The sequence below is a fragment of the Maritimibacter sp. UBA3975 genome (genome assembly GCF_002384975.1).
GTDB lineage: Bacteria > Pseudomonadota > Alphaproteobacteria > Rhodobacterales > Rhodobacteraceae > Maritimibacter.
On the sequence record NZ_DGCP01000011.1, the window covers coordinates 334,836 to 444,600 of the forward strand.

At 65.5% G+C, this 109,765-nt stretch carries 122 protein-coding genes and 1 tRNA gene (2 of these 123 only partly in view); 62 read left to right on the top strand and 61 right to left on the bottom strand.

Annotated features, from left to right (window positions below; all coding sequences use genetic code 11):
* Positions 1-613 carry the 3' portion of an SDR family NAD(P)-dependent oxidoreductase gene (locus tag B2585_RS12380; RefSeq protein WP_292023499.1) on the top strand. The gene continues 161 nt to the left of window position 1, outside the view, so the window shows 613 of its 774 coding nt (coding positions 162-774); its start codon lies off the left edge, out of view; the stop codon is at positions 611-613.
* Positions 614-729: 116 nt separating this feature from the next.
* Here the strand turns inward: B2585_RS12380 and nadC are convergent, their stop codons facing one another.
* From nadC to eutB, 8 genes are all read right to left on the bottom strand, one after another.
* A complete protein-coding gene (gene nadC, locus B2585_RS12385; protein WP_292023501.1) occupies positions 730-1,578 on the bottom strand; it encodes a carboxylating nicotinate-nucleotide diphosphorylase in 849 nt (282 codons plus the stop codon).
* Positions 1,575-3,125: an L-aspartate oxidase gene (locus B2585_RS12390; RefSeq protein ID WP_292023503.1), complete on the bottom strand. Its 1,551-nt coding sequence runs from the start codon at positions 3,123-3,125 to the stop codon at positions 1,575-1,577. The genes nadC and B2585_RS12390 overlap by 4 nt, the downstream gene beginning before the upstream one ends.
* A 14-nt stretch (positions 3,126-3,139) precedes the next feature.
* Positions 3,140-4,192 (bottom strand): quinolinate synthase NadA, encoded by a 1,053-nt coding sequence (gene nadA / locus B2585_RS12395; RefSeq protein WP_292023505.1) that lies wholly within the window; start codon positions 4,190-4,192, stop codon positions 3,140-3,142.
* Positions 4,193-4,345: 153 nt separating this feature from the next.
* Positions 4,346-5,716, bottom strand: a complete 1,371-nt coding sequence (locus B2585_RS12400) for an aspartate aminotransferase family protein (RefSeq protein WP_292023506.1) — start codon at positions 5,714-5,716, stop codon at positions 4,346-4,348.
* A 70-nt stretch (positions 5,717-5,786) separates the two neighbouring features.
* Entirely contained in the window at positions 5,787-7,262 is a 1,476-nt protein-coding gene (locus B2585_RS12405; protein ID WP_292023508.1) for an NAD-dependent succinate-semialdehyde dehydrogenase, read from the bottom strand.
* Between the two features lie 109 nt (positions 7,263-7,371).
* Entirely contained in the window at positions 7,372-7,851 is a 480-nt protein-coding gene (locus tag B2585_RS12410; RefSeq protein ID WP_292023510.1) for an Lrp/AsnC family transcriptional regulator, read from the bottom strand.
* 1 nt (position 7,852) lies between these two features.
* Positions 7,853-8,833 (bottom strand): cyclodeaminase, encoded by a 981-nt coding sequence (locus B2585_RS12415; RefSeq protein WP_292023512.1) that lies wholly within the window; start codon positions 8,831-8,833, stop codon positions 7,853-7,855.
* Positions 8,823-9,842: a hydroxyectoine utilization dehydratase EutB gene (gene eutB, locus B2585_RS12420; protein WP_292023514.1), complete on the bottom strand. Its 1,020-nt coding sequence runs from the start codon at positions 9,840-9,842 to the stop codon at positions 8,823-8,825. Before eutB ends, B2585_RS12415 begins: the two co-directional genes overlap by 11 nt.
* A 118-nt stretch (positions 9,843-9,960) precedes the next feature.
* On the opposite strand from eutB, the gene B2585_RS12425 reads away from it, so the two are divergent.
* A complete protein-coding gene (locus tag B2585_RS12425; RefSeq protein WP_292023516.1) occupies positions 9,961-11,145 on the top strand; it encodes a M24 family metallopeptidase in 1,185 nt (394 codons plus the stop codon).
* Between the two features lie 7 nt (positions 11,146-11,152).
* Here B2585_RS12425 and B2585_RS12430 read toward each other — a convergent pair whose 3' ends face one another.
* Positions 11,153-11,545, bottom strand: a complete 393-nt coding sequence (locus tag B2585_RS12430) for a GFA family protein (RefSeq protein WP_292023519.1) — start codon at positions 11,543-11,545, stop codon at positions 11,153-11,155.
* A 321-nt stretch (positions 11,546-11,866) separates the two neighbouring features.
* Between B2585_RS12430 and B2585_RS12435 the strand changes: the two genes are divergently transcribed.
* From B2585_RS12435 to B2585_RS12460, 6 genes are all read left to right on the top strand, one after another.
* Positions 11,867-13,438 (top strand): ABC transporter substrate-binding protein, encoded by a 1,572-nt coding sequence (locus B2585_RS12435; RefSeq protein WP_292023522.1) that lies wholly within the window; start codon positions 11,867-11,869, stop codon positions 13,436-13,438.
* 102 nt (positions 13,439-13,540) lie between these two features.
* Positions 13,541-14,548 carry an ABC transporter permease subunit gene (locus B2585_RS12440; RefSeq protein ID WP_292023524.1) on the top strand — a complete coding sequence of 336 codons (1,008 nt, stop codon included), beginning with the start codon at positions 13,541-13,543 and terminating at the stop codon, positions 14,546-14,548.
* A 1-nt stretch (position 14,549) separates the two neighbouring features.
* The gene (locus tag B2585_RS12445; RefSeq protein ID WP_292023526.1) at positions 14,550-15,461 is read left to right on the top strand and encodes an ABC transporter permease subunit; all 912 of its coding nucleotides are present in this window, start codon (positions 14,550-14,552) and stop codon (positions 15,459-15,461) included.
* A gap of 133 nt (positions 15,462-15,594) precedes the next feature.
* A complete protein-coding gene (locus B2585_RS12450) occupies positions 15,595-16,569 on the top strand; it encodes an ABC transporter ATP-binding protein (RefSeq protein ID WP_292023528.1) in 975 nt (324 codons plus the stop codon).
* On the top strand, positions 16,566-17,516 hold the full coding sequence (locus B2585_RS12455) for a dipeptide ABC transporter ATP-binding protein (protein WP_292023530.1): 951 nt from the start codon (positions 16,566-16,568) through the stop codon (positions 17,514-17,516). Before B2585_RS12450 ends, B2585_RS12455 begins: the two co-directional genes overlap by 4 nt.
* 40 nt (positions 17,517-17,556) lie before the next feature.
* Positions 17,557-18,717 carry a hypothetical protein gene (locus B2585_RS12460; protein WP_292023532.1) on the top strand — a complete coding sequence of 387 codons (1,161 nt, stop codon included), beginning with the start codon at positions 17,557-17,559 and terminating at the stop codon, positions 18,715-18,717.
* Here B2585_RS12460 and B2585_RS12465 read toward each other — a convergent pair.
* The 8 genes from B2585_RS12465 to B2585_RS12500 form a co-directional block, all read right to left on the bottom strand.
* Positions 18,702-19,688, bottom strand: a complete 987-nt coding sequence (locus B2585_RS12465) for a Rieske 2Fe-2S domain-containing protein (RefSeq protein ID WP_292023534.1) — start codon at positions 19,686-19,688, stop codon at positions 18,702-18,704. The two genes, B2585_RS12460 and B2585_RS12465, sit on opposite strands and share 16 nt — an antisense overlap.
* Positions 19,685-20,815 carry a GNAT family N-acetyltransferase gene (locus B2585_RS12470; protein WP_292023536.1) on the bottom strand — a complete coding sequence of 377 codons (1,131 nt, stop codon included), beginning with the start codon at positions 20,813-20,815 and terminating at the stop codon, positions 19,685-19,687. Before B2585_RS12470 ends, B2585_RS12465 begins: the two co-directional genes overlap by 4 nt.
* On the bottom strand, positions 20,812-22,065 hold the full coding sequence (locus tag B2585_RS12475; RefSeq protein ID WP_292023538.1) for a CoF synthetase: 1,254 nt from the start codon (positions 22,063-22,065) through the stop codon (positions 20,812-20,814). The genes B2585_RS12470 and B2585_RS12475 overlap by 4 nt, the downstream gene beginning before the upstream one ends.
* Positions 22,062-22,886: an MBL fold metallo-hydrolase gene (locus B2585_RS12480; protein ID WP_292023540.1), complete on the bottom strand. Its 825-nt coding sequence runs from the start codon at positions 22,884-22,886 to the stop codon at positions 22,062-22,064. Before B2585_RS12480 ends, B2585_RS12475 begins: the two co-directional genes overlap by 4 nt.
* Positions 22,883-23,875, bottom strand: a complete 993-nt coding sequence (locus tag B2585_RS12485; RefSeq protein WP_292023542.1) for an NAD-dependent epimerase/dehydratase family protein — start codon at positions 23,873-23,875, stop codon at positions 22,883-22,885. Before B2585_RS12485 ends, B2585_RS12480 begins: the two co-directional genes overlap by 4 nt.
* Positions 23,865-24,839, bottom strand: coding sequence for a 3-oxoacyl-[acyl-carrier-protein] synthase III C-terminal domain-containing protein (locus tag B2585_RS12490; RefSeq protein ID WP_292023544.1), 975 nt, complete (start codon positions 24,837-24,839; stop codon positions 23,865-23,867). The genes B2585_RS12485 and B2585_RS12490 overlap by 11 nt, the downstream gene beginning before the upstream one ends.
* A 93-nt stretch (positions 24,840-24,932) precedes the next feature.
* Complete coding sequence (locus B2585_RS12495) at positions 24,933-25,928, bottom strand: LLM class flavin-dependent oxidoreductase (protein ID WP_292023546.1); 996 nt, start codon at positions 25,926-25,928, stop codon at positions 24,933-24,935.
* 51 nt (positions 25,929-25,979) lie between these two features.
* Positions 25,980-26,777, bottom strand: a complete 798-nt coding sequence (locus tag B2585_RS12500; RefSeq protein ID WP_292023548.1) for a LytTR family DNA-binding domain-containing protein — start codon at positions 26,775-26,777, stop codon at positions 25,980-25,982.
* Between the two features lie 124 nt (positions 26,778-26,901).
* Between B2585_RS12500 and B2585_RS12505 the strand changes: the two genes are divergently transcribed.
* From B2585_RS12505 to B2585_RS12525, 5 genes are all read left to right on the top strand, one after another.
* Positions 26,902-28,509 carry a GMC family oxidoreductase gene (locus B2585_RS12505; protein ID WP_292023549.1) on the top strand — a complete coding sequence of 536 codons (1,608 nt, stop codon included), beginning with the start codon at positions 26,902-26,904 and terminating at the stop codon, positions 28,507-28,509.
* A 261-nt stretch (positions 28,510-28,770) separates the two neighbouring features.
* Positions 28,771-29,274 (top strand): YbjN domain-containing protein, encoded by a 504-nt coding sequence (locus B2585_RS12510; RefSeq protein ID WP_292023551.1) that lies wholly within the window; start codon positions 28,771-28,773, stop codon positions 29,272-29,274.
* Between the two features lie 113 nt (positions 29,275-29,387).
* Entirely contained in the window at positions 29,388-30,203 is an 816-nt protein-coding gene (proC, locus tag B2585_RS12515; protein WP_292023553.1) for a pyrroline-5-carboxylate reductase, read from the top strand.
* Complete coding sequence (locus B2585_RS12520; protein ID WP_292023555.1) at positions 30,200-30,538, top strand: tRNA-binding protein; 339 nt, start codon at positions 30,200-30,202, stop codon at positions 30,536-30,538. Before proC ends, B2585_RS12520 begins: the two co-directional genes overlap by 4 nt.
* On the top strand, positions 30,538-31,491 hold the full coding sequence (locus tag B2585_RS12525) for a 2-hydroxyacid dehydrogenase (protein ID WP_292023557.1): 954 nt from the start codon (positions 30,538-30,540) through the stop codon (positions 31,489-31,491). Before B2585_RS12520 ends, B2585_RS12525 begins: the two co-directional genes overlap by 1 nt.
* A gap of 1 nt (position 31,492) precedes the next feature.
* Here the strand turns inward: B2585_RS12525 and mbfA are convergent, their stop codons facing one another.
* From mbfA to B2585_RS12540, 3 genes are all read right to left on the bottom strand, one after another.
* On the bottom strand, positions 31,493-32,473 hold the full coding sequence (gene mbfA / locus B2585_RS12530; RefSeq protein WP_292023559.1) for an iron exporter MbfA: 981 nt from the start codon (positions 32,471-32,473) through the stop codon (positions 31,493-31,495).
* A 78-nt stretch (positions 32,474-32,551) separates the two neighbouring features.
* Entirely contained in the window at positions 32,552-33,256 is a 705-nt protein-coding gene (locus B2585_RS12535; RefSeq protein WP_292023561.1) for an NYN domain-containing protein, read from the bottom strand.
* Between the two features lie 195 nt (positions 33,257-33,451).
* Positions 33,452-34,582, bottom strand: coding sequence for an S-(hydroxymethyl)glutathione dehydrogenase/class III alcohol dehydrogenase (locus B2585_RS12540; RefSeq protein WP_292023563.1), 1,131 nt, complete (start codon positions 34,580-34,582; stop codon positions 33,452-33,454).
* A 101-nt stretch (positions 34,583-34,683) separates the two neighbouring features.
* On the opposite strand from B2585_RS12540, the gene B2585_RS12545 reads away from it, so the two are divergent.
* Positions 34,684-34,959 carry an I78 family peptidase inhibitor gene (locus B2585_RS12545; RefSeq protein WP_292023565.1) on the top strand — a complete coding sequence of 92 codons (276 nt, stop codon included), beginning with the start codon at positions 34,684-34,686 and terminating at the stop codon, positions 34,957-34,959.
* Entirely contained in the window at positions 34,956-35,231 is a 276-nt protein-coding gene (locus tag B2585_RS12550; RefSeq protein WP_292023567.1) for an I78 family peptidase inhibitor, read from the top strand. The genes B2585_RS12545 and B2585_RS12550 overlap by 4 nt, the downstream gene beginning before the upstream one ends.
* 72 nt (positions 35,232-35,303) lie before the next feature.
* On the opposite strand, the gene B2585_RS12555 is transcribed toward B2585_RS12550, so the two are convergent.
* A complete protein-coding gene (locus tag B2585_RS12555) occupies positions 35,304-35,741 on the bottom strand; it encodes a c-type cytochrome (protein ID WP_292023569.1) in 438 nt (145 codons plus the stop codon).
* A gap of 172 nt (positions 35,742-35,913) precedes the next feature.
* Between B2585_RS12555 and B2585_RS12560 the strand changes: the two genes are divergently transcribed.
* From B2585_RS12560 to B2585_RS12570, 3 genes are all read left to right on the top strand, one after another.
* Positions 35,914-37,563 carry a DUF6504 family protein gene (locus B2585_RS12560; protein WP_292023571.1) on the top strand — a complete coding sequence of 550 codons (1,650 nt, stop codon included), beginning with the start codon at positions 35,914-35,916 and terminating at the stop codon, positions 37,561-37,563.
* Between the two features lie 38 nt (positions 37,564-37,601).
* A complete protein-coding gene (locus tag B2585_RS12565) occupies positions 37,602-38,525 on the top strand; it encodes an AEC family transporter (protein ID WP_292023574.1) in 924 nt (307 codons plus the stop codon).
* A 343-nt stretch (positions 38,526-38,868) separates the two neighbouring features.
* Positions 38,869-39,204 carry a DUF2794 domain-containing protein gene (locus tag B2585_RS12570; protein WP_292023576.1) on the top strand — a complete coding sequence of 112 codons (336 nt, stop codon included), beginning with the start codon at positions 38,869-38,871 and terminating at the stop codon, positions 39,202-39,204.
* 3 nt (positions 39,205-39,207) lie between these two features.
* Here B2585_RS12570 and B2585_RS12575 read toward each other — a convergent pair whose 3' ends face one another.
* From B2585_RS12575 to B2585_RS12585, 3 genes are all read right to left on the bottom strand, one after another.
* Complete coding sequence (locus B2585_RS12575) at positions 39,208-40,062, bottom strand: NlpC/P60 family protein (RefSeq protein ID WP_292023577.1); 855 nt, start codon at positions 40,060-40,062, stop codon at positions 39,208-39,210.
* Positions 40,059-41,444 carry a leucyl aminopeptidase family protein gene (locus B2585_RS12580; RefSeq protein ID WP_292023579.1) on the bottom strand — a complete coding sequence of 462 codons (1,386 nt, stop codon included), beginning with the start codon at positions 41,442-41,444 and terminating at the stop codon, positions 40,059-40,061. The genes B2585_RS12575 and B2585_RS12580 overlap by 4 nt, the downstream gene beginning before the upstream one ends.
* An 89-nt stretch (positions 41,445-41,533) precedes the next feature.
* Entirely contained in the window at positions 41,534-41,911 is a 378-nt protein-coding gene (locus B2585_RS12585; protein WP_292023581.1) for a hypothetical protein, read from the bottom strand.
* A gap of 139 nt (positions 41,912-42,050) precedes the next feature.
* Between B2585_RS12585 and B2585_RS12590 the strand changes: the two genes are divergently transcribed.
* From B2585_RS12590 to B2585_RS12605, 4 genes are read left to right on the top strand one after another with little or no spacing between them, the layout of a single operon-like run.
* Positions 42,051-42,701 carry a carbonic anhydrase gene (locus B2585_RS12590; RefSeq protein WP_292023583.1) on the top strand — a complete coding sequence of 217 codons (651 nt, stop codon included), beginning with the start codon at positions 42,051-42,053 and terminating at the stop codon, positions 42,699-42,701.
* A complete protein-coding gene (locus B2585_RS12595) occupies positions 42,701-43,357 on the top strand; it encodes a lysophospholipid acyltransferase family protein (RefSeq protein WP_292023585.1) in 657 nt (218 codons plus the stop codon). Before B2585_RS12590 ends, B2585_RS12595 begins: the two co-directional genes overlap by 1 nt.
* A complete protein-coding gene (locus B2585_RS12600; protein WP_292023587.1) occupies positions 43,354-44,295 on the top strand; it encodes a phosphatidate cytidylyltransferase in 942 nt (313 codons plus the stop codon). Before B2585_RS12595 ends, B2585_RS12600 begins: the two co-directional genes overlap by 4 nt.
* 2 nt (positions 44,296-44,297) lie before the next feature.
* Positions 44,298-44,708, top strand: a complete 411-nt coding sequence (locus B2585_RS12605; RefSeq protein WP_292023588.1) for a hypothetical protein — start codon at positions 44,298-44,300, stop codon at positions 44,706-44,708.
* A 64-nt stretch (positions 44,709-44,772) separates the two neighbouring features.
* Here B2585_RS12605 and B2585_RS12610 read toward each other — a convergent pair whose 3' ends face one another.
* The 6 genes from B2585_RS12610 to B2585_RS12635 form a co-directional block, all read right to left on the bottom strand.
* Positions 44,773-44,955, bottom strand: coding sequence for a hypothetical protein (locus tag B2585_RS12610; RefSeq protein ID WP_292023590.1), 183 nt, complete (start codon positions 44,953-44,955; stop codon positions 44,773-44,775).
* A gap of 52 nt (positions 44,956-45,007) precedes the next feature.
* Positions 45,008-45,184 carry a hypothetical protein gene (locus tag B2585_RS12615; RefSeq protein ID WP_292023592.1) on the bottom strand — a complete coding sequence of 59 codons (177 nt, stop codon included), beginning with the start codon at positions 45,182-45,184 and terminating at the stop codon, positions 45,008-45,010.
* A gap of 77 nt (positions 45,185-45,261) precedes the next feature.
* Positions 45,262-45,438 carry a hypothetical protein gene (locus B2585_RS12620; protein WP_292023593.1) on the bottom strand — a complete coding sequence of 59 codons (177 nt, stop codon included), beginning with the start codon at positions 45,436-45,438 and terminating at the stop codon, positions 45,262-45,264.
* A 220-nt stretch (positions 45,439-45,658) separates the two neighbouring features.
* On the bottom strand, positions 45,659-45,913 hold the full coding sequence (locus B2585_RS12625) for a hypothetical protein (RefSeq protein ID WP_292023595.1): 255 nt from the start codon (positions 45,911-45,913) through the stop codon (positions 45,659-45,661).
* A gap of 32 nt (positions 45,914-45,945) precedes the next feature.
* Complete coding sequence (locus B2585_RS12630; protein WP_292023598.1) at positions 45,946-46,131, bottom strand: hypothetical protein; 186 nt, start codon at positions 46,129-46,131, stop codon at positions 45,946-45,948.
* A 221-nt stretch (positions 46,132-46,352) separates the two neighbouring features.
* Positions 46,353-47,987 (bottom strand): mucoidy inhibitor MuiA family protein, encoded by a 1,635-nt coding sequence (locus B2585_RS12635; protein WP_292023600.1) that lies wholly within the window; start codon positions 47,985-47,987, stop codon positions 46,353-46,355.
* A 101-nt stretch (positions 47,988-48,088) separates the two neighbouring features.
* Between B2585_RS12635 and B2585_RS12640 the strand changes: the two genes are divergently transcribed.
* Complete coding sequence (locus tag B2585_RS12640) at positions 48,089-48,592, top strand: hypothetical protein (RefSeq protein WP_292023602.1); 504 nt, start codon at positions 48,089-48,091, stop codon at positions 48,590-48,592.
* Between the two features lie 6 nt (positions 48,593-48,598).
* Here B2585_RS12640 and B2585_RS12645 read toward each other — a convergent pair whose 3' ends face one another.
* Positions 48,599-49,621, bottom strand: coding sequence for an aspartate-semialdehyde dehydrogenase (locus tag B2585_RS12645; protein ID WP_292023604.1), 1,023 nt, complete (start codon positions 49,619-49,621; stop codon positions 48,599-48,601).
* 364 nt (positions 49,622-49,985) lie between these two features.
* On the opposite strand from B2585_RS12645, the gene B2585_RS12650 reads away from it, so the two are divergent.
* Positions 49,986-51,299 (top strand): DEAD/DEAH box helicase, encoded by a 1,314-nt coding sequence (locus B2585_RS12650; RefSeq protein WP_292023606.1) that lies wholly within the window; start codon positions 49,986-49,988, stop codon positions 51,297-51,299.
* Here B2585_RS12650 and B2585_RS12655 read toward each other — a convergent pair.
* The gene (locus B2585_RS12655) at positions 51,296-52,483 is read right to left on the bottom strand and encodes an MFS transporter (RefSeq protein ID WP_292023608.1); all 1,188 of its coding nucleotides are present in this window, start codon (positions 52,481-52,483) and stop codon (positions 51,296-51,298) included. The two genes, B2585_RS12650 and B2585_RS12655, sit on opposite strands and share 4 nt — an antisense overlap.
* 116 nt (positions 52,484-52,599) lie before the next feature.
* On the opposite strand from B2585_RS12655, the gene B2585_RS12660 reads away from it, so the two are divergent.
* The 6 genes from B2585_RS12660 to B2585_RS12685 all read left to right on the top strand — a co-directional run bounded on the left by B2585_RS12660 (position 52,600) and on the right by B2585_RS12685 (position 57,426).
* Positions 52,600-53,055 (top strand): MarR family winged helix-turn-helix transcriptional regulator, encoded by a 456-nt coding sequence (locus B2585_RS12660; RefSeq protein WP_292023610.1) that lies wholly within the window; start codon positions 52,600-52,602, stop codon positions 53,053-53,055.
* 51 nt (positions 53,056-53,106) lie between these two features.
* Entirely contained in the window at positions 53,107-54,282 is a 1,176-nt protein-coding gene (locus B2585_RS12665; RefSeq protein WP_292023613.1) for an acetyl-CoA C-acyltransferase family protein, read from the top strand.
* 138 nt (positions 54,283-54,420) lie between these two features.
* Positions 54,421-55,152: a competence/damage-inducible protein A gene (locus B2585_RS12670; RefSeq protein ID WP_292023615.1), complete on the top strand. Its 732-nt coding sequence runs from the start codon at positions 54,421-54,423 to the stop codon at positions 55,150-55,152.
* On the top strand, positions 55,149-55,898 hold the full coding sequence (locus B2585_RS12675; protein ID WP_292023617.1) for a GNAT family N-acetyltransferase: 750 nt from the start codon (positions 55,149-55,151) through the stop codon (positions 55,896-55,898). The genes B2585_RS12670 and B2585_RS12675 overlap by 4 nt, the downstream gene beginning before the upstream one ends.
* Positions 55,895-56,461 (top strand): peroxidase-related enzyme, encoded by a 567-nt coding sequence (locus tag B2585_RS12680; RefSeq protein ID WP_292023618.1) that lies wholly within the window; start codon positions 55,895-55,897, stop codon positions 56,459-56,461. The genes B2585_RS12675 and B2585_RS12680 overlap by 4 nt, the downstream gene beginning before the upstream one ends.
* Entirely contained in the window at positions 56,458-57,426 is a 969-nt protein-coding gene (locus tag B2585_RS12685) for an OmpA family protein (RefSeq protein ID WP_292023620.1), read from the top strand. The genes B2585_RS12680 and B2585_RS12685 overlap by 4 nt, the downstream gene beginning before the upstream one ends.
* 6 nt (positions 57,427-57,432) lie before the next feature.
* On the opposite strand, the gene B2585_RS12690 is transcribed toward B2585_RS12685, so the two are convergent.
* Positions 57,433-58,227 carry an SDR family NAD(P)-dependent oxidoreductase gene (locus B2585_RS12690; protein ID WP_292023622.1) on the bottom strand — a complete coding sequence of 265 codons (795 nt, stop codon included), beginning with the start codon at positions 58,225-58,227 and terminating at the stop codon, positions 57,433-57,435.
* Positions 58,228-58,432: 205 nt separating this feature from the next.
* Here B2585_RS12690 and B2585_RS12695 point away from each other — a divergent pair, with 205 nt between their 5' ends.
* Positions 58,433-59,521 (top strand): GNAT family N-acetyltransferase, encoded by a 1,089-nt coding sequence (locus B2585_RS12695; protein WP_292023624.1) that lies wholly within the window; start codon positions 58,433-58,435, stop codon positions 59,519-59,521.
* Here B2585_RS12695 and B2585_RS12700 read toward each other — a convergent pair.
* From B2585_RS12700 to B2585_RS12710, 3 genes are all read right to left on the bottom strand, one after another.
* Positions 59,518-60,129 (bottom strand): Crp/Fnr family transcriptional regulator, encoded by a 612-nt coding sequence (locus B2585_RS12700; protein WP_292023625.1) that lies wholly within the window; start codon positions 60,127-60,129, stop codon positions 59,518-59,520. The two genes, B2585_RS12695 and B2585_RS12700, sit on opposite strands and share 4 nt — an antisense overlap.
* A gap of 72 nt (positions 60,130-60,201) precedes the next feature.
* Entirely contained in the window at positions 60,202-60,807 is a 606-nt protein-coding gene (locus tag B2585_RS12705) for a cyclic nucleotide-binding domain-containing protein (RefSeq protein ID WP_292023627.1), read from the bottom strand.
* Positions 60,808-60,969: 162 nt separating this feature from the next.
* On the bottom strand, positions 60,970-61,875 hold the full coding sequence (locus B2585_RS12710) for a LysR family transcriptional regulator (RefSeq protein WP_292023629.1): 906 nt from the start codon (positions 61,873-61,875) through the stop codon (positions 60,970-60,972).
* 265 nt (positions 61,876-62,140) lie between these two features.
* Here B2585_RS12710 and lysA point away from each other — a divergent pair, with 265 nt between their 5' ends.
* Entirely contained in the window at positions 62,141-63,406 is a 1,266-nt protein-coding gene (lysA, locus tag B2585_RS12715; protein WP_292023631.1) for a diaminopimelate decarboxylase, read from the top strand.
* Between the two features lie 36 nt (positions 63,407-63,442).
* Positions 63,443-66,004, top strand: coding sequence for a TIGR02302 family protein (locus B2585_RS12720; RefSeq protein WP_292023632.1), 2,562 nt, complete (start codon positions 63,443-63,445; stop codon positions 66,002-66,004).
* A 15-nt stretch (positions 66,005-66,019) separates the two neighbouring features.
* Here B2585_RS12720 and B2585_RS12725 read toward each other — a convergent pair whose 3' ends face one another.
* Positions 66,020-66,853 carry a zinc-ribbon domain-containing protein gene (locus tag B2585_RS12725; RefSeq protein ID WP_292023634.1) on the bottom strand — a complete coding sequence of 278 codons (834 nt, stop codon included), beginning with the start codon at positions 66,851-66,853 and terminating at the stop codon, positions 66,020-66,022.
* 165 nt (positions 66,854-67,018) lie between these two features.
* Here B2585_RS12725 and B2585_RS12730 point away from each other — a divergent pair, with 165 nt between their 5' ends.
* Genes B2585_RS12730 through B2585_RS12745 form a run of 4 tightly spaced genes read left to right on the top strand, consistent with a single transcriptional unit; the run spans position 67,019 to position 69,930 of the window.
* Positions 67,019-67,693, top strand: a complete 675-nt coding sequence (locus B2585_RS12730; protein ID WP_292023636.1) for a cell division ATP-binding protein FtsE — start codon at positions 67,019-67,021, stop codon at positions 67,691-67,693.
* A 29-nt stretch (positions 67,694-67,722) separates the two neighbouring features.
* Positions 67,723-68,595: a cell division protein FtsX gene (locus tag B2585_RS12735; RefSeq protein WP_292024041.1), complete on the top strand. Its 873-nt coding sequence runs from the start codon at positions 67,723-67,725 to the stop codon at positions 68,593-68,595.
* Positions 68,595-69,338 carry a lysophospholipid acyltransferase family protein gene (locus B2585_RS12740; RefSeq protein WP_292023637.1) on the top strand — a complete coding sequence of 248 codons (744 nt, stop codon included), beginning with the start codon at positions 68,595-68,597 and terminating at the stop codon, positions 69,336-69,338. Before B2585_RS12735 ends, B2585_RS12740 begins: the two co-directional genes overlap by 1 nt.
* Positions 69,325-69,930, top strand: coding sequence for a pyridoxamine 5'-phosphate oxidase family protein (locus tag B2585_RS12745; RefSeq protein ID WP_292023640.1), 606 nt, complete (start codon positions 69,325-69,327; stop codon positions 69,928-69,930). The genes B2585_RS12740 and B2585_RS12745 overlap by 14 nt, the downstream gene beginning before the upstream one ends.
* A 66-nt stretch (positions 69,931-69,996) precedes the next feature.
* Here the strand turns inward: B2585_RS12745 and B2585_RS12750 are convergent, their stop codons facing one another.
* Complete coding sequence (locus B2585_RS12750) at positions 69,997-70,962, bottom strand: acetyl-CoA carboxylase carboxyltransferase subunit alpha (RefSeq protein ID WP_292023642.1); 966 nt, start codon at positions 70,960-70,962, stop codon at positions 69,997-69,999.
* Positions 70,963-71,081: 119 nt separating this feature from the next.
* On the opposite strand from B2585_RS12750, the gene B2585_RS12755 reads away from it, so the two are divergent.
* Both B2585_RS12755 and B2585_RS12760 read left to right on the top strand, forming a co-directional pair.
* Entirely contained in the window at positions 71,082-71,918 is an 837-nt protein-coding gene (locus B2585_RS12755) for an AraC family transcriptional regulator (RefSeq protein ID WP_292023644.1), read from the top strand.
* Positions 71,915-72,910: a GyrI-like domain-containing protein gene (locus B2585_RS12760; protein ID WP_292023646.1), complete on the top strand. Its 996-nt coding sequence runs from the start codon at positions 71,915-71,917 to the stop codon at positions 72,908-72,910. Before B2585_RS12755 ends, B2585_RS12760 begins: the two co-directional genes overlap by 4 nt.
* Here the strand turns inward: B2585_RS12760 and B2585_RS12765 are convergent.
* A complete protein-coding gene (locus B2585_RS12765) occupies positions 72,907-74,190 on the bottom strand; it encodes a glycosyltransferase (RefSeq protein ID WP_292023648.1) in 1,284 nt (427 codons plus the stop codon). The two genes, B2585_RS12760 and B2585_RS12765, sit on opposite strands and share 4 nt — an antisense overlap.
* Before the next feature lie 40 nt (positions 74,191-74,230).
* The gene (locus B2585_RS12770) at positions 74,231-75,190 is read right to left on the bottom strand and encodes an L-malyl-CoA/beta-methylmalyl-CoA lyase (RefSeq protein ID WP_292023650.1); all 960 of its coding nucleotides are present in this window, start codon (positions 75,188-75,190) and stop codon (positions 74,231-74,233) included.
* A 284-nt stretch (positions 75,191-75,474) separates the two neighbouring features.
* Here B2585_RS12770 and dgcN point away from each other — a divergent pair, with 284 nt between their 5' ends.
* The 5 genes from dgcN to B2585_RS12795 all read left to right on the top strand — a co-directional run bounded on the left by dgcN (position 75,475) and on the right by B2585_RS12795 (position 80,542).
* Positions 75,475-76,476, top strand: coding sequence for an N-acetyltransferase DgcN (gene dgcN, locus B2585_RS12775; RefSeq protein ID WP_292023652.1), 1,002 nt, complete (start codon positions 75,475-75,477; stop codon positions 76,474-76,476).
* An 18-nt stretch (positions 76,477-76,494) separates the two neighbouring features.
* The gene (gene dgcA, locus B2585_RS12780) at positions 76,495-77,460 is read left to right on the top strand and encodes an N-acetyl-D-Glu racemase DgcA (protein ID WP_292023654.1); all 966 of its coding nucleotides are present in this window, start codon (positions 76,495-76,497) and stop codon (positions 77,458-77,460) included.
* Positions 77,461-77,553: 93 nt separating this feature from the next.
* The gene (locus B2585_RS12785) at positions 77,554-78,414 is read left to right on the top strand and encodes a D-amino-acid transaminase (protein WP_292023656.1); all 861 of its coding nucleotides are present in this window, start codon (positions 77,554-77,556) and stop codon (positions 78,412-78,414) included.
* Positions 78,415-78,496: 82 nt separating this feature from the next.
* Positions 78,497-79,942 (top strand): OmpA family protein, encoded by a 1,446-nt coding sequence (locus B2585_RS12790; protein WP_292023658.1) that lies wholly within the window; start codon positions 78,497-78,499, stop codon positions 79,940-79,942.
* A gap of 9 nt (positions 79,943-79,951) precedes the next feature.
* Entirely contained in the window at positions 79,952-80,542 is a 591-nt protein-coding gene (locus tag B2585_RS12795; protein WP_292023660.1) for a hypothetical protein, read from the top strand.
* Positions 80,543-80,564: 22 nt separating this feature from the next.
* On the opposite strand, the gene B2585_RS12800 is transcribed toward B2585_RS12795, so the two are convergent.
* The 5 genes from B2585_RS12800 to B2585_RS12820 form a co-directional block, all read right to left on the bottom strand.
* Complete coding sequence (locus B2585_RS12800; protein ID WP_292023661.1) at positions 80,565-81,044, bottom strand: SRPBCC family protein; 480 nt, start codon at positions 81,042-81,044, stop codon at positions 80,565-80,567.
* Positions 81,037-81,375, bottom strand: coding sequence for an ArsR/SmtB family transcription factor (locus B2585_RS12805; RefSeq protein WP_292023664.1), 339 nt, complete (start codon positions 81,373-81,375; stop codon positions 81,037-81,039). The genes B2585_RS12800 and B2585_RS12805 overlap by 8 nt, the downstream gene beginning before the upstream one ends.
* Before the next feature lie 69 nt (positions 81,376-81,444).
* Complete coding sequence (locus B2585_RS12810; protein ID WP_292023666.1) at positions 81,445-82,239, bottom strand: DODA-type extradiol aromatic ring-opening family dioxygenase; 795 nt, start codon at positions 82,237-82,239, stop codon at positions 81,445-81,447.
* An 89-nt stretch (positions 82,240-82,328) separates the two neighbouring features.
* A complete protein-coding gene (locus B2585_RS12815) occupies positions 82,329-82,643 on the bottom strand; it encodes a DUF1244 domain-containing protein (protein ID WP_292023668.1) in 315 nt (104 codons plus the stop codon).
* 16 nt (positions 82,644-82,659) lie between these two features.
* The gene (locus B2585_RS12820) at positions 82,660-83,400 is read right to left on the bottom strand and encodes an N-formylglutamate amidohydrolase (RefSeq protein ID WP_292023670.1); all 741 of its coding nucleotides are present in this window, start codon (positions 83,398-83,400) and stop codon (positions 82,660-82,662) included.
* A gap of 153 nt (positions 83,401-83,553) precedes the next feature.
* Between B2585_RS12820 and pyk the strand changes: the two genes are divergently transcribed.
* The 9 genes from pyk (at position 83,554) to B2585_RS12865 (ending at position 91,328) form a co-directional block, all read left to right on the top strand.
* The gene (pyk, locus tag B2585_RS12825) at positions 83,554-84,999 is read left to right on the top strand and encodes a pyruvate kinase (protein ID WP_292023673.1); all 1,446 of its coding nucleotides are present in this window, start codon (positions 83,554-83,556) and stop codon (positions 84,997-84,999) included.
* Between the two features lie 9 nt (positions 85,000-85,008).
* Positions 85,009-85,233 carry a hypothetical protein gene (locus B2585_RS12830; protein ID WP_292023675.1) on the top strand — a complete coding sequence of 75 codons (225 nt, stop codon included), beginning with the start codon at positions 85,009-85,011 and terminating at the stop codon, positions 85,231-85,233.
* Positions 85,234-85,340: 107 nt separating this feature from the next.
* A complete protein-coding gene (gene rpmI / locus B2585_RS12835) occupies positions 85,341-85,541 on the top strand; it encodes a 50S ribosomal protein L35 (RefSeq protein WP_292023676.1) in 201 nt (66 codons plus the stop codon).
* Between the two features lie 14 nt (positions 85,542-85,555).
* Positions 85,556-85,918, top strand: coding sequence for a 50S ribosomal protein L20 (rplT, locus tag B2585_RS12840; protein WP_292023678.1), 363 nt, complete (start codon positions 85,556-85,558; stop codon positions 85,916-85,918).
* Between the two features lie 213 nt (positions 85,919-86,131).
* Positions 86,132-87,205 carry a phenylalanine--tRNA ligase subunit alpha gene (gene pheS / locus B2585_RS12845; protein ID WP_292023681.1) on the top strand — a complete coding sequence of 358 codons (1,074 nt, stop codon included), beginning with the start codon at positions 86,132-86,134 and terminating at the stop codon, positions 87,203-87,205.
* 478 nt (positions 87,206-87,683) lie between these two features.
* A complete protein-coding gene (locus B2585_RS12850; RefSeq protein ID WP_292023683.1) occupies positions 87,684-87,965 on the top strand; it encodes a YrhK family protein in 282 nt (93 codons plus the stop codon).
* Between the two features lie 2 nt (positions 87,966-87,967).
* A complete protein-coding gene (locus B2585_RS12855) occupies positions 87,968-88,390 on the top strand; it encodes an ASCH domain-containing protein (protein ID WP_292023685.1) in 423 nt (140 codons plus the stop codon).
* A gap of 25 nt (positions 88,391-88,415) precedes the next feature.
* A complete protein-coding gene (gene pheT, locus B2585_RS12860) occupies positions 88,416-90,821 on the top strand; it encodes a phenylalanine--tRNA ligase subunit beta (RefSeq protein WP_292023687.1) in 2,406 nt (801 codons plus the stop codon).
* Positions 90,822-90,878: 57 nt separating this feature from the next.
* Entirely contained in the window at positions 90,879-91,328 is a 450-nt protein-coding gene (locus tag B2585_RS12865; protein ID WP_292023688.1) for a YtoQ family protein, read from the top strand.
* 67 nt (positions 91,329-91,395) lie between these two features.
* Here the strand turns inward: B2585_RS12865 and B2585_RS12870 are convergent, their stop codons facing one another.
* Complete coding sequence (locus B2585_RS12870) at positions 91,396-91,824, bottom strand: hypothetical protein (protein WP_292023690.1); 429 nt, start codon at positions 91,822-91,824, stop codon at positions 91,396-91,398.
* A gap of 331 nt (positions 91,825-92,155) precedes the next feature.
* Here B2585_RS12870 and B2585_RS12875 point away from each other — a divergent pair, with 331 nt between their 5' ends.
* The 5 genes from B2585_RS12875 to B2585_RS12895 all read left to right on the top strand — a co-directional run bounded on the left by B2585_RS12875 (position 92,156) and on the right by B2585_RS12895 (position 94,549).
* Complete coding sequence (locus tag B2585_RS12875; RefSeq protein WP_414674052.1) at positions 92,156-92,347, top strand: PLD nuclease N-terminal domain-containing protein; 192 nt, start codon at positions 92,156-92,158, stop codon at positions 92,345-92,347.
* A gap of 149 nt (positions 92,348-92,496) precedes the next feature.
* Positions 92,497-92,931 (top strand): large conductance mechanosensitive channel protein MscL, encoded by a 435-nt coding sequence (mscL, locus tag B2585_RS12880; RefSeq protein ID WP_292023694.1) that lies wholly within the window; start codon positions 92,497-92,499, stop codon positions 92,929-92,931.
* 90 nt (positions 92,932-93,021) lie between these two features.
* Positions 93,022-93,891 (top strand): mechanosensitive ion channel family protein, encoded by an 870-nt coding sequence (locus B2585_RS12885; protein WP_292023696.1) that lies wholly within the window; start codon positions 93,022-93,024, stop codon positions 93,889-93,891.
* Positions 93,892-93,945: 54 nt separating this feature from the next.
* Positions 93,946-94,410, top strand: coding sequence for an SH3 domain-containing protein (locus tag B2585_RS12890; protein WP_292023697.1), 465 nt, complete (start codon positions 93,946-93,948; stop codon positions 94,408-94,410).
* Between the two features lie 62 nt (positions 94,411-94,472).
* A tRNA-Met gene (locus tag B2585_RS12895) sits at positions 94,473-94,549 on the top strand.
* 63 nt (positions 94,550-94,612) lie between these two features.
* Here the strand turns inward: B2585_RS12895 and ald are convergent.
* The gene (gene ald, locus B2585_RS12900) at positions 94,613-95,731 is read right to left on the bottom strand and encodes an alanine dehydrogenase (RefSeq protein ID WP_292023700.1); all 1,119 of its coding nucleotides are present in this window, start codon (positions 95,729-95,731) and stop codon (positions 94,613-94,615) included.
* A 127-nt stretch (positions 95,732-95,858) separates the two neighbouring features.
* Between ald and B2585_RS12905 the strand changes: the two genes are divergently transcribed.
* On the top strand, positions 95,859-96,323 hold the full coding sequence (locus tag B2585_RS12905; protein WP_292023702.1) for an Lrp/AsnC family transcriptional regulator: 465 nt from the start codon (positions 95,859-95,861) through the stop codon (positions 96,321-96,323).
* Here the strand turns inward: B2585_RS12905 and B2585_RS12910 are convergent.
* A complete protein-coding gene (locus B2585_RS12910; RefSeq protein ID WP_292023704.1) occupies positions 96,320-97,555 on the bottom strand; it encodes an MFS transporter in 1,236 nt (411 codons plus the stop codon). The genes B2585_RS12905 and B2585_RS12910 overlap by 4 nt on opposite strands.
* 115 nt (positions 97,556-97,670) lie before the next feature.
* Here B2585_RS12910 and zapE point away from each other — a divergent pair, with 115 nt between their 5' ends.
* The gene (gene zapE / locus B2585_RS12915; RefSeq protein ID WP_292023706.1) at positions 97,671-98,753 is read left to right on the top strand and encodes a cell division protein ZapE; all 1,083 of its coding nucleotides are present in this window, start codon (positions 97,671-97,673) and stop codon (positions 98,751-98,753) included.
* Between the two features lie 66 nt (positions 98,754-98,819).
* On the opposite strand, the gene B2585_RS12920 is transcribed toward zapE, so the two are convergent.
* From B2585_RS12920 to B2585_RS12955, 8 genes are all read right to left on the bottom strand, one after another.
* Positions 98,820-99,164 carry a hypothetical protein gene (locus B2585_RS12920; RefSeq protein WP_292023709.1) on the bottom strand — a complete coding sequence of 115 codons (345 nt, stop codon included), beginning with the start codon at positions 99,162-99,164 and terminating at the stop codon, positions 98,820-98,822.
* Positions 99,165-99,244: 80 nt separating this feature from the next.
* Positions 99,245-100,036 (bottom strand): precorrin-4 C(11)-methyltransferase, encoded by a 792-nt coding sequence (gene cobM / locus B2585_RS12925; protein WP_292023712.1) that lies wholly within the window; start codon positions 100,034-100,036, stop codon positions 99,245-99,247.
* Positions 100,033-101,874 carry a precorrin-3B C(17)-methyltransferase gene (cobJ, locus tag B2585_RS12930; protein WP_292023714.1) on the bottom strand — a complete coding sequence of 614 codons (1,842 nt, stop codon included), beginning with the start codon at positions 101,872-101,874 and terminating at the stop codon, positions 100,033-100,035. The genes cobM and cobJ overlap by 4 nt, the downstream gene beginning before the upstream one ends.
* On the bottom strand, positions 101,865-102,566 hold the full coding sequence (gene cobI / locus B2585_RS12935) for a precorrin-2 C(20)-methyltransferase (protein ID WP_292023716.1): 702 nt from the start codon (positions 102,564-102,566) through the stop codon (positions 101,865-101,867). The genes cobJ and cobI overlap by 10 nt, the downstream gene beginning before the upstream one ends.
* A complete protein-coding gene (cbiE, locus tag B2585_RS12940; RefSeq protein ID WP_292023718.1) occupies positions 102,563-103,765 on the bottom strand; it encodes a precorrin-6y C5,15-methyltransferase (decarboxylating) subunit CbiE in 1,203 nt (400 codons plus the stop codon). Before cbiE ends, cobI begins: the two co-directional genes overlap by 4 nt.
* On the bottom strand, positions 103,762-104,415 hold the full coding sequence (locus B2585_RS12945; RefSeq protein WP_292023720.1) for a precorrin-8X methylmutase: 654 nt from the start codon (positions 104,413-104,415) through the stop codon (positions 103,762-103,764). Before B2585_RS12945 ends, cbiE begins: the two co-directional genes overlap by 4 nt.
* The gene (locus B2585_RS12950; RefSeq protein WP_292023722.1) at positions 104,412-105,602 is read right to left on the bottom strand and encodes a sirohydrochlorin chelatase; all 1,191 of its coding nucleotides are present in this window, start codon (positions 105,600-105,602) and stop codon (positions 104,412-104,414) included. The genes B2585_RS12945 and B2585_RS12950 overlap by 4 nt, the downstream gene beginning before the upstream one ends.
* A 1-nt stretch (position 105,603) precedes the next feature.
* Positions 105,604-105,822: a DUF6732 family protein gene (locus B2585_RS12955; protein WP_292023724.1), complete on the bottom strand. Its 219-nt coding sequence runs from the start codon at positions 105,820-105,822 to the stop codon at positions 105,604-105,606.
* Between the two features lie 275 nt (positions 105,823-106,097).
* Between B2585_RS12955 and B2585_RS12960 the strand changes: the two genes are divergently transcribed.
* Entirely contained in the window at positions 106,098-107,099 is a 1,002-nt protein-coding gene (locus B2585_RS12960) for a glutathione S-transferase family protein (protein WP_292023726.1), read from the top strand.
* Positions 107,100-107,139: 40 nt separating this feature from the next.
* Positions 107,140-107,376, top strand: a complete 237-nt coding sequence (locus B2585_RS12965) for a GlsB/YeaQ/YmgE family stress response membrane protein (protein ID WP_292024043.1) — start codon at positions 107,140-107,142, stop codon at positions 107,374-107,376.
* Here the strand turns inward: B2585_RS12965 and rnhA are convergent, their stop codons facing one another.
* The 5 genes in view from rnhA to ispH are tightly spaced (at most 59 nt apart) and all read right to left on the bottom strand, a layout consistent with a single transcriptional unit that may run on beyond the window.
* The gene (gene rnhA, locus B2585_RS12970; RefSeq protein WP_292023727.1) at positions 107,377-107,826 is read right to left on the bottom strand and encodes a ribonuclease HI; all 450 of its coding nucleotides are present in this window, start codon (positions 107,824-107,826) and stop codon (positions 107,377-107,379) included.
* Positions 107,819-108,406, bottom strand: coding sequence for a class I SAM-dependent DNA methyltransferase (locus B2585_RS12975; RefSeq protein WP_292023729.1), 588 nt, complete (start codon positions 108,404-108,406; stop codon positions 107,819-107,821). The genes rnhA and B2585_RS12975 overlap by 8 nt, the downstream gene beginning before the upstream one ends.
* Positions 108,403-108,831: a DUF3429 domain-containing protein gene (locus B2585_RS12980; RefSeq protein WP_292023731.1), complete on the bottom strand. Its 429-nt coding sequence runs from the start codon at positions 108,829-108,831 to the stop codon at positions 108,403-108,405. The genes B2585_RS12975 and B2585_RS12980 overlap by 4 nt, the downstream gene beginning before the upstream one ends.
* A complete protein-coding gene (locus B2585_RS12985) occupies positions 108,828-109,442 on the bottom strand; it encodes a LysE family translocator (protein ID WP_292023733.1) in 615 nt (204 codons plus the stop codon). Before B2585_RS12985 ends, B2585_RS12980 begins: the two co-directional genes overlap by 4 nt.
* Positions 109,443-109,501: 59 nt before the next feature.
* A protein-coding gene (gene ispH, locus B2585_RS12990; RefSeq protein WP_292023735.1) for a 4-hydroxy-3-methylbut-2-enyl diphosphate reductase crosses the window boundary here: on the bottom strand, positions 109,502-109,765 show its 3' portion. The gene runs 687 nt beyond the window's last position; the window shows 264 of its 951 coding nt (coding positions 688-951); its start codon lies off the right edge, out of view; the stop codon is at positions 109,502-109,504.

The window sequence follows — 109,765 nt, forward strand, 5'->3', positions numbered from 1 at the left end:
CGCGCTCGGCGGGGGGAAGGCGGTGCCGATCCCCGCCAACATCTCGCGCGATGAGGATCTGGAACGTCTTGTGTCCGAGACCGAGGCGCAGTTGGGGAGCGTCGACATCCTCGTGTGCAACGCGGCGGTGAACCCCTATATGGGGCCGTTCCTCGACACGCCGGACGATGCGTTCGACAAGACGATCAAGGTCAATATCCGTGCGAACATGCAGCTCGCCAAGCGCGTCGTGCCGGGGATGCAGGCGAAGGGCGGCGGGTCCATCGTGATCGTGTCGTCCATCGCGGCCTTCAAGGGATCGAAGATGCTGGGCATCTACGCGGTGACAAAGGCGGCGGACACGCAGATCGTGCGCAATCTGGCGAGCGCCTATGGCCCGGACAATATCCGCGTGAACGGGATCGCCCCGGCGGTGGTCAAGACGGACTTCGCGCGGGCGCTTTACGAAGATCCGGAGCGGGAAAAACGGGTGTCGGCATCCTATGCGCTGAAACGGCTGGGCGAACCGGACGATATCGCGGGGGCCGCGCTGTTCTTTGCCTCCCGCGCCGGGGCGTGGACGACGGGACAGACGCTGATCATCGACGGCGGCTGGTCGATCGAGGAAAGCTGACGACGCGGGGCGGTTGGTTGCCGGAATCGGCGCGGTTTTCATGAAAAAGCAACGGGATACGGGGGGTTTCCCGGTCCCTTTTCGTGTCTGATGAATACCCGCGAAGCGCCGGTGCTTCAGAAGTCCAGCCCGAGGTCCAGCGTCTGCGCCGAATGGGTCAGCGCGCCGGACGAGATGTAGTTCACCCCCGTCGCGGCCACTTCGGCGATGCGGTCCAGCGTCATGTTGCCCGATGCTTCAAGCACCAGCCGGCCCGCGGTCATGTCCACCGCTTTCGAGAGCGTCGGCGTGTCCATGTTGTCGAGCAGGACGACATCGGCCCCGCCGACCTCCAGCACCTCGGCAAGCTGGTCGAGGGTATCCACCTCGATCTCGACCTTCATCATGTGGCTGGCGACGGCCCTGGACGCCTCCAGAACCGCGCGCACACCGCCTGCGGCGGCGATGTGGTTGTCCTTGATGAGGATCGCGTCGGAGAGCGAATAGCGATGGTTGAACCCGCCCCCGTGCAGAACGGCGAGCTTTTCCACCACGCGCAGGCCCGGCGTGGTCTTGCGCGTGCAGGTGATCCGGGTCTGTGTACCTTCGGTCTTTTCGACGAAGCCCGCCGTCTTGGTGGCGATCCCTGACAGGCGACCGGCGAAGTTCAGCGCCACGCGTTCGCCCGACAGGATCGAGGCGGCGCGGCCCCGGATACGCATGAGCGTGTCGCCGGGGGCGATGCGGCTGCCGTCCTCCACCAGCGTCTCGATCTCGAGCGCCGGGTCGACCATCGCGAAGGCGATGCGAGCGACCTGCATCCCCGACACGATCCCCGGTTCACGCGCGTTGATCGCCGCGTCATAGGTCGTTTCCGGGGGGATCACGGCGCGGGTGGTCACGTCGCCATAGGTACCGAGGTCTTCCATCAGCGCGTTGCGGATGATCGGTTCGAGCACGATGTCGGGCAGGGTCGCGTAGGTCATGTGAGATCCTTGGCAGCGTCGCGGATGCCCGTCGCGGCCTCCAGCGTGATGCGCGTGCGGTGCGCGAGCGCGGGCACCGGTTCGGGGAAGTCGTCGCGGAAGTGCCCGCCCCGGCTTTCCTCGCGGGTGAGCGCCGCAGCGGCGATGAGCGTCGCGGTCGCGGTCATGTTGCGCATGGTTTCGGTGTCTGCCTCGGCCTCGATGCGCGCGATGGTCGCGAGCGCGTGCTTGAGCCCTTCGGTATTGCGGCGCACGCCGACATGGGCGGTCATCGTTTCGCGCAATTCCATGACGGTGTCTTCATCGACGTTCTCGCCGCCCTCGGGCCAGTCGAAGTCCAACTCCGGCGCTTCGGGCACCGCCCCCAGGGTGGCATCCATGTCTTCCGCCGCCTTGCGGGCGTAGACGAGCGCCTCGAGCAACCCGTTGGAGGCGAGCCGGTTCGCCCCGTGCAGCCCGGTCGAGGATGCCTCGCCACAGACCCAGAGCCGGTCGAGCGAGGCCCGGCCATGTTCGTCGGTGTCGATCCCGCCCATGTGGTAATGCGCGGCCACGGCGACGGGGATCGGGTTTTCGACCGGATCGACACCGGCGCGCGCGCAGGCCTCGGCCACTGCCGGGAAACGGGTCAGAACCTCGGCCCCCAGCGCCTCGCGCGTGTCGAGCATCGGGCGGTTGCCCGCCTGTGTCTGGGCGAAGATTTCGCGGGCGACGATATCGCGCGGGGCCAGTTCGGCGTCCTTGTGGACCGCCGTCATGAACCGTTCACCGTGCTTGTTGATGAGGATCGCACCCTCGCCCCGTAACGCTTCGGTCGCGAGCGGCATCGGGTCTTCGCCCATGTCGATGGCGGTGGGGTGGAACTGGACGAATTCGGGGTCCGCGATCACCGCACCAGCGCGGGCGGCGAAGCCGATGACCTGCCCCCGGATGCGCGGCGGGTTCGTGGTGTGGGCGTAAAGCCCGCCGGAGCCGCCACCGGCCAGAAGGACGGCGGGCGTTTCGATCAGCAGCTTACCGGACGCGGGGTCGGCCCGGCGCACCCAGACGCCCGTGACCCGGTCGCCTTCGGTGGCGAGGCCGGTCGCAAGCGCGCCCTCGATCACCTGTACAGACGGCAGGGCGCGCAGCCGGCCGATCAGGGTTTCCATGATCTGGCGCCCGGCCTGATCCCCCTTCACCCGCACAACGCGCGGGGCGGAGTGGGCGGCTTCGCGGCTCATGACGTATTTGCCGCCTGCATCCCGGTCGAAGGGCGTGCCGAAATCGGTCAGGTCGATGATGTGTTCGGCCGCGTGCCGGGTCACCATCGCGGCGACGTCGCTGTCCACGGTCCCGGCACCCGCTGTTACCGTATCGAGCGCGTGCGCCTCGGGGCTGTCGGTCTCGGCCATCGCCGCGGCGACGCCGCCCTGCGCCCAGGCCGAGGACGCGCCTTCGCCCAGACTTTCGGGTGAGATCATGAGGACGGGACGGGGCGCGAGGGCCAGAGCCGCATAGAGCGCGCCCATGCCTGCGCCCACGATGACGATGCGGTCGGTTTTCATGGGGGTCGCCCCTATCAGATGCCCAGGTCGCGGGACAGGTCGATCATGCGTTGCACCGCGACGCGCGCCTTGTCGGCCACGGCCTCGTCCACATGCACTTCCTCACCCCCGGCGTGAAGCGACCACAGTATTTTCTCAAGCGTGATCTTCTTCATGAAGGGGCACATGTTGCACGGGCCGACGAAATCGACCTCGGGCAGTTCGTCGGAAATGTTCGACGCCATCGAGCACTCGGTCACAAGCAGGGCCTGTGCCGGCTTGTGTTCGCGGACGTAGTTGATGATGCCGCTGGTGGAGCCTGAGAAATCGCTCTCATCCACCACGTCCGTCGGGCATTCCGGGTGGGTGATGATCGTCGTCTCGGGGTTCCACTTGCGGTAATCCCTGAGGTCCTGCGCTGTGAAGCTTTCGTGCACGACGCAGGAGCCGTTCCACCAGACGATGTTCTTTTCCGGCACCTGACGCGCGACGTTCTGGGCGAGGTACTGGTCGGGCGTCATGATGACCGTGTCGCTCTCCATCGCGCGCACGATGGCGGCGGCGTTGGACGAGGTGCAGCAGATGTCGGAGGCGGCCTTTTCCTCGGCGGTCGTGTTCACATAGGTCACGACCGGCGCGCCCGGATATTTCTCGCGCATGGCCGCGATGCCCGCCGCACCGATGGAATTGGCGAGCGAACAGCCCGCTTCCATATCGGGGATCAGCACCGTCTTGGACGGGTTCAGGATCTTGGACGTCTCGGCCATGAAATGCACGCCGCCCTGGACGATGATGTCGGCCTCGACCTCGGTCGCCTTGATCGCGAGCTGGAGGGAGTCGCCCATGAAATCGGCCACACCGTGATAGATGTCGGGCGTCATGTAGTTATGCGCCAGGATGACCGCGTTTTTTTCTTTCTTGAGGCGGTTGATCGCGGCCACATACGGGGCTGCCGTCGCCCAGTCGGGCGGTGTCACCACGCGACTCATTTTCGCGTAGGTGTCATTCATTTCCTCGGCCAGGTCAGGGTTCGGCGCGAGGTCGTAGGTCTCGGCCAGTTCCTGCCGCATGGTGCGAAAATCGAGCATATCCGCCCCCTTGATGGGTCATACCGGCCCCTTCAAGCACCTTGGTCGGAAAGCTTCAAGGTAAACTGCTGTTTTGAAGGGTTTTAGGTCTGGTTTACTGACCCAAATATGGGGTGGCGGGGCCGAAATTCAAGATCGGCCCCGCGCGTGTCCTCAGCCGAGGACGGATTTGACGGCGCGTCCCAGCTTGGTCGCGATTTCGTCCGCTTGCGCTTCCGTCAGGCAGAAGGGCGGCGCGAAACCGAGGATGTCGCCCTGCGGCATGGCGCGCGCGATGACGCCTTCGGCCAGCAGCGCACCCGCCAGTTTGGCGCCGACGCCTTCGGACGGGTCGAAGAACTCCCGCGTTTCGGGGTCTTTCACGAATTCGACCGCGCAGAGCAGCCCCTCGCCGCGCACTTCACCGACATGGGCGTAGTCGCCCACCTCGGCCTTGAGCGCGGCCTTGAAATGCGCGCCCACGGTGCCCGCGTTCTCGATCAGGTTCAGCTTGTCGATCAGTTCGAGGTTGGCGATGCCCGCCGCCGCGCCGATCGGGTGGGCCGAATAGGTCCAGCCGTGGCCGATGGGGCCGTTCTCGTCCGTGCCCTGCTCCAGCACCTTCCACATCTTGTCGGACACGATGGAGCCGGACAGCGGCGCATAGGCCGAGGTGAGGCCCTTGGCGATGGTGATGAGGTCGGGCTTCATGCCGTAGTGCTCGGACCCGAACATGGACCCCAGACGCCCGAAGCCGGTCACGACCTCATCCGCGATGAGCAGGATGTCGTGCTTGTCGAGCACCTTCTGGATCGCCTCCCAATACCCGGCGGGCGGCGGGACGAGGCCGCCGGTGCCCAGCGCAGGTTCACCGATGAAGGCCGCGATGGTGTCGGCGCCTTCGCGTTCGATCAGTTGTTCGAGCTCGTAGACACAGTGACCGACGAAATCCTCCTCGGTCATGTCGAGGTTCGGGCGGCGGTAGTAATACGGCGCCTCGGTGTGGATGACCTGCTCCAGCGGCAGGTCGAACTTCTTGTGGAAAAGGTGCAGGCCGGTGAGCGAGCCGGACATGAGGCCGGAGCCGTGATAGCCACGCCAGCGCGAGATGATCTTCTTCTTCTCGGGGCGGTTCAGGATGTTGTTGTAGTACCAGACCAGCTTGATGTTGGTTTCGTTCGCGTCCGACCCGGACAGGCCGAAATAGACCTTGGACATATGGTCGGGCGCGCGGTCGAGCACCATCTTGGCGAGCGTGATCGACGCCTCGGTCCCGTGGCCGACATAGGCGTGGTAATAGGCCAGCTCTTTCGCCTGCTCGGCGATGGCTTCGGCAATTTCCTGACGCCCGTAGCCGACGTTCACGCAGTAGAGCCCCGCGAAGGCGTCGAGCAGTTCGTTGCCGTCACGGTCGGTGATGTGACAGTCCTTGCCGGACTTGATGACGCGCGACGGCGCTTCGCCGCGGGCGAACTGGGCGAGGTGGGTCGAGGGGTGGAAGAAATTCTCCCGGTCCCAGCGGTCGAGTTGATCGTTCTTGAGCATTTTTTCTTAACCTTTCTTGTTCTTGTCGCGCAGCCGGGCCGGAATACCGGGGCCGGACTGCGCGGGTATCTCAGGCCCAGTCGCGGCAGACGTATTTGATTTCCATGAACTCTTCCATGCCCCGGCGCGCACCTTCGCGGCCCAGACCGGATTGCTTGGTCCCGCCGAAGGGGATCGGCGCGCCCGTGACCTTGGTGCGGTTCACGGCGACCATGCCGTATTGCAGCGCGCGGGTCAGGCGGTAGATGCGGCGCGGGTCCATCGAATGGACATAGGCCACCAGCCCGTATTCCGTGTCGTTGGCACGGCGCACCACCTCGTCCTCGCTGTCGAAGGGGGTGATCGCGGCGACGGGGCCGAAGGTTTCCTCACGCATGATGAGGCACTCGTCGGTCACGTCCTTGAGCACGGTGGGCGCATAGAACAGATCGCCATGCTCGGTGCGCTTGCCGCCACACATGACGGTCGCGCCGTTGGCGAGCGCGTCGGCGACGTGTTCCTCCTGCTTGGCGACGGCTTTCTCGTTCATGAGCGGGCCGATGTCGGGGTCGTCCATGCCGCGCCCGATGGTCAGCGCCTCGGTCGCCTCGGTGAACATCTGGCAAAACTCGTCATAGACGGCGCGTTCGACATAGATGCGGTTGGCGCCAAGGCAATCCTGCCCCGAGGTGGCCCATTTGGCCTTCATCGTCTCGGCCACGGCCTCGTCCAGATCGCAGTTCTTGAAGATGATGACGGGGGCGTGGCCGCCCAGTTCCATGACCAGCCGTTTCACCGTGTCGGCGGACTGGCGGTAGAGGAGCCGCCCGACCTCGGTGGAGCCGGTGAAGGACAGCGTGCGCACGCGGTGATCCTGTGTCCACGGCTCGACGACGGTGGGCGCGTTGCCGGTGACGACGTTGAACACGCCGGCCGGCACGCCCGCGCGTTCGGCCAGTTCGGCCAGCGCGAGGGCGGAATAGGGCGTTTCATGCGACGGGTGCGCGACGATGGTGCAACCGGCGGCGAGGGCTGCGGCGGCCTTGCGCGTCAGCATCGCGGCGGGGAAGTTCCACGGGGTGATGAGGGCGACGACACCCACGGGTTCGAGCCAGAGCTCGACTTCAGCGTCGTGCAGGTGCGAGGTCACGCCTTCGATGTTCGGGCGCTTGGACTCTTCGGCGTAGAACTCGACGAACGACGCGGCGTAGTCGATTTCACCCCGCGCTTCCGAGATCGGCTTGCCCTGCTCCAGCACCATGATCTTGGCGAGGTCTTCGCGGTGTTCCAGCATCAGGTCGAACCAGCGACGCAGGATGGCCGCGCGTTCCTGCGGGAGTTTGAAGGACCAGTCGTCAAAGGCCGCCTGCGCCGCGTCGACCGCGCTGCGCGAATCGTCGGCCGTCAGCTTGGCGACTTCGCCGAGGAAAGCGCCGCTGGCCGGGTCGGTGACGTTGAAAGAGCCGCCGTCCGACGCCGCGCACCATTTGCCGTTCACATAGGAAAAGCTGCGCAGAAGCCGTTTGTCGGTGATGTCCACATGGGTCGGGATCGCTGTGTCGAGCATCTCATGCCTCCTGTTCGATGGGAGGAACATGGTGGATTCGCGCAGGCGTCGAGGCCGAATTTGGTCTGTCGGGGAGAGGATTCGTCTGCGCCGGGCCGGTTGGGGGAGACTATTCCTCTCCCGCGATCAGGCCGAGCGGGGGGCCAGCGCCTTTCACCGGCTTGGTCACGATGTAGGTGAAGTAGCGCGACAGACCGATGCGGGCGTCGAGCATCACGTCCATCAGGCGTTGGTAGGCGTCGATGTCGCGGGTGACGACCTGCATCAGGTAATCATAGCCGCCGCCGAGCGCCCAGCAGGCCGTGATCTCGTCGTATCGCGAGAGCGCATCCTCGAAGATGCGAAAGCTCGCGGCGGTGTGGTCGGCGATTTCGACCGCGACGAACACCGTGACCGAGGGGCCGAGTTTGCGCAGGTCGAAGCGGGCGCCGTAGCCGTCGATCACGCCCAGTTTCTCAAGCCGCTTGAGCCGGTTCCAGCAGGGCGTGGGCGACAGCCCGACCGCGTCGGCAAGCGCGGCCTTGGTGATGCGCCCGTCGCGGGCGAGCACCTTGAGAATGGCGAGGTCTGTGGGGTCGAGGGCAACCATGTCAGGCGTTTATCACGGTTCCCGTATTTCCCAACAGCTTGATGACGTGGCTGGCGATGGCCGTGTCCTGCGCCCCAGTGCCGGTGAGGTCGCAGATCGTGACCTGATCCGCGCTGGTGCGGCCCGTGGCTTTGCCCGTGATGATGTCGCCCAGTTCCGGGGGCGTGCCATTCATGGTGCCAGCGGCACGCGCGGCTTCGAGTTCGCCGGAGACTTCGCACTGGCTCACCCGGTCGCAAACATAGAGGTCGGCTTGTGCAAGTGCCTGTGGGTCGATCTCGTTCTTGCCGGTCTGGTCGGAGCCCATTGCGGTGACGTGCAGGCCGGGGTGGAGCATGTCTGCGGTGAACACCGGCTCACGCGCAGGCGTCGTGGTGACGACGAGTTGGGAGCGGGCGGCGAGCTCGTCTGCCGCGCAGACTTCGACCTCGACGCCCAGAGACGCTTTGAGGTCTTCGGCGCAGGCCTTGGCATGGTCGGGATTGCGCCCGTGGACGAGGACGCGGGTGAAGGGGCGGACGAGGTGTGCCGCCTGCATCTGAAGCCGCGCCTGAACGCCGGTGCCGATGACGCCCGCGACCTCGACCGTTTCGGGCGCGAGGTGTTTGGCGGCCACGGCCCCGGCGGCGGCGGTGCGCAGGTCGGTGAGATAGCCGTTGTCGAGAAACACCGCCTCGACCAGCCCGGTCTTGGCGGAAAACAGGATCATCAACCCGTTGAGGCTGGGCAGGCCAAGCTTGGGGTTGTCGAAGAAGCCAGGCGAGACCTTGATCGCGAAGCCGTCGAAGCCGGGAATATAGGCGGTCTTCACGTCGACATCGCCGTTGGCCTCGTGCAGGTCCATCGACAGGATCGGGGGCATGACGACACCGCCCTCGGCGAGCTTGGCGAAGGCCTGTTCGATCACCTCGACCGTCGAGAGGTCGAGCGACAGCGCGCCGCGCAGTTCGGCCTCGGTCACGATGCGGATGTCATGCGCCATAGGTCTGTCCTTTCAGTGTCGTGTCGCCCAGCGCCACGTCCTCACCCGCCATGAGCCGGGTGAAGGTCTGCATGTCGAGATTGCGCCCGGTGATGATCGTGGCGGTGGGGCCGGTGACGGTGATCTTGCCTGCGAGGAGCGCGGCATGGGCCACGGCGCAGGCGCCCTCGGCCACCAGCGCGTCCTCGTAGTAGAGCGTCTGCATTCCGGTGAGGATTTCGCCCTCGGTGACGAGCACCACCTCGTCGAGCAGGTCGCGGCAGATCGGGAAGGTGTAGCGGTTCGTCAGGCCGATGCCGCCACCGAGCGAGTCGGCGAGGGAGGCGACTTCGGTGACGTCCACGGGCTTGCCCGCTTTGAGCGAGGCGTCCATCGCCGCGCCGTTCTCCATCGTCACGCCGATGAGGCGGATGCCGGGTTTGATCGCTTTCGCGGCCACGGCGACACCGGCCGCGAGGCCCCCGCCGGAGAGCGGGATGATGACTGTGTCGATCTCGGGCCGGGCGTCGAGCATTTCCAGCCCGATGGTCCCCTGCCCCGCGATGACGTCGGGGTGGTCGAAGGGGGGAATGTCGATCAGTCCCTCGTCGCGGACCAGACGGTTCGCGGCAAGCTGCGCCTCGTCCTGCGAGCGGCCTTCGATCACCACCTCGGCCCCCATCGCGCGGATGCGTTCGACCTTGGCGGCGGGCACGAGTTCGGACATGCAGATCACGGCGCGCAGGCCGACCTCGCCCGCCGCATAGGCCACCGCGCGGCCATGATTGCCGGTGGAGCAGCAGACCACGCCGGGCACGTCGCCCAGTGCGCGGATCGCGTTGGTGGCCCCGCGCAGCTTGAAGGCGCCGGTGGGCTGGCCGATCTCCAGCTTCATCCAGAACGGGTGGCCGATGCGGTCGGACATGAAGGGCGACGGCACCATCGGCGTTGCGTCCGCCAGACCCGCGATGGTGCGGGCAGCGGCGCGAATGTCGCCTAATGTGACGGGAAGGTCGCTTGGGTCGGGCATGACTTCCGTTCTATCAGGCATACGCGCGGGGAAAACCCCGGCAGAAAGTCATTGAACCCAATGGCTTTTTGCCCATCCTTACCGCGACGCGCCGCAGTTCCAGCCAGCCGGAGGCCCCATGCCTATCGAAAACGCCCATTTCAGCCAGTCCGAATTCGACCGCCGTATCGCGCTGACCCGTGCCGCGATGGAGGCGATGGGCATCGACGTGCTGTTCCTCACCAACCCGTCGAACATGAATTACATCACCGGCTATGACGGCTGGTCGTTCTATGTCCATCAGGGCGTGATCCTGCCGCTGGACGGAGCGCCGATCTGGTGGGGCCGGATGCAGGACGCCAACGGGGCCAAGCGCACGGTCTGGATGGAGTATGACGAGATCATCTTCTACGCCGACCGCTATATCCAGGCGACCGACATTCACCCGATGGAGGACCTTGCCAGCCACCTGCGCATCATGGGCTATGGCGACAAGCGCATCGGGGTCGAGATGGAGACGTATTTCTTCACCGCCCGCGCCTTTGCCGTGCTGGCCGAGGGCCTGCCGGACGCCGAGTTCATCGACGCCTCGACGCTGGTGAACTGGGTGCGGCTGAGGAAATCCGACGAAGAGCTGGCATTCATGCGCCGGGCCGCGCGCATTTCCGAGCTGGTGATCGAGCGTGCGATGGAGATTGCCGAGCCGGGTATGCTCAAGCACGAGCTGGTGGGTGAGCTGTTCAAGACCTCCGTGCATGGCGAGGACGACTCCTGGGGCGACTACCCGGCCATCGTGCCGCTCCTCCCCTCGGGCGCGGATGCGAGCGCGCCGCACCTGACGTGGAACGGCGAGGCGCTGAAGAAGGGCGAGGCGACGTTCATCGAGCAGTCCGGCTGCTACCGCCGCTACCACGCGCCTTTGAGCCGGACGATCTTTTTTGGAAAGCCTCCCAAGCACATGAAGGACGCGGCCGAGGCGCTGACCGAAGGGCTCAACGCCGGGATCGAGGTCGCGCAGGCCGGCAACCGCGCCTGCGACATCGCGCGGGCGCTGGACGTGGAACTGATGAAGGTCGGGATCGAACGCCCGAACCGCGCGGGCTATGCCGTGGGCCTGTCCTATCCGCCGGACTGGGGCGAACACACCGTGTCGATCCGCGCGTTTGACGAGACCGTTCTGGAACCCGGCATGACCTTCCACTTCATGCCCGGCCTGTGGATGGACGATTGGGGGCTGGAGACGACCGAGACGATTCTCATCACCGAGAACGGCCCGGCGCAGACCCTTTGCAACGTCGAGCGCAAGCTGTTCGTGAAGGACTAGGGCGGGCCTAGTCCTCTCCCCTGCCCTCCCGGCCCCTGTTGCGGGGATACTTGTGGAGCACGGGGAAGTCCGGCAGCCACGACTCGCGGCGGTCCGTCCAGAGTTCGTAGGTTGGCGTGAAGCGGTCAGGGGCGTCGAAAGTGCCCAGATGAACCTCGACCTCGTCGCCGCTGCGGGCGAAGACGGATGAGCCGCAGTTGGGGCAGAAGAACCGCCCGTTATAGGCCTGCAATTCGCCGGTGACGCTCACGTCGTCCTGCTCGAACACCGCCGCCGCATAGAACAGTGCCCCGTGATGCTTGCGGCAGTCGAGGCAATGGCACAGGCCGACCCGGTAGGGCTGGCCGGTCACGACAAGTCGTACGCGGCCGCAGAGGCAGCCGCCGGTCGCTGTTTCCATTGGGTTTCTCCTGTTCGCGTGGCGCGAAGGTCGCAGTTTGCACGTCTGCCCGCAAATGTCCCGTTTCGTTCACGCGGTGCGCCGAAAATAGGGCTTGCGCGGCTTTGACCCCTTGGTCAAACTTGACGCGACGGTATGGGTTGTCTGCAACAGCCCCGCTGTCCAGAAATTTGATCACAAGGGGCACCAGACCCCGATCCACAGGGAGAGTATGCCTGGCCCGCCTACGAGGCGGGCAGTTCCGTTTATGGAGCCGCCGGGCCACGCACCCCTCCCGAGGCAAGACCGTTCCGAGCGAGAGACCCAAACAGGGAGTTAGATATGTCTCTAAGAAAAACACTGACCGCAGCAGGCCTCTTTGCCTTGCTCGCGGGCACCGCTTCGGCGCAATCGACGCTCGTCTATTGCTCCGAAGGCAGCCCCGAGGGCTTCGACCCGGCGCTCTATACGTCGGGCACGACCTTCGACGCGTCGTCGCACCCGATCTACAACCGCCTGACCGAGTTCGAAGTCGGCACCACCAACGTCATTCCGGGCCTGGCCGAAAGCTGGGACGTGTCGGAAGACGGCATGGAAGTGACCTTCAACCTGCGTGAAGGCGTAAAGTTCCACTCGAACGACATGTTCACCCCGTCGCGTGACTTCAACGCCGACGACGTGATCTACTCGTTCGAGCGTCAGACCGTGGACGGCTGGACCGGCGAATACTTCACCGCCATGGGCATGGGCGATCTGATCTCTTCGATCGAGAAGGTCGACGACATGACGGTCAAGTTCACCCTGACCCGTCCCGAAGCGCCGTTCGTCGCCAACCTCGCGATGGACTTCGCCTCGATCCAGTCCAAGGAATACGCGGACGCGATGGAAGAAGCCGGCACGCCCGAGATGCTGAACCAGCAGCCCATCGGCACCGGCCCGTTCTCGTTCGTCGATTACCAGAGCGACGCGGTGATCCGGTATGCGGCCAACGAGGACTACTGGAAAGAGGGTCTGCCGAAGGTTGACAACCTCGTCTTCGCGATCACGACGGACGCCTCGGTGCGCTACCAGCGCCTCCAGGCCGGCGAATGCCACATCATGCCCTACCCGAACCCGGCCGACATCGAAGCGATGCAGTCGGACGAGAACATCAACGTTCTCGAGCAGGAAGGTCTGAACGTCGGCTACCTCGCCTACAACACCATGCAGGAACCGTTCGACAACCCGGACGTCCGCAAGGCGCTGAACATGGCCATCGACAAGCAGGCCATCATCGACGTCGTGTTCCAGGGCTCGGGCCAGATCGCATCGAACCCGATTCCGCCGACCATGTGGTCCTACAACGAAGCCATCGAAGACGATCCGTATGATCCGGAAGCCGCCCAGCAGATGCTGGCCGATGCCGGTGTCGAAGACCTGTCGATGAAAGTCTGGGCGATGCCGGTGCAGCGCCCCTACAACCCGAATGCGCGCCGCATGGCCGAGCTCATTCAGGAAGACATGTCGCAGATCGGCGTGGACGTGGAGATCGTCACCTACGAATGGGGTGAGTACCTCGAGCGTTCGGCCGACGAAGAGCGTGACGGTGCCGTGCTTCTCGGCTGGACCGGCGACAACGGCGACCCGGACAACTTCCTCGCCGTCCTTCTGGGCTGTGACGGTGTCGGCGGGTCGAACCGCGCCAACTGGTGCCACGAGCCGTTCCAGGAGCTGATCGTGGAAGCCAAGACGCTGTCCTCGCAGGACGAACGCGCCGCGCTTTATGAAGAGGCTCAGGCCATCTTCAAGGATCAGGCCCCGTGGGCGACGATCGCGCACTCGGTCGTGTTCATGCCGGTGCGCCCCGAAGTGGAGGGCTACAAGGTCCACCCGCTCGGCGGCCATATCTTCACCGAAGTCAGCCTGGCTGAATGATCTGATACCCGGCGGGGCCTTCGGGCCCCGCCGACCCCCTGAAGGAGCCGACATGTCCCGACCGCGCCAGGCCACGGCCCAGCCAGACCGAGAGGCAACCCGATGCTGAAGTACCTGTTCTCGAGGCTCCTCACGTTCGTTCCCACATTCATAGGCGTCTGTATCATCTCATTCGCCTTCATCCGCGTGCTGCCGGGCGATCCGATCATCGTCATGGCGGGCGAGCGCGGCATGTCCGAAGAGCGCTACAACGAGCTTTATCAGCAGTTCGGCTTCGACCGTCCGCTCGTCGTGCAGTTCTGGGACTATTTCACCGGCGTCCTGCAAGGGGACCTCGGCCAGAGCTATGTGACCAAGCGCCCCGTCTGGGACGAGTTTTTCGCGCTGTTCCCGGCGACCCTGGAATTGTCCTTCTGCGCCATCATCATCGCCGTGGCGCTCGGCCTGCCCGCGGGCGTCATCGCCGCCGTGAACCGCGGCAAGTTCTTTGACCGCGCGCTGATGTCCTCCGCGCTCATCGGGTATTCGATGCCGATCTTCTGGTGGGCGTTGCTGCTCATCATCATCTTCTCGGGCAACCTCGGCTGGACGCCCGTTTCGGGCCGCATCGACCTTTTGTATTTCTTCGACGCCAAGACCGGCTTCATGCTGATCGACAGCCTGCTGTCCGGTCAGGAGGGCGCATTCAAATCTGCCGTGCGACACCTGATCCTGCCGTCGATCGTGCTGGCCACGATCCCGCTGGCCGTCATCGCGCGCCAGACGCGCTCGGCCATGCTCGAAGTGCTGGGCGAGGATTACATCCGCACCGCCAAGGCCAAGGGGCTGGCCCCGCCGCGCGTGAACGGCGTCCATGCGCTGCGCAACGCGATGATCCCGGTCGTCACCGTGATCGGCCTGTCGGTGGGCATGTTGCTTGCCGGCGCGATCCTGACCGAGACGATCTTCTCATGGCCCGGCATCGGCAAGTGGATGGTCGACAGCATCTATCGCCGCGACTACCCGGTGGTGCAGGGCGGGCTGCTGCTCGTCGCGCTGCTGGTGATGGTCGTCAACCTGATCGTCGATCTGCTCTACGGCCTCATCAACCCCAAGATCCGGAAGCGCTGACATGGCAGACGTGAGTTCTTCGACCAACACCACGCCGACCACCACCGTCCGCCCCGGCCGGTTCAAGGAGTTCTGGCGGTACTTCCGCGAAAACCGGGGGGCCGTCATCGGCTTTTACGTTTTCCTGTTCTTCCTGTTCGTCGCGATCTTCGCGCCGCTCATCGCGCCGTTCGAGCCATCGGCCCAGAACCGCGGTGCCACCCTCGTCCCGCCCGCGTGGCTGGACGGCGGGACATGGACCTATCCGCTGGGCACCGATCCGCTGGGCCGCGACATGCTTTCACGTCTGATCCACGGCGCGCGCTATTCCTTCCTCGTGGGCACCGTCGTCGTGATCATCGCGGCGACCGGCGGTATCCTCACGGGCCTTGTCGCGGGCTTCGCGCCGCGCTGGTTGGACACGATCATCATGCGGATCATGGACATCATCCTGTCGATCCCGTCGCTCCTTCTGGCCCTTGTGCTGGTCGCGATCCTCGGGCCGTCGCTGCTCAACGCCATGATCGCCATCGCCATCGTCCTGCAACCCCATTACGTCCGCCTGACCCGCGCCGCCGTGATGACGGAACTGTCCAAGGACTATGTGATCTCGGCACGCGTGGCGGGGGCCAGGCTTCCGCGCCTGATGTTCGTCACCGTGCTTCCCAACTGCCTCGCCCCGATCATCGTGCAGGCGGCGCTGTCCTTCTCCAACGCGATCCTCGACGTGGCCGCGCTTGGGTTTCTGGGCATGGGGGCACAGCCGCCCACGCCGGAATGGGGCACCATGCTCGCCGAAGCGCGCGAATTCATCCTGCGGGCCTGGTGGGTGGTGACCTTCCCCGGCCTCGCCATCCTCGTCACCGTGCTCGCCATCAACCTGATGGGTGACGGTCTGCGCGACGCGCTGGACCCGAAACTCAAGAGGAGCTGACCGTGACCCGACGCACCGAACCCCTGCTTCTTCGGTCCACAAATACCTCGGAGGGGGTGTGGGGGAGGCAGCGCCTCCCCCACCCGGTCGCCTTGGCGTCAGCCAAGGCGAAACACCTGACCGGAGGCCAGCCATGACCCTCCTCAATATCCGCAACCTCAGCGTCGATTTCGACACCGCCGGCGGCCAGTTCCGCGCCGTGGACGGGGTCGACATCACCGTGGACGAGGGCGACATCCTCGCCATCGTCGGCGAATCCGGCTCCGGCAAGTCGGTGTCGATGCTGGCCGCGATGGGTCTTCTCCCGTGGACCGCGACCATCACCGCCGACGAGATGAGCTTTGACGGGATCGACCTGCGCGGCATGACGGCCCGCTCGCGCCGCAAGGTCATCGGGCGCGACCTGTCGATGATCTTTCAGGAGCCGATGTCCTCGCTCAACCCGTGCTTCACCGTGGGTTTCCAGATCAAGGAGAGCCTGCGCATCCACCTCGACCTCGACCGGGCCGAGCGGCAGCGCCGGGCCATCGAGCTTCTGGAACTCGTCGGCATCCCGGACCCCGAAAAGCGGCTCAAGACCTTCCCGCATCAGTTGTCCGGGGGCATGAGCCAGCGGGTGATGATCGCGATGGCGCTGGCCTGCAAGCCGCGTCTGCTGATCGCGGATGAGCCGACCACCGCGCTCGACGTGACGATCCAGGCGCAGATTCTCGACCTGTTGATCGACATTCAGCGTGAGAACCGCATGGGCCTGATCCTTATCACCCACGACATGGGCGTCGTGGCCGAGACCGCCCAGCGCGTGCAGGTGCAATACGCGGGCCAGAAGGTCGAGGAGCAGGAGGTGCGCAAGCTCTTCTCGCAGCCGCATCACCCCTATACCTCCGCCCTGCTCGACGCGCTGCCCGAGCGCGCGACCGAGCGGCACCTGCCCACGATTCCCGGCGTCGTTCCGGGGCAGTACGACCGGCCCGAGGGCTGCCTGTTCTCGCCGCGCTGCAAGTTCGCCGACGATACCTGCCGGAGGATCGATCCGCCGGTGCAGTCGCGCGAACTGGGCCTCGCCCGCTGCCACTACCCGGTCAACGCGAAGGAGGACGTGGCATGAGCGTCGTCGTCACCGCCGAGAACCTCGCCCGCCATTACGAAGTGGGCGGCGGGCTGTTTTCGAAGCCCGGCGTGGTCAAGGCGCTGTCCCATGCGTCCTTCACCATCGAGGCGGGCAAGACGCTGGCCGTGGTGGGCGAATCCGGTTGCGGCAAGTCCACCCTCGCGCGGCTCGTCACTCTGATCGAAGAGCCGACGGCCGGCACGCTGAACATCGCGGGCACGGATGCGACGCCCGACAACTGGGACAAGCTGCGCGACACCGTGCAGATCGTGTTTCAGGACCCGTATGGATCGCTCAACCTGCGCCACCGGGTCGGAGCCATTCTGGAGGAACCGCTCAAGATCAACCGCCCGAACATGTCGGCCAAGGAGCGGCAGGCGAAGGCGCGAGAGATGATCGAGCTCGTGGGGCTCAGGCCCGAGCATTACGACCGGTTCCCGCACATGTTCTCGGGCGGTCAGCGTCAGCGCATCGCGGTCGCCCGTGCGCTGATGCTGGAGCCGAAGCTTCTGGTGCTGGACGAACCCGTCTCGGCGCTCGACCTGTCGATCCAGTCACAGGTGCTGAACCTGCTGCTCGATTTGCAGGAGCGTCTGGACCTTGCCTATCTGTTCATCTCGCACGACCTGTCAGTCGTGCGACACGTCGCAGACGACGTGGTCGTGATGTATCTGGGCCGGCCCGTGGAGTTCGGGTCCAAGGATGCGGTGTTCTCGAACCCGCGCCACCCCTACACCAAGGCGCTCCTCTCGGCGACGCCATCGACCGAGCCGAACCCCGACAAGAAGCGCATCAAGCTGGAGGGCGAGCTGCCCTCGCCGCTCGCCATTCCCGACGGCTGCCCCTTTGCGCCGCGCTGCTGGAAGGCCAAGGACAGGTGCCGGGCCGAGCGGCCGGAACTGATGGGCGACCACCCGGCGGCCTGCTTCTATCCCGAAGGCTGACCCGCTTGCGCCGTGCGGCGGCGCTCCGTAGCGTCCGGGCATGACCGGCCAGACATTCCTCGTGACCGGGGCGCGTGCGCCCGTGGCGTTGCACATGGCGCGCCTTCTGGGCAGCGCCGGTCACAGGGTCATCCTTACGGATGCGCTGGCCCGCCCTTTGGCGGCGGCGACGCGCTTTGCCAGCTATGTCCGCACGCCATCACCGCGTTTCGCGCCCGACGCATTCGGCGCGGCGGTGCAGGAGATCGTGGCGCGCGAGGGCGTCGACCTGATCGTGCCGACCTGCGAAGAGGTCTTTCACCTCGCCCGCCTGCGTGACGAGGCCGGGCTGCCGTTGCCGGTGTTTGCGCCGGGCCTCGACCAGCTCGCGCAGGTTCACGACAAGCACAGGTTCATCGAATTGTGCGCGGGGCTGGGACTGCCCGTGCCCGAAACGCACCTCTTGCGCGGGCTGCCCGATCTGGACGCCCAGCGCGCGCGGGCGGGGGACATGGTGTTCAAGCCGGTCTGGTCGCGCTTCGCCGAGCATGTGCTGATCCGCCCCGACCCACGCGGGCTGGACGCGATCACGCCGTCGCCCGCGCGGCCCTGGGTCGCGCAGGAATACCTGCATGGGAGCGAGTTGTGCGCCTATGCCATCGCCCACGAAGGCCACGTTGGTGCGCTGTCCGCCTACCGCGCCCTTGCCCGTGCCGGGCGGGGGGCCGCCGTCGCCTTTGCCCCGGTCGAGGATGCGGCGGTCACGGAATTCGTGACACGCTTTGTCGAGGGCACCGGGTGGAGCGGGCAGATCTCGTTCGACCTGATGCGGCTGGCGGATGGCAGCGTGCGGCCGCTGGAGTGCAATCCAAGGGCGACGAGCGGGCTGCACTTCTTTCGTGACGGTGCTGCATTCGCGCGGATGCTGGCGGGAGCGGGCGCGCCCCTCGCGCCGGATGTTTCGACGCCGCAGGACGTGCGGCTGGCGCTCTGGGTCTATGGCCTCCCGGCGGCGCTGGGGCGCGGCGACCTCGCGGCGTTTCGCGCGGTGCTGCGCGAGACAGAGGACTTGCTGGACTGGCCCGATGACCCCGGCGCACGGCGCGCACAAGTTCCGGCCATGGCGGAGTTCGCGATGCTGGCTTTGCGCAAGCGGATCAGCCTGCTTGGCGCGTCTACATACGACATCGAATGGAACGGGCCGGATCAGAGCGCGATCTGAACCCGGCGGGGTGTTTGGGCGGCTTTCGGCATCTCGCCCGCGGCGATCCGCGCGATGTCTTCGCGCAGGATGTCGAGCGGGCCGATCACAGGTCTGGCCGTGGGCAGCAGGCGCGCATTGTCGAAGGCCCGTGACAGCACCCGGCGGTCCTGGTCCAGCGCGAGCCGGAACATCGGCTTGAACGCCAGTGCCTTGAGATACCCCAGCCCCGCCTGTTTCGGTCCCATGAGCCAGCCGACCCCTTCGACCGTCTCAGCATCCGCCTGCCGCAGGTGAAAGGTCGTGGCCAGCACGATGCCGTTCGGACCCCAGTATTCCAGTTCGGCGATACCGGGGTGACGGTAGCGCCCGACGGTCCGCACCCGCGCGCCTTCGAGCAGCTTCGAGATCAGGCCCTGCTGGCGGTCTTCGCCCGTATATGTCGCCTCAACCCATCCCGGCCCGCCGGTGATCGCGACATCCACGGCATACCGTTTCGTGCCGAGGCCCCGCAGGAGGCCCCGGTGGGTGAAATGGGTGTGCGTGGCGTCGAGGATGTTCTCAGCCGTGTCGATCAGGGTGGAGCGCGTCGCGCTGGTCACTCGGCGCGTGATGACGTCCTGCCCGGTCAGGCAGTGAACGTAAGGTGCCGCCTGCGGCGTGCCGGTGGACAGGAAGATCGCGCCTTCGGCCTCGGTCACGGTGAGCGCCTGCGCCCGCAGGGTCGGCAAGGGCCCGACATGACCCGGGATCGCCGTGCATCGCCCGTCGGATGCAAAGCGCCAGCCGTGGTAGGGGCACTGGATCTCACCGTCGAGGCACCGGCCCTCGGACAGGGAAGCGAACCGGTGCGGGCATCTGTCGTGCAGCGCGGCAATGGCCCCGTCGCGCCCGCGAAACAGCACGACCGGGACACCGTCCAACAGGACGCGCTTCGGTGTCTGCCGGACCGCGCGGCTGAGGGCGACGGCCTGCCAAACGTCCTGCGTCAAAGCCCGAACCTTTCAAGCAGCGGGACGCCCACCCGACGCAGAAGCGCCTCCATCACCGCGACGGACCCGCGTGCCGACGGTGGCAGGTGGCGGACGTGAACCGCGGTGTATTCCACCACCGGCACCGCGCCGCGCGACCGTTTGAAACCGGCGGCCCCCGCGCTCATGTTGAAGAAAAGCCCCTCTTCGCTCGCCCGCCGCTGCGAGGCGGCCATCATCATGCGGTAGAGTCCTTCGGACTGCGGGCGCGTCGTGTCGTAACCGACGATGGGCTGCGTGAGGGTCGTGCCGGAGAGGAACATGCCCGTCACGGCGACGAGGGCGCCGCTCTCGCGCTCGCGCAGCCCCAGCATCTCGATGATCCCCGCCCGGTGCCATTCGGCCACGCAGAGCGCGGTGTAGCGTGGGTTCAGCGGGGTGTACTTGTCGAGGTAGAGCATCGCGTAGAGGTCGGCGGCGCGGGCATAATCCTCTGCCAGGAAATCCCCATTCCCGACCATTTCGTGCGATGTGTCGTCCAGGAGCTTGCGGTCGCGCGTCATGTCGCGGCTCAGGCGGGGCCTGTCGCTGCGGTCCGCGAAAAAATAGACCTGCCGCGCGGGCAGGAGAGTGAACCCCTCGGCCCGTAAGGCGGCCATCGTCGCCGCATCCGCCAGAGCGTTAAGCGAGCGAAGAACGATGGCCCTGTCCGGATGCGCGTTCAACAGCGTGTCACGCAGATGCGCCACGTTCGCCCTGTCGAGCGACGGTACCGGGTTTGTCGAGAGAAGCCAGTTGTTCACCTGAACCTGATGGTCGAGCCCGCTCAGGCGGAGAACGGGCGTGGCGGATCGGATCAACGCCCGCGTCGCGGCGCGCAGGACGGCGTGGGACACGAAATGCCGCGTCTCCTCCAGCCCGTAGTCGATATAGGCCGCGCTCGGCCGGCAGATGTAACAATTGCCGCGCTGGTCGCGGTCGTTGAGCGTAAGGGGAAAGACCTGACCGCCGACCTCCACAGTCTCGACCCGCGTATCGAGGTTCGCGATCAAGGCGGACGACGGATGCCGGTCGAACAGGGCAGCAAAGGCCGCGACTTTCGCAGGGTCGTTCGCCGCCCCAGCCCCGATTTTTCGTGGAGCGTTCATGACGCGTCGGTGTGCGGGAGGTGACAGGCCACGCGCCTCAGCTTCGCGGCTGTTTCGAGCGTGAGGGGCGCGCGGGTCAGCGTGACTTTGACCCCCTTGGCACGGCTCCTGAGCAACGCGGTCAGGGCCGCCACCGCGGCCTGCGCCTCTGCCTTGGTGACCGCAGGCGGCAGGGTCAGGTCGACGGTTTCCGGGCCCGTCTGGATGATGCGGAAATCGTCGATCCCCGGCCCCGCGTCGAGCACCGCGTTTCGCAGCACGTCGGGGGTGATGAGCGTGCCGCCGATGCGGAAGATGTCGTCCATCCGGCCGACCACCTCGTCCACCGCCTGAAGCGGCGACCCGCAGGGACAGGGCGTGGCAGAGAGGCGCAGCAGGTCGTTCATCCGGTAGCGTGCCATGATCTGAACCTGCCGCCCTAAGCAGGTGACGAGCGGGGTGACAAGGCCATCGCCCACCGGTTCGAACTCGAACTTCATGGAGTCCTCGCACAGGTGGAGGCGTCCGTGGCGGCAGGTGACGCCGAGGAGGCCCTCGGTGGCCATGTAGATCTGTTCGAGCGGGCCGAAAGCGGCCTCGATCACCGGCCGGTCGACGGGGTCGAGCGTTTCGGCGGCGGCGAACGTCCGGGTCGGGGCGAGAGCCACGCCGCGTTCCGCAAGGTGGCGTAGGATCTTGGGCGGGGCGACGACCACGGTCGGATCGAAGGCGGCGAGGTCATCGATCCACTGGTCCGGGCCGGAGACGAGATCGAAGAACCTCAGGTCGATGCGCCCCGACTGGCGCGCGGAGTCGTAGAGCGGCGTGGATTGCGGCAGGACGATTGCCACCCGGGGCCGGCGCCAGACGAGGTCAGGGATCGCTTTGGCGAGGATCGCGCCCAGCCAGCGGAACCGCTCGCCGTCCGAGATGACGAAATAGCCGCGATTGCCGCTGGTCCCGGTGCTTTGACCGACCGTAAGGCTCCCGATTCGGCAGTCCGAGGCGATGGCCGCCCGAACCTGGTCCGATGTGATCCCGTGGATGTTGTAGGCGCTGAAGTCGGCCATCAGCGTGGCCTTGTCGGTGATTGGCAGGTCGTCGAGCCGGTCGGGCGCGGACACGTAGGCCCGCACACGCGGCAAGTCGCGGGCGAGCCAGCGGGACAGGCGCCGTGCCTGCCAGGACTCGAACCGCGCGCGGCTCAGTCCGGCACGGCCCATGCGGCGGGCGGTCAGGAAGGAACCGATTGCCTCGCCCGCCGGGATCACGGGGCGGGCTCCATGTCGTAGGGCGCCGGGTCAGGGTCGTGGCACAACATGACCTGCCCCCCGGCGGCACGGAACGCGGCGACGGCGCGGGTGGTCGCCATGCCGGCGTCCGGGTCGTCCGCGATCAGGCGCGCGGGCCAGCCCGGCGCGCGTCCGGGGTCGAGGGCCGACAGCATCCATTGCGTGTCGCAAGCGTAGAGCAGGGGCGTGTCGAGGCGGGGAAACAGAAGGCCCACATGCCCCTCGGCATGGCCCGGAAGGTCGACCGTCAGGACATGCCCGTCGCCGAACAGGTCGGCAACTGCCGTGAGGGCTTTTGGCACATCGGCCTGTGCGCGTGGCAAGGTGGAGAAGCCTGTCAGGCGGGTGGCGATGTCGTCCGGCAGGAGTTCCGGAAAGATTCCGTGCCGGAGGTTGCCCAGCGTGCCGCGCGCCGCGATCCGGGCGAACGTCCGGTCACAGGCGAACACCCGTGCATTGGGAAACTGGCGCAGGCCCGAGACGTGATCGGCGTGGAAATGGGTCAGGATGACCGCCGCCACGTCCTCTGGCCCGATTCCGCGCCGGGCAAGCACGGCGGCGGGCTGCCCCGCGTCGTGCAACCGGGGGCGCAGAATACGCGCATAGGTCCGGAGCGCGGCGCTGCGTGGTCCGGCGACGGTTTCGTGGGTGTAGCCCGTGTCGATCAGGACCGGCCCGACCGTCGGATGTTCCAGCAGTCCGAACCGCACCTGCAAGGCGACGGGGGCGCGACGCCCGCCGCGCAGGACGAAGGACTCGCGTGTGCGCACCGTGGCGCTGTTGGCGAACACGGGGATCATTGCGTCGGCTCCCCTGCGAACGTCCGCTCCAGCCCGTCCTCGAACCCGATCCGGGGGCGCCAGCCGAGCAGCCGATCGGCCTTCGAGATGTCGAGGCTTTGGGCATAAGCGAACAGCGCCAGCGCGTAGCGGGTGATCTGCGGCTCGCCGCCGCCGGTGAGCAGGGCGGCCTTCTCGGCGCTCCACGCCGCCGCGAGGCCAAGCGACACCGGCATAGGTCGCCAGCGCAGGTTCACCCCGGCGCGCGCACAGACGGCCCCGGCGATGTCGGTCACCGGGATGACGTCGCCCCCGGTGATGTTGAAGACCTCGCCTTCGACCTCGGGACCGGCGCGCAGGGCCGCGAGAACCGCGTCGGCCACGTCATCCACATGGGTCAGGTCGATGCGCGCCGCGCCGCCGCGCAGGAGCGGCAGGGGCCGGGCGCGCGCCGTGGCCAGCAGGCGCGGCAAGAGCACCGTGTCGCCGGCACCGTAGAGCCCGCGCGGGCGCAGGGCGATGGGGCCGATGTCGCGCGCCGCGAGTGCGATCTCTTCCGACAGGCGTTTGGTGCGCGCGTATTCGTTGAACGGCCTGGGAAGCGGGTCGTCCTCGCGCAGGTCCAACTGGTCGCGCAGCGCAAAGTAGAGGGTTGAGGAAGAAACCTGCACGAACCGGCCCACGCCGAGGCTTCGGGCCAGCGCGACCACGTTGCGGGTGCCGGTGACATTCGCCGCCTCGAAGGCCGCGCGTGGTCCGAAGGGCGCAGAGAGGCCCGCGCCGTGGACGATATGGGTCACTTCGGTCAGTTCCGGCGGACGGTCGGAAAGCGCGCGCGAAATGTCCCAGCGCAAGACCGGCACGCCCTGCGCCGCAAGCGCCGCGCAGGCGGCAGGGTCGCGCCCCTGGGCGAGCACGGGGATGCCTTCGTCGCGCAGGCGGCGGACCACCGCGCCGCCGAGAAAGCCGGTCGCACCGGTGACGAGGACGCGCCCGCTCTCAGGCTTCATAGGCCAGCCCTCCGAAAGACACGCCCGCCGAGGTGCCCAGCATCAACACGCGCGTGCCCGGCGGCACCCGGCCCGCGCGCCGCGCGGTGTCGAGCGTGAAGGGGATCGAGGCCGCGATCTGGTTGCCGTGGTCCGCGACGATATCCACGACCTTTCCCGCATCGAAACCCGTCTGGCGCACCATATGGACGAGCGCGGCGGGGCTGGCCTGATGCGGGACGATGAGGTCGACGTCGTCCTGCGACCAGCCCGCGCGGGCGAGGAGGTCGGTCACGAAAGCCCCGAAATGGCGGGAGGCGAGACGAAAGAGTTCCTTGCCGTCCATCGAGAACCACGCATGGGCGGCGAAGTCTTCGGGCGATGCGTGGAAATCGAACCGCGTCCCGCCCGCGCCGATGGAACAGGCGTCGTAGGCCGACGGGTAGGTGCGCGTGAGGCTCGCCTTCAAACCGGCCCCGGCTTCGACGACCGCCGCCCCAGCCCCGTCGCCGAACAGCGCCGCGACCTCTGGCTGCGTTTCCCACGGCAAGGCGCGGGAGGCGATTTCGGCAGAGACCACGAGCGCACGGCGCGCCCCGCCCGTGGCGATGAGCCGCGCGGCGGTGTCGAGCGCCACGACGAAGCCGAGGCATGTCGCGTTCACGTCGAAGGCGGAGGCGGACCCGTCCGTCATGCCGAGCCGCTGCATCAGGAGCGGCGCGGTGGCCGGGATCGGCTGGTACGGCACGGCGGCCCCGCAGATCACGAGGTCGATGTCGGCGGGCGCAAGTCCGGCGTCCGCGAGTGCCGCCGTGGCAGCCGCGAGCGCGAGGTCGACCTGGCTCTCGCCGTCGCAGACATAGCGCGACCTGACCCCCGTGGCGGCCGCAAGCTGGCCTGTGGGCAGGGACAGGCGAGCGTCGAACTCGCTGCTGTCGACGCGGCGCTCAGGAAGCGCCCGCCCGGTGCCGAGAATAGTTATCACGCTGCGTTCCTCCGCCGTCCCATACCGCGGTCGCGAACCGATGCCCCGATGTTACGGCGCGGCGCGCGCTTTCCCAAGCGGATTGCGCATGGGTCAGACGGCTTCGGCGCGGGCCGCCAGCGCCTCGGCCGCGATGGCGAAGGAGCGTTTGCGGGCGGCCGGGTCGTGGATCATGCCGGTCAGGATCAGCTCGTCCGGCCGATAACGCGCGATCAGGTCGTCGAGCTGGCGGGCCACCTGGTCCGGATCACCGACCGCCGTGACGCGCAGGGCGTGGTTGAGCATCGCGATCTGGTCGGGCGAGGCGACGAGCGAGATATCATCGACGGGGGCCGGCAGCGGTCCGGGCGATCCCGTGCGCAGGTTCAGGAACGCCTGCTGCATCGAGGTGCGCAGCCGGTGCGCCTCGGCCTCGGTATCGGCGGCGAAGACGTTGACCGCCAGCATGAAGCGCGGGGCGTCGGTGCGACCCGGCTGGAAGGACGACCGATAGACGTGGAGCGCGTCCTCAAGCGCGTCGGGCGCGAAATGCGAGGCGAAGGCGTAGGGCAGCCCGAGATGTGCGGCGAGTTGCGCGCCGAACAGCGAGGAGCCCAGCATCCAGACCGGCACGTTCGTGCCCGCGCCGGGGATCGCCTTGATCCGCTGCCCCTCGGTGAGCGGGTCGAAATAGCTCATCAACTCGACAACATCGTCCGGGAAGGTATCCGCCTGCGTCATGATGCGCCTGAGCGCGCGGGCGGTCGCCATGTCGGTGCCCGGCGCACGGCCAAGTCCGAGGTCGATACGGTCGGGATAGAGCGTGGCCAAGGTGCCGAACTGCTCGGCCACCATGAGCGGCGCATGGTTTGGCAGCATGATCCCCCCGGCGCCGACCCGAATCCTGTCGGTCTGTCCCGCGACATGCCCGATCAGGATCGAGGTCGCGGCGGAGGCGATGCCGGTGGAGTTGTGGTGTTCGGCGAACCAGTACCGGCTGTAGCCCAGCCGCTCTGCCTCCTGTGCGAGGTCGACGGAATTGGCGAGCGCCTCGCCGGGCGTGGAGCCTGACGGGATCGGGGCGAGGTCGAGGATGGAATAGGGTATCATGGGGCGTCCTTTCGCCAGATACCTAGGAACCCGCGAACCGCCTGTCCATGCTCAGCGGTTCTCGAGCGCCGTGGCGACGACGGGAATATTCGGACGGCTCACCGGAATCGTGTCGCCGTTCTTGAGCACGACGCGCGCCTTGCGCCCTTCGCGTTCGAGCCGCTCCACGGCGTCGAGGGCCACCCAGTGCGAGCGGTGAATCTGTAGTCCCGGAAAGCCGTTCAGTTCGGCGATGGCATCGGACATGCGCTTCAGGATGCGATGTTCGCCCGCTGACGTCACCACGTCCAGATAATGGTCCTGCGTCTCGATCCGGATCAGGTTTCTCGCGTCATCGACGTCCAGGTTGCGCAGGAAGAGGGGTGGCTCGGGGGCGTCGGGTTCATCAGTCGGCGCGATGGGCTCCGGCTCGGCAGCCGCGCCTTCGACTTCCGCCAGCGCCGCTGCACGGTGGCGGGCCAGGGTGGCGGGGCGGACGTAGGTCTCGACCACCGCGATCGGAAAGCCGATCAGGAAGACGAAGACCCAGCGGAAACCGATGTTGTAGGCCGTCAACGCCTCTCCACGGAACGTGATGTCGAGGCCGAGCAACAAAGCCGCGGCCAACGGGCCTGCCGCGAACGCGCCGATCGCGATTCGGAACACCGGGTGCCAATTGTCTGGCAGCCGCGCCATGGCGATACCGACAGCCGCGATCACGGAAAGCGCCGCGCCGGCAATCCCTGCCGGCCAATAGACCAAGCGTTCCAGCAGGGTCAGGTCCGAAAATGTGCCGAAAGGCCCCGTGACGGCCGCACCCGCCGACATGGCCAGAATTACCCCAGCTCTTCGCAAAAATACCGCCCCCATGAGCTTTGCATATGTCATCCCCCGGACTCAGGCAATTATGATCTCTGGCAACCATACGTCATCCTCCTTGCCCCGGTGATCCGGGCCGGATTATGACCACTATTGAGGCATCTGGAGGGGCGAGATGGGCGATATCGGGGGCGACTGGGATTACATCATCGTGGGTGCCGGCACGGCGGGCTGCGTTCTGGCCAACCGGCTGAGCGAAGATCCGGCGACGCGCGTGCTGCTTCTCGAAGCGGGCGGGCGCGACAGCTATGCGTGGATTCACGTTCCGGTCGGCTATCTCTACACGATGGGCAATCCGCGCACCGACTGGATGATGCGCACGTCCGAGGAGCCGGGTCTGAACGGTCGCAGCCTTGCCTATCCGCGAGGCAAGGTTCTGGGCGGCTGCACGTCGATCAACGGCATGATCTACATGCGGGGTCAGGCCGCCGACTATGACGGTTGGCGGCAGATGGGCAATACGGGCTGGGGCTGGGACGATGTGCTGCCCTATTTCCGGCGGAGCGAGGACCATCACGCGGGCGACAGCAAGCTGCACGGTTCGGGCGGAGAGTGGAAGGTGCAGAAACAGCGCCTGACGTGGGATGTGCTCGAGGCCGTCAAACAGGCCGCTATCGAGTTCGGCATCCCGGTCGCGGACGACTTCAACGACGGGCTCAACGAGGGCGTCGGGTTCTTCGAGGTGAACCAGTCGAACGGCGTGCGCTGGTCCACCGCCAAGGCGTTCCTGCGGCCCGTGCAGGGCCGGGCCAATCTGCGGGTGGTGACGGGCGCGCTGGCGGAAAAGATCATGCTGGACGGCAAGCGGGCCAAGGGCGTGCGCTGGCGCGTCGGCAGCGCGGTGCAGGAGGCGCGGGCCCAGCGCGAGGTGATCCTTGCAGCCGGAAGCCTCAATTCCCCCAAGCTCATGGAACTGTCGGGCATCGGCGACCCGGAGGTTCTGGGCAACTTCGGGATCGATGTGGCGCATGGGTTGGCGGGTGTCGGCAAGAACCTTCAGGACCACCTTCAGATCCGCACGGCCTATGAGGTCGAGGGCGCGAAGACGCTGAACCAGCTGACCAACTCCATGATCGGCAAGATGCGGATGGGGCTGGAATACGCGCTCAAACGCTCAGGGCCGCTGGCGATGGCCCCGTCTCAGCTGGGCATATTCACCCGGTCGGACGAGAGCGTGGCGACGCCTGACCTCGAATACCACGTTCAGCCGCTGACCACGAAGGCCCTGGGCGATCCGCTCGACCCCTTCCCCGGCATCACCGTGTCGGTCTGCAACCTGCGCCCCGAAAGCCGGGGCACATCGCACCTGCGCTCGACCGATCCGGGCGAGCAGCCCGATATCCGGCTGGGCTACCTCACAGCCGAGAAGGACAAGCTGGTGGCGGTCAAGGCGGTGCAGCAGGCCCGTGCGCTGATGAGAATGCCCGCCATGCAGAAATACGCGCCGCGCGAGTTCCTGCCGGGCCCGGACTGCGCCACGGACGCCGACCTTTTGCGCGGCGTCGGCGATATCGCCTCGACCATCTTCCACCCGGTTGGCACAACCAGGATGGGGACGGATACGATGGCGGTGGTCGGCCCGGATCTGAAGGTCCACGGGATGGATGGACTGCGGATCGTGGATGCGGGCGTCATGCCGACGATCACCTCGGGCAACACCGCGTCGCCCACCATCATGATCGCCGAGAAGGCCGCCGACCTGATCCGGGGCCGCGCCGCCTGACCCGGCAAGATCCCGCGCTGTTCGGCGTGGTTAACGCACGGAAATCCCGAATAAATTACGCGAATTGTGCAAGTCGCGAGTCCTCAAGCGACTCGATTCGTTCAGAAAAAGCCGATTTTCGACTTTCTCCTTTACAGGAGTCAACGAATATCACACCATATCTAGTAGGGATGGGGCGCACGAGACGCCACACCCGGAACAGGCAACCAGCCCTTGCGTTTCTGCATCCGCGAAGGCTGAACCGAGCAGAAGGGACAAGCCATGGCGGCGACCGAGCATTACCTCGAATCCGAAGACCTTCATCCGATAGACATCGTTGAAACCCTCGCCGAGCACCACGCCTGGGACTTCGACCGCGTGGCCGACGACCAGATCGCGATGGCGGTCGAGGGTCAGTGGCGCACCTACTCGATCACCCTGGCGTGGAGCCCGTATGACGAGACGCTCCGCCTGATCTGCACCTTCGAAATGGAGCCGCCCGAGGAAAAGCTCGGCAAGCTCTACGAGGCGCTGAACGCGACGAACGACATGGTCTGGGACGGGGCCTTCACCTACTGGTACGAGCAGCGCCTGATGGTGTTCCGTTACGGGCTCGTCCTCGCCGGTGGGCTGATGGCCGGGCCGGAACAGCTCGCCCGCCTGATCTCGTCTTCGGTTCAGAACTGCGAGCGCTTCTACCCGGCGTTCCAGCTTGTGAACTGGGGCGATCGCAGCGTCGAGGACGCCATGCAGGTCGCGATGGCACAGGCCTACGGACGCGCCTGACGATTTTCATCTCCAAGTGAACGGCGACGGGGGGCTTCGGCCCCCTGTTTTCGTATGCGGATTGCACCCCGCCCCGCCCCCGCCTAGTCTCGCCGCCGACAAGGGAGACGGCGATGGACATGAACGATATTCGCGAGAAGGGCATGGTCCTTCTGGGTTGCGGCAAGATGGGCTCGGCGATGCTCAGGGGCTGGCTGGACGGCGGACTTCCGGCGTCGTCGGTCTGGGTGAGCGATCCGAAGCCGTCGGAGTGGCTTCAGGAGCTTGAAGGTCTGAACCTCAACGCGGATTTGCCCGAAGCGCCCGCCGTCGTTCTGGTGGCGGTGAAACCGCAGATGATGGCCGACGCGCTGCCCACGCTGAAGGCGATGGGGAACGGCACGACGCTGTTCGTCTCGGTCGCCGCCGGGATCACGCTGGCGACTTACGAGGACATGCTTGGCGACAAGACCCCCATCGTGCGCGCGATGCCCAACACCCCCGCCGCCGTGGGCCGTGGCGTGACGGCGATCATCGGGAACGGCGCGGCCGGAGCGGATCACGCGGACCTTGCAGAAAGCCTGTTGTCAGCGGTCGGTCAGGTCGTGCGGCTGGAGAGCGAGGCGCAGATGGGTGCGGTCACGGCGATTTCCGGCTGCGGCCCGGCCTATACCTTCCACCTGATCGAGGCGATGGCGGCAGCGGGCGAGGCAAACGGGCTTGCCCCGGAGCTGGCCCTGCAATTGGCGAAGGCCACTGTCGCGGGGGCCGGACATCTGGCCGAGAACGCGGACGAGGACCCGGGGCAGTTGCGCGTCAACGTCACCTCGCCCAACGGGGTCACGCAGGCCGCGTTGGAGGTTCTGATGAACGACGAGGACGGCTTCCCCCCGCTCCTGAAACGGGCCGTAGCAGCGGCGATCAAGCGCGACAAGGAGCTTGGAGAATGAGCGAGATCAGTTTCGACGACTTCCTCAAGGTCGACGTGCGCAAGGGCACGGTGGTCAAGGCCGAGCCGTTTCCCGAGGCACGAAAGCCCGCGATCAAGCTCTGGGTCGACTTCGGCAAGGAGATCGGGGTCAAGAAAACCTCGGCCCAGATCACCAAGCATTACACGCCCGCGAGCGTCATGGGGATGGGCGTCATGGCCGTGATCAACTTCCCGCCGCGCCAGATCGGCAAGTTCATGTCCGAAGTCCTCGTCCTTGGCGTGCCAGACGCGGATGACGAGGTGGTGCTGATCACGCCGGACAAGTCCGTGCCCGACGGCGGGCGGCTTTACTGATGGCCGAGATCCTCATCACCCGGCCCCTGCCGGACGCGGTGGTCGCGCGCCTGAGCGACCGCCATGACGTGACCCTGCGCGAAACCTCCGACCCGCTTGACGCGGACGAGCTGATCACGGCGCTCACCAGTTTCGACGCCGTGTTGCCGACGCTGGGCGACGCGTTTTCGGCTGAGGTGTTCGAGGCGGCGGGCGACATCCGGTGCAAACTGCTCGCCAATTTCGGGGTCGGCTACAACCATATCGATGCGGCGGCAGCGAAAGAGCATGGCGTGGCGGTCACGAACACGCCCGGAACGGTCACGGATGCCACGGCGGACATCGCGCTCACGCTGATCCTGATGACCGCACGGCGGGCGGGCGAAGGCGAACGCTTCGTGCGGGCGGGCAAGTGGGTCGGCTGGAACCCGATGCAGATGCTGGGGATGCATGTGACCGGCAAGACGCTGGGCATCATCGGCATGGGACGGATCGGGCAGGCCATCGCCAAGCGGTGCCATTATGGCTTCGACATGAACGTGATCTTCTACAACCGATCACCCAAGCGCTGCGACTTCCCAGCGCGGCAGTACGAGAGTATCGGGGACGTGGCTGCGCTTGCCGATATCCTCGTCGTCGCGGTGCCCGGCGGGCCGGAGACCCACCACCTGATCGGGCGCGAGGTCTTCGCGCAGATGCCCGACGGCGCGATCTTCGTGAACATCTCGCGCGGGGACGTGGTGGACGAGCCGGCGCTCATCGCCGCGTTGGAGGCGGGCGATATTCGTGGGGCGGGGCTGGACGTTTACGAGAACGAGCCGCATGTGCCCGAAGCGCTGCGCGCGATGGAGAACGTCACGCTCCTGCCCCACCTCGGCACCGCCGCGCTGGAAGTCCGGGAGGCGATGGGGCTGATGGCCGCCGACAACATCCTGTCGTTCCTCGACACCGGCGAGCTTCTCAACCCGGTCTAGGTCAGCCCCCGCCGATCAGGACACCGGCGGCGAAAACGAGCGCGCCGCCAAGGACGACCTGGAACGTCGCGCGGAAGAAGGGCGTGTCCATGAACTTGTTCTGAATCCAGACGATGGCCCAGAGTTCGACAAAGACGACGATGATCGCGATGATCGTGGCGGTCCAGAAATCCGTGATGAGGTAAGGGAGCGCGTGGCCCAGCCCGCCCACCGTTGTCATCACCCCGGACGAGACACCGCGCTTGAGCGGCGAGCCACGTCCCGATAGCTCACCATCGTCCGACGCAGCTTCGGTGAACCCCATCGAAATCCCCGCGCCCACGGCGGCGGCGAGGCCCACGAGAAGCGTCGTGTGCGGATCGCGGGTGGCGAAGGCGGTTGCGAAGATCGGCGCGAGGGTCGACACCGAGCCGTCCATCAGACCCGCGAGCCCCGGCTGCACCCATGTCAGGATGAACTGGCGGCGCGCCGAGTCATCCTCTTTCTCACGCGCTTCGCCGCCGAGATATTTCTGTTCGAGCTGCCCGGCCGTATCGTTGTGCCCGGCCTCGGCGGCTGCAAGGTCACCCAACAGCCTGCGGGTTCCGGCATCGGAGGTACGGTCGGCGGCCTTGCGGTAGAACTGCTCCGCCTGCCGCTCCATCTCCCGCGCCTCGCCCCGCATCCGCTCCAGCCCGAGGTTTTCGATCAGCCAGACGGGCTGGCGCGCGAAATACCCTGCGACATGCTCACGCCGGATGAGCGGGATGACGGAGCCGAAGCGCCGGGTATGCTCATCGATGAGCCATTGGCGGTGCTCGTCCTCCTCATGCGCCATCTCCTCGAACACTTTGGCGGAGGCGGGGAAATCCTCGCGCAGCCGCTCGGCATACTGGCGGTAGATGCGGGCGTCGTCCTCCTCGTTCGAAATCGCGAGGGCAAGGATCTCCTGTTCGGACAGGTCCGAGAAACGGCGGCGGGACGACGAGAAACCGGGGATCATTTCAACACCTCTTTGGAACGATTCCAAACTAGTGAACTATACCGTCAACGCAAGGGGGCGCTTGGTCGCGGGGTGGGGTCAGTCCACGCGGCGGATGTAGACGTGGTTGCCCTCACGCTTGGACTCGAAACGCTTGGTGTCGCGGATCAGGTCGGAAAGCTTGGCACGCCCGTAGGTCCGTGTGTCGAAGTCGCGGTTGTCGGCCTGGATCGCCTGACCGATCACGCCAAGCTGGAACCATTCGCCATCCTGGTCGATCTTTTCCATCGCGCGGAAGATGAGCGGCAGGGCATCCTTCACGTCACGCTTGCCCTTCTTGCCCTCGGCGGGCTTCTCGGGCTCTTCGTCGACAAGGTTCTCGATCATCACGAAGCGGGAGCAGACGTTGCGCAGCGACTCGGGCGTCTTGCCTTCGCCGATGCCGATGACCGTCATCCCCTGTTCGCGGATGCGGTTGGCGAGCGCGGTGAAATCGCTGTCGGACGAGACCAGTACGAAGCCGTCGAAACGCCCGGTGTGCATGAGGTCCATCGCGTCGATCACGAGGCCGATGTCCGAGGCGTTCTTGCCTTTGGTGTTCGCGCTGTCCTGGTGCGCGACCATGCCGAGCGAGGCGACCTTGGTTTTCCACGGGGCGAGCCGCTGGCTCGACCAGTCGCCGTAGACGCGGCGCAGCGCGGGTTCGCCGTAGCTCGTGACTTCCTTGAGGATCGGTTCGGCGAAGCGGGCCGGGATGTTGTCGGCGTCGATCAGGACGGCGAGGAGCGGGTTGGCGTCGGGCATCTTTGGAGGACCTTCTCGTTATGTGCTGTGCCCTCGGTATCCCAGATGAATGGCGGCGTCACCCGCTCTCGCTATCGCAGTGCTGGGCCCGGACCGGGGCCCTTCGGGGGAGCGCGAAAGGTGCGCACCAGACACGAACGGCCGGAGACCGCATGGCGGCTCCGACCGTTGGGTGCCTGCGCCGGGCGCAGGGTGTCAGTAAAGAACGACCGAGCGGATGGATTCCCCCGAGTGCATCAGGTCGAAGCCGGTGTTGATGTCATCCAGCGGCATCGTGTGGGTGATCATCGGGTCGATCTCGATCTTGCCGTCCATGTACCAGTCCACGATCTTGGGGACGTCGGTCCGGCCACGGGCGCCGCCGAAGGCCGTGCCTTTCCAGACGCGGCCCGTGACGAGCTGGAAGGGGCGGGTCGAAATCTCGGCCCCCGCCGGGGCCACGCCGATGATGATCGACTCGCCCCAGCCACGGTGCGCACATTCCAGCGCGTCGCGCATGACCTTCACATTCCCGGTGCAGTCGAAGGTGTAATCCGCGCCGCCGATCAGGTCGCCGCGCCGCTTGGTGAGGTTCACGATGTAGGGGACGAGGTCTTCTTCCAGTTCGGAGGGGTTGATGAAGTGGGTCATGCCGAAGCGTTCGGCCATTTCCTTTTTCGCCGGGTTCAGGTCGACACCGATGATCATGTCGGCCCCCGCGAGGCGAAGGCCTTGGATGACGTTGAGGCCGATGCCGCCCAAGCCAAAGACCACGGCGGTCGATCCGATTTCGACCTTGGCGGTGTTGATGACTGCGCCGATGCCCGTCGTCACGCCGCAGCCGATGTAGCAGATCTTGTCGAACGGGGCGTCCTCGCGCACCTTGGCAAGCGCGATTTCGGGCAGGACCGTGTGGTTCGAGAAGGTCGAGCAGCCCATGTAGTGCAGGATCGGGTCGCCATCGAGGGTGGAGAAGCGGCTGGTCCCGTCCGGCATGATGCCCTGCCCCTGCGTCGCGCGGATCGAGGTGCAGAGGTTGGTCTTGCCTGACGTGCAGGAATAGCATTCGCGGCATTCGGGCGTGTAGAGCGGGATCACATGATCGCCCGGCTTCACGCTGGTCACGCCTTCGCCCACTTCCATGACGACGCCCGCGCCTTCGTGGCCGAGGATCGCCGGGAAGAGCCCCTCGGGATCGGCGCCGGACAGGGTGAATTCGTCGGTGTGGCAGATGCCGGTCGCCTTGACCTCGACCAGAACCTCGCCCGCCTTGGGGCCGTCCAGGTTTACATCCATCACTTCAAGGGGTTTTCCGGCGGCTGTGGCCACCGCGGCGCGCGTTCTCATCAGGGAGCCCTCCAATTCGCTTCGACCGCACATTGGGCGAGATTCCGCGCTCTTTCAATGGCGTAACTTGTGCCCCGGCCCCCGCAGGTTATCTAGGACCCATGTTCAGAACAGCCCTCATACCGGTCGCCGCGCTGGCGCTCGCCGCCTGTCAGCCGGAGGACGAAACCGCCGCCCAAGCCCCGACGGATGACTGCGGCGCAGAGGCGCGGCAGTCGATGGTTGGCGAAGACATCGCCGCACAGGACGACCTTGAACCGGGTGACAAGCTGCGCATCATCGAGCCGGGCATGGCCGTGACGATGGATTTCCGCGCGGACCGGCTCAATGTCGAGGTCGACGAGGACGGGACCATCACGAAGGTGTACTGCGGATGAGACTTGCCCTGCTTCCCCTCGTCGCCGCGACGATGCTCACCGCCTGCGAACGCGGGGCCGAGGTGCGCCACGATCCCACCGGGCAGCTTGGCGTCTGCCCCGCGCCCGCGTTTCAGGATTTCGTGGGTCAGCCCTATGCCAACACCCGCATCGAATGGCCTGACCTGAGGGTCATCCGCCCCGGCGATGCGGTGACGGAGGACTACCTTCAGAACCGGCTCAACATCGACCTCGACGAGAATGAGGTCATCACGCGCATCTGGTGCGGCTGACGCCGGACTCCGCGACGGGACAAGAAACGGGGCGGCCGATGGGCCGCCCCGTGCGCGTTCCTCAGATGTGATTCAAAGCTGGTAGGCGCGGTGGCACGAGCCACAGGTGCCGCCGATGGACCCCATCGCGGCGCCGAGCGAGGCCTCATCGGTCACGGTCGCGCCGGAGGCCGCCTCTTGCAACGCTTCGGCCTTGGACACGAAATCCTCCCAGTTTTCCCAGATCTCGTCGGAGGCCTCTGATTCCGGGTCCTTTGCCGGGGTTTCGAAAACATCGGGGATCGTTTCCGCCGCTTCGGCCATCTCGTCGATGGCCGCCTGTGCAGCCGCGGCGTCGAACGCGATCTGGCCTTTGGACATCTGGCTCAGGGTTTTCATGTTGGCACCGATCCCGCCCATCGTGTCCATCCGGGCCTTGACGTCCGGATCTTCGACATCGGCATGTGCGATGAGCGTTCCGGTGGTCATGGCGAGGGCGGCGGTGGCGAGGATTACTCGTATCTTGGTCATGTATTTTCCTTGGTGATCAATAGGTTTGGCTTTCGTCCCGGGCCACCTTAGCCAGCCATCCGTGAAACCACAGTAACAACCCCGCGAAAGCGGCCCATCGGCGGACTCGACTCCCCCGGCGCGAGTCGCGTATGAGAACATTATGTGAACATTTGCGATGCTGCCCGCCGCCATGCCTGCCAAACGTCACCTGTCGCTCTGGTTTCCCCGGCTTGCCGCCGAACGGCTGCTCCGGCTTGAGAGAGGTCTGCCCGAAGCACCCTTCGTGGTGGTCGAGGATCAGCGCGGCGCGCAGGTGATCGCCTCGATGAACGGGGCCGCGCAGGCCGCCGGGCTGACGCTGGGCCAGCCCCTGCGCGACGGGCGGGCGATGTGTCCGGGCCTGACCTCGCGCCCTGCGAACAAGCTTGCCGAGGCCGCGTTCCTCACCACCCTGCGCCGCTGGGCGGGACGGTTCAGCCCCTGGGTGGCCGAGGCCGCGCCGGACGGGCTTATCCTCGACATCACCGGCTGCGCGCATCTCTTCGGCGGGGAAGAGGGGCTGGCGGCGCAGATCGACGAGGATTGCGCCGGTCTGGGCCTGACCGTGCGGCTGGGGCTGGCCGATACGCTGGGCGCGGCCTGGGCGCTGGCGCGGTATTCGGGGATGGAGGGCGGCGGGCACCGCTCCGGCGACGAGATCGACCAGGAGGCGCGCGCCACCCGGTCGCGTGCCGTCAAGCGGCGGCACTGGACGCGCGGGGGCGCCGCGCCGAAGGCCCGGACCGAGGCGAGCGCGCCGCGCATCGCCGCCCCCGGACAGACCCGGCAGGCCATCGGCCCGCTGCCCGTGTCGGCGCTCCGGCTGGAACCCGACACGGTCGAGGCGCTCACCCGGCTCGGCCTGCGCCGGATCGAGGACCTGTTCGGCACGCCCCGCGCCGGGCTCGCCCGCCGCTTCGGTCGGCACATGGTGCAACGGCTGGACCAGGCGCTCGGGGTGGAGCCGGAGCCGGTCTCGCCGGCCCGTCCCCCGATGCGCTTCGCCGTGCGCATGGGCCTGCCCGACCCCGTGGGGCTGGAGGCGGACCTGCTGGCGAGTTTCGACCGGCTGCTGCCGGAGCTGTGCGACCGGCTGACCCGCGCGGGCCGGGGCGCGCGCCGGGTGCGGGCGGAATTTTCGCGCACCGACCGCACGATGCAGGCCGTGGAGGCCGGGCTTGCCCGCCCCACCGCCGATCCGCACCGCATCCGGCCCCTGCTGGCCATGAAGCTGTCGGACGTGGACGCGGGCTTCGGCATCGACGCGGTGCGTCTGGTCGCCATCCAGCACGAACCGGTCCACGCGGTGCAGCATCGCGGCCATCTGGACGCGGGCGCCAAGGTGGCGGGGACCGGACCGGGGGCCGGGCTCGACGACCTTCTGGGCCGGATCGGCACGCGGCTGGGGCTGGAGGCGATGACCCGCCTGCACCCGGCCGAAAGCCACATCCCCGAAAAGGGCGCCACGGTGGTTGCCGCCGTCTTTGCCCCCGCCTCGACGACATGGCAGGCGCCCGCCCGTGAACGCCCGCTCCGGCTCTGGCCCCCCGAGCCGGTGATGATCCCCGCCGCGCCCCTCCTCCCCGAGCGGTTTCGCTGGCGCGGGCGCGACCACGCGGTCGCCGGGGCCAGCGGGCCGGAGCGCATCGCACCGGAATGGTGGCTCGACGACCCCGGCTGGCGCACCGGGAGCCGCGACTACTGGGTGGTCACCACCGAACGGGGCGAGCGGCTCTGGCTCTATTTCGCCCACGGCGCGGCGCAGAGCGCGGGATGGTTCTGCCAAGGTGTTTTCGCTTGAGGATGGTGGCCCCCGAAATGTCGTGCTAGGGGCAAAACATGCTCGCTGTACTGATCCAGGTCCTGCCCTTTTTCGCCGTGATCGCCGTTGGCTATCTTGCGGGACGGACAGGCTTTTTCTCAGAAGCCGCGACCGCCGCGCTGACCAAGTTCGTATTCTATTTCGCGCTCTCGGCCATGCTGATCCGGTTCTCGGCCAACCTGAACCTTGGCGACGTGATCGACTGGCCGTTCATCTGGGCCTACCTGATCGGCACGACAGCCATTTACATCGTGGCCACCATCGTCGCACTGGTCCGGCACATCGGGCTGGAGCAGGCCGCGGTGGAGGCCCAATGCGCCGTCATCGGCAACACCGGCTTTCTCGGTGTCCCCATGCTCGCGCTGTTGTTCGGGGAAGAAGCCATCGGTCCGGTGATGCTGTGCCTTGCCGTGGACCTCGTGGTCTTCTCGTCGCTGATCGTGATCCTCATCACCGGGCACCGCGACGGTCGCGTGAGCCCCAAGGTGCTGGGCACCGTCGGCCTCGGGCTGGTGAAGAACCCGATGATCGTGTCCATCGTCGCGGGCTTCGCATGGTCGGCGACCGGTCTGCCGCTTCCCGGCCCGGTCAACGAGGTGCTCGTCCTGCTGGGTGCCGCCGCGACACCGGGCGCGCTGTTCGCCATCGGTGCCTCGCTCGCCTCGAAATCGGCCGAGCGGCTGTCGATCGCGGTCTGGCTTTCCTTCGCCAAGCTGGTGCTGCACCCGGCGGCGGTGGCGGTCATGGCGCTGCTGGTATTCTCGGTCGATGCCTTTTCGGCCAAGGTGATGATCTCGGCCGCCGCGCTGCCGGTGGCCGGAAACGTCTTCATCCTCGCCCAGCACTACGGCGTGGCGCCGGCGCGCGTTTCGGCGGCGATCCTCGTCTCGACGACCTTCTCGATCCTGACGGTCGCGGGCGTGATCGCGCTCCTCGGCTGAACCGGACGAAATGCAGGACGGTGGCCTGAGGGTCCCGATCGCGAGTCGGAATGCGCAAATCGGACGCGGCTTCGCGCAAAGCATTCACTGATAACCGGCAAGAACCCGCGCAAAAATGCAAAACCCCACCGCTCAGGGTGGGGTTTTGGATCCCGGTGCCGCAAACTGGGTGGGGGCTGTTGAACACGGCACCGGGGAAGCTTGCGCTTCGAGGACTGGTTTGCCTTCAAATCAGGGCGTGATTGCGGGCAGGCCGGGCAAAACACCGGGTCTTTTTGTGTCCTGAATCAGGCGGGCACATCCGGGGATTGATTTGCGGGCCGATTGAGCGCAGATTTTCCCCATGAACGCGCCAACACCGTTTCCCCGCGGCTCGGACGAAAAGGTCGCCTTTGACCGCCGTGAGCTTTCCATCATCCTTGGCCTTTATGGGCGCATGGTCGCAGCCGGAGAATGGCGCGACTATGGAATGAGTTTTCTGAAAGACGTTGCAGTCTTCGCCGTCTTCCGCCGCGCCGCCGAAAACCCGCTTTACCGGATCGAAAAACGCCCGAAGCTACGCGGAAAGCAGGGGCAGTATTCCGTGATCGGCATGGACGGACAGATCCTCAAACGTGGCGCGGACCTCAAGACCGTGCTGCGGGTGCTGGAACGCAAGCTGATCCGCGCGGTGGAGTGACGGTCAGGCGGTTACGCGGCGGTGGGCCAAGACAGGCCCCTCGCCCTGCTCTTCGATCCGCCGGATTGTGGCCCCGATCCCCTCATAGCTCACCGCCATCGCGCCCGCGTTGGCGTGGATGAACCTGTCGGCATCCGCCACCATCGCGACATGACCCTTCCAGAAGACGAGATCGCCGGGACGGTAGTCCGTCGCCGCCTCGCCCGCGCTCATCTGCTGGTCGCTGTCGGCCGGGATCGGGACGCCACACATCTCATAGGCCATTTGAACGAGGCCGGAACAGTCGATCCCGAAGCTCGAGTTTCCGCCCCAGACATAAGGTGTGCCGAGGAGCTTGGCGGCCTCCGCCACCGGGTCCGTGGCCTGAGCGTCCAGCGGGGCGAGATGCGCGGTCGGCACGGCATATTCGCGGAAACCCTCGGCATTCGGCTCATCCTGCACGAGGATCGTGGACCAGCGGGGGCCTTCGTCGACCACCTCGACCCGTGCGCCATAGGACAGGGGCATCGCCGGTTCCCACGCCTTGATGTCGGGCGTCGCCTTGCGGAAACTGCGCGCGGCGCTCACGCGGTGGGTGGCCGTGCGCAGGTCACGCAAAAGATCGGCGAAAAGCCAGCCGCAGTAGCCGTCACGCCCGGAGAAGCCGAAGACGAAGCGGTCCTCGCGGTCGAGCACGCAGAAACTGTCGCCGGTCAGAATCTCACGCTCACGCGGTCCCTGGGGCGTGGCAAGGATGGCGGCGGTTGTGACGTTGACCTGGTGCCAGGTACCCTCGGTGAACCGATCCGCCTTGACCACGCCTTCGAGCGAGACATGGGCCACGCGCCCGTTGGATTTCAAAAGCCGCCGGTCGGTCACAGCTTGAGCATCCCCGGCAACGCTTCAAGCAAAGCGCGCGCACCCTGCCCGACGCCGCCCACGGGGCGGGCCGGGGCGGCGGACGGTTGCCAGCCGTAGACATCGAAGTGCAGGTAACGATCCGTGTCGGTGACGAAGCGTTTGAGGAAGAGCGCCGCCGTGATCGACCCCGCGAAGCCACCTTTGGGCGCGTTGTCGAGATCGGCGATCCCCGGCTCGATCATCGTTTCATAGGGTGCCCAGAATGGCAGTTCCCAAACCGGATCGGCCACCTTCGGCGCCGCGTGGCGCAGCGCGTCGGCATCCATGCCGTCGCTCGCATAGAACGGAGCGAGGTCCGGGCCGACGGCGACGCGCGCCGCGCCGGTGAGCGTCGCCATCGACACCACGAGGTCCGGCATCTCCTCATCCGCCAGCGCGAGCGCATCGGCCAGCACAAGCCGCCCTTCCGCGTCGGTGTTGTTGATCTCGACCGTCAGGCCCTTGCGGCTCGTCAGGATGTCGCCGGGGCGGAAGGCGTCGCCTGCGACGGCGTTCTCGACCGCGGGGATCAGGAGGCGCAGCTGGAGCGGAAGCCCGAGGGCCATGATCATGTGGGCGAGGCCGACGGTCGTGGCCGCACCGCCCATGTCCTTTTTCATCAGACCCATCGCCGCGGCGGGCTTGAGGTCCAGCCCGCCGGTGTCGAAACAGACGCCTTTGCCAACAAGCGTGAGGGTCGGGCCGCGGGTCCCCCAGCGCAGGTCGATCAGCCGGGGCGCACGGGTGGCCGCCCTCCCGACAGCGTGGATCAGCGGGAAGTTCGCTTCGATCAGCGCGTCTCCGGTCGTGACCGCGACCTCGGCTCCGAAGGTATCGCCCAACGTGCGAACCGCGGCCTCGAGCTCATCCGGCCCCATGTCGTTGGCCGGCGTGTTGATGAGGTCACGGGTCAGCGCCTCACCCGCCGCGATCGCCTCGATCCGGGCGGCGTCCACCCCGTCCGGGGCGATGAGCATGGCCTTGGGTGCGCTCTTTTTCGCATAGCGATCAAAGCGATAGCCGGCGAGCAGCCAGCCCAGCGCGACTTCGTCCAGCGCGGGGCCTGTCAGGTCGGTCACGAGCCGGAAGGTCGCGTCCGGCAGTTTCGCCCGCGCGCTCGCGACGCCGAAACGCTTGCGTGAGCGGGCGCGGGCGTCGCCAAGGCCCACCACCGCGGCCTCCGGCGCGCCCTCTTTTCCGGGGAACACGACCACCGCGCCAAGCGCCGCCCTGAACCCCGAGGCCGCGAGCCAGGCGGCGTGGGGCGCGGACAAGGATGCGGTGAAATCCTCCAGCCCCTCCTTGTCGACGAGGGTCAGTGGAAGCGCATCTTTGGCAGAGGGGGCGAAGGTCAGCGACATGGTGTCTCCGGTCAGGTCAATGATCCGGCAAGACTAGCGAGTCGGGGAGGGCCTGCAACTTGGTTTCACCCGGCCCCCGTGGCCCAGGGTCACCCGATCCCGTCCGCCATGTCCCAGACCGCCACCAGCGAGCGGTCCCCGATCCGCTCCAACCGGGCCGTCACCGCGCAAAGCGCCGCCGCGTCATGGCCCGTGGCGACATCGGCGACGTCGCGCGCCACGCGGGCGAGCTTGGTCATGCCGACCTGTTGCGCGACCGCCGCGAGTGCCCGTCCGTTGGCGGCAAGCTCGGCCATCCGGCCCGCGCGGTAATCGACAGCCACGCCCGCCAGAAGCGCAGCAAGCTCCTCCAGCGCGTGGTTGACGACCTTGTCGGCGCCCACCGGCCCCAACTGGCGATACAGAACCTCAAGCTGGTCACGATCCAACGTAACCGGCTCGGCATGTTTCAACGTGGCCACAGACATGGCGAACACCCTTTCCCCTCAAAGCGGGGCCATCATGCCCCTTGCCCCTCAAGAAAAGGTTTCCGCGCCTCTTTGAAATCCCTCGAATTTCCCGAAAAACCCGCCTAAACACGGATAACCGCAATCGCAGGGAAGAGGCATGGAACACGCAAGACCGCTACCGAAATATCTTGTCCAGCGCTACCAGGGCTGGAAAGCCACAAGCTTTGCCGAGAACAAATCGTGGTACCGGCGACTGGCGAGCGAAGGTCAGCACCCCCGCGCGATGATCATCTCCTGTTGTGACAGCCGTGTGCACGTCACCTCGATCTTCGGTGCGGACCAGGGTGAGTTCTTCATCCACCGCAACATCGCGAACCTTGTGCCGCCCTACCAGCCGGACGGGAACCAGCACGGCACCTCGGCGGCGGTGGAATACGCGGTCACGGCGCTCAAGGTCGCCCATGTGATCGTCATCGGCCATTCGTCCTGCGGTGGCGTGCGGGGGTTTTACGACATGGCCACCGGGAACGCGCCAGAGCTGACCGAAAAGTCGAGCTTCGTGGGCCGCTGGATGGACCTGCTCCAACCGGGCTACGACCGGATCAAGGACAGCTATTCGGGTGACGAATGCATCAACCATCTTGAGCGGGAAGCCGTGAAGGTGTCGCTCGACAACCTGATGACGTTTCCTTTCGTCGAGGCGGCCGTCAAGTCCGAGGAGCTTTCGCTCCACGGGCTCTGGCATGACATCGGGGAAGGCGGGCTGAAGTATTTCGACGCGGACGCCGACGCGTTCCAGCCCGTCTGATGACGCTCGCGCTGCGGGGCCTCAAGGCGCTCGCAGCGCTTATCGCGGGGCAGGCCATCGTCCTGTTCGCCCGCCTCGTTACCGCCCCGCGCGCGGTCTGGGCTGGGTCCGATCCCGTCCCGACCCAGCGGATCTATTTCGCCAATCACACCTCGAACGGCGACTTCGTGCTGGCATGGGCCGTGCTGCCCCCTGCCCTGCGTGAGCGGACCCGGCCCGTCGCGGCCTCAGACTACTGGCTGAAGTCGCGGCTGCGCGCGTTCGCCGGGCGCGACGTCTTCCGCGCCGTTCTTATCGACCGCAACCCCGAGACGCGGGACGAGGACCCGGTGGAAAAGATGGTCGCCGCGCTGAATGAGGGGGCGAGCCTCATCATCTTTCCCGAAGGCGGGCGCAACATGGGGCCCGACCCGCTCCTTCCGTTCAAGACGGGCATCTACCACGTCGCCCACAGGCGGCCGGACGTCGAACTCGTGCCGACGTGGATCGAGAACCTGAACGCCATCCTGCCGAAAGGCGAGGTGATCCCCGTCCCGCTTCTGTGCACCGTCACCTACGGTCAGGCAGTCCATCTGAAGGATGGCGAGGACAAAGACGCCTTTCTCGGACGCGCCGCGCAGGCATTGCGCGCGCTGAAACCGGAGCGGCCCGAATGAGTGCGTCGGCCGAATTCTATGGGTTGCTTCTGGCCATCGTCCTGGTGCTCTCGCTCGCCTCGATCCTCGGCGAAACCCTGAGACGCCGTTTCGATGCGGACGGCACCAACACCTTGGTCGAAAACCTGAACGCGCGGATCAGTTCCTGGTGGGCGATGGTGGTGCTTCTGGCCCTGTCCTTTCTGTTCGGGTCCATCGGCGTGATCGTCCTGTTCGCACTGTTGTCATTCGCCGCGCTGCGGGAATTCCTGACGCTCACCGCGAAAAGTCGGGCCGATCACTATGCGCTTCTCGTGTCCTTTTTCGTCATCGTGCCAGTGCAATACTGGCTGATCTATATCGACTGGTACGGGCTCTATTCGATCTTCATTCCGGTCTATGCCTTCCTGTTCATGCCGATACTCGTGGCCTTGCGGGGCGACACGACCCGGTTCCTGTCGCGGGTTGCCGAGACCCAATGGGGCCTGATGGTCGCCGTTTTCGCAGCCTCGCATGTGCCCGCCCTTCTCACTCTGGATATTCCGGGCTTCGACGGGCGCGAGATCCTGCTTATTGCCTGGCTCGTCGTCGTGGTTCAGGGCGCGGATGTGCTTCAGTACGTCTGGAGCAAGCTGTGGGGACGCCATCCGGTAGCACCCACGCTGTCACCCTCAAAGACGTGGGAGGGATTCGCGGGCGGAATCGTCTCTGCCGCGATCCTCGGTGCGGTGCTTTCCTGGCTGACGCCGTTCGCCGTCTGGCAGTCAGCAGGGGTGGCCGTCACCGTTACCCTGATGGGCTTATTCGGCGGCCTCGTCATGTCCGCGATCAAACGCGACAAGGGCGTAAAGGACTGGGGACACTTGATTGCGGGCCACGGGGGCTTTACCGACAGGTTAGACTCGGTCGTATTCGCGGCTCCGATCTTTTTTCACATTGTCAGATATTTCTGGTCCTAGGCATGAATTTTCTTCACTCGAACATCGCTCACATCGCGGCTGGCGTCACGATGATGGGCGGGTGGGCGTTTTTCGCGAACCTCGGCCATGACTGGCCCGCGCCCCTCATCGCCGGTCTTGTGCAAGGTATGATTACCGCAACGGTGACGCTGTTCATGAAGCGGGCGATCGAATGGGTCGCGCGGCGGACCGTTGGCGTGTTGCCCCCGACCCTGACGGCCAGCGCGATCTCTGCCTCTTTTCTCACGGTCATCCACACCGCGGCCCACACACCAGCGTTCTGGCTGACTGTCGCGCTGCCCTTCTCGGTCGCGACGATCTATGGCGCGACCTACACCTTCAGTTTGCGCAGGATCTGTGCGGCGGAGGCGGTGGAGGTTTCCGAGGATATGGACCTCGACACCGCTGCCTGAAAAGAAAAGGACGGACGCGGTGAGGGCAACCGCGCCCGTCCTTTCCGGATCGGGGTGAGATGGATCAGGCGGCGAGGCGCACGACGGCACCCTCCGTCCGGATCGAGCTGAATGCCGGGATCGGCTCGCTCTTCTTCGTCGGGGCGAAGTCGAAGATCGACACGACGTTGGAGGCGTTCTCGATTTCGTTTTCGAGGGAGGCGAGAGCGGCACGGCGGCCGGCGCGGGCTTTTTCGATGAGTGTCATTGGGGTGTCTCCAGAATGAGGGGTGTTGTCAGGAAGCTTCGGTCAGGGTGGCTCAGCAGGCCGAACCGATGGAAGCGAGGACGTCGGTCGTGACGTGGACGTTGCGGCGGGCGTGAGCCGCGTCTTTCCAGTCGGCGATGGACACCACGTTGTTCTGGAACTTTTCGCCGTTCGAAGCTTTGGGGGCTTTGGCGGCGCGGTAGGCGGTGAAGTCGATTACGTTGGTCATTGTCTGTTTCCCCAGGATTTTGTGGCCGGTTTGTTTTTTTCTCGGCCGGGTTAGGTTTGGTCAGGAGGGCGCGGTGGTCAGGCCGCGAGTTTCTTGGTTTGTCCCTTGGCGTCGGCATTCGAGAAGAAGTTCTCGACGTCTGCGCTGGTCAGGGACGGAAGGCGCTTGTTGCGGTCCCGGTTCGCGATGCCTTTGAGCGGCTTCGGGAAGCGGATCACCTTGGTGTCCTTCGGGTCGTGAGTGGTGGCAGCCATTCTGAACCTCGTGTTCATCTTTCTGTTCCGATGTGAACAAAGCTGCGCCTCGATTCGGGCGGGAAATTTGCTCAAATTGGGCAAGAATGAGACATTTCACGCTTTGAACACCGGAAAGCGCTGGGTTTCCCTACCTTTCGACCCAACTTTGCCTCACTTCGCCAAAAGTGCCCGATTCAAATCTGACCCTGCCGTGACGCGCGTCACAAGTGAGTCGCATTCACGCCGCAATGGGATTCGTGAGGAGAAGGGGCGCGTATTTCCGCCCCCGGCAGGACTGGAAGACCGGCACGGCTGTGCGTCTGGGGATCGTATTGTCGAACATGGACACGACATTGCCTGCCACCGCCGACCGTGCGCGCAGGCGGGCCAGCGCGGCGAGGCGACCGCGGCGCGCCTTATCGATGATAGGCAGATCCTCGCTTCCGGTGGTCGTGAGCGTTTCGGTGGTGGCGGTCTTGGCGCGGTTGGTCATGGCGGCTTTTCCTTTGACTGAAATGACTGGGATCAGGCGATATCGCCCGTCGTGCAGAGAACGGACGTCCTGAAGAAGACCCCGGTCGGCGTGCGGAAGGGCCGGGCCCGCCTTTTCCAGCGCTCGAGCGACACGACGGTCGCGGCGGCCTTGGCAAGTCCCGGCGCATTGGTGTTGGCGGGACGGGGCGGGGGAAATGCGATGACAGTGGTGTGCATGACGTTCCGGTCCTTCCGCGCCCGCGTGCGGGCGCGCGTGTGCGGTTTGATGGGGAACCGGTTTCCGGTGGGGCCTCTCGGGCCGGGGCGGGCTTTGCCGCAGGGCCGGCTGTCTTGCCGACCTAGACAGGATCGCCCCGGATTCGGACACAATTCGTGCGGCTCTGCGGCGAAACGGTGCCCAGAGAAAACGATTTTAGTTAAGGCAAATTGACAGAACCTTACGGCGCCCAGTTCAGGATCTGCCCCTCCGGCCAATCCAGCGTCACGGTGATCCGCACTTCCTGCGTCTCACCTGGGGCGAGCGTAAGGTTCCACGCGGACACGCCACGCCGGTCGTCCACGTCCGTCTCGTCCGGCGCGGGTTGGGCTACGACCGCAACCTCGAGATTCTCCTTTTCGGAAAAGGTAAGCGGATAGAGCGCACGCACCTCCTGCGTCTCGTCCGACAGGTTCTCGACCGTGAAGGTGATGTCCTGCTGCCGGGTGGAGGACCGCGTGATGATGCCGGCGTCCCCTTCCTCGTTGCGCTTGAAGATCGTGTCGAGGCGGATCGAGTCGATGGGACCGAAGGCCAGCTCCTCCTCCGCGCCCGCAGGGATCATGGGGAACGTGGTGCGCCCGACGAAAGCCCCGTCGCGCGACAGGCTCGCGTCACCGGGAAGGATCGGCTCACCCGTCACGTTGGTGAAGGATGCCATGAGGAAAGCCGTGTCGTCCCAGCGCGGCGCGGCCTCGATGCCGGGGTCCGCCGGGATGGTCAGGCTATCGAGTGCAAGCTCCGCCGCCTCGCCGGAAGCGATGGTGACCGGCTCGGGATAAACATAGGAAATCGCCAACCCATCGACCTTGAGGCCGGCGGTCTGCATCGGTGCGGGCGCGACGGCCATGTCGGCAACCCCCCTGCCTTCCTCGGCCATCTCCATCTCGACCATCGGTTCGGGCGCAGCGTTGCGGGCGAGTTGCGGCTCGAAGATCTCGGCACGGTCGGAATAGACTTCGCTCGGCGCGATCTGGTCGTTGGGCCGCGCGGTGGACAGGGTCAGGTCCACGTCCGCCCAGGTGCGGCCGTCGTTCTGGATGACGATGAGCTTGCGATCCAGCGTGAGTTCGCCCGCGTCGCGGTCGAGGTTCGCATCGTAGTCCACGCGCCATCCCGCCGCCCCGCTTTGCTCGGTCATCTCGAGCGCGACCGGCCCGGCCTCGGCCACCGTGACTTCCACGGTCAGCATGTCGTTCTCGGCCCCCGGCGGCGACAGGCGGGCGAGCGCGGCCTCGGCGGCAGAGAGTGCGCCGCGCAAATCCTCCAGCTCCTCTTCGAGCGGGCGCAGATCAGCCTTGGCCACGAGAATGGCCGAGCGGGTTTCGGCCGTCTGTGACGACACCATTTCGGCAATGGCGAGGATCTGGTCGGCAGTCGCGTCCTCCGGCGGCGTTATTCCGGCGAGGTAATCGGCCTTGGCCTGAAGCGCGGTAAGCAGCACGCGCGCCGTGTCCAATTCGTCCTGTTTGGCCAGGAGCCGATCCTCGGCGGCATCGCGGGCCTGCGCGGCCTCCTCCTGCGCCTCGGAATAAATGTCGCGCGGATCGGCCACCACGTCGCGGCGGAACCCGAGCGCACCGACGGTGACGCCGTCACTCACGGCGATGCGTGGCAGGCTCCCCGACCCGCCGGCCCTGGCATAAGGCACCATCACCACATGCGACCCGGCGGGGAGATCGATCTCGGCGCGCAGCGTGAGCGTCGCGCCGTCGGGATAGAGCGTGGCGGCGGCCACCGGTGCCTGAGCGAAGACGGTGTCGGCGGCGGCGGGCGCCGCGACGAGGAGAGCGATCAGCGAAACGGTGGCACGCATCGGGGGTCCTTTCTGGAAACCGGTGAGGGCACGCTAACGCGCCGGGCCAGACCGGGAAAGCGCCGTGATTTCCGTCGGCGCCTATTCACCGATCGGTAAGGATGATCGGCGAAGATGGGAGCATGGAGTTGCAGGACGTCACTTTCGCGATGCCGCCACAGATGGTCGAGGCGCTGGAGCGCATCGGTCGCGACCTGGACCAGACGCCAGGTCAGGTCTTGCGCGACCTCGTGGCGCGCGAGCTTCGGCGGCGCACCGGGGCGAAGACGCCCAACCGGGCGGATGAGCCGCTCGTCGCGCGCCTTCAGCGGCTCCTCGCTGCCGATATGGCGAGCGCGACCGGCTGGGCCGACCTTGCCGACCGCCTCGCGCGCAGAGGCCATGAAGTGCGGCCAGCGGGCGGCGGCCTGACCCTTCACGACCGGGAGACGGGCGCGCGACTGTGCAAATTGTCGGAACTCGGCTTCCCCTATTCACGACTCGTGCGCAAGTTCAGGTGCCCGATGCCGGGCCATCCGCACCGGATGCGGCACATCCTTAATGAAAACGCCGCCGGGGTGTCCCCCGACGGCGATGACGATCTCATTCTGATCGAAGACGACTGAGGTGCGTCAGCCTTTCTTCAGAACCTCACGGCCCAGAAGCTCGGCGATCTGGACTGCGTTCAGGGCCGCGCCCTTGCGCAGGTTGTCGGACACGCACCAAAGGTTCAGGCCATTCTCGATGGTCACGTCCTGCCGGATGCGGCTGATGAACGTGGCGAAATCGCCCACGCATTCGACGGGCGTGACGTAGCCGCCCGGCTCGCGCTTGTCGACGACGAGAAGGCCCGGCGACTGGCGCAGGATCTCGCGCGCTTCGTCTTCGTCGAGGAATTCCTCGGTCTCGATGTTGATCGACTCGGCATGACCCACGAAGACGGGAACGCGCACGCAGGTCGCGGTGACCTTGATCGAAGAATCGATGATCTTCTTCGTCTCGGTGACCATCTTCCATTCTTCTTTCGTGTCACCTGAATCCATGAACACGTCGATCTGCGGGATCACGTTGAAGGCGATCTGCTTGGGATAGGCATTCGGCTCCACTTCCTGACCCGGCACGAACATGCCCTTGGTCTGGTTCCAGAGCTCGTCCATCGCGTCCTTGCCGGAGCCGGAAACCGACTGGTAGGTCGACACGACCACGCGCTTGATCTTCGCGCGTTCGTGCAACGGCTTGAGCGCCACGACCATCTGCGCGGTCGAGCAGTTGGGGTTCGCGATGATGTTCTTCTTGGAATAGCCGTGGATGGCGTCCGGGTTGCACTCCGGCACGATCAGCGGCACGTCCGGGTCGTAGCGGTAGAGCGACGAGTTGTCGATCACCACGCAGCCCGCCTTGGCCGCGACCGGCGCGTATTTCTTGGTGGCGTCGGACCCGATGGCGAAGAGCGCGATGTCCCAGCCCGTGAAATCGAACGTGTCGAGATCCTTGGTCTTCAGGGTCTTGTCGCCGAAGCTCACCTCGGTGCCGAGCGACCGGCGCGATGCAAGCGCGGCGACTTCGTCCACGGGGAACTGGCGCTCGGCCAGGATGTTGAGCATTTCGCGACCCACGTTACCCGTGGCGCCGCAGACGACGACCTTGTAGCCCATCTGGCTCTCCTTTGCGGTGTCAAAGTTTCGGGCGCTGATACAGGAATGCCGGAGGAGGTGAAAGGGTTTCATCCCTCACCATTCGTGACGGGCTCCATTGACTTTCGTGACGGATGGCCCGATATGCGACCCATCCCGAACGCGGCCGCGTGAGCCGTCGCCGCCAGACAACCATCAAGAAGATGTGCGGCAGGGTCGGGATGAACGGGCCCAAGCGGCCCAATACAGGTTCCCAATTCACGCGGGGGGCTTCGCGCCGGACGGTGACGGGCAAGCGCCCCGTCATGAGGCTCGACGCGTCCCAGCGACGACGGCGCATGATGCGCCGGCAGAGCGGAGCGATTGCGCTTCGCGGAAAGACGATATGACTTCCTTCAAAGACCTCGGGCTCGACCCGAAACTCCTCGCCGCCGTAAGCGCGGCGGGCTACGAAACCCCCTCGCCGATTCAGGTGCAGGCCATTCCCCACGCTCTTGCGGGCACCGATGTGATGGGCCTTGCCCAGACCGGCACCGGCAAGACCGCCGCCTTCGGTCTGCCGCTCGTGCAACAGCTCCTGGGCGGGCATGACAAGCGCGAGCCGAAATGCGTGCGTGCGCTCATCCTCGCCCCGACCCGCGAACTGGTGAACCAGATCGCAGACAACCTGATCGACTATGTCAAAGGCACCCATATCAAGGTGAACACCGTGGTCGGCGGCAAGTCGATCAACAAGCAGGTTCAGATCCTCGCCAAGGGCACCGACATCCTCGTCGCGACGCCCGGCCGCCTGATCGACCTGATGGACCGCCGCGCCGTGCGGCTGGACCGCGCCACTTTCCTCGTCCTCGACGAGGCCGACCAGATGCTCGACATGGGTTTCATCCACGCGCTGCGCCGGATCGCGCCGGAGCTTGGCACACCGCGCCAGACCATGCTGTTCTCGGCCACGATGCCGAAGCAGATGGAAGAGCTGTCGCGCGCCTACCTGACCGATCCGGTCAGGGTGCAGGTCGCCACGCCGGGCAAGGCCGCGGACAAGGTCACGCAGGGCATCCACTGGGCGCAGGACAAGGGCGACAAGTTCGACCTTCTCAAATCCTACCTCGAGAAAGAGCCCGACGGGCTGTCGCTCGTCTTCGGGCGCACCAAGCACGGGTCCGAGCGGCTGATGAAGCAGTTGTGCGCGGATGGGTTCAAGGCCGTCTCGATCCATGGCAACAAATCGCAGGGCCAGCGCGACCGTGCGCTCAAGGCGTTCCGTGACGGCGAGGCCCGCATCCTCGTGGCGACCGACGTTGCCGCGCGCGGGATCGACATTCCGGGCGTGAGCCATGTGTTCAACTACGACCTGCCGGAAGTGCCGGAGAACTACATTCACCGCATCGGTCGCACGGCCCGCGCGGGTGCAGGCGGCGATGCGATCGCCTTCGTGACCGGCGAAGAGATCGGGCTTCTGCGCCAGATCCAGAAGGTCATGAGGATCGACATCCCGATCCTTGGCGGCCACCAGCCCGAGGAAGTCGACCCGCCGAAGCGTGGCGGCGGCGGCGGCGGGCGTGGCCGTGGCGGACCCCGTCGTGGTGGCGGCGGCAAGCCGCAGGGCCAGCCCAAGTCTGCGGCGCAAGGCGCCAAGAAGGCCGCTGGCGGTGGTCAGGGTCAGCGACGTCGCCGGACGCGCGGACGCAAGGCGGCCTAGTCCGTCCTGTCCCGGCTAAACAGGTAGATCGCGAGACCGACCAGCAGCGGGATAGCAAAGAACAGGAATAGGCTTTCATAGGGCGCGGCCGGATCGGTCGCGCCCTCTTTCGCACGACCGTAGACCCCGCCGGACAGAAACTGGAACAGCGATACCCCGCCGATGCCCATCAGGTTGATGAGCGTCATCCCGGCCCCCGCGAGATGCGGCGGAAAAAACGCGCGCGCATGTGCCATGATGAGCGGGAAGGATGCGCCGAAGAGGCCCACGGCGGCGAGGAACAGCGTCGTCGTGACCACGCTGTTGTCGGGAAAGGCCCAGAGCCCGAACAGGCAAAGCGCGGCGAGCGCGTTGCCCACGAAGATCACCCATTTGCGTGTCCCGAACAGACGGTCCGCTGGCCCGTAGAGGAAATTCCCCGCGATCATGGCAAAGGCCATGACGAGCGTCACGACCCCGATACCGTTCGCGGTCATCCCGAACACGTCCTCGAGATAGGGTCCCGCCCAGAGACCGCGCAGACCGGCGGCGGGGGCGTAATTCACGATCTGGATCGGGAAGATGAACCAGAGCGCGGGAATGGCCAGAAGCGTGAGGACCGATCCCTTCTTCTGGCCCGGCTCGTGTTCGAAGGCCGGCGGGTCCTTCACCAGCACGGCCATGACCAGCGCGATTACGAGGCTGAGGACCGCGAGGCCCCACATCGTTTCGCGCCAGCCCATATTCTCGACCGCCCAGGCCATCGGGTAGGACGCGACGACATTGCCGAAGGTGCCTGTGCCGAGCACGACGCCCGCCAGCGTGCCGAACACGCGCGGCTCGAATACGCGGGCAAAGGTGAAATAGCTGGCCATAAGCACCGGCGAACAGCCGACCCCGATGAGCGCCATGGCGAGCTTCACCGCGCCCGGCCCTTCGGCCACGGCAAAGAGCGCCGCGCCCCCCGCGGCCCCGATGCCGAACAGGACCGAGGCGGTCTTTTTCGGCCCGACGTTGTCGAGAAGCCAGCCGACGGGGATCTGCATCGCGGCGAAGACGGCGAACCAGAGGCCGGACGCCTGGCTCAGATCCCCGGGAGTCGCGCCGATGTCGGCGTTGAGGACCGGTGCCATCACCGCGAGGAATGCGCGGTAGAACTGGCTCAAGACATAGGCCACCACGAGGGTCACGATCCCGGCGCGCATCTGGTTCTCCTCCCGTTTGCGTCCGGGCACATGGCCCCAAAGCTCCCGGGTTGGCAAGACCCCGGCGCTTGCCGCGCGGGCGGCTTCGCGGCATACATCCCGAAAAGGGGATATTCGTGACGCGGTTCGACCTCGAGACCTTTCTGCCCTACCAGCTCAATGAGCTGTCGCGCGCCGTGAGCGCCGGGTTTTCGCACCATTACCGGGAACGCTACGGGATCACTGTCGCGGAGTGGCGCGTCGTCGCGCACCTCAGCCAGGAGGACAAGGTATCGGTGCGCGAGATCACCCGGCGCGTCGGCATGGACAAGCCAAAGGTCAGCCGGGCGGCCACCCGGCTGGAGGCGGGCGGCTATGTCGTGAAGGTGGTGAACGAAACCGACCGGCGGCTCGTCCAGCTGACCCTGACGGACAAAGGGCGCGAGATGATCGCCACCCTCGCCCCGATCGCCCAGGCCTATGACGCGGAACTCCGCAACGTTCTGGGTGACAAATACGATGCGTTCCGCGAAGCGGTGACGCTCCTGACCACGCGAACGCGGGAAAGAGACCCCGCTGACGGAACGTTCTAATGGACATTCTGCATATCTTGTAGAATGTCACCGTATACACGGAGGTATTCCATGACTGATATCGTAATTCTCGGCGGTGCCCGCACTGCCATCGGCACGTTCGGCGGATCGCTCGCGGGCACCCCGCCGATCACACTCGGGGCAACGGTCGCGAAAGAGGCCATGTCCCGCGCCGGCGTCGAAGGGGGCCAGATCGGCCACGTCGCCTTTGGCCACGTCATCAACACCGAGCCGCGCGACATGTACCTGAGCCGCGTTGCGGGCATCGAGGCTGGCATCCCGGACTCGACCCCGGCCATGAACGTGAACCGTCTTTGCGGTTCCGGCGCGCAGGCCATCGTATCCGTCGTCCAGAACCTGATGCTGGGCGATGCCGATTTCGGTGTCGCCGGCGGTGCCGAAGCGATGAGCCGGTCGCCCTACATCCTGCCGCAGGCCCGCTGGGGTCAGAAGATGGGCGACGCGGGCGCACAGGACATGATGCTGGGCGCGCTGAATTGCCCGTTCGGCACCGGCCACATGGGCGTCACCGCCGAGAACGTGGCCTCGGAGTGCGGCATCACCCGCGCGGATCAGGATGCTTTCGCGCTGCAAAGCCAGGAGCGCGCGGCGAAGGCCATCGCAGAAGGTTACTTCAAGGACCAGATCGTGCCGGTCGAAGTGAAGGTGAAGCGCGACACGGTCGCCTTCGACACCGACGAGCACCCGAAACAGACCTCTGCCGAGGCTCTCGCGGGTCTACGCCCGGCCTTCCAGAAGGACGGGACGGTCACGGCGGGCAATGCCTCCGGCATCAATGACGGCGCGGGCGCCATCGTTCTGGCCCGGGCCGAGGCGGCGGAGAAGGCGGGCCTTACGCCGAAATTCCGCGTGTTGGGGTATGCTCATGCGGGCGTGCGGCCCGAGGTCATGGGGATCGGCCCGATCCCGGCGGTGCAGAACCTCATGGCGCGCACCGGGCTCAAGGCTGACGATTTCGACGTGATCGAGTCGAACGAGGCGTTTGCGGCCCAGGCGCTCGCCGTCTCTAACGAGCTCAAGTTCGACCCCGCCAAGGTCAATCCGAACGGCGGCGCCATCGCCCTGGGGCACCCGGTCGGCGCGACCGGCGCGATCATCACCGTGAAGGCGATGTACGAGCTGGAGCGGATCGGCGGCTCCAAGGCGCTCATCACCATGTGCATCGGCGGCGGTCAGGGCATCGCCATCGCGATCGAGCGCATCTGATCACGCTGCACGCACCGGCCTGCCCGATGGCGGGCCGGTGCGACACGAGCCGATCCCCGCCAACACGGCGTGCAATCGTGCTTTTGGCCCCCGGCAAAACAGACTAGTTTCGCGCCACGCCAATCTGAAGGGCCGGACATGACCAATCCCACCGCCGCGATGCTCGTCATCGGAGACGAGATCCTCTCGGGCCGCACCCGTGACATCAACATGAACGTGCTCGCCAAGTCGCTGACCGCGCATGGTGTGGACCTGTGCGAGGCGCGGGTGGTTTCGGACGACCGGGATGCCATCGTGACCGCGGTCCGCGCACTTTCGTCGGCCTATGACCATGTCTTCACCTCCGGCGGGATCGGACCGACCCATGACGACATCACCGCAGACTGCGTGGCCGCGGCGTTCGATGCCCATATCGACATCCGCGACGATGCCCGCGACCTGCTGATGGCCTATTTCGAACGGCGCGGCACCGAGGCCACCGAAGGGCGGATGCGGATGGCCCGCATCCCCGACGGCGCGACGCTGATCGAAAACCCGGTCTCTATCGCCCCCGGATTCTCGCTGCAAAACGTGCATGTCATGGCGGGTGTCCCTGCGGTCTTCGAAGCCATGGTCGCCTCGGTCCTGCCGTCCATCAAGGGCGGCGCGCCGCTTCTGAGCCAGTCCCTGCGCGTCGACCGGCCCGAGGGCGAGATCGCGGGACCGCTGCGTATTCTGGCGGAGGAATACCCCGGCCTTTCCATCGGCTCCTACCCGTTCCAGCAAAACGGAGCCTTCGGCGCCAATATCGTGGTCCGGGGACACGACGGGGGCGAGGTGGATGCGGCGATGGTCAAGCTCGCCGCGCTGTTCCCCGGAGAAACCGCGTGAAGCCGATCGCCCTTCCCGACAGCCGCACGCTCGTCGACGCCGTACTGGCGACCTGGCCGCCCGCCACGATCCGCCGCGAGGGTGCCTGGACGATCCGAGAGGGAAAGGGGGGCGGAAGCCGCGTCTCTTCGGCGACGGAGGACTGGCCGGTGACGGAAGCCGATCTGCCCACGGCGGAAGCCGCGATGCGCAAGCTCGGCCAGACCCCGCAATTCATGGTGCGCGATGGCGAGGGCGGGCTGGACAGCCTGCTTGCCTCGCATGGCTACGCGGTCAAGGATCCGACGAACCTCTGGGTCATCGAAGCCAGCGAGCTTGCCGGTGACAGAACCCTGCCGATGGGCGGTGGCTATGGCATGTGGCCGCCGCTTGAACTGATCCGCGACATCTGGATCGACGGCGAGGTCGGGGCAGAGCGGCAGGCGATCATGGACCGCGCGCCGGACCCGAAGGCGGGTATGCTCGCACGCGCGGGCGATTACCCCGGCGGTGCGGCCTTCGTCGCCATCCACGACACCATCGCGGTGGTTCATGCGTTGCACGTCTTGCCGGAGGCACGACGCAAGGGGGTTGCCAGGCGGCTTCTGAAACACGCGGCGATCTGGGCGCGTGCGCATGGAGCAGACGTGGTCGGACTGGCTGTGACGCAGGGAAATACCGCCGCCAACCCGCTCTATGCCTCGCTTGGCATGCGGCTCAGGGGGCAATATCACTACCGGATCAAGACGGAGGAGGCCCTGACATGACCGACAAGATCACCGCACTCGACCTGCCACAGGTGGACCCGCTGCCCGAGGCCACGCAGAAATACTTCGCGATCTGCGAGGAAAAGCTCGGCATGGTGCCCAATGTTCTGCGCGCCTATGCCTTCGACATCGACAAGCTCAATGCCTTCACGGCGATGTACAATGACTTGATGCTGGGCGACAGCGGGCTGTCCAAGCTGGAGCGCGAGATGATCGCGGTCGTGGTCAGCAGCATCAACAAGTGCTGGTATTGCCTCGTCGCTCACGGCGCGGCCGTGCGCCAGCTTTCGGGCGATCCGAAACTGGGCGAGGCGATGGTGATGAACTTCCGCGCCGCCGGCCTCAATGCCAGACAGAACGCGATGCTGCATTTCGCGGAGAAGCTGACCGAAGCGCCGGCCAAGATCGAGGAGTCGGACCGTCAGGCGCTGCGCGATGTCGGGTTCTCGGACCGCGATATCTTCGACATCGCCTCCACCGCCGGGTTCTACAACATGTCCAACCGGGTCGCTGCGGCCACCGACATGCAGCCCAACGACGACTATCACGCGCAGGCCAGATGAAGCGCTCCGCCCGCCTCCTGACGCTCGCCGCTCTCCTCGCGGCGACAGCGCTCCCCGCGCGGGCGGAACTGCTGATGCCGGCGGGCGCGGCCCTGCGCTTCGAGGAGCGGGAAGCGGGTGGAACCTATGACCTGCCCATCGGTGCGCATACGGGTGACGCGATGCCGACCATCCGGACACAGGGTGCCGTGCAGACCCGGGCGTGGCGGATCGGTGGAACCGGGCTGTCGAGCTACCAGCTGATCCTCAACTTCCGTCAGCAACTGATCGACGACGGCTATGACATCCTGTTCGAATGCGACGAGGATACCTGCGGCGGCTTCGATTTCCGCTTTGCCACGCCCGTCGTGCAGGAGCCTGAGATGCATGTGGACCTTGGGGATTACCACTTTCTCTCGGCCCATGTGCCGGGCGACAGCGGCATGTTCACGAGCGTTCTGGTCAGCCGGTCGGCCAGCGCCGGATTCATCCAGATCGTCGAGGTGAGCCCGACCGGCGACCTGCCCGATCCGGCCGTCACGTCGACCAAGGCGGACCCGTCCGACCCGGATGCGGGCGCGAATACGAGCGTGCCGCAGGCCGCGCTCGGGAACGTGGGCGAGGCGATGGAACGTGTCGGGCGGTATGTGCTTACCGACCTTCGGTTCGAAACGGGCTCCTCGGCACTCGGCGAAGGCACCTATGACAGCCTGACAGACCTCGCCGCCTACCTTGAGACGCACCCGAACCGTCGCGTGGCCCTTGTCGGCCACACCGACGCCGAAGGGCCGCTGTCTGCCAACATCACCATTTCCCGGCGCCGCGCCGCCTCGGTCCTGGAACGCCTCGTCACCGAGCACGGCATCCCGGCCGGGCGCCTTGAGGCCGAGGGGGTGGGCTACCTCTCCCCCCTCGCGTCGAACCAGTCGGATGAGGGACGCACGCTGAACCGGCGTGTCGAGGCGATCCTCATCACGACCGAGTGACACCTGTCACTTCGCCATCTTCGCCATCTGTTTCTGGATGAACCCGATCGCCCAGGTGGGTGCGAGCCGAACGAGGCGGAACAGCATCTTGGAATCGGAGCCGACGAGGATGTGCAGCTTACCGGCCTCCATCCCGTCGAGGATGATCCGCGCGGCATCCGGGGCCGAGGTCATGCGGGCGCCGGAGGCATCCGCGCTCCCGCTCATCTTTACCCCGGAATTCTCGGTGATATGCGTGTTTACCGCGCCGGGCATGACGACCGAGACATCGACTCTGGAGTTCATGAGCTCGGCATAGATCCCCTCGGTCATCAGCTTCACCCCGGCCTTGGTCGCCGAATACATCGTCTGGCCCGGGAACGGGATGAAGGCGCCCATGGACGCCACGTTGACGAGATGCGCTTCGGGCCGCGCCATGAGCCGGGGCAGAAACGCCTTGGTCATATTGATGGGCCCGCCGAAGTTCACGTCGACCACCCGGTCGATCACGTCGAAGGCAAGATCGTTGAAGTCCTCGAACGGCTGGATGATGCCCGCGTTGTTGATAAGCGCGTCCACCGCGCCGTGGGCCGTTTCGATCGCGTCAGGGAGCGCCATGACGGCCTCGCGGTCCGCGATGTTGGCCTCGTGCAGGCTCAACCGGTCTCCGGCCTTCGCACGGGTCTGAGTCTCCTTGAGACCGTCCATCCGCAGATCGACCGCCGCGACGCGCGCGCCACGGGCAAGTAGCGCGAGGACGAGTTCCTGCCCGATCCCGCTGCCGCCGCCTGTCACGACGACGACTTTTCCATCCAGTTTCATTGCCCACTCCCTATCCGGTCAGTTGTGTCCACTTAATCCGGCCCGTGAATCGCGGTCAATGCGAAGTCTTTGCGCAAACTGTTTCCGAAACCATTGATCAAAGCGACGCTTGGCCGTTTCACCCTCTTCACGGATGCATGCGCCGGGCGTATCATTCGCGGGCGATACGGGGGCGTCGCTGGGACATTGGAAGGCGCCGAAGCGCGTGAGGGATGCGGAAACAACAGTCGTCGGGTTTTCCGACGTCAGCCCGGACGTCTGGGATGCGATCGTGCCGGAAGGGCGACGCAAGCCGATGCATCTGTGGCAATGGGCGGCCTGTGCGCTGGACGCCTACGGCGAACGCACCACCGCCCGCGTCATCCTGATCGGCGATCCGAACCGCCCCGACGCTCTCATCCCGCTCATGCGACGCAAGGGAACGACCGGCTGGCACAGCCTGATCGGCAATGAGGGCGGCGGGGTGTGCATACCATGCCGCGACGACGACGTGGCCCCCCGCATCGCCGAGGCGCTCGTGACCTTCGGGCAGCCTGTGGCGCTTGGTGCACTTCCCGCTGCTTCCCCGGTCATCCCCGCTCTGTGCGCCGCGCGGGCGGGCAAGGCCATCGTGATCGCCCGTCCCGCGGACGCGCCGGTAACCCCCTTTCTCGACCTCGATGCCAGCTGGTGCGACCCGGCGGTTCACCTCAAGAAGAAGCTGGTTCAGTCGATCCGGCGCCGCGAACGCCGCCTGGCCGAGATGGGAGAGGTCCAGATGGATTTTCTCCGCCCGGCACCCGAAGAGGTGGACGCAGCCCTCGATGCGGCAATCGAGGTCGAAGCGAACAGCTGGAAGGCCCGCTCCGGCTCCACGCTGCGGTCAGACGTCAATCAGACGCGTTTCGTGCGCTGCTACGCCAAGGCGCTCGCCGAGCAGAAGCGGCTTCACTTCACGTTCCTGCGCCTCGACGGCAAGCCAATCGCCATGAGTATCGGCGAGACTTACGGCGGCACCTACTGGGCCCACAAGACCGGCTATGACGAACAGTTCGGCAAGGTCGCACCGGGTATCCTCATGCAATACCACCTCGTTGCGCATCTGGCCGAAACGGGGATGCGAAGGATCGACTTCCAGGGACGGCTGGACGGGTTCAAGCGCACATGGACGGAGCAGGCGGTCGAAGCCTCCAAGGTCCGGATTTACCCGTTCAACCTGCGCGGCGCGGCGGCCGTGGCGGGTGACGTGGCGCGACAGGGGCGCAATACGTTCCGTGCGCGCCTCAGAAAGCGCCCGGCACAGCTTCCGGCCTAGCGGCTTCGCGCCTCCTCGAGGTTGGATTGCATCCGCTCCGCCATGAGCCGCGACAAGAACAGGCCGAACCCGGGGTCGAGCACGGTGAGTTCGATGACCTTGTCTTTCGACAGGCGATAGATGGTGCAATCGCTCAGGCATGTCGCGGTGGCGGTGCGGGTCTGCTTGTCGAGAAACAGGGCGATTTCACCGAAGACCGTGCCATCTCCGATCTCTGCCTCCACCTCTTCGAACCTGACACGACCCCGGGCGAGGTAGCGCAGCGACCGGCCCGGATCGCCGGCACGGAAGATGACATCGCCGGCAGCGTAGTTCTGAACGTCCATCAGCGGCAGAATCCTGTCGATGTCTGGCACCCCCTCGGACGCCGACCGCACACGCCGTACGAGTGCAAGATGCTGCATGATCCGCAGGATATTGAGCGGCAGAAGGCATATGTGCAGCACGAGGGTCGGCATCAGTCCGGCCCCGGCGGAGTATGTGATGAAAGCCACATTCGATGCGATCGCTATCGCCCGGAGCGGCAGGATCGATTTCATGAAGAAGGTCGCGAAAACCAGAACGGCCGCCAGATATGAGACGATATCGATCCAGACCGGCAAGCTCATAGTCCCTCGACCTTTTCCTTCCCCAACCGGGCCGACATCATGGCAGGCCCCATTTTCAAAACCCGTTGTATCCTAATGCGTTTGCGCGAGCCGCACATTTTCTTGCAGCCGTGAGGCCACGAGTTTCGTCAGGAACAGCCCGAAACCCGGGTCCACCATGACCAGCTCCTCGACCCGTTTTCGCGACAGGCTGCGCAGGGTGCAATCGCTTGCGCAGGTTGCGGTCGCCGTACGTCCTTCGCCATCCAGGAATAATGCGATTTCGCCAAGTATGGCGCCGGGGCCAAGCTCGACCCCCAGTTCTTCAAGCCGGAGGGTACCGTCTTCGACGTAGAACAACGCATCCGCCGGGTCGCCTGAGCGAAACAGAACGTCGCCCTTCTCACGCCGGGTGCGCTCCATCAGTGGCACGACCTTGTCGAGGTCCGGCGCACCGCGCGAAGCCTCGCGAACCTTCTGCTGAAGCTGTCTGTATTGCAGGAGCCGCCAGACGTTGAGCGGCAAGAGCGCCGCGTCGAGAATGAGGATCGGAAGCAGGCCCGCGCCGATTGCGTAGATCATGAATGCGACGTTCGACACGATGGCGAACAGACGAAGCGGCACGATCTCTTTCATGAAGAAAGACAAAAAGACAAGCGCGGACGCAACATAGGACGTCACTTCAAGCCACGGTGCCATGAAAAGCCCTCCCCCTTCGACGCTAACAAGCGAATGCGCGAGCGGATAGGGGACGGACATTTGAACGGCACAAAAAAACGAGCACCAGCGGACTGCCATCCGGCTGGTGCTCAGGTGCCCTCAGAAGTCAGGCTGGGGATGACTGTCGTGGTGGCGCGTGGCTCACCAGCTGTCGGGGCCTTTCTCATTGAAGGCCGCGACGAGGAAATCGATGAAGGCGCGGACTTTGGGCTGGGTGAACCGGCCCGGCGGGTAGACCGCGTAGATGCCCTGCACGTCGGTCGGAAGCTCGGGGATCGCGTCCTCGACCAGACCTTGTTCCAGCGCGTCGGCATAGAGGAACGAGGGCAGGTAGGCGATGCCGAGGCCGGCGATGGCCGCATTCAGGAGCGATTGCCCGTCATTGACCGAGAGCCACCCTGCGGTGCGCACCTGACGCACTTCGCCCGACGGCGCCGGCACTTTCCAGACGTTGCCCGAAGACTGCGAGCTGTAGTGCAGAAGCTTGTGTTCGTTCAGGTCGTCGATGCGCATCGGACGGCCGTATTTCTGGAAATACGACGGGCTGCCGACCATGCGGCGGGTGGTGTCCGCGATCTTGCGGGCGCGCAGGCTGCTGTCTTCCATCTCGCCCACGCGGATGGCCATGTCGAAGCCTTCCGAGATGAGTTCGACATAGCGGTTGTTCAGCACCATGTTCACGTTCACGTCCGGGTAGTCCTGAAGGAACTGGCCCAGCACTGGCGACAGGTGGTTCACGCCGAAGTCGGTGTTCACGGAAATCCGCAACAGGCCCGAGGGCGCAGATTGCATCGAGGTGACGAGCGCGTCGGCCTCCCCCGCGTCGTTCAGCACGCGGCGGGCCCGGTCGTAATAGGCCAGACCGATCTCGGTCGGCGAAACGCGGCGCGTCGTGCGGTTCAAGAGGCGGGCACCCAGCCGCGCCTCGAGTGAAGATACATGCTTGGAGACGGCAGACTTAGAGATGCCCATTTTCTTCGCCGCGTCCGTGAAGCCGCCCTGGTCAACGACAGTGGCGAAGGCCTCCATTTCGGTCAGTCGGTCCATAAGTTTTCTTTCTACAGTCATCGCCCCAACACGGAATTGTATCGCCGTCAAATCGGGCAAGACTGTGATGCGTTCCGGACAAAAGGTTGGTTTTCTCACGAATTGGCTTTCGGGTGGAAACGGGGGCGTTGAGGGCTTTTGAACGCCTGCGGTCTTTGCGCGCGACGACGCGTTGTCTGCGTGGTCAATTGCCTGAGACCCCAATTCACATTGATCCGTCCCGACGCGCGGTGTAGGGCGTGGCGACCAGTTCACGGGGGCCGGGATGGACCATTTTCTGTATCGCGACGGCGTGCTTCACGCCGAAGACGTGTCGGTTGCGGATATCGCCCGCAGCGTTGGCACGCCTGTCTATATCTATTCCGCAGCCACCCTGCGCCGTCACTATCAGGTGTTCGACGAGGCACTGGCGGGCATGGACCATCTGATCTGCTACGCGATGAAGGCCAACTCGAACCTTGCCGTGCTCAAGCTCATGGGTGATCTCGGCGCTGGCGTCGATGTCGTTTCCGGCGGCGAGTACCGCCGCGCGAAGGCCGCGGGCATTCCCGGTGAGCGGATCGTGTTCTCCGGCGTCGGCAAGACCCGCGAGGAGATGCGCCTCGCCCTCGAGGGCGGCATCCGGCAGTTCAACCTCGAAAGCGAACCCGAGACGCGGGCCCTGTCCGAGGTCGCGACCGAGCTGGGCGTCGAGGCCCCGGTGACGGTCCGCGTGAATCCGGATGTCGATGCCAAGACGCACGCCAAGATCGCCACCGGAAAGTCCGAGAACAAGTTCGGCATCCCGATCTCGCGCGCGCGTGAGGTCTATGCCGAGATTCGCGATCTGCCGGGCCTGAAACCCATCGGGATCGACGTCCACATCGGCTCCCAGCTGACCGATCTGGCGCCTTTCCGCGCAGCCTATGAAAAGGTCGCGGCCCTCACTCACGCGCTTCGTGAGGACGGGCATGAAATCACGCGGCTGGACCTTGGGGGCGGACTGGGCATCCCCTACGAGACCTCCAACGAAGCCCCGCCCCTGCCCCTCGACTACGGGCAAGTGATCCGCGAGACGGTGGGCGACCTGGGCTGCGAAATCGAGATCGAGCCGGGGCGGCTTATCGCCGGTAACGCCGGGATCATGGTGAGCTCGGTGATCTACCTCAAACATGGTGAGGGGCGCGATTTTCTCATTCTGGACAGTGCGATGAACGATCTCGTGCGCCCGTCCATGTATGACGCGCACCACGACATCGTGCCCGTGAACGAACCGGCGCCGGGCATCGAACAGGCGCCGCATGACATCGTCGGCCCCGTTTGCGAAACCGGCGACACCTTCGCCAAGGCGCGCAACCTGCCGCCGCTCAAGTCCGGTGATCTCGTCGCGTTCCGCTCGGCTGGGGCCTATGGGGCCGTGATGGCGTCGGAATACAACTCCCGCCCGCTTATCCCCGAGGTTCTGGTGGACGGGGATCACTTCGCGGTTATCCGCGCGCGCCCGACCTATGAAGAGATGCTGGCGCGCGATACGATACCGGAGTGGCTCTGAGCTGACCTCGGGGCCGCGCAACTGCGAAAGGCCCCGATGGAGCGTTACGACCAACTCCCCGAAGCCGCCGCCGCGCGCGTCAAAAACCCCCTCCGCCTGACATGGGCGGGGCTTTTCGTCGAGCGTCTGACGCGGGCTTTCTGGCCTCTCGCCACCGTCCTGTTCTTTGCCCTCGCCTGGATGCTGTCCGGCCTGCCGGCTGCCATCCCGCTGTGGGTCGCGCAGGGTGTGGCCGGTGTCGTCGTGCTCGGCGGTATCGCCACGCTGGTGTTCGGCTTCGCCCGCTACCGCGCTCCGTCGAAACTCGAGGCCCTCGCCCGGCTCGACGCCTCGCTGCCCGGCACGCCCATTGCCGCCCTCGCCGATGCGCAGGCTATTGGCGCTGCGGACCCTGCCTCGCGCGCTGTGTGGGAGGCGCACCTTGCCCGAATGGCGACCAAACTGGACGCCGCCAAGGGGCAAGCCCCGCGCGCCAACCTTGCCCCGCGCGACCCCTATGGCATCCGCCTGATCGCCCTCACCGCCCTTGCGGTCGCCGCGCTGTTCGGCGTGCGGGCGGCCGGTCCGGGCCTGACGGCCATGCTGCCCGGTGCCGGGAGCGACCCGGTGGCGCAGGCAAGCTGGGAGGGCTGGATCGAACCGCCCGCCTACACCGGCAAGCCTACGCTCTATCTTGGCGATCAGGACCCGGGCGCGCTGGCTGTGCCAGAAGGCTCACGCGTCACGCTGCGCCTTTATGGCAAGGTGGACGAGATCGACATCGCCGAGACGTGGTCGGATGAGGCCCCGACCGAACCTATGCCCACGCGCCTTTTCACCATCGATGAGGACGGCACCCTGACCATCGACGAGGCGGAGTGGCAGGTGACGGCCATCGACGACGCGGACCCGGCCATCGAAGTGTCGGGGGAGCTCAGCCGCACGCTGGCGGGCGAAATGCGCCAGGGTTTTCTCGCCACCGACGATTACGGCGTCGCGACCGGCACCGCGACGGTGGAACTGGACCTGCCGGACGTCGAGCGCGACTACGGCCTCGCCGCCGAGCCGGAACCTCGTGAACCCATCGTGGTCGACCTACCGATGCCCTTCCGTGGCTCACGCACCGAAGTCGAAGAATTGTTGGTCGAGAATTTTGCCGAGCATCCGTGGGCCGAGATGCCCGTATCGATCACCTTCACCGCCGTCGATGCGGCCGGCCAGACCGGGGACAGCGCGCCTGTCGATCTGACACTGCCGGGCCGCCGGTTCCTCAATCCCATCGCGCAGGCGATCATCGAGATGCGGCGCGACATCCTGTGGACCACCGACAATTCCGAGCGCGCCGCGCGCATCCTGCGGGCCGTGTCCAATCGCCCGAACGATTTCTTCCCAAAAGCCGAACAGGCCGAAATGCTGCGCGCCTCGCTCGGCCCGCTGGAGGAGGAGGACCTGAACCCTTCCGTGCGTGACGAGGTGGCACAAGCGCTCTGGGATCTCGCCATCGAGCTTGAGGAAGGGGCGCTGTCGGACGCGCTGGAACGCCTGCGCCGCGCGCAGGAGCGGCTTCAGGAAGCGATGCGGCAGGGTGCGACGCCGGACGAACTGTCCGAACTCATGAACGAGTTGCGCGAGGCGATGCGCGACTACATGGAGCAGCTGGCCCAGAACGCGCAGCCGCAGGAGAACCAACTCGACCAGCCCGATCAGGGCGACAACCAGATGGAGATGACCCAGCAGGATCTGCAGGAGATGATGGACCGCATCGAGGAACTGATGCGGCAGGGCCGGACCGAAGAAGCCGCCCAGATGCTCCAGATGCTTCAGCAGATGATGGAGAACATGCAGATGACCCAGGGCCAGGGTCAGGGGCAGCAGTCTCCGGGACAGGAAGCGATGCGCGGGCTTCAGGACACGCTGCGCAACCAGCGAGACCTGTCGGACGAGACGTTCCGCGAACAGCAGGGCCAGCAAGGCCAGCAGGGACAACAGGAAGGCCAGCAGCAGGGTCAGCAGCAAGGCCAACAGGGTGAACAGGGCCAGAACGGCGACCAGCAAGGGCAGAATCAGCAGGGACAAGGCCAGCAGGGCACCCAGGAGGGTCAGGGCGACCTGCAAGGCAACCTCACGCAGCGCCAGCGTCAGCTTGAGCGTGAACTTGAGCGCCAGCGCAACAACCTACCCGGTGCCGGCACCGAAGAAGGCGAAGCGGCGCGTGATGCGCTCGACCGCGCGGGGCGCGCGATGGACGAAGCCGCCGAGGCGCTTGAAGAAGGAGATACCTCCGGCGCACTCGACCGGCAGGCGGATGCGATGGAGGAACTGCGCGAAGGGATGCGCAACCTCGAGGATTCGATGCGCCGCGAGGCCGAGAACCAACAGCAGGGCCAGCAGGGCGACCAATCGGCCCAGCGCGGCGGACCGCAGGGCAACGAACGCGATCCGCTGGGGCGCGAAGCGGGCGAGCGCGGGGCGCTGTCCTCCGACAGCCCGCTGGCCGAAGGCGACGACGTTTACCGCCGTGCCGAGGAACTGATGGAAGAGTTGCGCCGCCGGTCCGGCGAAGCGGAGCGTCCTGAGCTTGAACGGGAATACATCGAACGGCTGCTCGACCTTTTCTGAGGTCGGCCGAGCGGATCAGCCGCCGTCGCTGGCGGCCCCTTCGACCCTGTCGATCACCGTTTGCATCAGATCCTGAATCCACGCCAAGAACCGGTTCACGAGGTCGACATAGGCGATCATCGCGTCCGTCAGACCCGGAAACATCTCGGCGATACGCGGCGCCAGCACATAGATGCCGAAGGCGATCGCGGCGATAATGACCACGATGGAAAAGCCCCGGCGAAACCCGCCCTTGCGGGGCTCCGGCCCGGACGTGTCCTCCTGAACCGGCTGTCGCTTCGGCTTGCTTTCATCCTTCTGCCGCGTGTCCAGCGTCGAGTTGATCTCGTCGATGTCCGGGAACATGTCCTTGCGCGCGGCGGGTTCCGGCGGCGGCGGAGGCGGCACTTCCGGCTCCAGCGTCTCGCCCTCTTCGATCCCGCGCATCCGTGCCATGCGTTCACGCGCGATCCGGCGGCGTTCTTCTTCGCCGTCCGAATAATCCTCGATCCCCAGTTCGGCCTGAGTCTCGACCGTGCCGCCATCGCGAGCCCGGGCGTCCAGCTCGCGCTGTGCCTCTTCGGTCAGGATGCCGCGTACGTCGTCGTCGAGCGGCCGCCGGGGCCGCGCGGGCGTGTCGACCGGCGGCTCGTCCCAGTCTTCGTCGGGGTCCGGCGTGTATTCGTGGGGGTTTTCCGGCGCGGCGAGCGCCGAGTCCGGGTCATGGTCCGGCGGCGTCTCGCGCCTGCCGGCATTGCGCTGAAACCACGCATGGCCACAGTTCGAACACTGAACGTCGCGACCCCCCTCGGGGATCACGCGATCTTCCACCTCGTACTGCGCACCGCAATTCGGGCATACCAGCCGCATCTGACCTGTAACCTCGCCCTGTCCTTCGTCTTTCCCGGTCGCCCGGGCCCACTCGACGGGCCCACTATGCGAAGCAAAGCCCGGAAAATCAAACCTTTGCAATCCCGAGATTGCAACAAAACCCGCCGTGGGGCAAAACGGTTGCGAAGCAAGAGAGGCAGAGCGGTGATCGAGTTCGAGGAAGTCTCCTACGGTTACAGCGGAGGCGGCGCGCTGCTTTCGGATGTATCGCTGAAGCTGGCGCCGGGGTCGTTCCACTTCCTGACCGGCCCGTCCGGCGCGGGCAAAACGACGCTGATCAAGCTGTGCTACGGGGCGTTGGTGCCGACGCAGGGGCGCGCAGAGCTGTTCGGCGCCGACGTGCGCCACATGACGCGCGACGACGTGGCCGAGACACGGCGTCGGATCGGCGTGGTGCATCAGGACGTGCAGTTTCTCGACCACATGACCGTGGTCGAAAACGTCGCGCTCCCCCTGATGGTGTCCGGCCGCACGACCGAGATGCAGGATCTGGCCGACCTGATGAGCTGGGTCGGCCTGACGGGGCAGATGGAGGCGCTGCCGCCGGAGCTGTCCGGCGGGGAGCGCCAACGCGCCGCCCTCGCCCGCGCCGTCATCATGTCGCCCGAGGTTATCCTGGCGGACGAGCCGACGGGCAACGTGGACTGGGAAATGTCGATCCGCCTTCTTACGCTGCTGATCGAACTCAACCGGATGGGCAAGACGGTGATGATCGCGACCCACGACATGAACCTGATCCGGCAGGCCAAGGCACAGGTGCAAGCGCGGGTTCTGCGGATCTCTGACCACCGGGTGCAACTGGCGGGGGCGGACCTGTGATCTCGCGGCTGACGAATTTCCTCACCCTCATGACGGGCGACGCGCAGGCCGACCGGGTCGTGCCGCCCACGGGCTTCACCGCGCGGCTGACGGTCTTCGCCGCCGGTGCCATGGCTTTTCTGGCGGTCTTTGCGCTGGCCCTGTCGCTCGCCACAGGGCGGCTTGCCGAGCAATGGGGCGACGCGCTGGCCCAAAGCTCCACGATCCGCGTTTCGGCGCCGGAGGGACAGGTCGACCAGCAGGTGATTGCCGTGCTCGACGTTCTGACCACCACACCGGGCGTGGCGGATGCCCGCGTTTTGTCGGACGACGAACAACGCGCTTTGCTCGAACCGTGGTTCGGCCCCGACCTGCCGCTCGACACGCTCCCCATCCCACGTCTCATCGAGGTGATCGAGGAGGGCGAGGGATACGACGCGGAGGGTCTGCGCCAGCGGCTCGCAGGCGAGGCTCCCGGTGCCGTGCTCGACGACCACGCCCGCTGGCGCGAACCGCTTGTGCGGGCGGCCAACCGGCTGCGCGGGCTTGGCGCCATCTCAATCGCCCTCATCGCCGCGACGACCGCCGCGATCATCACGCTCGCGGCCAACGCGGCACTCGCAGCCAATGCGCAAGTGATCCACGTCCTGCGGCTCGTAGGCGCGCGCGACAGCTATATCGCCGGGGCTTTCGTGCGCCGGTTCACCCTGCGCGCCATGATCGGCGCGACGGGGGGCATGGTGATCGGGGTACTGGCGATCCTGCTCCTGCCCTCGGCCGATGTCGGCGGCGGTTTCCTGACCGGACTTGGGTTTCGCGGCTGGCACTGGGCCCTGCCCTTCGCCATCCCGATCCTTGCCGCGATCGTCGCCTTCGCTGCGACCCGCCAAGCGGCCAACAGCACGCTTCGGGAGCTCACCTGATGCAGGTCATTCAGCTCATCCGCTCGCTCGTCTTCACGGGCCTGATCTATGGGGCGATGGGGGTGATGGGCGTGGTTTATTTCTTCCTCACGCTCATCAACCGCGACTACGCCTACACGGCGGTCCGCCATTACTGCCGCGTCGTGCGGTTTTTCGCCCGCTGGGTGATCGGCCTGAAATCGGAGATCCGGGGCACGGTGCCTACCGAGGAAGTGCTGATCTGCTCGAAGCACCAGAGCTTCTTCGACATCATCCTGATCGTCTCGGTCGCGCCGCGCCCCAAGTTCATCATGAAAAAGCAGCTCGTCTATGCCCCGGTGCTGGGTTACTTCGCCAAGGCTATAGGCTGCATCCCCGTAGACCGGGGCAAGCGCGGCGCGGCGGTCAAGAAGATGATGACAGACGTTGCGACAGGCGCGGCCCGGCCCGGGCAGCTCATTATCTTTCCGCAAGGAACGCGTGTCGCGGCGGGGGCGACGAGGCCCTACAAGATCGGCGCGGGCGTGATCTATACGGAGACCGGGCAGCGCTGCATCCCGGCGGCGACGAACGTGGGCGTCTTCTGGCGCAAACACGGTGTCACCCGTTATCCCGGCACCGCCGTTCTCGAGTTTCTTCCGGCCATCGAACCGGGGCTTCCCGTGGAGACGTTCATGACGGTGCTGGAGGAGGCGGTGGAGTCCAACTCCAACCGCCTGATGCGCGAGGCGGGGTTCGATCCCGGCAGCCATGAAGCGGATTGAGACGGTCGAGGCGCTGGAGGCGCTCTACCCGACCAAACCCAGTACGGCGGCGACGATCAAGGTCACCGACCGGCTGATTCCCGGTTACCGAAGCTGGATCGCCGCATCGCGTTTCTGCATCCTCTCGACGGTCGGGCCCGAGGGCACCGATGCAAGCCCGCGGGGCGATGATGGCCCGGTGGCCCTGACACTCGACGACCGGCTACTCGCGATCCCCGACTGGAAGGGCAACAACCGGCTCGACACCCTGCGCAACATCGTGCGCGACGGGCGCGTGTCGGTGATGTTCATGGTGCCCGGATCGATGAACGTGATGCGTGTCAACGGGACAGCGATCCTCACCGATGACCCGCACATGACCGGGCGGTTCGACCGCGCGGCGCGGGTGCCGAAGTCGGTGATCCTCGTGACGGTCGGCGAGGTCTATCCCCAATGCGCCCGGGCGATCCTGCGCGCGGGGCTGTGGTCGCGCGACGATGCGGCGGGGCTGCCGACCATGGGCGAAATGCTGACACAGGCCTCCGAAGGTGACTTCGACGGGGCGGGTTACGACATCGAGTGGCCGGACCGGGCGAAGGATACCATGTGGTAAGGTGCTCTTCCTCCGCCTGACGGCGGCTCATCGCGAAGAGGCGCCGGAGGCGCTGATGAGCGACGATCAGGCGGCGAGGCCCTGAGACCCCATCTTGAGGTACTTCTGACGGCGTGTCGTCTTCAGCTCGCCCGGCTTCTTCTTCGCCAGCGCCTTGACCTCGGCCTCGATCGCGTGGCCGACGGCGGAGATCGTCTGACCAATCCCGCGATGCGCCCCGCCCACGGGTTCCGAGATGATCCGGTCGATCACGCCAAGCGCCTTGAGGTCCTGCGCGGTCAGACGCAACGCCTCGGCAGCTTCGCGCATCTTTTCGGAATCCTTCCACAGGATCGAGGCACAGCCTTCGGGCGAGATCACGGAATAGACCGAGTGCTCAAGCATCATCACCGTGTTGCCGGTCGCGAAGGCCACGGCCCCGCCGGAGCCGCCCTCGCCGATGATGACCGAAACGAGCGGAACGGAAAGCGACAGGCATTTCTCGGTCGAGCGGGCGATGGCCTCGGACTGCCCGCGCTCCTCGGCCCCTTTGCCGGGATAGGCGCCGGGCGTGTCCACGAGCGACACGACCGGCAGGCCGAAGCGGTCGGCGAGGTCCATCAGGCGGATCGCCTTGCGGTATCCCTCGGGCCGCGCCATACCGAAATTCCGCTCGATCCGGCTCTTGGTGTCGTTACCCTTCTCATGCCCGATCACCATCACCGGAATGTCGCCCAGACGGGCGAGTCCGCCCATTACGGCGTGGTCGTCGGCGAAGTTCCGGTCGCCCGCGAGCGGCGTGTACTCGGTAAACAGCGCGTCGATGTAATCCTTGCAATGCGGGCGCTCGGGATGCCGGGCGACCTGGCATTTGCGCCAGGGCGTCAGGCCCTTGTAGAGGTCCACCAGCATCTGCTCGGCCTTCTTGTCGAGCGCTTCGGCTTCGCCCTTCACGTCCATCTCGTCATTGGCACGCGCCATCGCGCGCAACTCCTCGGCCTTGCCTTCGATTTCCGCCAGCGGTTTTTCGAAGTCGAGATAGTTCTTGGTCATGCGCGCCTCGCCGGATGGTTTGGCCCGATATAAGGTTCCCGCAGGGCGAAATGCAACTCGGCAAGATTTGTGACCTCGCCCCGTGACAGGCTGTGCGGGCAAGGGGAGACGGGCCGAATATGGCGAACGACTACGAAAAGCGGCTGCTGCGCGTGCTGGATCACGTCTACGACAACCTCGATGGCGATCTGTCGCTCGACACGCTTGCGGAGGTGGCTGCATTGTCACGGTTTCACTTCCACCGGGTGTTCACGGCGGTGACCGGCGAAACGCTGGCCTATTTCATCCGTCGGGTGCGCCTGCACCGTGCCGCGATGGAGCTGCTGTCGGGCGATCTGCCGGTGGCCGAAGTGGCCGCGAAGATGGGGTACGACAACACTCGCAGCTTCTCACGGACCTTTCGGGATGCCTTCGGACGCACACCGTCGGAGTTCCGATCACACGCGCGAACCCTCCCTCCCCTGCGTCTTGGCACATCGGGAGAGAAACAGATGTATGACGTGAAGATTGAAGACCAGCCCGAGCGGCGCCTTGCCATGGTCGAGCACCGGGGCCCTTATATCGGGATCGGCGAAGCTTTCGATAAGGCCGGGTCGACCGTGATGGCACGCGGCCTCGGCCTCCATCTGGGGGCGATGCTCGGGCTCTATTTCGACGATCCGGACAACACTCCACCCGAGGCGCTGCGCTCCGCCGCCGGGTTCGAGATCGACGACAGCGCGCCAATCGAGCCGCCGCTCGTGGAAATGCGCGCTCCGGGTGGCAAGCACGCGATCCTGACGCACAAAGGGCCCTATACCGGCCTTGCCTTGGCCTACAAATACCTGTTCGGGGAATGGCTTGCGACGTCGGGCGAGATGCCGCGGGAAGCGCCGCCGTTCGAGCTTTACGTCAATTCACCGATGGACACTGCGCCCGATGATCTGATCACCCTCATCGGGGTTCCACTGGCATGACCGTCATGCCGGCAGAGGTCCGGGCGGCGTTCGACGCGGCACCCCATGACGCTCGCGACGGGATGGCGCGGTTGCGCGCGTTGATCATTGATGTGGGACGCGACGCCGGGGTCGGCCCGATCACCGAGGCACTGCGCTGGGGCGAACCCGCCTATCTCACCCCGAAGGGGTCGACTCTCCGGGTTGGAGTTCCCAAAAGCGGCGGTCGCTTCGCGCTCTTCGCGCATTGTCGCACGACCCTGATTGCTGATTTCCGCGATATGACCGGCGGTCGGTTCCGCACCGAGGGGAACCGCGCCGTATTGTTCGACCACGCCGACGAGGTCGACGCCACGGCCCTTGCCCCCCCTCATCAAACGCGCGCTCACCTGGCATCTGAAGGAGCGGACATGACCAAGCTCGAACTGAAGAAGACCGACAAGACCTACTACGGCGCCCGGGCCGACGGTTGGGCGCGCGTGACCATTGCGCCGATCCCCTACCTCGCCATCGCAGGCGTCGGGGCACCCGAAAGCACGCCCTACGGCGAAGCGGTCGGCGCGCTCTATCCACTGGCTTATGGCATCAAGTTCGTCTCGAAAGCCGCGGGTCGGGACTTCACCGTTCCGCCCCTCAGCACGCAGTGGTGGGCCGATGACCCGACTGCCTTTACCCAGAACAGACGGGCGGAGTGGCGTTGGCAGGCAATGATACGGATGCCCGACTGGGTGGACGACGACGCCTTCGCGGCCGCCCGCGCCAAGGCCAAGACTGTACCCGGACTCGATGATGTCCGGTTTTCGATGGTCGACGAGGGCGACAGTTTCCAGACGCTCCACATCGGGCCGTATTCCGCGGAAGGCCCGAAACTCGCCGACCTGCATGACCGGATCATGCCCGAGGCGCATGTCACCTTCGCCGGGCCGCATCATGAGATCTACCTGTCCGATCCGCGCCGTGTCGCGCCGGAAAAATTGCGCACGATCATCCGTCAGCCGGTGCGCCCGCTCTAGGCGATCTTGCGGTCGTCCGTCGCGGCGGCCTCGATCTCGTCAATTGCCCGCGCGATCCCGTCCTCGGCTCGCACCGCCGCACCCAGTGCGGCCGCAGCCTTGGCAATTGCCGGATCGGAAATCGCCTGTGACAGCGCCTTGGAAAGGTTATCGGCTGTGAGTGTCTTCTGCGCGATCGGCTCGGGCGCCACGCCCCGCGCCGCCATGATCTTGGCCCAGAACGGCTGATCCCCGAAAAACGGCACGACGATCTGCGGCTTGCCCGCGCGCAGGGCCGCGGCGGTCGTGCCTGCGCCGCCGTGGTGGACGATGGTGCTCACACACGGAAACAGCCAGTGATGCGGTGCGCCCTCGATCTTCAGGATGTTGTCGGGCAGATCGGCTGGTTTCAGGCCACCCCAGCCGGTCGCGATGATCCCGCGCTGCCCGGTCCGGCCCAGCGCGTCGACGACGGCATCCGCCAGGCGTCCCGGCGATTTCCCGGCCATTGACCCGAAGCCCACATAGACCGGCGGCGGACCGTCCGCCAGGAAGGTGCGCAGCGCCTCGGGCGGGGTCCAGTCCTCCTCCTCCATGAACCAGTATCCGGTCATGACCGACGCGTCCGGCCAATCGGCGGGACGGGCGAGTACCGCCGGGCTGACCGCGTTCAGGATCGGAAAGGGCGTGCCGTCCGTCGCATGCATCATGTCGAAGCGGGGCTGCGCGGGCAGGTCATGGACCGAGCGGGTCGCCTTCACATGTTTCCCAGCCGAGAACGCCATCATCCGGTTTACGAAATGATAGGAAAACCGGTTCCAGGCCGCCGAGTTGAAATCAGGGAACCCCACGTTGGGGCGCTCTCCCGTTGGCACCATCATCGGCACCAGCATCGCGAGGACGGCGGGAATCCCGTGTTTCTCGGCGATATGGGGCCCGGCATAGGATTTCGGGTGGAACAGGATCAGGTCCGGTTGCGCGGCCTCCGCCGCCGCCCAGCTTTCCGCGATGAGCTGCTTTTGCGCCGGCCCGACCTCGCGCGTCAGCATGACCGTCCATTTCAGAGATTGGAGCACGCCTTGCGTCGACTCCATCATCTCGCGCCCCGCGTCCGTATCGAGGAGCGACAGGAGATCGTCGGACATCGGCGCAAAACTCAGGCCAGCCCCGGTGACGAAGTCCTCGAACCGGGTGCTGGTGGCCACTGTTACTTCGTGGCCGCGCGCGGTGAGACCGCGGCCCAGCGCAACGAAGGGCTGGACGTCTCCGCGCGATCCATATGTGAGGATCAGGATCCGCATGAGCGGACCCTAACTTGAGAGGCGGCGCTTCGCCACCCGGTCAGGCGCCCGCGATGAGTTCCGCCTGTTTCACGACCACTTCCGCCTGTTTGATCGAGGCGATGTCGACGAGCCGGCCCTTGTACACCGTCGCGCCCGCGCCCGTCCGCTTGGCTTCCTCCATGGCCGCAAGGATCTCGCGCGCCTCGGCCACAGCCTCGTCCGTCGGGGTGAACACCCGGTTGGCCAGCGCGATCTGCTTGGGGTGAATCGCCCATTTCCCGACCATGCCCAACGTCGCCGAGCGCAGCGCCTGCGCGATGTAACCGTCATCGTCGGAGAAATCGCCGAACGGGCCGTCGACTGGCAGGAGCCCATGGGTCCGGCAGGCCGCCACGATGGCCGCCTGCGCCCAGTGCCACGGATCGGACCAGTGCTTCTGCCCCTCGTGGATCATGTAATAGTTTTCCTGCGTCCCACCGATGCCAGTGGTCTGCATCCCCATCGAAGCGGCGAAATCGGCGGCTCCCAGCGACATGGCGACGAGGCGCGGCGAGGCGGCGGCGATCTCTTCCACATGCGCGAGTCCGGCGGCGGATTCGATGATGACCTCGAAGTCGATGGGTTTCTCTCGCCCCTTGGCCCGCTCGATGGCCGTGACCAGCGCATCGACTGCATAGATGTCGCCCGCGCACCCGACCTTGGGGATCATGATCTGGTCCAGCCGGTCGCCCGCCTGCTCCAGCACATCGACCACGTCACGATACCAGTACGGCGTGTCGAGGCCGTTGATCCGCACCGACAGGGTCTTCTTGCCCCAATCGAGCGTGTTGATCGCCTCGATCACGTTCGCCCGCGCCGAATCCTTGTCGTTCGGTGACACGCTGTCTTCGAGGTCGAGGTTGATCACGTCCGCCTCGGAGGCCGCCATCTTCTCGAACAGCTTGGTGTTGGAGCCGGGTCCGAAAAGCTGGCAACGGTTCGGGCGGGCGGGGGCGGCGGGCTGAATACGGAAGGACATGGCTGCTCCGGCAAGTTTGTTACGTCTGCGTTGCTGGCTGGGATAGAATATTGCGCACTGATTGCCAAGCGATTCCTCGCAGTTGCAGCGACGGCACGCCGCGCTGCGGCACCCTTGGCGCTGTGGCAGCTTCTTCGGCACCCGTGGAAAACGTCGCAAGATTCTTCACCAATCGCGTAGGAACGGCAGAAATTCTTCCGCAAATAAGTCAGGAGTAATTACTTTTTCGGAACACTTGCCCGTGTCCGCCCTTAGACTCCCCATGACAGTTACGGGAGTCGAAGATGATTCAAACGCCATATCTCCTCTTTCTCGGTGATGCGCCCGACATGCTCGCCGCCAAGGTCGCCATCGGTATCCGCGACTGGCGCCCCGACAATGCAGTCGGCCAGTTCCGGATGGACGGCTGCAAAGCCGACCTCGGCCTGACCGACATGAGCCTTGCCGAGGCGAAGGCGGCAGGCGCCAAGACGCTGGTCATCGGCGTGGCCAACCGTGGCGGCGTTATCAGCCAGGCCTGGAAGAAAGTGCTCGTCGAGGCGCTGGAGGAGGGCTTCGACCTCGCCTCCGGCCTGCACAATCTGCTGCGCGACGAAGAAGACCTCGCCGCCGTAGCGCGCGCCACGGGACGCACCCTGCACGACGTGCGCGTGCCCTCGGTCAAGTTCCCCATCGCCAACGGCGAGAAGCGGACCGGCAAACGGTGCCTTGCGGTCGGTACGGACTGTTCGGTGGGCAAGATGTACACCGCTATGGCGATGGATGCCGAAATGCGCCAGCGCGGCATGAAATCGACCTTCCGCGCCACGGGCCAGACCGGCATCCTGATCACTGGTGACGGCATCCCGCTCGACGCCGTCGTCGCCGATTTCATGGCCGGGTCCGTAGAATGGCTCTCGCCCGACAACGACCCGGATCACTGGGATCTGCTCGAGGGTCAGGGGAGCCTGTTCCACGTCTCCTATTCCGGCGTGACGATGGCACTCATCCACGGCGGCCAGCCAGACGCCCTGATCCTGTGCCACGAGCCGACGCGTGAACACATGCGCGGCCTGCCGGGCTACACGCCGCCGTCGCTCGAAACCCTGCGCGACACCGCTCTGCCGCTCGCCCGCGTGGCCAACCCGGAGTGCGAGGTTATCGCGATCTCGGTCAATACCCAGCACATGGACGAGGCCGAGGCCCGTGCCTACTGTGCCGAGACAGCCGCGCGCATGGGCTTGCCGACGACTGACCCTTACCGCTTCGGCGCCGGGGCGCTCGTGGATGCTCTTGCCGCCCAGTAAGTCCGCGAAGGAGACCTCATGGAACTGACCGTCACACCGGAAAGCTTCCGGCTGGCCGAGGTGTTCACCATCTCGCGCGGGTCCAAGACCTCGGCCGAGGTGCTGACAGTCCGGGTCACTGAAGGCGGCGTCACAGGCTGGGGGGAATGTGTCCCTTACGCCCGCTACGACGAAACGCTCGACAGCGTCACGGCAGAGGTCCGCAACCTTCCGGAGCGGTTCGACAGGGCGGCCTTGCAGGAGCTTTTGCCCGCAGGTGCAGCGCGCAACGCCGTTGATTGCGCCCTGTGGGATCTGGAAGCGAAACAGGAGGGCAAGCGCGCCTGGGACGTTGCGGGACTGCCCGCGCCGGGTCCCGAGATTACGGCCTACACGCTTTCTCTGGGTGAACCTGATGCGATGGAGGCGGCGGCGGCGAAACACGCGCATCGCCCCCTTCTCAAGATAAAGCTTGGGACGCCTGACGACATGGCGCGGCTCGAAGCCGTTCGGCGCGGCGCGCCAAAGTCCCGCATCATCGTTGACGCGAACGAGGGCTGGACGGCCGAGGTCTATGCCGACCTCGCGCCCCACATGGTCCGACTCGGCGTGACCCTGGTGGAGCAACCGCTGCCCGCAGGCGCCGACGACATGCTGGCCGAGATCGAACGGCCCCTCCTCGTGTGTGCAGACGAATCCTGCCACGACAGCGCCACGCTGGGCGCGCTCAAGGGCAAATACGATGTGGTGAACATCAAGCTCGACAAGACGGGCGGGTTGACTGAGGCGCTCATCCTGCGAGACGCGGCCGTGGCGGAGGGCTACCGCGTGATGGTGGGCTGCATGGTCGGCACATCGCTCGCTATGGCACCCGCGACGCTTGTGGCGCAGGGCGCGATGGTGACGGACCTCGACGGCCCCCTTCTTCTTGCCGAGGACCGTGAGCACGCCTTGCGCTTTGACGAGGCCGGCGTCCATCCGCCGGAGCCGGCCCTCTGGGGCTGATCCACCCCGGTGCCGCCCGCCGATATCACCCTGCCCGCTTGACCTTTCAGGCCGCGCGGCGGAAAGAACGGGCAATGGATTAAGGAGACCGCCATGAGCCGCATCGTCTATGTGAACGGGGATTACCTGCCGGAGGAAGAGGCGACCGTGTCGATCTTCGACCGGGGCTTTCTCATGGCCGATGGCGTGTATGAAGTGACGAGCGTCCTGGGTGGCAAACTCATCGACTTCGCCGGCCACGCCCGCCGCCTCGCCCGTTCGCTCACCGAACTCGACATGGTCATGCCGATGAGCGAGGACGATCTGCTCGCGATCCACCGCGACCTGGTCGCCAAGAACGGGATCGAAGACGGGATGATCTATCTCCAGGTCACGCGCGGCGCGCCCGGCGACCGCGACTTCGCCTTCCCGCCCGAAGACACACCGCAGACTGTCGTTCTGTTCACCCAGAACAAGCCGGGCCTTGCCGACAGTCCCGCCGCGAAGACCGGCATCAAGATCATTTCCATCGATGACATCCGCTGGGGCCGGCGCGACATCAAGACGGTGCAGCTTCTCTATCCGTCGATGGGCAAGATGATGGCGAAGAAAGCCGGGGCCGACGATGCGTGGATGGTCGAAAATGGCAGCGTCACCGAAGGCACGTCGAACAACGCCTATATCGTTAAGGGCGGGACGATCGTCACCCGCCAGCTCTCGACCGACATTCTGCACGGCATCACCCGTGCGGCCGTGCTCCGGTTCGCCAAAGAGGCGCAGATGAAGGTGGAAGAGCGACCCTTCACCATCGAGGAGGCGCAGGAGGCCGACGAGGCTTTCGTGACCTCCGCCTCCACATTCGTCATGCCGGTCGTGGAAATCGACGGGACCACGCTTGGTGATGGCACCCCGGGCCCAGTGGCGACACGCTTGCGCGAAATCTACCTCGAAGAAAGCCGCAAGGCCGCCATCTGACCCGCGATTTTCCTTGATCGGCGGGGCGGCTTGCGGCCATCTGATGCCAATGGGGGACGGACACTCGCAACGGGGGCCGGACATGCGGATCATCTTGGGACCTGTCGTGCTCGTAGCGGGCATCGCAGGGCTGGCCTGGTGGGGTGCGGACAACGAGGCGCAGACCATCGAGAGCGAGGTCCGCGCGAGTGCGGAAGGGGTCGTCACGGGGGCCATTCACCCGATGAACGTCACGGTGTCTGGGCGCGACATCACGCTCACCGGCACCGCTGATACCGAAGACGAACTGACCGATATCGTCACCTCTCTGGACCGCGTCGAAGGCCGGCGCGTGGTTCGCGCCGATGGTGTCGATGTGCTGCCGGTGGCCGCGCCCTATGAAACCGCGCTTGCCAAGGGCACCGACGGATCGCTTGCCATGACCGGCACCGCGCCAAGCGCTGCCCAGGCCGAGGTCGCGGCTGCTGGCGGCGCGCTCGGGGCCATGGAACTCCCCCTCGCGTCCGGCGCCCCGGAGGGCTGGAGTGACATCGTGACGGCCGGTGCAGGGGCGCTCGAGCCGCTGAACGAAGGCAGCTTCGCGTTGACCGGCGGCAAAGTGATCCTGTCGGGCAAAGCTCAGACGCCGGACGAGGCCAAGGCCGCGACCACGGCCATCTCAGACCTTCCGGATGGGATCGACCCCGTCACCGCAATCGACGTCATCGACCCGGGCGTCGTGGCTTTCGAACTCACCTTCGACGCGGGCGAAGGGCTGTCGGTTTTCGGAACCGTCCCCGAAACGCTCCAGCCCACCGACATGGCCGAGGCTTTAGGGTTTGATGAGATTTCGGGCGAAACCAACGAGACTTTCGGTCTCGCCCCGGACCTGGAAGACAGGCTTTCCGCGCTGCCGCCCATGCTTCCGGACTTCGAGAGCCTGACACTGACCTACGCGGACGGAAACCTCTCCGCCACCGGCGTCGCCGCACCCGGACTCGACCCCGGCTATGTCGAGGGCCGCCTCGGTGAAGCGCTTGGTGAAGGCGCAGAGATCGCCGTGACGGCGGGCAGAGCGCCCGAAGACTGGATCACGCGCACGAACCGCGCCACGCAGCAGGGCCAGGTCGCTTCCGCCGGGTTCTGGGTGCCGGACTATGACTTCGAAATCACCAAGCAGGCCTGCAACGACGCAGCAGCGAAAGTCCAGGCCGGTCGCCAGATCGCTTTCGTGACGGGGTCCGCGGAACTGGATCGGGCCTCGATGAGCATCATCAACGACATGGCCGGGCTCCTGCTCCACTGCACCGACAAGGTCGGGATGCGCGTCACAATCGGCGGGCACACTGACAGCCAGGGCGACGACAACGAGAACTACCGGCTGTCGGTCGAGCGCGCCAAGGCCGTGCGCGATGCACTGGTCGAGCGCGGCGTTCCGCCGGGCCGGATGCAGGCCATCGGCTTTGGCGAGACCGAGCCGATCGCAGACAACGAAACCGAAGATGGCCGCGCCGCCAATCGGCGCACCACCTTCGAATGGCCGCAGTAGGAGAGCGACATGCTGGAAAACTGGGATTTTCTCATCGCCGAGATGGTCGTGCTTCTCGTGCTGGCGGCGCTTCTGGGTGTGATTGTCGGGTGGATCCTGTTCGGGCGGCGCAGGCAGGCCACCGCGCAAACCGGCGAGGTCGAAGTGCTGCGCGCCGAACTCGCCACCTGCCGCGATGCCGGCCAGGATCAGGCCGCCGAAATCGCGCGGCTTCAGGACAAGCTGGCCGAGGCCGGACGCGCGGGTGAGTCCGGCACCGAAACAGCGTCTGCCACCTCAACCATGTCAGAGTCCACGCTCACCGACGACGACGCCGCAAAGCCGGCCACGCTTGATGGCCCGCGACGCGGCAAGGCTGACGATCTGAAGCAGATCAAGGGCATCGGCCCCAAGCTGGAAAAGCTGGTCAACGGGATGGGGTTTTACCACTTCGACCAGATTGCAGCCTGGACGGATGCGGAGGTGGCTTGGGTCGACGCCAATATCGAAGGCTTCAAGGGCCGGGTCACCCGCGACGGTTGGGTCGACCAAGCCAAGGTTCTGGCAGGCGGCGGCGCGACCGCCTTTTCGGACAAGGTGAAGAAAGGCGACGTCTACTGACGCCGCCCGCCATTCCTTTGCCTTAACCGCCCAGCGCCTGTGCGAGCTTGTCGAACGCCTGATTCCAGCCGCCTTCCCCGGCCGTTCCTTCAGGCACGCCCGCATGAACCATGGTCATCCGCGTCCCGCCATCTAAAGCGGTCAACTCGACGATGACCTCCGTGACGTCCGGCGTGCCCTCGGGCATCCCCATCGCCGCGGGCGGGATGAGCGTGCCGTCGGCCTCGCACATGCTTTCGGTGTAGACGAGCCGCGTGGGCGCCGAGATTTCCTTGAAAACCCCGATGAACCACATGGTCATCGTGCGATCCGGCGTGACCATCTCCATCGAGATCTTGCGCGTCCCGCCAACCGTCAGGTCGATCTCGGCAACCGGAACCGTGAAGCCACGCGGCCCGTACCAGCTCTGGAACAGCTTTGCATCGGTCCACATCGACCAGACCTTCTCGATCGGTGCGTCGAAATCGCGTTCGATCCTGATCCACGCCTGCGTGTCAGTCATCGGTATCTCCCTTCAATGTCCTTAAAGCATTGTCCATCGCGTCGAACCGCCCCTCCCAGATCGTGCGATACTGGTCGGTCCAACGGGATATCTCGGCGATGGGTTCTGGATTCAGCGTGCAGGGCCGGAATTGCGCGCTCCTGGAGCGGTCGATGAGCCCCGCGTTCTCCAGCACGCGGATGTGCTTGGAAATCGCCGGCAGGCTCATCTGAAACGGTTCGGCCAACTCGTTCACGCTGGCCGACCCGCGCGAGAGCCGGGCGAGGATCGCGCGGCGCGTCGGGTGGGCAAGGGCCGCGAAGGCGGCGTCGAGGCGGTCGGAAGTGCTCATGTTGTCCGTAATAAACCACTATGTTAATTAATCAAGTGGTTTAATACAAAGCTTTGGGGGCTGCGCGGGTCAGTCGAACCGCCAGCTCGTCGCGGTGACCCCGCCCATCATGTCGTTCTGGTGATAGGTCACGGTCGCCTTGCCGTCCTCCGCCGCGCCCAGTGCCGCAAAGAGCGGGACGAGGTGATCCTCCTGCGCGTGGCAGACCCGCGCATGGGGCGCGGTCTCCCATTTGATGAGCTTGTCGGTCCGGTCCTCCGGCCCGAGATCCAGCACCTCGTGCAGCCACGCGTCGAAGGCCGCCGACGGCTCCTTCGCGCCCGGCCCGAAGAGCCGAAGGTTGTGGTAGCTGAGGCCGGAGCCCACGATCAGCACCCCCTCATCGCGGAGCGGCGCGAGCGCCCGACCGATCGCGAAATGCGCCTCGGGGTCGTAGTTCGACAGGAGCGAGACCTGAAACACCGGCACATTCGCCTCGGGGTACATGATATACGCTGGCACGAAGGTGCCATGATCGAACCCCTGCGTGTCATCCAACGTCGCGTCGATCCCCGCCTCCGCAAGCAGCGCCTGCGCACGTTCGGCGATCTCGGGCGCACCGGGCGCCGGGTAGACGACGTCATAGGTGTGCGGCGGAAATCCGAAGTAGTCATACACCATCGGCGGTTTCGCGGAATGCATGACGCGCAGGTCATCCGCCTCCCAGTGGCCCGAAATCATCAGGATCGCGCGGGGCGGTTCGGGCAGTTCGTCCGGCATCGCGGCGAGGCTTTTCTCAAGAACCGGGAAAAGCTTGCGCATGTCTTCGACCCAGGGCCAGGGGCCCCCGCCATGCGAAATGAAGTATGTCGGCATCCGTGCCATTGGGCAGTCTCCATCTGTTTCCACAGATGTAGGCCCTGTAGCTTGCGCACAGAACCCGCCAAGTTCTCACATGATCTGTGCGAAAACCATCACGACTTGTCGGTCACGTTTTCCTTGAACGATTTCTCGAACGCCGCTTGCTGTTCGGGGCCTGCCTCTGTCTGGTTGAGCGTTTTCCACTCGTCGTAGGGCATCCCGTAGAAGACCTCGCGCCCTTCCTCTTTGGTCATCTCGATCCCGCGCTCGTTCGCGGCCTCCTGATACCAGCGGCTGAGGCAGTTCCGGCAAAACCCGGCGAGGTTCATCATGTCGATATTCTGCACGTCGCGCCGGTCCTCTATGAGGTGCTGGCGCAGGCGGCGGAATGCGGCGGCTTCAAGTTCGAGGCGGGTCTGGTCGTCCATGGTATCCTCCGTTTGTCTAAAGATCGGCCTTCGCGCGCACCTCTTCAAGGATCGGCGCAAGCCGTTCGGCCCAGCCGTATTGCTGCGCCTCGGTTTCGATCAGGTCGTTGCGCACCTCGATCAACACGTTCGCGCGGCCATGACGGCTCGCATGACGATCCACGCTGTCACCGTCCAGATGGCCCCCGTAGGGCTCGTTCGCGCCGATAACAAGGTCCGACTCCCGGTGCAGGCGTTCGATCAGCGGGGCCGAGAAGCGCTCGTCCTCGGCATAGAGCACGCCGATATGCCACGGGCGTGGATCACGGCCGCGCAGCTGGCGGGTGAAGGAATGAATCGCGACATAGATCGTTTCGTCCTGTCGTGCGGCAAGCCGGGCCACTTCCTGATGATACGGACGATAGCACAAGTTGAGCCGGCGCTCTTTCTCCGCCTGCCCCGCGTGGCGGTTCGCCGGGATTATCGAGCCATCGTAGAGCTTCATAAGGAGCGTCGGGTCGTCTTCGCCCCGGTTCGGGTCGATCACGAGTCGCGAAAAGTTGGAGCAGACACAGGGGCTGTCCAGCATCTCGGCGAGCGCGAGGCTCACCCCCGCCGCACCGGGGTCGAACGCGATATGGCGGGCCATGTCCTCACCCGGAAGGCCAAGATCGCCGCCGCCGATTTCGGCGGGAACGAAATTGGTCGCGTGGTCGCAGGTGATCAGCCAGCGACCCGGCCGATCCTCGCCGAAGGTATGAAACGGGTGATACGTCATGCGCCTGTCGTGATTTTCGCCAAACCTGCGTAGCGGAGACGCACCGAAAGCAAAAGAGGGCCTTTTCGCCCGTATTTTCGGCAGTTGCCGTTGCGATAGGCACCGGCACCCGATAGAGACAGAGCGACTGTTACCGCAAACAGACGAGGCACCATGAAACGCTCCCGCAACATCAAGATCGTCGCCACGCTGGGCCCGGCCTCGTCGACCTACGACATGATCCGGACACTGTCCGAGGCAGGCGCGGATGTGTTCCGGCTGAACATGTCGCACGGGAGCCATGACGATCACCGCGAACGCCACGCCCAGATCCGTCAGGTCGAAAAGGACACGGGCCGCCCCATCGCCATCCTCGCGGATCTTCAGGGGCCGAAACTGCGTTGCGGCACCTTCGTCGCGGAAGCCGCCGACATCGAGGAGGGCGACATGTTCCGCTTCGACCTCGACCCCAAGCCCGGCACCAACCATCGTGTCTGCCTGCCGCACAAGGAGATCTTCGAGGCGCTCGAGGTCGGCTCCACCCTCCTCGTCAACGACGGAAAAATGCGGCTGAAGGTCAAGGAGTGCGGCGACGACTTCGCCGACTGCGAGGTCATGGTGGGCGGCACGATTTCCGACCGAAAGGGCGTGAATGTCCCGGACGTAGTGCTACCGCTGGCGGCGCTGTCGTCCAAGGACAAGGAAGACCTGGAATTCGCTTGCCAGCTGGGCGTCGACTGGCTCGCCCTGTCCTTCGTCCAGCGGGCCGCTGACGTGGAAGAGGCGCGCGCGCTGGCTCAGGGCCGTGCCGCGATCCTGTCAAAGATCGAGAAACCGGCAGCCGTGCGTGATTTCGATGCGATCCTCGAGGCGTCGGACGGGATCATGGTGGCGCGCGGTGATTTGGGCGTCGAACTGCCGGTGCAGAACGTGCCGCCGATCCAGAAACGGCTGGTCCACTCCTGCCGCCGCGTCGCCAAGCCGGTGATCGTCGCGACCCAGATGATGGAGTCGATGATCGAGAGCCCGGTGCCAACGCGTGCCGAAGTCTCGGACGTGGCCAACGCGATCTACGAAGGGGCCGACGCAGTCATGCTGTCCGCGGAATCCGCCGCCGGCAATTACCCGCGCGAAGCCGTGGCGACCATGAACGACGTGGCGATCGAGGTTGAGAGCGACCCGACCTATCGCCAGGTCATCAACAACTCCCGCCACGTCGAGCGTACCAGCATCGCGGACGGGATCGTCTCGGCGGCCCGCGAGATCGCGGAAGCTACCGAGATCAAGGTCATCGCCTGCTTCACGCAATCCGGCACGACCGCCTCGCTCGTCGCCCGCGAGCGGCCCGAAGTGCCGATCATCGCCCTCACTCCGCTCGTGGGCACCGCACGGCGCCTGTGCCTCACCTGGGGCGTGCAAAGCCACATGACGGGCCGGGTCGATCGGTTCAAGATGGCTGTCGTGGCCGCCGCACGCGCCGCGCGAACCTCCGGCCTCGCCACCGAGGATGACCAGATCGTCGTCACGGCGGGCGTGCCCTTCAACGTGCCCGGAACGACGAACATCCTGCGCGTCGCGCCCTGCGCGGAAAGATTGATTTTCGCCACCGACCCTGAATAACTGGGCGCCATGCCCTTTGACCTCTACATGGTGATCGGGGTCATCATTCTGGCCCTCGCCATTCCCTCCGCTATGAGTGCCTGGATCGACAAGCGCGCACCGCGCATTTCGGCGCTGCTCATCCTTGGCGGCGGCGGCCTGATCATCTACGCCGTGCGCGCCAAACCGGGCGGCTACAGATGGGCCGAAGTGCCCGAAGCCTTCGTCACCGTCGTCGGCCACTATTTCTTCTGAAAACCCTTGCCAGACGGGCGCTGGCCCCGTATACGCCGCACTTCCAAGCGCGGCCGGCTCGAGAGGCATGCCGAGTCGCGTGAAACGTCAGAAATACGGAGACGCAAATGCCCAAGATGAAGACGAAGTCGAGCTGCAAGAAGCGGTTCAAGGTGACGGCGACCGGCAAGGTCCTCACCGGTCAGGCCGGCAAACGCCACGGCATGATCAAGCGCCACAAGAAATTCATCCGCGACGCTCGCGGGACAACTGTCATGTCGGCTCCTGACGCGAAAATCGTCAAGTCGATGATGCCCTACGACCGCTAAGAGGAGGCACGACCATGTCCCGAGTCAAAGGTGGAACCACGACCCACGCCCGCCACAAGAAGGTAATCGACGCCGCGAAAGGCTATTACGGCCGCCGCTCGACCAACTTCAAGACCGCCACCCAGGCCGTCGACAAGGCGAACCAGTACGCCACGCGCGACCGCAAGAACCGCAAGCGGAACTTCCGTTCCCTGTGGATCCAGCGCATCAACGCCGCTGTGCGCCAGCATGACGAAGCGCTGACCTACTCCAAGTTCATCAATGGCCTCGCCGTGGCCGGGATCGAAGTGGACCGCAAGGTCCTCGCCGATCTCGCCGTGAACGAGCCGGATGCGTTCGGTGCCATCGTCGATAAGGCGAAGGCCGCGCTCGCGTAACACCTCGCAAGAGGTCACAAGTTTCAGGAAGCCGCGGACCTCGCAGGGGGTTCGCGGCTTCTTTCGTTTCCGGCACCGCTCATCCGAGCCCGTGGCTCGTCTTCGCGGGTCCGGGCGAAGAGAGGCCGGGGCCTCGATGAGCCCCCGCCGGGGCACTTGCAAACCACCCCCCCTGTGCTAGCAGGAGGGCGACCAAAACCAAGGGGGTCCGGGATGGACGATCTGAGGCAGAAATATCTGGATCTGGTGGCCGGTGCCGCCGACGAGGCGACGCTCGAAGACATCCGCCTGCAAGCGGTGGGCAAGAAGGGCGAAGTGGCGCTGGCGATGCGCGAACTGGGCAAGATGACGCCCGAGGAGCGGCAGGTGCAGGGGCCCAAGCTCAACGCGCTGAAGGACGAGATCAACTCGGCGCTGGCCGCCAAGAAGGCCGCGCTGGGCGACGCCGCGCTCGATGAGCGTCTGCGCGGTGAATGGCTCGACGTCACCCTGCCCGCCCGCGACCGGCGCATGGGCTCGATCCACCCGGTGTCTCAGGTCACGGAAGAGGTGACGACGATCTTCGCCGACATGGGCTTCGCCGTCGCCGAAGGCCCGCAGATCGAGGACGACTGGCACAACTTCGACGCGCTCAACATCCCGCCGCACCACCCCGCGCGGCAGGAGCATGACACCTTCTTCATGCACCGCGATCCGGGCGACAACCGCCCGCCCCACGTCCTGCGCACCCACACTTCGCCGGTTCAGATCCGCGCGATGCAGAAACAGGGCGCGCCGATCCGCGTGATCGCGCCGGGCCGTGTCTATCGCTCGGATTACGACCAGACCCACACGCCGATGTTCCACCAGGTCGAGGGCCTCGCTATCGACCGCGACATCTCGATGGCGAACCTCAAATGGACGCTGGAGGAATTCTGCCGCGCCTATTTCGAGGTGGACGAGGTCGAACTGCGCTTCCGCGCCTCGCACTTCCCGTTCACCGAGCCGTCGGCCGAGGTCGATCTGCGCTGCTCTTGGGAAGGCGGCCAGCTCAAGGTCGGTCAGGGCGACGACTGGATGGAAATTCTGGGCTCCGGCATGGTCCACCCCAAGGTGCTCGAATCCGCCGGGGTCGATCCGACCCAATGGCAGGGCTTCGCCTTCGGCATGGGCATCGATCGGATCGCCATGCTGAAATACGGCATCCCCGACCTGCGCGCCTTCTTCGACAGCGACCTGCGCTGGCTGCGCCACTACGGGTTCTCGGCGCTGGATATGCCCACGATGCGGGGGGGGTTGAGTAGGTGAACCACGAGTATCTGACAGCTTGTGAGGAAGTTTGTCGGGATTTCTCGCTGCTATCGCCTTCGAGTTCGTTAGAAGGCCTACTCCCTCTTCTCGCGTTTATTTGGGCAATCTACGCCTATTTCAACGGTCGAAATAGAGACCGAATTCAAGAGGCGAAGCGGGAAAGAAGACGAGCCTACGCTGACTTTGTAAGCGAACTAGAGAATGCCCTCTTTGTGAAGACTGTGGACGACGAAACTTCAAACCGCACAGCGCTCAAAAGGCTCTGGACGTCTCACTCGTTGCTGGACCTGGTCTCACCGGTCAAAGTCACCGATCAAGCCACTAAAGTAGTAACTGCTGTGAACGACTACTACTTCGGTAGATTGGACGACATGAAGTGTTCGGATGGCGAAATGAGAAACCCGTATGACAGGATTGTATTCGAAAGAGGCGAGCTCGTCAGATTGATGAAACAGGATGGATCGGAGCTGGATTAATGCCCCTCTTCAGACACGAAAACCGCCAGAAATCCGAACGCACAAAGCGCATCTATGCGCTGTTCGAGATCGCTTATACCTGCGTCGATTTCATTGCCGCGGCGGCCTTTCTGATCGGGTCTTTCCTGTTTTTCTCCGAAGACACCCAGACCGCCGCGACATGGCTGTTCGTCGTCGGCTCCGTCTGCTTCGCGATCAAACCGACCCTGCGGCTCGTCCGTGAACTCAAACTTTACGCCATCGGCGACGACGACGACCTCGCCAAACGCCTGAGGGACTGACCATGACCGACGAGATGGAAGACCTGAACCAGACCTATCCCGGCGCGGGCAATTTCACCTTCGGGGACAGCGAGGCGCTGTGTAACGACCTGCTCGCCCTCGTCCGGTCCGGCCAGAAGCGCGCGACCTGCGACCGGTTGTCGGAGTTCGACGCCGATCCCGACGCCCGGCCCGCGGTCGGCCGCTGCGACATTGCGATGAACTGGGACGGCACCCCGGCCCTCGTTATCCGCACCACCCAAGTTGACGAGGTCGCGTTCAAGGACGTCACCGAAGAGATGGCGCTGGCCGAGGGCGAGAACGACAGCCTCGACGGCTGGCGGCGCGACCACGAGGCCTATTTCACCCGCAACGGCGGGTTCGACCCGAATATGATGCTGCTCTTCGAGCATTTCGAACTGGTAGAGGATCTGGCAGACCGCTGAGCGGTGCCGAGAAAGGACAAGACCGATGAAATTCACACTTTCCTGGCTGAAAGATCACCTCGACACCACGGCCTCGGTGGACGAGATCGCCGAGACCCTGACCGACCTCGGGCTTGAGATCGAAGAGGTCGTGAACCCCGCCGACCGCCTGTCGACCTTCACGCTGGCCAAGGTCAAGCATGCGGAGCAGCACCCCGATGCCGACCGCCTGCGCGTCTGCACCGTCGAGACGAACGAAGGCGACAAGCAGATCGTCTGCGGCGCGCCCAATGCGCGCGAGGGGATCACGGTGGTGCTCGCCAAGCCCGGCGACTACGTCCCCGGCATCGACGTCACCCTGTCCGTCGGCAAGATCCGGGGCGTCGAAAGCCACGGCATGATGGCCTCCGAGCGCGAGCTGGAGCTGTCGGACGAGCACACCGGCATCATCGAGCTGCCTTCGGGCGAGGTGGGCGAAAAGTTCATCGACTGGCTCGCGGCCAACGACCCGGCCAAGGTCGACCCGGTGTTCGACATCGCGATCACCCCGAACCGTCCCGACGCGCTCGGCGTGCGCGGCGTGGCGCGCGACCTGGCCGCCCGTGGTCTGGGCACGCTGAAACCCGCGCCCGAGGCGAACGTGCCGGGCACCTTCAAGAGCCCGATCAACGTGACCATCGACGGCGACACGGCGGGCGACGATGGCTGCTATATCTTTCAGGGCCGGCTCATCAAGGGCGTGACGAACGGACCTTCCCCCGCGTGGCTGCAACAGCGGCTCAAGGCCATCGGCCTGCGCCCGATCTCGGCGCTGGTCGATATCACCAACTTCTTCACCTACGATCAGAACCGCCCTCTGCACGTCTTCGATGCCGACAAGGTCAAAGGCGATCTGCGCATCCACAAGACCACGGGTGGCGAGCAGCTTCTGGCGCTTGATGAAAAGACCTACACGTTCGAACCGGGGATGGTCGTGATCTCTGACGCAGAAGGCGTCGAGAGCGTTGCGGGCATCATGGGCGGCGAGGAAACCGGCTGCACCGAGGAAACCGTGAACGTCTTTCTCGAAGCCGCCGTGTGGGAGCCGATCCAGATCGCCCGCACCGGCCGCGCGCTCAAGATCAACTCCGACGCCCGTTATCGAAACGAACGCGGCATCGACCCGGCCTTCAACCCCCTGGCCATCGAACTGGCAACCCAGATGATCCTCGATCTCTGCGGTGGCGAGGCATCCGAGGTCGTGACCGCCGGTGAGGTGCCGGATACGTCGCGCGCCTACAAGCTCGACACCGCGCGCTGTTCGTCGCTGGTCGGTATGGACATCCCCGCCGAGACGCAGCGCGCCTCGCTTGAGGCGCTTGGGTTCACGATGGAGGGCGACATGGCCCACGTTCCGTCGTGGCGGCCCGACGTGCTTGGCGAGGCCGATCTGGTCGAGGAAGTGGCGCGCATCGCGTCGCTGACCAAGCTGGTGGGCAAGCCCATGTCGCGCGCCACCACGGGCGTGCCGAAACCCGTCCTGACCCCGATGCAGGTGCGCGAGAACACGGCGCGGCGCACGGCGGCGGCACTGGGGTATAACGAGTGCGTCACCTACAGCTTCATCGACGCGGCCTCCGCCGCGCTGTTCTCGGGCGGCGACACCGCGACGATGCTCGAAAACCCGATCTCGTCAGAGATGAGCCACATGCGCCCCGACCTGCTGCCGGGTCTGCTGCAGGCCGCCGCCCGCAACCAGGCGCGCGGGTTCATGGACCTCGCCCTGTTCGAAGTCGGCGCGATCTGGCACGGCGGCGAGCCGGACGAGCAACGTCTGGCGATCTCCGGCGTCCTCATCGGCGCGACGGGGCCCAAGGATGTGCACGGTGCCGCACGCGGCTTCGACACATACGATGCAAAGGCGGACGCCGAGGCGATCCTTGCCGCGATGGGTGCGCCCGCCAAGGTGCAGGTCCTGCGCGGGGCCGAGGGTTGGTGGCATCCGGGCCGGCACGGCAAAATCTGCCTCGGCCCGAAAAAGGTGCTGGGCGTTTTTGGCGAGCTGCACCCAAAGGTGCTGGCAGAGATGGACGTAAAGGGGCCGGCCGTCGCCTTCACGCTCTATCCCGAAGAAATCCCGATGCCGCGCAAGTCGAACGCGACCCGGCCCGCGCTGACGATCTCGGACCTGCAACCGGTGGAGCGCGACTTCGCGTTCGTCGTCGATGCTGATGTCGAGGCGCTGACGCTGGTCAACGCCGCAGCGGGCGCCGACAAGGCCTTGATCGAGGATGTGCGGGTATTCGACCAGTTCACCGGCGGCAAGCTCGGCGAAGCCGGTCAGAAATCCATCGCGATCACCGTGCGGATGCAGCCGACCGACGCCACGCTCACCGAGAAAGAGATCGAAGCGGTCGCGGCGAAGATCGTCGAGAAGGTTTCAAAAGCCACGGGCGGCACGCTGCGCGGCTGAAGCCACTGGTGTCCCGGCCCGTGTCGGGACGCCACTCAAACTGATCGGAGGCCCCAAATGACCCTGAACGTCTACCTCTCAGGCGAAATCCACACGGACTGGCGCGAGCAGATCGTGAACGGCTCGGAGGGGCTGGATGTGACCTTCGCGGCCCCGGTCACGGATCATGCGGCCTCGGACGATTGCGGGGTGGCGATCATGGGGGAAGAGCCGGACAAATTCTGGCACGACCACAAGGGCGCCAAGCTGAACGCGATCCGCACCCGCAAGGGGATTGAAGACGCCGACGTGGTCGTCGTGCGTTTCGGCGACAAGTACAAGCAGTGGAACGCGGCGTTCGATGCCGGCATGGCCGCTGCGCTCGGTAAGTCGCTCGTCATCCTCCAGCCACCCGAACACGACCATGCGCTGAAAGAGGTCGACGCCGCCGCCCTCGCCGTCACCCGGACGCCGGGCGAAGTGGTCGACATATTGCGTTACGTTCTGACTGGAACACTACCCGGCTGACACGAAAAGGGCGCCCGAAGCCGGGCGCCCCTCCGCATGGACCCTTGCGGGCCCAAAGGATGCCTTATCAATTCGCCATGACACTGGCGTCGACATCTGCATCACCCTCGACCGAGGTATCACCGTCGGTCGAAGCCGTGCCATCGGCCATCATGTCGTTGACATCATCGACGTCACCGGCGCCTTCTTCGGTCGCGGGGTTTTCGGCGAAGAACTCGTCTTCGTCGAAGGTTTCCGCGCTGTTCGTCGCGCCGGCCGTGGAATGCACCGTGCGTGCTTCCGCGATGGCGATCATTCCGTCGCCGTCAATGTCGTAGGTCTGGAGTGCGACGGTGGCGTTCTCACCGAAAGCCGCTTCCAGTTCGGCCATTTCCAGCATGCGGTCGTCGTTCTGGTCCATGGCATCGAAGCTCATGGTCTGAGCGGCCGCCATGCCGCCGGTCAGGGCCACGCCGAGGGCCAGCGGTGCTGCGGCGAAAAAGGTCGTGCGTTTCATGATCGTTGCCTTTCATGTCTGCGTTCTGTTGGTGGAGGTTCGTTCCTCCTCGGCGCACCAACGTGTCCCTGCGCTGAATGTTTCTTCCCGATTTCGCACCGGCCCGGCAGGAACGGCTGCAGCCTGCCGGTTCCCCGCGCGAGAGCCGCATCAGATCTGCTCGGACCTCCATGCCAAAGGCCGAAGATTGGCCCCGGTACTTCCGAAAAATTTCTAAATATCAGTGGCTTGATCCGACCATCAGGCCATCGGCCGGAACAACCCGACGCCGCGCGGCGTTCGATCACCAAATCCTGATCCAAATTCGGGACCAGTTGATATGGAGATGAACATGTTTGAACTTACAGGCCTTTTCGGCATCATCCTTCTCGCCCTCGATATCTGGGCGCTCGTGTCGATCTTCTCGTCCGGCGCGTCCACCGGCGCGAAGGTACTCTGGGCGCTGCTCGTGATCGTCCTGCCGCTCCTCGGCTTCATCATCTGGCTCATCGCCGGACCGAAGTCGAACCGCGCGACGGTTTGATCCACGACAAGAAAATCAACTCCCCGGCCCCGGTGCATTGCTGCGCCGGGGCTTTTTCCTGCGTGGCTTTCGCTTCTCCCGACCGCCATGGTAGGTAATTGTCGGCGGGTGCGTTTCAGCCTGCGGACAATCGGAGATCAGTATAGAAAATGTTTCAGGAATTCAGGGACTTCATAGCACGCGGCAATGTCATGGACATGGCCGTGGGTATCATCGTGGGCGCCGCCTTTACTGCGATCGTCAGTTCACTGGTCGCCGACCTCATCAACCCGATCATCGGGTTGTTCACCGGCGGCATCGACTTCACCAATAATTACGCGGTGCTCTCTGGCGACGTGGCCGAGGGCGCATCGCTCGAGGCCGCGCGCGAAGCGGGCGCTTCGGTCTTCGCTTATGGCTCGTTCATCATGGCGATCATCAATTTCGTGATCATCGCATTTGTCGTGTTCATGCTCGTGCGCCAAGTGAACAAGATCAAGGCCGCCGCCGAGAAACCTGAGGAAGAGAGCGCACCGGAAGATCCGCCGACTCCGGTGGAAGTGCAGCTCCTCACGGAAATCCGCGACGCCCTCAAGTCCGCCTGACGGACGCGCCGACGCGACACCGGGGTCCGCCAACGCGGGCCCCGTTCCGTTTCGCCCCCCTGACCAACACTCAAGAACGGACAGATCAAGATGGAAGAACAGCTTCAACAGCAGATCGCGACGTTCCTGGACCGTTTCGGCGGTCTGCTGCCTTACGTCCTCGACGGTTTCAAGGCCCTCGTCATTCTCATCGTCGGGTGGATCCTCGCCGCCGCCGTCAGCCGGATGGTACGCCGCCGGGTCGAAGCGTCGAAACGAATCGACAAGACCATCGGGTCGTTCCTGTCGTCCATCGTCCGCTGGGTCTTGCTCGCAGTCGTCGCGATCACTGTCCTCAACATATTCGGGATCGAGGCGACCTCGCTGGTCGCGATGCTTGGCGCCGCCACGCTGGCCATCGGCCTTGCGCTACAGGGCACGCTGTCCGACATCGCCGCCGGGTTCATGATCATTCTGTTCCGCCCTTATCGGAACGGCCAGTATATCTCGATCGACGGGACCTCCGGGACGGTCACTGAGATCAACCTTTTCTTCACCGAGATGGCCACGCCCGACAATGTCCAGATCATCGTGCCGAACGGCAAAGCCTGGGGCGCGATCATCACCAACTGGTCGCACCACGAAACCCGCCGCGTCGATATCGTGATGGGCATCGACTATGCCGACGACATCGACAAGGCGCTGAAGGTGATGCTCGACATGGCAAATGCCGATCAGCGCGTGCATGACGACCCTGAGCCTTGGGCGCGGGTGACGAACCTTGGCGGCAGTTCGGTCGACCTGACCATGCGTATGTGGGCGGACTCCGCGGACTACTGGGACCTCAAGTGGGAGTTCACGAAAGGGCTGAAGGAAGCCTTCGACGCGGCCGGGCTGTCCATCCCGTTCCCCCATCGCACGCTCTACGTCAAAAGCGACGAGGGCGACGCGGTGACCATCGCGCGGCAATCCGACTCGTAGCGCTATGCGGAAACCATGCTATCCTCTTCTACATATCGTGAGGGGGAGGTCATCATGGACCGCAGGTTATTCATCACGGCATCCGCCGCTGCACTTCTTGCGGGCACGTCGGCCCGCGCCGAGCGGATGCTGGTCAACTCCCCCGGTGACGGATTTCTGAACCTGAGATCCGGGCCGGGGTCCGGTTTCAACATACTCTACCAGATGCCGCACGGCTCCTCGGTCGAAACGCTCGAAAGCGCCGGCGGCTGGGTTCGTGTGCGGCATGAGAGTGGCGCGGTCGGCTGGGCCTTTGCCCGTTACCTTGCCAGCGCGGGCACTTCGCCCTTCCGATATATCTACTCGGCGGGGGATGGCTATCTGAACCTGCGCACGGGACCGGGAACCAAGTTCAACATCATCCGTCGCATGTACAACGGCGAAGAAGTGCGCCTTCTGGAACGGCGCGGATCATGGGTCCGCGTGCGGCACGAAAGCGGGGCCGTGGGCTGGGCATCGGAGAAATTCATGCGGCGCTGATTTCGCCCCATTTGGCCGTTGACACGGCCACCCCCGGCGGCTATCTGCCCCCTCGTGTGAATGGCGTGGTAGCTCAGCCGGTTAGAGCACAGCACTCATAATGCTGGGGTCGGCGGTTCAAGTCCGCCCCACGCTACCACACGGACCTCCCGAATTCCGGTTGTGACAGGGCGCCCCGACCGGGGCACCCCATACGTTCATTTCAGCCCCGAATGGCGAGCGTCGGCGACACCACGTCGATCTCCAGCGCACGCCCGACGGCGTAGTTCGTGAGCTGTCCGGCGTGGACGTTCAGCCCTCCAAGCAACCCCTCGTCGGCCTCCATCGCCGCGCGCCAGCCCTGATCGGCGAGCCGCATCATGTAAGGCAAGGTCGCGTTGCCCAGCGCAATGGTCGAGGTGCGGGCGACCGCGCCAGGCATATTCGCCACACAGTAGTGCATGATCCCGTCCACTTCGTAGATCGGATCCTGGTGCGTCGTGGCCTTGGATGTCTCGAAGCAGCCGCCCTGGTCGATCGCCACGTCGACAAGCGCCGCTCCCGGCTTCATCTCCGACAACTGCGCCCGGCTGATGAGCTTGGGCGCCGCTGCACCGGGGATCAGCACGGCACCGATCACCATATCGGCCTCGGCCACCAGTTCCGCCGTGCGCGCCTGGGACGCATAGGCGGTGTTGAACTCACCCCGGAACATATCGTCGAGCTGGCGCAGCCGGGTCAGCGACATGTCGAGCACCGTGACATCGGCCCCCATGCCCGAGGCGACGCGGGCCGCCTGTGTGCCCACCACACCACCGCCGATCACCACGACCTTGGCCGGCGACACGCCCGGCACACCGCCCATGAGCACGCCGCGCCCGCCATTGGCCTTCTGCAAAGTCCAGGCCCCGACCTGAGGGGCGAGCTTGCCCGCCACCTCGGACATCGGGGCGAGGAGCGGCAAGCGACCGTCCCGGTCCGTCACCGTCTCATAGGCAATGGCCGTCGCGCCGCTGGCGAGCAGGTCGCGGGTCTGATCCGGGTCGGGTGCGAGGTGGAGGTAGGTGAAGAGTACTTGGCCCTCACGCAATTGCTTGCGCTCGACCGCCTGTGGCTCTTTTACCTTCACGACCATGTCTGCGCGGGCAAACACCTCTTCCGCCGTATCCACGACACCGGCGCCGAGGGCGCGGTAGGCATCGTCGTTGAAGCCGGAGCCTTCACCGGCGCCTGTTTCGACGATCACCTCGTGGCCGTGGGCAATGGCTTCGCCGGCGGCAGCGGGCGTCAGACCGACGCGGAATTCCTGCGGTTTGATTTCTTTCGGGCAACCTATCAGCATGACGTTCTCCTTCTTTGTGACGACGCTACGCCGACCCGCCCGCAATGGGGTTGAAAAATATCCGTGCAAAACGAACGTTCTTCGAATAATTCACTCCTCATTGGCCAATCTGTTCGCAGGAGCTTCGATGGAACCGGAAATCGACGACATGGACCGCCGCATTCTGCACGTCCTTCAACGGAAGGGGCGGATATCGAATGCCGATCTTGCAGAACGGGTCCATCTCTCCGCCTCTGCCTGCCACCGCCGGGTCCAGCGGCTCGAAAAAGATGGGTACATCCGCGACTACGTGGCCCTGCTGGCTGCGCGGCGGATCGGCTATCCGACGATGGTTTTCGTCGAAATATCCCTTTCCGGTCAGGCGGACGAACTGCTCGAGGCATTCGAACGCGAAGTGGCGCTCGTGCCGGAAGTCCTCGAATGTCACCTCATGGCCGGGACGGCGGACTACATCCTAAAGGTCGTCGCCCGCGACACCGACGACTTCGCGCGCCTGCACCGCCAGAAGCTCGCCCGTCTGCCGGGTGTGCAAGGCATGCAATCGAGTTTTGCACTGCGCACGGTGTTCAAGACGACCGCGCTTCCGACCTAGGCTGGCATCAATACCGGCGCGCGCCGTTCACGGATCGGCAGGTGAAGGAGCGCCGAGAGCGCACCCACACCGACGCCCACCCACCACACCATCGTGTAGTCGCCGGTCAGGTCATAAAACCGCCCGCCCAGCCAGACGCCCAGGAAACTGCCAAGCTGGTGCGAGAAAAAGACGATGCCATAGAGCGTGCCCATGTAGCGCAGGCCGTAGAGATGCGCGACAAGGCCGGACGTGAGCGGCACGGTGGCAAGCCACAGGCTCCCCATCGTGATCGAAAAGACGACGACGCTGAGCGGCGTGATCGGAAGCATGATGAAGACGGCCGCGAAGACAGTGCGGAGCGTGTAGATGCCGACAAGGACATACTTCTTCTGAACCCGCCCGCCGAGCCAGCCGGCAAACAGCGTCCCGGCCACGTTCGCCGCCCCGACAAGCGCCATCGCCAGAGCCCCGAGCGCTGAGGTCGTCGTGACTCCGACGCTTGCGAGCAATCCGCCGGGATCGATGGCCCCGCACATCTCGGTCACGAAGGCTGGGAAATGCGCGGTCATGAAGCCGAGCTGATAGCCACAGGAAAAGAAACCGAGGAAGATCAGGGCAAAGGACGGGTCGCGCATGGCGCGCGTCAAAACCGTGCCAAGGCTCTCGACGATCTCCTGCCGATTTGCCACCGGCGCCCGCATCAGGGGGAGGACCGCCAGCACCGCGAGGATCGCGACCGCGAAGATGAGAAAGACATTCTGCCACGGCATGAAGCCCAGAAGCCATTCGGCCACGGGCGGCCCGAAGATCTGGCCTGACGACCCCACGGCGGTCGCCACGGCCAACGCCAGCGAGCGTTGCGCGTCCGAGGCCGCCCGCCCGACCACGGCAAGAATGACGCCAAACCCTGTGCCCGCCACGCCGAAACCGATGACGAACTCAAGCGCGTCATGCGCACCCGGCGTGACCGCGAAAGACGATCCGACCAGTCCGGCCGCGTAAAGAAGCGCGCCCAGAATGATCGCTTTGCGGTCACCGACCTTCTCGGCGATGGCGCCAAAAATCGGTTGCCCGATGCCCCAGGCGAGGTTCTGCATGGCAATGGCAAAACTGAACTCGGCCCGTGGCCAGCCGAATTCCGATGCGATGGGAATCTGGAAGACCCCGAAACTCGCCCGGATCGCGAAACTCACCATCAGGACGAGACACCCGGCGATCAGAACCGGGGTGAACAGGCGCGGCTGCGACATGGGGAACCCTCCGTTGCACCTGCAATCTTCCCATTTCGCGGCCCGCGTCAAACGCGAATTCGTGATACGCCATATCACCTTTCCCTATCCGGGCTGCCGGGCTAGACGGAACTCCATGACTGAGACGCTAAAGGACATCTACGCAGCCCGCGTGGCGGACGGCACGCTGACCCCGGACCCGGCGCAGGAGGAGGCCCTGCCGCTCCTCGACGATATCCGGGCCCATCTCGTCGCCACACCCGCGAAACGGCGCGGCCTCCTGGGCGGACTGTTTCACAAGCCTGAGGATGTGCCCGGCGGGCTTTACCTCTGGGGTGGTGTCGGGCGCGGAAAGTCCATGCTGATGGACCTGTTCATCGAACATCTCCCGATCGCCGAGAAGCGGCGGGTCCACTTCCACGCTTTCATGCAGGAGGTGCAGGAAGGCCTGCACGCCGCGCGCAAGGCGGGCGAATCCGACGCCATCGCGCCTGTCGCCGCGCGCATCGCCAAGGACCTTCGCGTTCTGGCGCTCGACGAAATGCAGATCACCGACATCGCCGACGCGATGGTCGTCGGTCGGCTGTTCGAAGTCCTTCTGCGCGAAAACGTGGTCATCGTCACGACGTCGAACCGCGTTCCGGACGACCTCTACAAAGACGGGCTGAACCGCCAATTGTTCCTCCCCTTCATTGATCTCATCAAGGAACGACTGGTCGTCCACGAACTGACCAGCCACCGCGACTATCGGCAGGACCGTCTGACGGGCGGCAATGTCTATTTCACCCCCGCCGACGCCGAGGCGCGCAAGGCGATGGACGCGGTCTGGAAGGACCTGACCGGCGGCGGAACAGCGGAGCCGCTCATTCTCAACGTCAAGAACCGGGCCGTCGAGATTCCCGCCTATCGCAACGGCGTCGGGCGTGCCGCGTTCTACGAGTTGTGCGGGCGGATGCTCGGGCCAGCGGACTATCTTGCCATCGCGGACGCGCTGAAGGTGCTCGTCCTTGACGACATCCCCTCATTGTCGCGCCAGAATTTCAACGAGGCCAAGCGCTTCGTCACCCTGATCGATGCACTCTACGAGGCGCATGTGCGATTGGTCGCGAGCGCGGCGGCACAGCCGGAATACCTCTATGTCGAGGGCGAAGGCAGCTTTGAATTCGAACGCACGGCAAGCCGGCTGCGGGAAATGCAGGACAAGGATTGGGGGCGGTAGACCGATACACGGTCTTTGCGACGAAATGCCTATCGCTCGTCCGCCGTCTCGTCGCCGCCTGAACCTTCAGCGCGGAAGCAGCGCAATCGGCGCGTCCGGATCTCGCGCGAAGTCGAGGGGCGCTTTGTCGGTGGCCGCCGTGGAGCGCTTGAAGTCATACCGCATCAGAGCACCATCCGCTTCGGACGCGACGATCAGGCACTGATACAGGTGGTTCGGCCCGGCGTAGAGATCCACAAGCCCGCGCAGCTTCGGTGCGTCCTGAATGTCGAGAGCGAAGCCGCCATCACGGAACTCGAGCACCGGATACATCTCCTCGCCGACCGCAACACGCATGTGCGCCGCTTTGCGCGCTTTTTTCTTCTGTGCGGCCGCGAGTTCTTCGCGAAGGTTTTCCGGCAAATGATCCATTGCGCCCTCCTGATTATCGAAACCATGCCAGCGCAATGGTTTGCGTCAAGATAACGATCCTGAGATCGAGTCTGTTCCTGTCAGGTGTTGTTTTCTTCCACCAGGTCGACACCGACGACCGGCCGAAGAACATGCGGTCGCGTAGGGTCGTAGAGCGCCGAATCCTTGAACGCCCGGACCTTGCCGAGCGCGGGACCCACCAGGATCAACGCCGTGCGCGTGATTTTTTCGGCCCGCACCTTCAGGCGGATGTCCGAAAGCGTGCCACGAATGAGCATCTCGTCCGGCCACCCGACGCGGTAGGCGACCACGACAGGGCAGTCCGCACCGTAATGCGGCGTCAGCACACGCTCAATCTCGCGCATGTTGCGCACGCCAAGGTGGATGGCGAGCGTCGCGCCGGTCCGCGCGAAGTTTTCCAGCGTCTCGCCCTCGGGCATTGCCGTCGACTGCATGGAAACCCGTGTCAGAACAATGCTTTGCGCTATTTCCGGGACTGTCAACTCCTGGCCCAGAGCGGCAGCAGCTGCGGCATAGGCAGGCACGCCCGGAATGATCTGATAGTCGATGTCCGCTTCGCGCAGCCGTCGGATCTGCTCGGCGATGGCCCCGTAGAGCGACGGATCGCCGGAATGCACGCGGGCCACGTCCTCGCCCCGCTCATGGGCCGCGACGATCTCGGCATGTGTCTGATCCAGCGTCATCGGCGCGGTGTCCATCACGCGCGCGCCATCCGGAGCACAAGCAACGACTTCAGGCGGCACGAGCGATCCGGCGTAGAGGCATATGGGACACTCCCCGATGATCCGCTGCGCCTTGAGGGTCAGCAATTCCGGGTCACCCGGACCCGCTCCGATGAAATAGACGGTCATGGTGTGTCCTCCGTTTCGAGATGCCGGTTGCCCACGTCGCGCAGGTCACCATCGATTCGCCGGGCATAGCCGCGCGGCGTGAACATGCGCGGGCCCTCGCCCAGTTCCGCAAGTCGCGAGTTGGACGATCCGATCAGGACGACGGTGAGCATGTCCACCTCGTCCACCTCAAGCTCGGCCAACCTACGGTAGCGTATGTTTTCTTCTGGTCTTCCCAGTGACGAGGCAAGAAGGACAGGGGTATCGGCGGGCCGATGGTCCAACAGGATATCCCGCGCCTCCGCCAGAAGGGTCCTCCGGCGCCGCGACACCGGGTTATAGAAAGCGATCACGAAATCGCCCTCCGCCGCCGCATGAAGCCGCTTCACGATATCCTCGCGCGGAGTCAGAAGGTCCGAGAGCGAGATCGCGCAGAAGTCGTGACCCAGCGGCGCACCGGCCCGCGCGGCCGCCGCCTGAAGTGCCGAGACGCCGGGTGTCGAGATGACCTCCACCCGCCGCGCGGCATCCGACACGCCGGTCTCATGCGCGCCACGGTCGAGAAGCTCGAACACGAGCGCGCCCATCGCGTAGATACCGGCATCGCCTGAGCAGATCAGCGCGACATTGCGACCTTTCCCGGCCTGCTCAAGGGCATACCGGCACCGATCCTCTTCTCCGCCCAGCGGAAAATCCGACCGCGTCTTGCCTGCTACGAGCGGGCCGAGGAGGTCGATATAGAGGCCATAACCCACAAGCTCTTGGGCTTCCTGGATCAGCCGCGACGCTTCCGGGGTGCGCCAGGTCGCCTGCCCCGGCCCGATCCCGATGATCGACAGTTTGCCGCGGGCCCGGCCCGCGGGCGCGGTGAGGGGCGCGGGTGCATTCGCCAGGGCACAGGTGGTATTCGCCGTTTTGCGCTTGGTGACCGCGAGGATCGCATCCTCACCCGCGCTGGCCAGTGCTGCGCCTTCGGCGACACCGTGGCATCCCACCTCGGCAAAGACGACCTCCGAAGGGGTGGCCAGACGGGGGGTCATGGCCTCCAGTTCGTCCGCAGAGAAGACCTTGAGTGGCACACCGAGGTCGCGGGCGAGCGCGTTCATGGCCGGCTCATCGCCCTTCAGGTCCAGCGTGGCAACGGCAGCGATCGCCCCATGCGCCACGCCAGCTTCAGCCAGCATCACATCGACGGATGCGCGCAATTCGGCCGGATCGGCCCCCCGCGCGCAGCCCACACCAAGGACGAAGGACTGCGGGTGGTAGACGAGCCGTTGTGGGCCACCGTCCACCGGTTCTTCGGTCACCACGAGTTCCACCCTGCCGTCGGGATCGCTCTCGATCTCGAAGACCGCATTCCCGATCACCTTCGCACCGCCGCCGGACAACATCGCGGCCATCGCGGACTTGGCATCCTCCGGATTCGCAAGACGATAGCCCGCAGGCGGCACGTCGAGCGCAACACCCAAGGCCACGTCTCCAGCCGTGGTCACCGCAGCTTTGGCCCCAAGCGCCTCGGCGATTTCGGTTGCAAGCCGGTTCGCCCCGCGATGCCCGCCCAACAGCGGGATTGCGACGCTGCCGTCATCGGACACGGCGATGACCGGTGGCTCCGTTCGCTTGTCCGCGAGGATCGGCGCGACGGCGCGTATCAGGATGCCCGCCGCGCAGACGCCCACGATGGGCGTTCCCGCCGCAAACAGGTCGCGCGTATGATCGAGCGCATTCGGGAAGAAGGCATCGGCCTTTTCGACCCGCCCCTCCCGACCATGAACGGACGCGCCGAGCGCATCGGCCACGCGATGCGCGACGGCCTCGCCGGAGCGGTTGAGACAGAGGACGACAGGTTTCAAAGCCACGGATCGGAGCCTTTCGTGACGAGTATCAGAGAGAAATAAGGGGCCGGGTCCGGCGCTTCGGCCAGCGGCAGGATCCGCTCGGCGTCCAGCGTGGCCCGTTCGACATAGATAGCCTGCTCGGCAAGCCCCAACTGGTCGAGGACATCGCGGATGCGGGAAAGGTGGCGGCCAACCTTCATGATGACCACCGCCTCGGCCTGTTCGACTTTACTGGCAAGCATTGCGCTGTCGATGGGGCCCGGCAGGACCGTGAGCACCTCGTTGCGTGCCACGAGCGGGCGCAAGGCCCCTGCGGTCGCAGCAGAGACGGAGGTGATGCCGGGAATGACGGTGACCGGGAAACGCTCCGCAAGTCGGGAATGAAGATACATGAACGACCCGTAGAAGAACGGGTCCCCTTCGCAGAGCACCGCCACGTCGCGACCGGCCTCCAGGGCCGCCGCGATGCGCTCTGCTCCCACTTCATAGGCCGCCTGAGCGGGCTCACGGGCCTTGGTCATCGGCACTTCGATCACGATCTCATCGGCGTCCGGCCGGATCAGGTCCGCCGCGATGGACCGCGCGAAGCTGTCGGTGCCGGGTAGAGTGGGATAAGCGACGACCTCCGCCGCGCCGATGACCCGCGCGGCCCGGAGCGTCATCAGGTCCGGATCGCCCGGCCCGAGGCCCACACCGATGAGCATGCCGGTCATCGTTTCAAAAGGCTCCACTGCGTCACGGTCATGGCGGAGCGCCAGCCCCGCATAGACCCGAGCGGCTCGGCACGATCCACCGCGATCCGGGTGAGTTCCCCGCCATGGCGGAAATGCAGGTCATTGAGGAGCCCTTCGCTTTCCAGCGTCACCGCGTTGGCGACGAACCGGCCAAGGGGCCGCAGGGCCTCCCACGCCGCGCGAAACGTCTCTTCGCTCATCCCGCCACCGACGAAGATGGCGTCCGGGCGTTCGAGGCCTTGCAGAACCATCGGCGCTTCGCCGTCTACGAGGTCGAGCCGCGGCGCACCCAGCGCCAGCGCATTCGCGGCCGCCATGGCCCGCCGGTCGTCTCGCGGTTCGATCCCGATTGCGCGGGCATAGCGTGCCGCGCGCATCCACTCGATCGCGACGGACCCGGAGCCGCACCCGATATCCCACAGCAGCGCGCCGCGCATCGGCATGAGCTTGGCCACGGTGATCGCCCGCACCTCGCGCTTGGTCATGGTGCCATCGGACTCGAAGAGTTCATCCGCAAGTCCGGGAACGCGTGGCACGAGGGCCGCGTCCGGGGCGGCAATGCACTCCACGGCGAGGGTGTTGAAAGCGGGGACTTCGTGGGACCAGCTTTCCGCAATGCCGTCGAACCGAGTCTCGTCCTTCCCGCCCATATTGGCGAGCACCGTCATGGGCGACTTCCCGAACCCACGTTCCGTCAGGAACCGCGCGATCTGGGCCGGAGTCTCTTCACCCGTCGTCAGGATCAGGAGCCGCGCGTCGGGCTGGATGAAGGCGATCATCTGCTCGACCGGGCGGCCGTGCACCGTGAGCGTCTCGAGGTCTGCCATGCTCCACCCCATTCGCGCACTGGCGAGTTGGAAGGCGGAGAGCTGCGGATGGAACGTGATCTCGTCCGCCGGAATCGCGCGCCCGATGCGCGCGCCGACCGAGAACCAGAGGGGGTCGCCGGTGGCCAGCACGACCACGCGCTTGCCTTTGTAGGACAACAGCTGGTCGATCAGCGCATCGAAGGGCGACGGCCAGGCGACTCGTTGCGCCGTGAGTCCATCCGCAAGCGTATGGTGCCGGTCGCCGCCGACGATGATCTCGGCCGTTTCGACAACGGTGCGAGTCGCAGGGGTCAGACCGTCGAGCCCATCCTCGCCGATCCCGACGATATGAAGCCAGGGCGCGCTCACTGCACCCGCTCCGGCAGACCTGCGGCCAGCGCATTGACCGCGGCCGAGGCGATGGCCGACCCGCCGCGGCGCCCCCGCAGCGCGACGTAGTCGCAACCGCGCGGGTTGTTCGCAAGCTCCGCCTTGGACTCGGCGGCCCCCACGAAACCGACGGGGAACCCGAGGATCACGGCGGGCTTCGGCGCGCCGGCATCGAGCAGTTCGAGAAGGTGGAACAGCGCCGTCGGGGCGTTGCCGATGGCGACCACCGCGCCCTCAAGCCTGTCGGCCCAAAGCTCTACCGCGGCTGCGCTGCGTGTATTGCCGATGTCGCGCGCGCGCTCCGGCACCGATGCGTCATTGAGTGTCACCACGACCTCGTTCTGAGCGGGCAAATAGCGCCGGATGATCCCCGCGCCCACCATCTCGCAATCACACAGAACCGGCGCGCCGGATGCCAGCGCCGCCTGCCCCGCCGCAAAGGCCCCGTCGGAAAACGCCAGCCGGTCCGCAACTTCCACCATCCCGCAGGCATGGATGATCCGCGTGGCAAGCTGCGCCATGCCCGCATCGAACCGATCCAGCCGCGCTTCCTTTTCGACGGTCGCGAAGCTCTGACGGTAAATTGCAGCCGGGTCACGCTCGTAGCGCAGGGGCGGGCGTCCAGTCATTTCGAGCGCGCCGACTCGGGGCCGTGCGGGTGCCTGGCGTGCGGGTATTCTGCGTGATGGTGGTGATGGTGCCCGTGATCGTGGTCATGGTCGTGGTGATGGTGGTGATCGTGCAGGTGCAGGCGGCACTCACCGGTGCAGAACGTGTCGCAGTATGTGCAATCCTCGACCCGGGAGCCGGGGGCCTGTGCCCCCTGCCCTTCGACATGGTGGTGGTGGCTCTCCTGCACAGCGCCCACCTCGGCTTCGAAACCCAGCACTTCGACCCGGTATTTGCACATCACGCAGGTCGGGGGCGGCGTGTCGGAAAACGCCGGATGCCCCGCCCGGTCCTCCGGCTTGATGTGTTTATGTGCGCCACCGTCCATCGACAGGACCTGTTCGCGATAGGGGCAGGTGCCGCAGTTCGGCGGCGGAACAGTGCCCAGTTGCTCGGTCACGCGCTCGGCGAAGGTTTCGAGCACCTTGGGATGGTCGTTCAGGTAGCCCGCCTTGACGAACTGGATCTCGGGGTGCGCTGCGGCAACACGATCGGTGAAGCCATAGATCCGGTCGATCAGGATGCCGGTGAACAGGAAATAGGGGAACACGACGATCCGCTTGTAACCCAGCTTGGCCGCATGTTGCAGGCAGGGCTCGACCAGCGGGAAAGTGACACCGGAATAGCCGACCTCCAGCCAGCCGAAGCCCAACCCTTCCTGCAAGAGCCGTGCGATCTTGGCGACGTTCGCATTGGCGTCCGGGTCGGACGCGCCACGCCCGATCACGACGAGACAGGTCTCTTCGCGCGGAACGGGGCCGTGTTCGGCATCCGCCGCCGAAACGGCATCGCGCACGCGCTCGCCGGCGGCCGCGACCATCTTCGGGTCCACGCCAAGTTCGCGGCCATAGGACACCTCGACCCCATGTTCGGCAGCATAGGTGTTGAGCACCGCGGGAATGTCGTTCTTGGAATGCATCGCAGCGAACAGCATCCCCGGTACGGCGAGGATCTTGTCGCATCCCGCGTCACGCAGGTTGTCGAGCCCCGATCGGATCACCGGGTTGGCAAATTCGAGGTAGCCATAATCGACCATCCAGTCGTCAGGGAAATAGGCGGGCAGCTTTTCGGCCAGCACCTTGAATTCATCGACGGCAGCCTGGCTGCGCGAGCCGTGGCCACAGATCATCACGCCGGTCTTGGACATCTCAGGCCTCCTGCGTTTCGGAATCGGCGGCCTCATCGGTCTCGTCCGAGACCTCTTCGTCCTTTCGGCCGCGCAGCGCACCCCAGACGGCAACGCCGATGGCCACACCGATCGCGACACCGGCGACGAGGTGGTCGTGCCCGGCCACGTCGGCAAGATGGCCCGGATGGGCCAGCGCCATGCCGGGCAGGAAAGCGAAGAAAGCGAGAAGGCGGGTCATCGGCATGGTCCTTTGCAGCGTCCGGGCGCGGAGAGGCCATGCGTCATCGACCGACGACACCGCGCCCTGATCCCCGGTCTGGGTCGATCATTCGGCAGTCACCTCTCCGGCCCCTCTTGGGGCATCGTCGCGGGAGTCACTACAGGAAAGGCGACACCCGCTCAATCGAAAGCGTCGTATGTGCAGGAGCGCACGAAGCTTGCGCCGATTGAACCGTATCGCACAGATGATCGTTTCCCTATGTAAGTGGCCAAGCAAACATGAGGAGACGCACGATGGGCTATCTCGAGAACGGCGAATGGAACACCGGTTGGTATGACACCAAGGCGCATGGCGGCAAGTTCGTGCGCAGCGAAACGAAGTTCAGAAACTGGATCACGCCGGATGGATCCGCCGGTCCGACCGGCGATGCCGGATTCAAAGCCGAATCGGGTCGCTATCACCTCTATGTCTCCTACGCCTGCCCGTGGGCCCACCGCACCCTGATCTTCCGCACGCTGAAGGGCCTTGTGGATCACATCGACGTTTCGGTCGTGCATCCTGACATGCTCGACGACGGCTGGACCTTCGACACGGATTTCGTCGGCGCCACGGGGGACACGCTTATGGGCAAACCGTTCCTGCGTGACATCTACACGGAGGCCGACCCGACCATTTCGGGCCGCGTCACGGTGCCGATCCTGTGGGACAAGAAGACGAACGCCATCGTATCCAACGAAAGCGCCGAGATCATCCGGATGTTCAACTCGGCCTTCAACGATCTCACCGGGGACACGCAGGATTTCTATCCCGCAGACCTCCATGACGAGATCGAAACCGTGAACGCCCGCGTCTATGACACGGTGAACAACGGCGTCTACAAGTCCGGTTTCGCCACGTCGCAGGACGCCTATGACGAGGCCGTGGGTGCGCTGTTCGACTCGATGGACTGGCTCGAGGACATCCTGTCGCGGCAGCGCTATCTGACCGGCGACCGGGTGACCGAAGCGGACTGGCGGCTCCTGCCCACCCTTCTGCGCTTCGATCCGGTCTATCACGGCCACTTCAAGTGCAACCGGAACCGGCTGGTCGACTTCCCGAACCTCTGGGCCTATTCCCGCGAGCTTTACCAGTGGCCCGGTGTCGCGAACACGGTTCACCCCGACCACTACATCCGCCACTACCACTACAGCCATGAAAGCGTGAACCCGCATCGGATCATCCCGGTCGGGCCGACCATCGACTGGGACGCCCCGCATGGCCGCGACCGGGCCGCGCCGGTCGCGAAATCCGCCTGACAGAGCTTGTGAAGCTGCGTTCATGCCTCATATTGGAGGTATGAACGTCATCTTCATCATCATCGTTGGCGCGGCCGCAGGTTTCGTGGCGACCCGGCTCATGAAGGTCGAAACCGACATCCTGACCACGGTCGCCATCGGCGTGATCGGCGCGCTCATCGGCGGGCTCGTGCTGCGCATCATCGTGAGTGTGGGGAGCGTCGCCTTCGGCTTTCTCGGTGCCGTCGTGGGGGCTGCGTTCCTGATCTGGTTCTGGCAGACCTACGTCAGGAAGTGACTATTTGAACGGCGCCATCCCCTCGCGCGCCAGTTCGTCGGCCTTTTCGTTCTCGGCATGGCCCGCATGGCCCTTGATCCATTTCCACTCGACCTGGTGACGCGCCTGCGCCTCGTCGAGCCGCTGCCATAGCTCCGCGTTTTTGACGGGCTTCTTCGCGGCGGTCTTCCAGCCGTTGCGCTTCCACCCATGAATCCAGGTGGTGACGCCGTTCTTCACATACTGGCTGTCCGTCACGATCGTCAGGTCCGAGGGCCGCTCGAGCGTTTCCAACGCCATGATCGCGGCCATCAGCTCCATCCGGTTGTTGGTCGTCGCGGCCTCGCCCCCCGACAGGTTGCGTTCCTTCACGACCCGTTCGCCATCCTTGGCCTGAAGAAGAACACCCCAGCCGCCGGGGCCGGGATTGCCGGAGCAGGCACCATCCGTGTGCGCGACAAGTTCAACCATGCGACAACACCCAGATCCACGGGGCTTTCGTCCCATCGAGGCCACGCCCCTCGCCTTTCTTTCGGGTGATCGGCGTGAATCCCGCCGTGTTCAAATAGTCGTCCAACTCGTCCTCGGCATAGTAGGTGTAGAACCTCCCGATCCCGTCGCGTTTCTCGCCGGTCCCAAGCTTCACCCCGATATGAAAATGCCCGCCGGGTTTCAACGCCCGATGGACCTGAGCGAGGTGACCGGGGAAGTCGGCGCGCGGTGCATGGAGGAGCGAGAAGTTGGCCCAGACCCCGTCGTAAACCCCGTTCGCGTCAAGGTCGGCGAACACTGCCTGCCGGGCAGGCACGTCGCGTTGGCGCGCCAGTTCCACCATCGCGGCGGAGGCATCGGTCGCATCGACCCGTAACCCCGCATCCATCATCCGACGCGACATCGCCCCGGTGCCACAGCCGAGGTCGAGCACCTCCGCCCTCTTCGGCAGCGCGGCCAGAAAGGCATCCAGCCCCGGATGCTCGACGCCTGCCACCATGTCCGCATAGTCCTGCGCCCGGGCGTCGTAGACCGCGATGGTCTCACGGTCCACGCTCATGCGAAATGGCCGATGACGAGGCACGGGACGACGACGGCCGTGAGAAGCAACCGCAGGCGCGGCCACCAGTCCGGCGCCAGCCGCGCGCGCGCCGCCGCGATGTCGACCGGCAGGATGAACAGAAACCCGGCCGCCAGTGTCAGAAGGGTGTTTTCGCCGAAGGCGAAGAAGAACGCCCAGAGTGCGGGGATCACGGAGATCACATAAAACGTGGTCGCCTGTCGACCCGTCGCGCGGGTTGCGAAACCCCAGATGACGCCGGACATGAAGGCGAGGATGATCATCCCGTAATCCGCGAGCACACCGAAACCCACGAAGTAATCTGACAGGGCCGGAACGGCGACGAAACTCGTGACCAGTCCCCAGACGAAAGGGATAAGCCCGGCAAGGCCGAGCAGCAGCGGGACGCGCGGGATCAGACTCATGCGCGCTCCAGCGCGAGTCGGCCCGCGAGCAGCGCGAAGATCCCGGCGAACGAGCGGTTCAGCCACCGCATCGCGCGCTCGGAGGCGAGTAAGCCGTCGCGCGCCTTGGCCGCGAAAGCACCGTAAAGGGCGAAGACGATGAAAGTCAGCGCCATGAACACGAGGCCGAGGGTGATCATCTCGCCAGTCGCGGCCGCCGGATCGCCCGACAGGAACGGCGGCAGGAGAGCGAGGAAAAAGACCGAGAGCTTGGGGTTCAGGATATTGATGAGTGCGCCGCGCGTGGCGATCCGGCGGCCCGGGTCCCCGGTCGTCTCGCGGCTCACGGCAAGCGTGCCGCCAGAGCGCAGCGTCTGCCACGCCAGCCACAGAAGGTATGCGACGCCCGCGAACTTCACCACGTTGAACAGGACTGCCGAGGTATGCAGCACAGCGGCAAGACCCAGCGTTGCGGCAGCGAGGTGCGGGACGATCCCGACCGTGCAGCCCAGCGCGGCCCAAAGCGCCGCGCGCCGCCCCCGGCCAAGACCGACGGCCAGCGTGTAGACGACCCCGGTGCCGGGAATGACGACCACGACAAGCGCGGTCAGCAGGAATTGGGCGGATATCATCGGGGACTCCTCGCGGGTTCGGCAATCATGTCACTTCGCACCCGCGATGGCCCCGGCGGTCAAGCAGGTTCGCGCAGCACGCGCGGCACCTTGAACTCGACATTTTCGGTCGCGGTTTCGACGGTCTCCACCGTCACCTCGTAACGGTCGCGGAAGGCCTCGATCACCTCGTCCACCAGCACTTCGGGGGCGCTCGCGCCCGCTGTCAGGCCGATGGAGCGGACGCCCTCGAGCGCGCGCCAGTCGATCTCATCCGCCCGGCCGACAAGCTGCGCGTAGTCGCAGCCGCGTGAGCGCGCGACTTCCACCAGCCTGCGGGAGTT

Coding starts and splice junctions, on each gene's coding strand:
- rplT (WP_292023678.1), top strand. CDS start 85,556: ATGTCCCGAGTCAAAGGTGGAACCACGACCCACGCCCGCCACAAGAAG.
- B2585_RS12965 (WP_292024043.1), top strand. CDS start 107,140: ATGAACGTCATCTTCATCATCATCGTTGGCGCGGCCGCAGGTTTCGTG.
- cobI (WP_292023716.1), bottom strand. CDS start 102,566: ATGACCGGCATGCTCATCGGTGTGGGCCTCGGGCCGGGCGATCCGGAC.
- B2585_RS12830 (WP_292023675.1), top strand. CDS start 85,009: ATGCCCTTTGACCTCTACATGGTGATCGGGGTCATCATTCTGGCCCTC.
- B2585_RS12605 (WP_292023588.1), top strand. CDS start 44,298: ATGAATTTTCTTCACTCGAACATCGCTCACATCGCGGCTGGCGTCACG.
- B2585_RS12755 (WP_292023644.1), top strand. CDS start 71,082: ATGGCGAACGACTACGAAAAGCGGCTGCTGCGCGTGCTGGATCACGTC.
- B2585_RS12810 (WP_292023666.1), bottom strand. CDS start 82,239: ATGGCACGGATGCCGACATACTTCATTTCGCATGGCGGGGGCCCCTGG.
- rpmI (WP_292023676.1), top strand. CDS start 85,341: ATGCCCAAGATGAAGACGAAGTCGAGCTGCAAGAAGCGGTTCAAGGTG.
- B2585_RS12540 (WP_292023563.1), bottom strand. CDS start 34,582: ATGAGAACGCGCGCCGCGGTGGCCACAGCCGCCGGAAAACCCCTTGAA.
- B2585_RS12800 (WP_292023661.1), bottom strand. CDS start 81,044: ATGACTGACACGCAGGCGTGGATCAGGATCGAACGCGATTTCGACGCA.
- B2585_RS12620 (WP_292023593.1), bottom strand. CDS start 45,438: ATGGCTGCCACCACTCACGACCCGAAGGACACCAAGGTGATCCGCTTC.
- mscL (WP_292023694.1), top strand. CDS start 92,497: ATGTTTCAGGAATTCAGGGACTTCATAGCACGCGGCAATGTCATGGAC.
- B2585_RS12765 (WP_292023648.1), bottom strand. CDS start 74,190: ATGCGGATCCTGATCCTCACATATGGATCGCGCGGAGACGTCCAGCCC.
- B2585_RS12920 (WP_292023709.1), bottom strand. CDS start 99,164: ATGGATCATTTGCCGGAAAACCTTCGCGAAGAACTCGCGGCCGCACAG.
- B2585_RS12720 (WP_292023632.1), top strand. CDS start 63,443: ATGGAGCGTTACGACCAACTCCCCGAAGCCGCCGCCGCGCGCGTCAAA.
- B2585_RS12890 (WP_292023697.1), top strand. CDS start 93,946: ATGGACCGCAGGTTATTCATCACGGCATCCGCCGCTGCACTTCTTGCG.
- B2585_RS12665 (WP_292023613.1), top strand. CDS start 53,107: ATGACTGATATCGTAATTCTCGGCGGTGCCCGCACTGCCATCGGCACG.
- B2585_RS12440 (WP_292023524.1), top strand. CDS start 13,541: ATGCTGAAGTACCTGTTCTCGAGGCTCCTCACGTTCGTTCCCACATTC.
- pheS (WP_292023681.1), top strand. CDS start 86,132: ATGGACGATCTGAGGCAGAAATATCTGGATCTGGTGGCCGGTGCCGCC.
- nadC (WP_292023501.1), bottom strand. CDS start 1,578: ATGACCTACGCGACCCTGCCCGACATCGTGCTCGAACCGATCATCCGC.
- B2585_RS12710 (WP_292023629.1), bottom strand. CDS start 61,875: ATGGACCGACTGACCGAAATGGAGGCCTTCGCCACTGTCGTTGACCAG.
- B2585_RS12770 (WP_292023650.1), bottom strand. CDS start 75,190: ATGTCCTTCCGTATTCAGCCCGCCGCCCCCGCCCGCCCGAACCGTTGC.
- B2585_RS12625 (WP_292023595.1), bottom strand. CDS start 45,913: ATGACCAACCGCGCCAAGACCGCCACCACCGAAACGCTCACGACCACC.
- B2585_RS12735 (WP_292024041.1), top strand. CDS start 67,723: ATGACGGGCGACGCGCAGGCCGACCGGGTCGTGCCGCCCACGGGCTTC.
- pyk (WP_292023673.1), top strand. CDS start 83,554: ATGAAACGCTCCCGCAACATCAAGATCGTCGCCACGCTGGGCCCGGCC.
- B2585_RS12850 (WP_292023683.1), top strand. CDS start 87,684: ATGCCCCTCTTCAGACACGAAAACCGCCAGAAATCCGAACGCACAAAG.
- B2585_RS12615 (WP_292023592.1), bottom strand. CDS start 45,184: ATGACCAACGTAATCGACTTCACCGCCTACCGCGCCGCCAAAGCCCCC.
- B2585_RS12485 (WP_292023542.1), bottom strand. CDS start 23,875: ATGAAGCCTGAGAGCGGGCGCGTCCTCGTCACCGGTGCGACCGGCTTT.
- B2585_RS12980 (WP_292023731.1), bottom strand. CDS start 108,831: ATGAGTCTGATCCCGCGCGTCCCGCTGCTGCTCGGCCTTGCCGGGCTT.
- dgcA (WP_292023654.1), top strand. CDS start 76,495: ATGGAACTGACCGTCACACCGGAAAGCTTCCGGCTGGCCGAGGTGTTC.
- ald (WP_292023700.1), bottom strand. CDS start 95,731: ATGCTGATAGGTTGCCCGAAAGAAATCAAACCGCAGGAATTCCGCGTC.
- B2585_RS12445 (WP_292023526.1), top strand. CDS start 14,550: ATGGCAGACGTGAGTTCTTCGACCAACACCACGCCGACCACCACCGTC.
- B2585_RS12700 (WP_292023625.1), bottom strand. CDS start 60,129: ATGAGCTTGCCGGTCTGGATCGATATCGTCTCATATCTGGCGGCCGTT.
- B2585_RS12910 (WP_292023704.1), bottom strand. CDS start 97,555: ATGTCGCAGCCGCGCCTGTTCACCCCGGTTCTGATCGCCGGGTGTCTC.
- B2585_RS12590 (WP_292023583.1), top strand. CDS start 42,051: ATGGAACACGCAAGACCGCTACCGAAATATCTTGTCCAGCGCTACCAG.
- B2585_RS12505 (WP_292023549.1), top strand. CDS start 26,902: ATGGGCGATATCGGGGGCGACTGGGATTACATCATCGTGGGTGCCGGC.
- lysA (WP_292023631.1), top strand. CDS start 62,141: ATGGACCATTTTCTGTATCGCGACGGCGTGCTTCACGCCGAAGACGTG.
- proC (WP_292023553.1), top strand. CDS start 29,388: ATGGACATGAACGATATTCGCGAGAAGGGCATGGTCCTTCTGGGTTGC.
- B2585_RS12425 (WP_292023516.1), top strand. CDS start 9,961: ATGCCTATCGAAAACGCCCATTTCAGCCAGTCCGAATTCGACCGCCGT.
- B2585_RS12645 (WP_292023604.1), bottom strand. CDS start 49,621: ATGGGCTACAAGGTCGTCGTCTGCGGCGCCACGGGTAACGTGGGTCGC.
- B2585_RS12790 (WP_292023658.1), top strand. CDS start 78,497: ATGCGGATCATCTTGGGACCTGTCGTGCTCGTAGCGGGCATCGCAGGG.
- B2585_RS12690 (WP_292023622.1), bottom strand. CDS start 58,227: ATGAAACTGGATGGAAAAGTCGTCGTCGTGACAGGCGGCGGCAGCGGG.
- B2585_RS12635 (WP_292023600.1), bottom strand. CDS start 47,987: ATGCGTGCCACCGTTTCGCTGATCGCTCTCCTCGTCGCGGCGCCCGCC.
- B2585_RS12725 (WP_292023634.1), bottom strand. CDS start 66,853: ATGCGGCTGGTATGCCCGAATTGCGGTGCGCAGTACGAGGTGGAAGAT.
- B2585_RS12760 (WP_292023646.1), top strand. CDS start 71,915: ATGACCGTCATGCCGGCAGAGGTCCGGGCGGCGTTCGACGCGGCACCC.
- B2585_RS12960 (WP_292023726.1), top strand. CDS start 106,098: ATGGGCTATCTCGAGAACGGCGAATGGAACACCGGTTGGTATGACACC.
- B2585_RS12470 (WP_292023536.1), bottom strand. CDS start 20,815: ATGAACGCTCCACGAAAAATCGGGGCTGGGGCGGCGAACGACCCTGCG.
- B2585_RS12905 (WP_292023702.1), top strand. CDS start 95,859: ATGGAACCGGAAATCGACGACATGGACCGCCGCATTCTGCACGTCCTT.
- B2585_RS12585 (WP_292023581.1), bottom strand. CDS start 41,911: ATGTCTGTGGCCACGTTGAAACATGCCGAGCCGGTTACGTTGGATCGT.
- B2585_RS12630 (WP_292023598.1), bottom strand. CDS start 46,131: ATGCACACCACTGTCATCGCATTTCCCCCGCCCCGTCCCGCCAACACC.
- B2585_RS12670 (WP_292023615.1), top strand. CDS start 54,421: ATGACCAATCCCACCGCCGCGATGCTCGTCATCGGAGACGAGATCCTC.
- B2585_RS12705 (WP_292023627.1), bottom strand. CDS start 60,807: ATGGCACCGTGGCTTGAAGTGACGTCCTATGTTGCGTCCGCGCTTGTC.
- B2585_RS12430 (WP_292023519.1), bottom strand. CDS start 11,545: ATGGAAACAGCGACCGGCGGCTGCCTCTGCGGCCGCGTACGACTTGTC.
- B2585_RS12805 (WP_292023664.1), bottom strand. CDS start 81,375: ATGAGCACTTCCGACCGCCTCGACGCCGCCTTCGCGGCCCTTGCCCAC.
- B2585_RS12525 (WP_292023557.1), top strand. CDS start 30,538: ATGGCCGAGATCCTCATCACCCGGCCCCTGCCGGACGCGGTGGTCGCG.
- nadA (WP_292023505.1), bottom strand. CDS start 4,192: ATGCTCGATTTTCGCACCATGCGGCAGGAACTGGCCGAGACCTACGAC.
- B2585_RS12400 (WP_292023506.1), bottom strand. CDS start 5,716: ATGCTCAAGAACGATCAACTCGACCGCTGGGACCGGGAGAATTTCTTC.
- B2585_RS12550 (WP_292023567.1), top strand. CDS start 34,956: ATGAGACTTGCCCTGCTTCCCCTCGTCGCCGCGACGATGCTCACCGCC.
- B2585_RS12855 (WP_292023685.1), top strand. CDS start 87,968: ATGACCGACGAGATGGAAGACCTGAACCAGACCTATCCCGGCGCGGGC.
- zapE (WP_292023706.1), top strand. CDS start 97,671: ATGACTGAGACGCTAAAGGACATCTACGCAGCCCGCGTGGCGGACGGC.
- B2585_RS12820 (WP_292023670.1), bottom strand. CDS start 83,400: ATGACGTATCACCCGTTTCATACCTTCGGCGAGGATCGGCCGGGTCGC.
- B2585_RS12560 (WP_292023571.1), top strand. CDS start 35,914: ATGCCTGCCAAACGTCACCTGTCGCTCTGGTTTCCCCGGCTTGCCGCC.
- cobM (WP_292023712.1), bottom strand. CDS start 100,036: ATGACCGTCTATTTCATCGGAGCGGGTCCGGGTGACCCGGAATTGCTG.
- B2585_RS12875 (WP_414674052.1), top strand. CDS start 92,156: ATGTTTGAACTTACAGGCCTTTTCGGCATCATCCTTCTCGCCCTCGAT.
- B2585_RS12785 (WP_292023656.1), top strand. CDS start 77,554: ATGAGCCGCATCGTCTATGTGAACGGGGATTACCTGCCGGAGGAAGAG.
- B2585_RS12520 (WP_292023555.1), top strand. CDS start 30,200: ATGAGCGAGATCAGTTTCGACGACTTCCTCAAGGTCGACGTGCGCAAG.
- B2585_RS12480 (WP_292023540.1), bottom strand. CDS start 22,886: ATGATCCCCGTGTTCGCCAACAGCGCCACGGTGCGCACACGCGAGTCC.
- B2585_RS12390 (WP_292023503.1), bottom strand. CDS start 3,125: ATGAAAACCGACCGCATCGTCATCGTGGGCGCAGGCATGGGCGCGCTC.
- B2585_RS12535 (WP_292023561.1), bottom strand. CDS start 33,256: ATGCCCGACGCCAACCCGCTCCTCGCCGTCCTGATCGACGCCGACAAC.
- rnhA (WP_292023727.1), bottom strand. CDS start 107,826: ATGGTTGAACTTGTCGCGCACACGGATGGTGCCTGCTCCGGCAATCCC.
- B2585_RS12680 (WP_292023618.1), top strand. CDS start 55,895: ATGACCGACAAGATCACCGCACTCGACCTGCCACAGGTGGACCCGCTG.
- B2585_RS12655 (WP_292023608.1), bottom strand. CDS start 52,483: ATGCGCGCCGGGATCGTGACCCTCGTGGTGGCCTATGTCTTGAGCCAG.
- B2585_RS12595 (WP_292023585.1), top strand. CDS start 42,701: ATGACGCTCGCGCTGCGGGGCCTCAAGGCGCTCGCAGCGCTTATCGCG.
- B2585_RS12500 (WP_292023548.1), bottom strand. CDS start 26,777: ATGGGGGCGGTATTTTTGCGAAGAGCTGGGGTAATTCTGGCCATGTCG.
- B2585_RS12985 (WP_292023733.1), bottom strand. CDS start 109,442: ATGATATCCGCCCAATTCCTGCTGACCGCGCTTGTCGTGGTCGTCATT.
- B2585_RS12565 (WP_292023574.1), top strand. CDS start 37,602: ATGCTCGCTGTACTGATCCAGGTCCTGCCCTTTTTCGCCGTGATCGCC.
- B2585_RS12740 (WP_292023637.1), top strand. CDS start 68,595: ATGCAGGTCATTCAGCTCATCCGCTCGCTCGTCTTCACGGGCCTGATC.
- B2585_RS12975 (WP_292023729.1), bottom strand. CDS start 108,406: ATGAGCGTGGACCGTGAGACCATCGCGGTCTACGACGCCCGGGCGCAG.
- B2585_RS12555 (WP_292023569.1), bottom strand. CDS start 35,741: ATGACCAAGATACGAGTAATCCTCGCCACCGCCGCCCTCGCCATGACC.
- B2585_RS12450 (WP_292023528.1), top strand. CDS start 15,595: ATGACCCTCCTCAATATCCGCAACCTCAGCGTCGATTTCGACACCGCC.
- B2585_RS12750 (WP_292023642.1), bottom strand. CDS start 70,962: ATGACCAAGAACTATCTCGACTTCGAAAAACCGCTGGCGGAAATCGAA.
- B2585_RS12945 (WP_292023720.1), bottom strand. CDS start 104,415: ATGACTGGACGCCCGCCCCTGCGCTACGAGCGTGACCCGGCTGCAATT.
- B2585_RS12460 (WP_292023532.1), top strand. CDS start 17,557: ATGACCGGCCAGACATTCCTCGTGACCGGGGCGCGTGCGCCCGTGGCG.
- dgcN (WP_292023652.1), top strand. CDS start 75,475: ATGATTCAAACGCCATATCTCCTCTTTCTCGGTGATGCGCCCGACATG.
- B2585_RS12570 (WP_292023576.1), top strand. CDS start 38,869: ATGAACGCGCCAACACCGTTTCCCCGCGGCTCGGACGAAAAGGTCGCC.
- B2585_RS12610 (WP_292023590.1), bottom strand. CDS start 44,955: ATGACACTCATCGAAAAAGCCCGCGCCGGCCGCCGTGCCGCTCTCGCC.
- B2585_RS12495 (WP_292023546.1), bottom strand. CDS start 25,928: ATGATACCCTATTCCATCCTCGACCTCGCCCCGATCCCGTCAGGCTCC.
- B2585_RS12455 (WP_292023530.1), top strand. CDS start 16,566: ATGAGCGTCGTCGTCACCGCCGAGAACCTCGCCCGCCATTACGAAGTG.
- B2585_RS12745 (WP_292023640.1), top strand. CDS start 69,325: ATGAAGCGGATTGAGACGGTCGAGGCGCTGGAGGCGCTCTACCCGACC.
- B2585_RS12640 (WP_292023602.1), top strand. CDS start 48,089: ATGATCGGCGAAGATGGGAGCATGGAGTTGCAGGACGTCACTTTCGCG.
- B2585_RS12865 (WP_292023688.1), top strand. CDS start 90,879: ATGACCCTGAACGTCTACCTCTCAGGCGAAATCCACACGGACTGGCGC.
- B2585_RS12415 (WP_292023512.1), bottom strand. CDS start 8,833: ATGGCGCATGACATCCGCATCGTGACCGAGGCCGAACTGCGCGGCGCG.
- B2585_RS12955 (WP_292023724.1), bottom strand. CDS start 105,822: ATGACCCGCCTTCTCGCTTTCTTCGCTTTCCTGCCCGGCATGGCGCTG.
- mbfA (WP_292023559.1), bottom strand. CDS start 32,473: ATGATCCCCGGTTTCTCGTCGTCCCGCCGCCGTTTCTCGGACCTGTCC.
- B2585_RS12410 (WP_292023510.1), bottom strand. CDS start 7,851: ATGGTTGCCCTCGACCCCACAGACCTCGCCATTCTCAAGGTGCTCGCC.
- B2585_RS12545 (WP_292023565.1), top strand. CDS start 34,684: ATGTTCAGAACAGCCCTCATACCGGTCGCCGCGCTGGCGCTCGCCGCC.
- B2585_RS12405 (WP_292023508.1), bottom strand. CDS start 7,262: ATGCTCGACACAGCGATCCCGACCCATGTGGACATCACCGACAAACGG.
- B2585_RS12795 (WP_292023660.1), top strand. CDS start 79,952: ATGCTGGAAAACTGGGATTTTCTCATCGCCGAGATGGTCGTGCTTCTC.
- B2585_RS12870 (WP_292023690.1), bottom strand. CDS start 91,824: ATGAAACGCACGACCTTTTTCGCCGCAGCACCGCTGGCCCTCGGCGTG.
- B2585_RS12435 (WP_292023522.1), top strand. CDS start 11,867: ATGTCTCTAAGAAAAACACTGACCGCAGCAGGCCTCTTTGCCTTGCTC.
- pheT (WP_292023687.1), top strand. CDS start 88,416: ATGAAATTCACACTTTCCTGGCTGAAAGATCACCTCGACACCACGGCC.
- B2585_RS12885 (WP_292023696.1), top strand. CDS start 93,022: ATGGAAGAACAGCTTCAACAGCAGATCGCGACGTTCCTGGACCGTTTC.
- B2585_RS12815 (WP_292023668.1), bottom strand. CDS start 82,643: ATGGACGACCAGACCCGCCTCGAACTTGAAGCCGCCGCATTCCGCCGC.
- B2585_RS12510 (WP_292023551.1), top strand. CDS start 28,771: ATGGCGGCGACCGAGCATTACCTCGAATCCGAAGACCTTCATCCGATA.
- B2585_RS12685 (WP_292023620.1), top strand. CDS start 56,458: ATGAAGCGCTCCGCCCGCCTCCTGACGCTCGCCGCTCTCCTCGCGGCG.
- B2585_RS12950 (WP_292023722.1), bottom strand. CDS start 105,602: ATGTCCAAGACCGGCGTGATGATCTGTGGCCACGGCTCGCGCAGCCAG.
- B2585_RS12580 (WP_292023579.1), bottom strand. CDS start 41,444: ATGTCGCTGACCTTCGCCCCCTCTGCCAAAGATGCGCTTCCACTGACC.
- B2585_RS12650 (WP_292023606.1), top strand. CDS start 49,986: ATGACTTCCTTCAAAGACCTCGGGCTCGACCCGAAACTCCTCGCCGCC.
- eutB (WP_292023514.1), bottom strand. CDS start 9,842: ATGCCCGACCCAAGCGACCTTCCCGTCACATTAGGCGACATTCGCGCC.
- B2585_RS12600 (WP_292023587.1), top strand. CDS start 43,354: ATGAGTGCGTCGGCCGAATTCTATGGGTTGCTTCTGGCCATCGTCCTG.